Here is a 115,343-nt window from a genome sequence, read left to right as displayed (position 1 = left end):
CGCAGCACGGGCATGGTGTTGGTGAGCGGGCAGAGGCCGAGATCGCAGTCGAGGGCGCCCTCGACCGAGGGCAGCTGCTCCCCGTTGGCGGTCCATTGGCCGCCGCCGTCGTGTTGCAGGCTCAGTTCGTGCGAACCGGTGGCGTTCGCGACATGAACCCGCAGCTCACGGGTCACGTACCTGTCGCCGGTCTCGAGCTTGTACGAGACCCAGTACGGTTCCGGCACGGTCCCGACCGCGCGTCCACGCGCCCACAGGGTGGTGCCGCGGAGCTCGATCCAGGAGGTCTCGTACCCCCGGCTCTCCGTGACTTCCCAGGTGAGGACGTGAGAAGTGACCATGTCCTCACCCTAACGAGCAGGCGGCACGCGCGCGCGTGCGGACCGCCCCGGGCACCGGATGTCGCGCCGGTGCCCGGGGTGGCTCAGCGGTGCCCTAGAAGATGCTCACTCCGTAGGCGCTCAGCGCCTCGGGGACGGGCTGGAAGAACGTGGTTCCTCCGGACGAGCAGTTGCCGCTGCCGCCGGAGGTCAGACCGAGAGCCGTGCTGCCGGAGAACATGGCGCCGCCGCTGTCGCCGGGCTCTGCGCAGACGTTGGTCTGGATCAGGCCGTAGACGATGTCCCCGCCGCCGTAGTTGACGGTTGCGTTGAGGCCGGTGACGGTGCCGCCGTGCAGGCCGGTGGTGCTGCCGCTGCGCTGTACGGACTGACCGACCGAGGCGTTGCCGGCGGCGGTAATGTCGCGGTAGGTGCCGTTGTAGAGGTAGACCCGGCCGTCCGCGGCGGACGCGCTGGAGTGGCGGATGATGCCGTAGTCGTTGGTCGGGAAGCTGGAACCGGCGGTGGAGCCCAGCACCGTGGTGTTGGCGGAGTTGGTGTACCAGGTGCTGCCGATGTTGGTGCAGTGGCCCGCTGTGAGGGCGTAGTACGTGCTTCCGCTGCGGACGTTGAAGCCGAGCGAGCAGCGGCCGCCGCCCGTGTAGATGGCCTGGCCGCCCGCGATCAGCTTGTTGAACGTGCCCGGTGCGCGCTTGATCTCGAGAGCGCCGGCACGCGCACCGGCAGCTTCCTTGATCCTGGCTATCTCGGCGGCCGAGACGGTGTCGTCCGCCGTGACGACGAGCTTGCCCGATGCCTTGTCCGTGTACCAGGCGGTACCGGGCACGTCGGCGTCGAGCACGGCACCGCTCGCCTGGGTGAGCTGGGCGGCTGTGGCGCGTACGCCGTCGCCCGATTCGGCCACGGCGCTCGGGGCGGCAAGCGCGGAGACGGCCAGCAGACTTGATACGACCGCGATCAGCCGTGCACGTCTGGCGACGCCGCTGAGGGGGGAGAAGCGCTTGATGTTCACTACATCCTCCGGTGGGGGATCCGGGGTCCGCTGGGTGGGCGGACCCGTCAGAGCGCGGATGCCGGGGCCGTGACGATGAAGTCTCCGCCATGGCCCTGACAACGGGGCGCGGTTGGAATCCTCGACTCCGGATGGACTTGCGGCAAGATCGCCTTTCGGCCGCTCTACGCGCGTCCAGCGGCGACATGTGCCGTACGGGGGCGTGGGGTTGGGGTGCGTTCCCGGCGCGCGTGTCCGCCGCGGCCGCCGGGAGTGCGCCTGTCGAAGGGCTCGGCCGCGCGCAGCAAAGGCTGGAGTCGTTTGCTGATGTGCTGTCAGTTGACTCATGGGACAGGAGTGACCGATGGCCGCGGTTGCGGCTTCAGAAGTCCATACCGGAATGAGCGCCGCCGTTTCTTGCTGGTCAGGCGTGAGGAGAAGACGACGGTGCGTCACCGGGCGTGCTGGGCCGCCCCGGTACGTCCCCTCGCCCTCCGCTCCGCCGACGGCGAGTTACAGCAGTGGCTTCCGCACACACGACCGTGCGTTGCCAAGGCGCCCGGCGGCGGCTGCCGCCGTCTGCGATCCCGCTCCCCGACGGCGAAACACGCCGGCTGACAGCTGCCTCACCATCGGCACCTGCGGCCGGCGGTCCACGCCGCGCGGCCTTATGAGCGGTTCGCCACTGTTCGGCCGCCGCTCGTGCGTGTCCGGTTCTCACCCCCTCACCAGCTGCGGGCCTCGCTCAGCAAGTGGTCGCGGACCAAGGTGAGGTGGGGGTTGTCCGAGGTGCCGGGCCGCTGGACGAGATAGCCGGTGTTGATGGGCGGGTCGTCGGGCGTGAGCAGCTCCACCAGCGTGCCGGCGGCGAGCTCGTCCTGGCAGAGATAGCGGGGGAGCACGGTGATACCGGCCCCCGCGGCGACCGCCGAGAGCACACCGCGCAGATCCGGCACGGTGACAGCGGCCTGGCCGGTCAGCCGGATGCCGAAGACATGGCGCCAGTAGCGGCGGGCTATGGGCAGATCCTCGGCGTACGTCACGAGAGGGGCGCCGCGCAGGGCGCCGGGGCCCTGCGTCGCGACCATGCCGGGGCCGATCCGCTCCGCCCACTGCGGCGAGGCCACGAGGACGAACTCCTCGTCCGTCAGCGGCACGGCGGTGAGGGACCGGCCGCGCGGCCGGACGGTGGAGATCGCCAGGTCGTAGTGCCCGGCGCGCAGGCCGTCGAGGAGTTCGTCGGTGAGGCCGGTGGTGATGCGCAGGCGCACGCCCTGCTCCACGAGAGGCGCCAGAGCGGGAAGCGCGCGTACACAGAGGAGCTCGGCGGGGCCGGCCAGATGGACCGGTTCGGCGGGGCCGGTCCCGTCGTGACCGCGGTCGGCGACTGCGGCGAGGGCGTCCAGCGGGCCCGCGATCTGGGCCGCGAGGTCGTCGGCGACCGGCGTCGGAGCCACGCCACGAGGCAGCCGCCCGAACAGTTCACGGCCCAGCTGCGTCTCCAGTGAGCGGATCTGGGTGGTGACGGTCGGCTGGGACAGACCGAGCAGACGGGCGGCCGCGGTGAAGGATCCGGCCCGGTGCACGGCGAGGAAGGTCCGCAGCAGGGTCAGGTCGAGCGGCTCGTTCGAGGCCGGCTTCCGTATTCCCGGCAAACCATCGGAATTTCTATGGCTCATGATGGAGAGCCTATTGGATTCCAATGGCTGGGCGATCTACTTTCGAGGCATCAGCGAGTTGACGCTCTGTGCACGAAGCGGCAGGCGTCACCGGACAGAGAGATGTGAGATGGCGAAGATCCTGATGGTGATGACCGGCGCGAACCACTGGACGCTGGCCGACGGAACCCCGCACCCGACCGGCTTCTGGGCGGAGGAGGCCGTGGCCCCGTACCGGGCCTTCACCGAGGCGGGCCACGAGACCGCCGTCGCCACCCCGGGCGGCGTCGTACCCACCGTTGACAGGGCGAGCCTCGCGCCCGAGGTGAACGGCGGCCAGGAGAACGCCGACGCGATCGCCGCCGGGCTCGAGTCGATCACCGCCCTCAAGGAGCCGCTCAAGCTGGAGGAGGTCGACCTGGCCGACTACGCCGCGGTCTTCTGCCCCGGCGGCCACGGTCCGATGGAGGACCTCGCTGTCAACGCCGAATCCGGCAGGCTGCTCACCGCCGCGCTGGACTCCGGCAAGCCCCTCGGCGTGGTCTGTCACGGACCGGCCGCGCTGCTCGCCGCGAAGCGCGAGGACGGGACCTCGCCGTTCGCCGGCTACCGGTTGACCGGCTTCACCAACGCCGAGGAGACCCAGGCGGGCCTCGCGGACAAGGCGAAGTGGCTGCTCCAGGACCGCCTCGTCGAGATCGGCGCGGACTTCCAGGAGGGCGAGCCGTGGGCCCCGTACGTCGTGGTGGACCGCAATCTGATCACCGGGCAGAACCCCGCCTCGTCCGCTCCGCTCGCCGCCGAGATCCTCAAGGCGCTCGGCTGACCACGGGACGGCGGCAGCGGCCGCCGGGGAGTCGCCGATATTTGGCTCAAACCATGTCGTACGCCGGATAGGACTTGCGTTCGAGGGTGGCCCGCGTGGTGGGATGAGGCGATGCGACCCCCCACACGCATATCAGCGCATTCCCGAAATCCGTACGACGAACTCGCTCAACTGGCAGATCCGGAACCTGATTTCAGCGTCTACAACCCCCGCGACCCGCTTGAACTCGGGCTCACATCGGACCCGGACGACGACGACTGGACACCGCCCGATCACCGCGGCAGGAGCCGTTTAGCGGCCCTGCCCGCGGTGGTGAAGCTGGTTGCCGCGGTCGTCATGTGCACCGTCACTCTGCTGATCGCCGACCGCCTCGCGGAGTTCTACGCGCAGACCAAGGCGGCGGCGGGGCTCCAGAAGTCCCTCGGCCTCGCCACCCGGCCGGACGTCGACATCCACGGCTTTCCCTTCCTCACCCAGGTGCTCGACGAGCGCATCGACCGGGTCGATGTCACCGTGCCCGACGTCTCCGCGGATCGCGTCTCACTGGCCGAGGTGAGGGCCACCGCCAAGGACGTACGCATCGTCGGGGACGCCCCGACCTCGATCAAGGGCGCCGTCATCGGCAAGCTGGACGGCGAGGTGCTGCTCTCCTTCGACGACCTCAACCGTGAGCTGGGCGCCTCACAGCTCCGCTTCACCGGCAGCGGCGCCGACGCGGTGCGCGTGAACGGCGAACTCGTCGTCGCCGGCCAGGATCTGCGCGTACGGGCACAAGCGCACATCCAGCGCGACAACGAGCGGGCCCTCACCACCACCCTGGACGGTATGCGGCTCGACATTCCCAAAGTCGCCACCTACCGGCCGGGCAAGGACCCGGAACACTCCGGCCTGCGGCTGCATCGCGAGGCGGCCGAGCGGATCAGCCGCGAAGGAGCGCGGCTGAAGGCGCTGCTGGCGGTGCCCGCGGTGATCGACCGGCTCGGGGTGCCCGAGGAGCAGGTGCGCCGGGCGCTGCGGAGCGAGGAGGAGCTGCACCGGCTCACCAACGCGCCGAAGTTCATCGAGCGGCTGATGACGGTCAATCTCGTCGATGTGGTCATCGAGCATCCGCAACTGCTGCGGAAGGCCGGCATCGACCCCCGCCTTGTCGAAGCGCTGCTCGCCCTTAGGCCCCCGGAACTCTCCGAGCGCCTGTCGCTCTCGTTCGAACTGCCGGACGCGCTCAAGGAGTTGAGGCTGCAGCACATCACGGTGGAGCGCGATGGCATCAGGGCCCGGGTGGTGGGCTCAGGTCTGCGCGTCGGCCAGTCCGCCTCCGCCGGTTCCTGACCCGGCGCCCGGCCGACCCTCGAACGGCGGCCTGGTACGGGTCCGGACCCCGGACACCCGTACCGGAAAGGCCGGTTGCGCCTTCTCTCTCCGCGCACTGAGCCGGGCCTGGGGTCTTTCGTTTGTCAGACACGGCCTAGGTGTACATCAGCGAGCCCGGCGTGGTGAGCAGCTCGCCCGTCTCGAGCCAGGTCTTCAGGCCGGAGAGGATCATCGGCCAGCCGCCGTAGAGCTCGTCGTTCGCGCCCTCGCGCAGCTGGTCGTGGGTGACCGTCAGCCGGCAGGAGTCGCCGACGGGCTCGATCTCCCAGGTGACCCTCGAGGTCCCCTCGGCCTTCACCTCGTCGCTCCAGAGCGCGACCATGCTCTGCACGAGCCGGCGCGGTGGATCGACCTCGAGAATCTCCCCCTCGCCGAGCAGCCCGTCGGCACGCGGGGAGCTCATTTCGTACCGCGAGCCGGGCGTCCAGTCGGAGGTGACCCGGGCACCGAAGTTGTATTTGCTTCTGATGTCGGGGTCGGTGATCGCCTGCCAGAGGCGCTCAGGGGTCGTGCGGATGTAGATCTCGAAGACCTTCTCCATGGGACTCTCCAGTCGGCTCTTGAGGTCGCTGAGCGCAGCGGCCCACGGTTGCGCGTACTTGCTCACCCACCGGTCGTGGACGAGGCGGATGGGGACGGGGTTCAGGAAGTGGAGCTTCTCCCTGCCCTGGCGCCTGGTCACGATCAGGCCTGCCTCTTCGAGCTGCTTCAGGTGCTTCATCACACCGAAGCGCGTGATCTCGAAGCGCGCCTCGAGTGCGCTGAGCGTCTGCCCGTCCTCGCGGAAGAGCTCGTCCAGCAAGCTGCGTCGCGTCGGGTCTGCCAGGGCCTTGAACACGTCGTCCACACCAACAAAAATAGGTGACCATTTGGTCACCTGTCAAGCGAAGGGGCCGGCCGGCGGCTAGGCTGAACGCGCAGATGGTTCGCCCTGTCCGCCAGACAGCGGCGTCGCAAGAGGGAATCCGGTGGGAATCCGGAACTGCCCCGCAGCGGTGAGTGGGAACGACCGCCGTCATACGCACTGGCCCCGGCAACGGGTCTGGGAAGCGACGGCCAGTAGGTGCCTTCGTACAGCGAAGGCGAGCCCATGAGTCCGAAGACCTGCCACTGCCCGTGCGCGAACGCGCGCGGAGATCTCGGTGACCTCGTGGGCGGGTCGGCGGTACGGGCAAGCACAGGCGCACCTCGCACGGTGCGTGACTGTCTGCTCCGGTTGTCGTTCCTTCGCGTCTCACGACCAGTCCGGGGTCACCCGACGAGTACTCGCGAAGGAGAGTTCCGTGACCACATCCGCAGCCGCGGGAGCCCGGGCCACTGTCCACGGCTACCCGCGCCAGGGTCCGAACCGGGAACTGAAGAAAGCCATCGAGGGCTACTGGAAGGGCCGCGTCGGCGCCGATGCCCTCCGGGAGACCGCCGCCGGGCTGCGCCGGGCCAACTGGCAGCAGCTCGCCGACTCCGGAATCCACGAAGTGCCCACCGGAGACTTCTCGTACTACGACCATGTGCTGGACACCAGCGTCATGGTCGGCGCCGTCCCCGACCGCCACCGCGCGGACGTCGAGGCCGATGCCCTCGACGGTTACTTTGCCATGGCCCGCGGCACCCAGGACCTCGCGCCGCTGGAGATGACCAAGTGGTTCGACACCAACTACCACTACCTCGTCCCCGAACTCGGCCCCGACACCGTCTTCACTGCCGACTCCGCCAAGCAGGTCGCGGAGCTCGGGGAAGCCCTCGCGCTCGGTCATACCGGACGCCCGGTACTCGTCGGACCGATCACCTATCTGCTGCTCGCCAAGCCGGCACCCGGCGTCTCTGCCGGCTTCGAGCCGCTCACCCTCCTGGACCGGCTGCTGCCGGTGTACGCCGAGGTGCTCTCCGACCTGCGAGCCGCGGGCGCACAGTGGGTGCAGCTCGATGAACCGGCCCTCGTCCAGGACCGGTCGCCGGCCGAGCTGAACGCCGCGGCCCGCGCCTACCGTGACCTCGGCGCGCTCACCGACCGCCCCCAACTCCTGGTGGCGTCCTACTTCGGCAGGCTCGGCGACGCACTCCCCGTACTGGCCAAGGCACCGGTCGAGGGGCTTGCCCTCGACTTCACCGGCGCCGGCGCCGCCAACCTCGACGACCTCGCCGCCGCCGGCGGGCTGCGCGGCAAGCGGCTCGTCGCGGGAGTGGTCGACGGCCGCAATGTGTGGATCAACGACCTGGGCAGGTCGATGGCCACACTCGCCACCCTGCTCGGCCTCGCGGACCGGGTCGATGTGGCGCCGTCCTGCTCGCTGCTGCATGTGCCTCTCGACGCCACGACAGAGCGCGATGTGGACACCCAGGTCGCCCGCTGGCTGGCCTTTGCCCGCCAGAAGACGTCCGAGGTCGTCACCCTGGCCCGCGGGCTGACCGAGGGCGCCGAGAGCATCGCGGCCCAACTCGCCGCCAACCGGGCCGACCTGCTCTCCCGCGTCGGCTCCGCGCTCACCCACGACCCGGCCGTGCGTGCCCGCAGCGCCGCCGTCACCCAGGCGGACGCCCGCCGGAGCCTGCCGTACGCCGAGCGCGCCACCGCTCAGCGCGCCCGCCTCGGACTGCCACTGCTGCCCACGACCACCATCGGCTCGTTCCCGCAGACCGCCGAACTGCGCACCGCGCGGGCGGATCTGCGGGCCGGGCGCATCGGCGCCGAAGGTTACGACGAGCGGATCGAGGCCGAGATCCGCGAGGTCATCTCCTTCCAGGAGAAGGCGGGCATCGATGTGCTCGTACACGGCGAGCCCGAACGCAATGACATGGTGCAGTACTTCGCCGAGCAGCTCACCGGCTACCTCGCCACGCAGCACGGCTGGGTCCAGTCGTACGGCACCCGCTATGTCCGGCCGCCGATCCTGGCCGGCGACATCTCCCGGCCCGAGCCGATGACGGTGCGCTGGACCTCGTACGCCCAGTCGCTGACCGACCGGCCCGTCAAGGGAATGCTCACCGGCCCGGTCACCATGCTCGCCTGGTCCTTCGTCCGCGACGACCAGCCGCTCGCCGAGACCGCCCGCCAGGTCGCGCTCGCCCTGCGCGAGGAGGTCAACGACCTTGAAGCGGCAGGCGGTTCGGTGATCCAGGTGGACGAGCCCGCCCTGCGCGAGACGCTGCCGCTGCGCAGCGCCGACCACGAGGCCTACCTGTACTGGGCGACGGAGGCGTTCCGGCTCACCACCGGCGGAGTGCGTCCGGACACCCAGATCCACACGCACATGTGCTACGCCGAGTTCGGTGACATCCTGCAGGCCATCGACGACCTCGACGCCGATGTCATCAGCCTGGAGGCCGCCCGCTCCCATATGCAGGTTGCCGACGAGCTCGCCACCGCGGGATACCCGCGCGAGGTCGGACCGGGCGTCTACGACATCCACTCACCGCGTGTCCCGAGCGCCGACGAGGCAGCGACCCTGCTGCGCAAGGGACTTGAGGCGATTCCCGCCGAGCGGCTGTGGGTCAACCCCGACTGCGGTCTGAAGACCCGTGGCTGGCCCGAGGTGCGTACGTCACTGGAGAACCTGGTGGCCGCGGCGCGCGAGGTCCGGTCCGGGATCTGATGGGGGCTACCCGCGGCGCGCGGCTTCGGGCTCGAGCCCGGGGCGGCGCGCCGCGGGGATCTCGGCGTCCTTGAGGCCCTGTGCCCACAGGGATCGCACATGGCCCAGGTGCCGGGTCATGCAGGCCTCGGCGGCCTGTGCGTCACCGGCCAGCATCAGATCGAGGAGCTCCAGATGCTCCTCGGCGGACGGCAGCAGCTGGTCCCGTTCGTCCAGCGCGGTCAGTCCGTAGAGGCGGGAGCGCTTGCGCAGATCGCCGACTGTCTCGACGAGACGCTCGTTGCCCGAGAGGCCGAGCAGGGTGAGATGGAACTGGCGGTCGGCCTCCAGATAGCCGATGAGGTCGTGCTCGCGGGCGGCGCGGACGATCTCCTCGGCCACCGGCCGCAGCGCCTCCAGGTCTTCGCGGGAGGCGCTGCGGGTGATCCGGCCGACCGTCGGGACCTCGATCAGGGTGCGGATCTCGGTGTACTGGTCGAGATCGCGCTCATTGACCTCGGTGACTCTGAATCCCTTGTTCCGCATCGGTTCGACGAGACCTTCGCGGGCGAGGTCGAGCATCGCCTCACGCACCGGGGTGGCGGAGACGCCGAAGTCCTCGGCGAGCCCCGGCGCCGAGTAGACCTCGCCCGGGCGGAGTTCGCCGGAGATGAGCGCGGCCCGCAGAGCATGAGCCACCTGGTCGCGCAACCGCTCCCGGGCCGTGACAAGGTTGCGCTGGTTGAGGTGCCCCATGGTGCTCCGTCCGTGCTTCCGCGGATCACCAGAGTACAATGTCACGTTGCTTCCGCAGGTCCGTGGGTGGAGCGCCGGCCGCCCGACGGAGGTCAGCCGTCGAGGAGTTCGCCCATCCAGGACTCGATCCCGTCGGGTGTGCGCGGCAGCGCGCCGGACATCAGCCGTGCACCGTCCTCGGTGATCACCAGGTCGTCCTCGATCCGTACTCCGATGCCACGCAGTTCCGCCGGCAGCGTCTCGTCGTCGGGCTGGAAGTACAGGCCGGGCTCCACGGTAAGCACATTGCCCTCGCTCAGCACGCCGTCGAGGTAGGTCTCGCTGCGGGCCTGCGCGCAGTCGTGGACGTCAATTCCGAGCATGTGGCCACTGCTGCAGAGGGTGTAGCGCCGGTGCAGATCGCCTTCCGGGCTCTTCAGGATTCCCCATTCGGCCAGTCCCTCGGCGATCACCCGCATGCCTGCCCGGTGGAAGTCCCGGAAGCTCGCTCCGGGCCTGAGCGCGGCCATCCCCGCCTCCTGGGCGGCCAGCACCAGCTCGTACACCTGCAGCTGGAGGAAGGAGAAGCGCCCGGACAGCGGAAGGGTGCGGGTGATGTCGGCGGTGTAGAGGGAGTCGGTCTCCACGCCCGCGTCGAGCAGCAGCAGCTTCTGTGGGTCCAGCGCGCCGTCGTTGCGTATCCAGTGGAGTACGCAGGCGTGTGCGCCGGATGCCGCGATGGTGTCGTAGCCCGTGCCGTTTCCCTCGGCGCGGGCGCGTAGTCCGAAGACGCCCTCGATCCATCGCTCACCGCGCGGATGCGAGAGTGCGCGCGGCAGCGCCCTGACGACGTCCTCGAAACCGGACGCGGTGTGGTCGACGGCCAGTTGCAGCTGGTCCACCTCCCAGGCGTCCTTGATCAGCCGCAGTTCGCTCAGCACGGAGGCGAGTTCGGCGTCGTGCGTCGCGTCGCGGCCGGGCGGCAGCTTTCCGTACTCGTCCAGGTGCTCGCAGCGGATACCGGTCATCCGCTCCGCCTCGGCCAGGTCGGGGCGCCGGCCGACCCAGAACTCGCCGTAGCGGCGGTCCCGGTAGAACTCTTCGCCGTCGTCGCGGGGTGAGCGGGGCCGGACATGGAGCACGGCTTCGTGGCCGCTCGGCCCGGACGGCTCCAGCACCAGCACGTGTCCCGCCTGGTCCTCGCCGGTCAGTCCGGTCAGCCAGGCATACGCGCTGTGCGGGCGGAACCGGTAGTCGCAGTCGTTCGAACGGACTGTGAGCCCGCCCGCCGGGATCAGCAGTCGTTCGCCGGGGAAGCGGCCGGACAGCCGGGCGCGGCGGGAAGGGGTGAACCGGGCGGCGGGCAGAAGGAGTTCGCCGGGCAGCGGCCCGGCGGCCCAGTCGCGGGCCATGAAGGCCTGGAGCTCGGCGGAGGGCGTCAGGTCGTGGCTTCCGGTGCGGAGCGCCGGTTGGGTCATCGGATTCGTCTCCCTCGGACAAGGTTCCGCGAACTGGGACGGACGCAGGGGTTGTCAGTGCAATGTCACATTACTACGTTACGCATCACATGGCAGCTGTTGGAGTGTCCTCAACGGCCCTTCGTGGCACGGCACTTCATCCTCCGAACCCCCACTCAGGAGACATCGGTGTCCCGATACACATCCGGATTCAGACCCCTGCTGGCCGCGGTGATTGCGGCCGCTGCGCTGGTGGCCCCGCTCGCACCAGTCGGCCAGGCCTCGGCGGCGCCCGCGCAGCCGAAGTCAACTGCCGCTCCCGCCGGGCCCGTCGACAACCACAACCCGCACGACGAAGTGGAACGCCTCGCCGCGGCACCCAAGTTCACGGCCCGCACCGCGCCCGCCCCCGGCGGGCTGCCGGAGGGCCGTATCCCCGGCGCCCGTACGGCAAGCAGCGCCAAGACGGCGACCGGCGCTCCAGCGGTTCCGTGCACACTGGACGGCATCACACCTCTGGGTCCCGAGCAGTTCGCCGACTTCCTCGCCGACCCGGCTGTTACCGCCGACGGCTGTCTGCGCGACGTCATCTGGACCTGGGACGCCCGCCTCGCCCCCGTCATGTCCGACGCCCACGTCCAAGCCGTCTCCCGCCGGATATCCACGCTCTCCCCGGGCCATGACGGGAAGAACGGCAGCCATCTGCTGGAGATGCTCACCTACCTCCACGCCGTGGTCTACCACGACTTCTCACGCGGCGAGATCGACGTCACCGACGCCCCCACCACCGAGGCCATGCGCCGCGCCATCAACGCCTTCGGTACGGCGGCCCGCTCCTTCACCGCCACACGCACCAACGCCGAGACGCTGCGCGAAGGTCTCTACGCGGGCAGCGGACCCGGGCTGCGCCACTCCCAGCTCGCCCTGATCCAGAAGGTGCTGGCCACCATGGACCAGTACCACTCCACCACCTACAAGGACCCCGCCTGGGGCGGCGCCGCGCTGGCCGGGCTCTCCGTCAACTACCTGGGGATCTACCCGGGCAACAACGACACCTCCTTCCGCGCGCTGGTCGCCCGGAACACGACCTACCGAGGCGCGTTCCGGAAGTTCGCCGGTTACACCCACCTCAAAGGCACGGCGAACGAGTGGGTGGTACGGGACGCGCTGGGCGAGTACGGCCGCTTCGGCCAGATCGAGGCCCTGAAGTCCGAGACCGTCTCCGGCCTGGGCGCGCTGCTGCCGGTCACCACGCGCAACTTCGGCGAGGGCAGCCGGCCCTGGGCCAAGGTGGCGAGCTGGCTCAACTTCTACGAGGCATGCAAGCCGTACGGGGTGTGCAAGGACGACATCGAGCGCCGCATCTTCCCGTACACCCACATCTACGACAACGGCGCCATGAAGGTCCGCACCGGGCTGGGCCGGGCGGTCGTCGACCAGCTCTACTACGCGAGCAAGCAGGTCAAGGCCCAGTTCCACCGCGTCCTGGGCACCGATGCGCCGCTGACCGGTGACACCAACACCTCACTGAACATCGTGCTCTACGCCTCGCGCGCCGACTACGAGACGTACCACCCACTGCTCACCGGGATGGACACCAACAACGGCGGGGTCTACATCGAACGTGGCGCGACCTTCTACACCTACCAGCGGCGCGTTCCGCAGGACTCCTCGCTCACCCTGGAGGAACTCTTCCGTCACGAGTACACGCACTACCTCAACGGCCGCTGGGCGGTGCCCGGGTACTTCGGCGAGGGCCCGTGGTACCAGGGGGACCGCACGACCGCCATGGACGAGGGCACGGCCGAGTTCTTCGACGGCGCCACCCGCGACGACGGCATCGCCGTGCGCAAGTCGCTGGTGCAGGGCGTCATCGACGACACGGCGGGCGGCGGGCCGCGCATGAGCGTGAACCAGTTGCTGCACGCCACCTACGACGGCGACGGCTTCCGCTTCTACGACTACGCCGGCACCTTCTTCGAGTTCCTGTGGACCGAACGCCCCGCGCTGATCCGCGAGATGTACGGGTACCTGCGCGCCGACGACCCTGCCGCCTTCGACGCCTGGCGCAGCCGCCTCGGCCGGGACGCCGCGATGCAGCGCGCGTACGACAGCTTCCTGGACGCACAGATCGCCCGGGTCGACGAGCTCTTCGTGCCGAACACCACGTTCAATCCGAACGACCGGCTGCGGGACTCCTCGGCCGAAGCGGTCCGCGTCTCCCTCGCCACCGCCACCCAGCTCAGTCCCACCTGCGCGACCGCTCCTGATCCGACGATGCGCCGTTTCATCTGCACCGGCCGGATCACCGCGAACCTCACCGACTCCTCGAGCCCCGACCGCGTCTTCAAGGACATGTCCGAGACGGTCGACTACTTCATCCTGGACCGGGCTCGCCCGGCATCCACCAATCTGACCGACATGAACTGCCACTTCGGCAAGGTCGACATCTGGACGGACGGCCGCGCGGGCACTGCCGACTACACCTGCGAAGGCCCGCTGCGCAGCTGAAGTCGCCGGACCCCGTACGGCCTTCGGCTGTGCGGGGTCCGGGGCGGCGCCCCGTTACGGCTGGGGCCGCTGGAACGCCTCCAGGATCCGCTCAGCGGCAAGCGTCGCCGTCAACTCCCCGTCCTTCACCTGCTGTTCAAGACCGGGAGCGAGCCTGCGCACCTCAGGATGGTGGCGCAGCCGGTCCCGCAGTTCGTCGTGGACCATCGTCCACGCCCAGTCGATCTGCTGGTCGCGCCGCTTGGCGGCGAGCCGGCCGGTCGAATCGAGCAGCGCCTGATGCTGCTCAAGACGCTCCCACACGGTGTCGAGACCGGTGCCCTCGCGGGCGCTGCAGGACAGCACCGGGGGAGTCCACGCCGCGTCGGCCGGGTGCATCAGCCGCAGCGCACCGGCCAGTTCACGGGCGGCGGAACGGGCATCGCGCTCGTGCGGGCCGTCCGCCTTGTTGACCGTGATGACGTCGGCCAGCTCCAGCACACCCTTCTTGATGCCCTGCAGCTGGTCACCGGTGCGAGCGAGCGTGAGCAGCAGGAACGAGTCCACCATGCTGGCCACGGCGGTCTCCGACTGGCCGACGCCGACCGTTTCCACGAGCACCACGTCGTATCCCGCGGCCTCCACCACGATGATGGATTCACGGGTCGCCTTGGCCACCCCGCCCAGCGTGCCCGAGGTGGGGGAGGGCCGTACGAACGCCGCCGGGTCCACGGCCAGGCGCTCCATCCGGGTCTTGTCGCCCAGGATGGAGCCGCCGGTACGGCTGGACGACGGGTCGACGGCCAGCACCGCGACCCGGTGGCCGAGGCCGGTGAGCAGCGTGCCGAGCGCGTCGATGAAGGTGGACTTGCCGACGCCGGGGACCCCGCTGATGCCCACCCGCCGGGCCGCTCCGGAGAACGGCAGCAGCTCCGTCAGCAGCTGCTGGGCGAGAGCGCGATGATCGGCACGGGTGGACTCGACGAGTGTGATGGCGCGGGCGATGTACGCCCGCGACCCCTCACGTACGCCCTTGACGTAGCTGTCGATGTCGAGCGTGGGATGCATCCGGGGCACAGTCCTACAACTCGTGGCCGAGCGAGGCGCCCAGCGTCTTCACCAGGTCCTGCGCGGCGTCCGGGATCACCGTGCCGGGCGGGAAGACCGCGGCTGCTCCGGCCTCGCGCAGCGTCTGGACATCCTGCGGCGGGATCACCCCGCCCACGACGATCATGATGTCCTCCCGTCCCTCGGCGGCCAGTTGCTCCCGCAGCGCGGGCACCAGTGTGAGATGCCCGGCGGCCAGCGAGGAGACCCCGACGATGTGCACATCCGCCTCGACCGCCTGGCGGGCCACCTCTTCCGGCGTCTGGAACAGCGGGCCGACGTCCACGTCGAAGCCGAGGTCGGCGAACGCGGTGGCGATCACCTTCTGGCCGCGGTCATGGCCGTCCTGGCCCATCTTGGCGACCAGGATGCGCGGGCGGCGGCCCTCCGCCTCCTCGAACCCCTCGACCAGGGTGCGGGTGGCTTCCACGGACGGGGAGGTGCCGGCCTCGTTTCGGTACACACCGGAGATCGTACGGATCTGGCCGGAGTGCCGCCCGTACACCTTCTCCAGGGCGTCCGAGATCTCGCCGACCGTGGCCATGGCGCGCGCAGCGTTCACCGCCAGGGCGAGCAGATTGCCCTCCAGGCCGCCGTCGCGGCCCGGGCCGGCCTCCGCCGAGGCGGTCAGGGCACGCAGCGCGTCCTGGCACGCGGCCTCGTCGCGCTCCGCGCGCAGCCGTCTCAGCTTCTCGATCTGCTGGGTGCGCACCGAGGAGTTGTCGACCTTGAGCACATCGATCTGCTCGTCGGTCTCGACCCTGTACTTGTTCACGCCGATGACGGGCTGCCGTCCGGAGTCGATGCGTGCCTGCGTACGCGCCGCGGCCTCCTCGACGCGCAGCTTGGGGATACCGGCGTCGATGGCCTGCGCCATACCGCCGGCCGCCTCGACCTCCTCGATGTGCTGCCAGGCACGGCGGGCGAGGTCGTGGGTGAGCTTCTCGACGTACGCACTGCCGCCCCACGGGTCGATGACCCGGCAGGTCCCGGACTCCTGCTGGAGCAGCAGCTGGGTGTTGCGGGCGATGCGCGCGGAGAAGTCGGTGGGCAGCGCCAGCGCCTCGTCCAGGGCGTTGGTGTGCAGCGACTGCGTGTGTCCCTGGGTGGCGGCCATCGCCTCCACACAGGTGCGGGTGACATTGTTGAACACGTCCTGGGCCGTCAGCGACCAGCCCGAGGTCTGGCAATGGGTGCGCAGGGAGAGCGACTTGGCGTTCTTGGGCTCGAACTGCCTGACGAGTCTCGCCCACAGCAGCCGCGCGGCCCGCAGCTTCGCGATCTCCATGAAGTAGTTCATGCCGATCGCCCAGAAGAAGGACAGCCGGGGCGCGAAGGCGTCCACGTCGAGTCCGGCGCCGAGGCCGGCCCGCAGATACTCCATCCCGTCGGCGAGGGTGTATGCCAGCTCCAGGTCGGCCGTGGCTCCGGCCTCCTGGATGTGATAGCCGGAGATGGAGATGGAGTTGTAGCGCGGCATCTTCTGCGAGGTGTACGCGAAGATGTCCGAGATGATCCGCATCGAGGGCCGGGGCGGATAGATGTAGGTGTTGCGGACCATGAACTCTTTGAGGATGTCGTTCTGGATGGTCCCGGCCAGCTTCTCGGGCGGTACGCCCTGCTCCTCGGCGGCCACGATGTACAGCGCGAGAACGGGCAGCACGGCACCGTTCATCGTCATCGACACGCTCATCCGGTCCAGCGGGATGCCGTCGAAGAGCTGCCGCATGTCGTAGATCGAGTCGATGGCCACACCGGCCATGCCGACATCGCCCGTCACCCGCGGATGATCACTGTCGTAGCCGCGGTGGGTCGGCAGGTCGAAGGCGACCGACAGGCCCTTCTGCCCGGCGGCGAGGTTGCGCCGGTAGAAGGCGTTGGACTCCTCGGCCGTGGAGAATCCGGCGTACTGACGGATCGTCCAGGGCTGGTTGACGTACATCGTCGGGTACGGGCCGCGCAGATACGGTGCGATGCCCGGGTACGTGCCGAGGAAGTCGAGACCGGCCAGGTCCTGCCCGGTGTACAGCGGCTTGACGGGAATGCCCTCGGGGGTGTCCCACACCAGATCGGCGTCGCCCTTGCCGGTGCTCTCCTTGACGGCCGTACGCCACTGGTCCTCGGTGGCCCCGCGCGCGTCGCCGGGCCCGAGCTCGATTCCTGAGAAGTCGGGGATCCCCATCACGCCACTCCGATTTGGTCGAGGACGGAGGTGAGGACGGCGACCGCGTCGCCGCCCGCGACGACGAACTCGTCGACTCCGGCCCGTTCGTACGTCTCACGCTGCTCGCCGGGACGCCCCGCGAGATACACCCGCAGCGCACCCGCAGACTTGAGCGCCTCGGCCACCGGCGCTGCCTGCTCGGCATAGAGAGCGTCGCTGGAGCAGACGCATGCCACGTTCGCCCCGCTGCGGCTGAACGCCTCGGCGGCCGATGCCGCGTCGACCGAGACCGGATCGTGGACCGGTTCGATGCCGCCCGCCTGGAAGAGGTTGGCGGCGAACGACGCGCGCGCGGTGTGCGCCGCGGCCGGGCCCAGCGCCGCGAGGAAGACTCGCGGCCGGGCGCCGGTGGCGGCGAGGTGCGCGTCCGAGCGGGCGCGCAACGCTTCGTACGCCTCGTCGCGGCGCACCTTCGGCAGACCGCCGGAGGGTGCGGCGGGCGCGGGGTCGCGTTCCACCGGCGCCTGCGCGAGCAGCGGGAACTCGCTGACGCCGGTGACCGGTTCGCGCCGCTTGGCCAGGTTCTTCTTACGGCTCTCCCAGGTGGCGCCGAGCCGCTCGGAGACCAACCCGCTGCGCAGCGCGGCCTCCTGGCCCCCGGCGCGCTCGATCTCCTGGAACCAGTCCCAGGCCGCGTGCGCGAGTTCATCGGTGAGCTGCTCCACGTACCAGGAGCCGCCCGCCGGGTCGATGACCCGTCCGACGTGCGACTCCTCGACCAGGATCGTCGAGGTGTTGCGGGAGATCCGGCGGGCGAAGGCGTCCGGCAGGCCGAGCGCGTGGTCGAAGGGCAGTACGGTCACGGCATCGGCGCCGCCCACACCCGCGGCGAGCGAGGCGACCGTGGTGCGGAGCATGTTCACCCAGGGGTCGCGCCGGGTCATCATCACCGACGAGGTCACGGCGTGCTGGCGCTGTGCGCCCGCCGTGGCGTCCGCCCCGCAGGCCTCGGCCACCCGGGCCCACACCCGCCGTGCGGCGCGCAGCTTCGCGATCGTCAGGAACTGGTCGGCGGTGGCCGCGTACCGGAACTCCAGCTGGCCGCAGGCCGCTTCCACCGGGAGTCCGGCGGCGGTGAGGGCACGCAGCAGGGCGACACCGGTGGCCAGCGAACAGCCCAGCTCCTGGGCGGCCGAGCCGCCCGCCTCGTGGTACGGCAGCGCGTCGACGGTCAGCGCGCGCAGTCCCGGGTACCGCTGGTCGCAGAGCGCGGCGAGTCCGGCCGCGGCGGCCGTGTGGCCGGCAACATCCGCGTACTGCCCCGTGCGGGCGGCGTGCCCCAGCGGGTCGGCGCCGAGATTGCCGAGCGCGGCCTCGGGAGCGACGCCCCGCTCCTCGTACAGCCGCAGCAGCTCCCGTGCGGCGGCGTCGAATTCGGCACCGGCGTCGAGCACGACGGGCGCCAGGTCGAGGTAGACGCCGTCCAGGACCGTGCCGAGCCCGGAGACGGGCACACCGGCCGGGCCGACGGTCAGCCAGAGCGAGGTGACCCCGTTCTCCAGGTCCGCGAGCACGGCTTCGTTCGTACGCACCGGATCGGGCCGGTCATGGCGCTGGCGTACGTCCCAGCCGGAGACCGCACCACCCTCCGGCGTGCCGCCCCTGGTGAAGGGTGCGAACCCCGGATAGCCGGCGCTCAGCGCGCCGTCGCGTGCGGTGTACAGCGGACGGGTGGTGAGCCCGTCCTCGAGCGCCGTGGACAGCACGTCCTCGGCCGCCGTGTCCGGGATGTCCTTGCCTGCCTTGCGCAGTACGCCGGCCACCAGGCTCTGCCACTGCTCATGGGTCGCATCCGGGAACTCGGCGGCCAGCGAAAACCCGTCTTCGGGGAGGACCGTCATGCTCAGATGTTAGGTCAGGGCCGCAAAGGTGCAGCAGGGGAAAGGGCTGTGACCTTGCACTCTCCGGCTCGCTCTTGATCCTCTGCGCACCATGCCCTATCCAGGTCCCCGATCGGGCGGGGCAGTGCGGAATGGCGGCGCGCCGCCGCGCCCGCGCGCCCGGAGAGGGTCCCGAGCGGGCATGACCGGCCGGGTGCAGCGGGCCGGAGCCCGCCGTACGGTGGGTCCGACAGTCTCCTCGACGGTGACGGGAGCCCCGCGATGGCCGGTGAGATCTCCTTCTTCGAACTGGGCGTGGCCGACTACGAACAGGCCCGGACCTTCTACGGCGGCATGTTCGGCTGGACCTTCGAACCGGGCGCCACGGAAGGCGGCGGGTTTCTGATCCGGACGCCCAATGTCCCCGGGGGAGTGCACGGCGGGGACTCCGGGGCGAGCCCGTACGTTTTCTTCAAGGTCGACGACATGAAGCTCGCGCTGGAACGCGTCCGTGAGCTGGGCGGTACGGTCGACGACTTCGACGCGGGCGACGACGAGGAGTCGATCGCCCGGTTCGGCCGCTTCAAGCTGTGCCACGACGACCAGGGCTCGCCCTTCGGCCTGCACCAGCCGCCGGGAGCCTGAGTCCTTTACGTACGCCGCACGCTCACGTACGCCGCACGCTCCAGTCGAAGCGCCCTCGGCACACCAGCTCTCCGACCGCGTCGACGACCTCGGCCCGAGTGGTGAGGCGGGCGCGTGCCGAGTCCCCGGAGAGGACCGGGCGCAGCGCTTGGCGGGCCTGATCGTCCAGCCGGCAGGTGGCCACGAGCCGTCCCCGGGCGGGCGCCAGGAACTCCAGGGACGCGACAGCTCCCAGCGGCACCACTCGCTGGAACGCGTCGGCGTCCTCGGCCGTCGCGATCATCGCGGCCAGCCCGGCGGCGTCGATCAGGGCGATGAGTCCGCCGGAGTGCAGCGAGCCGATCACGTTCGTCAGGGACGCAGGCGTCTCCAGGGCGAGCTCCGCTTCGCCGTCAGCGGCGCGCAGCACCTCGATCCCGGCCGTGCGGTGCGCCGGGATGGGATCCAGCAGGGACCGCGACGTACCGCCTCCTGGGATATAGCTTGATCGACCGCTTTCCCCTGTCCCTGAGGCCCGGGTGACGCCATGTGCTGGAGTGCGACGGCCGACCTCGTGGCAGGCACCGCTATCGCCGCCGTCGGGGTGGCCTGCGTCGCGCAGGTGCGCCGGGCCCGCGATCTGCCGCTCGCCGCGCTGCCGTTGCTCCTCGGAGCGCACCAGGTCATCGAGTCCGTCGTCTGGCGCTCGGCCGGCGGGGCGGGCCCCGCCACCGTGGCCTGGGCCGTGATCGCCCTGCCGCTGCTGCCGGTGTGGGTGCCGTTCGGAGTACTGCTCGCCGCCCCGTCGCGCGTACGGCCCAGGCTGGTGGTCCCGGCCGCCGCCGGGCTCGCCACCGCCGCCGTACTCGCGTACTGCCTGGCCACCCGGCCCGTCACGGCGGAGATCCGGGGCCACACTCTGGCCTATGTCCTCGACCTGCCGAACTCGCCGCTGATCATCGTCGGGTATCTCCTGGCCACGTCGGCTCCCTGCTGCTCGCCAAGGACCCCGTACTGCGGCTGCTCGGAGTGCTGGCCGGGGCCGGTGCGGTGGTCTGCGCGGCGCTGTGGCGGCTGGAGTTCGTCTCCACCTGGTGCGCCCTCGCCGCGGTCGTTTCCGTCGTCATGCTCCGCTGGGTGTGGCGACTACGCCTGGACGATGCCGATCACCGCGCTCGACAAACTGCAAACGAAAGACCCTAGACCCGGCCCTGGTGGGACTCGTACACGACACCGGCGACGACCAGGTCCTCCCAGGCCATGCCTACGCTCTTGAACAGCCGGGGGCGGGAGCCGTCGGCCTTGACCGTGCCGCGGGCGAGCTCCGCGAGGCCGACGAGGGAGCCGGGGGCCAGCGCTCCCGAGCCGATGGCCAGGATGATGTCGCCCGCCTCACGCAGCGCCGCGCCGCGCGCCTCGACCACCACCGTCGAGCGGCGCACCGTCTCGTCGTCGACCTCGCGCGCATCCGGCTCGTGCGAGCCGACGGCGAGGACCGTCGCGTGCGCGGACAGCGCTGATCCGTCGAACAGGGGCGTACGGGCGGTGGTGCAGCAGGCGATCAGATCCGCCTGTGCCACCGCGTCCGGCGTACCGGCCTCCACCACCGGTCCCGAATCCCCGTACTGCTGAAGGAAGATGGCGAGACGGCCGCGGTCGCGCCCGACGACCGTGATGTGCCGCAGCGGGCGGACGGCGCGCAGCGCCTCGATATGGCTGTGCGCCTGGGGGCCGGTGCCGAAGACGACAAGCCGCTCGGCGTCCGCTGCGGCGAGCAGATCGGCGGCGGCCGCCGAGACTGCCGCCGTACGGATGGCGGTCAGCGCGACACCGTCGAGCAGCGCGAGTGGGACGAGCGTCCGCGCGTCGAGAAGCAGATAGGTGCCCTGGATGCGGGGGAGTCCGAGGGCGGGGTTGCCCGGTGCGACCGTGGCGAGCTTGACGCCCGCGTACCGACGGGAGTGCGAGGGCATCAGCAGCAACTGACCGTGGTCGACCGGGACCACGGTGCGGGCGGGATCGGTCTCCGGGTCGAGGCCTTCGCGCAGCGCGTCCTGGAGTGCGGCGATTGCGGTGGGCATGGGGAGCGCGGCGCGCACGTCGTCGGCTGCGATGACTGTGGTCGCGCCCGGGCTCATCGTTCCTCCAGCGGAAGCGGATCGTCCACCCTCTGCGGGATGGCACGTTACCGTGCGCGGCGGCGCCCGCTGGGGCTCCGCCCCGGACCCCCCGCCTCAATCGCCGGCGAGGCTTGAGTTGCCCGGCGATCGAGGACACGGCCGAAGGCCGTACAGGAGCCTGGGGCGCAGCCCCGGGCCACCCCGGACGTGGGTCAGACGTTCGGCACCCGCAGCCTGTCCCAGCTCGACTTGCCCGGAATGCCGTCCGCGTCGCTCCCCGTGAAGCCCAGCTTGCGCTGCCACGCCGCGTACGACTTGCGGTCCGCCTCCGACCAGTCCGGGCTCGGGCCGACCTCGTACTTCCCGCAGCCCTCGGCCACCAGTCTCTTGCCCATGGCCGTGATGATGGGGCTCTTCCGCCCGGCCTGGAAGAACGCTGCTCCGGGGAACGGCTCGAACTTCGCCGGGGGCTTCGGCGCGGGCGGCTTGGGCGGGCCGTCCGGCCCGCCGCCGAGCCGCGCCCTGATGCGGCTCCGCATCGAGTCCATCGTGAACCCGCGCGGGTCGATCTTCCCCGGCTGCCACTCCTTGTGGCCGATCACCGAGCGGTAACCCCAGCCGTGCGCCCGGCAGATCGCCGCCGACGCCTTCTCGATGGCCTCCAGCTGGGCGGCCGGCCACGGGTCCGTGCCGTTGCCGAGGTTGACACACTCGAAGCCGTAGAAGTAGCGATTGCCGTCGGTGTTGGCCTCGTTGTCAGCGGGCAGCGCGGTCTCGTTGATCACCGCCCGCAGCACGTCGTCGTCGCCGAGACCGGCGTGGTTGGCACGGCCGTTGCCGACCAGATGGACCGAGCCGTCCTTGGCTATCACCCCGTGGCACAGCGGCCCCGGCAGGCTCGAATGGCCGTTGTAGCAGAGTTCGACGGAGCTCTGGGTGCCCGAGGTCACGGTGTGATGGATCATCACCCCGTGCATGGGCCCCCACGGACCCTTGTGGTTGCGGTTGTGCGTGCGCCAGCTCCGGTGCTCCACGACGTGCAGACCCTCGTCACGGAGGACCTTGAGCAGTTTGTCGGCTGACAGGGGCGTCGCCATCGTTGGTGCTCCTTCCCAGGTGGTACGTCAGTGCGCGGGCTGTCCTTCGTCGTCCTGCCCCGCCGTGCGCGCGCCCGAACCGGCGGCCGCCGCGGTCTCGGCCGCCAGGGCTTCCGCCTCGGCCGTGGCCTCCGCCGCCAGCTCCGCCTCGTTCGCGGCGGGGATGACGGCCGCCAGCGGCGCGAACGTCATCCGCAGATCCGGCGTGGAGCCCTCGCCCAGCACCCAGGCCAGCGGTGCGTAGTGGACCTGAATCCCGGCCGGGGCCTGCAGCAGCGGCCGGCGCGCCGCGTCCGTCGGCCACTCGACATTGCCCGTCGCCGTGCGCGCGGGAACGGTCCAGAAGTCACCGGTCCGGTACGTCCTGCCCGGCTCGAAGTACACGAGTACGCCGTCCTCCAGCGGCAGCCAGCCGCCCTCCTCGATCCGGACCGCGCCGTGGCGCAGCTTGGCCGCGCCCTGCTTCGTACGGCCGGAGCCGCTCGTGTGCCGGGAGCCCGAACGGTGGTCCCAGCGTCGCAGGAACGGGTGGAGTTCGGGCCGCCGCCCGACCGAGGAGTCCGGCTCGCCGGAGAGCCGCACCCGCCGCCCCGGCAGGTCGACCTCCTCCACCCGCAGCAGCGGCAGCGGCTCGCCGCGGCTGGTGTAGGCGGTGTCCACGAACTCGACCAGGTCGCCGACGTTCAGATCGAGTTTGTCGTCGCTGCCGAGCGACGCCAACTCCACCCACGTACCGTCGAGTTCGTCGACGGGGAAGGTCACCGAACCGTTCTCCCGCGACCACTTGAAGGTGGCGTCCTTGGCCCCGCCGCCCTCGTGGATCTCCACGCGGTACATCTGGTTCTCCGGGCCCCGGTACCGGGCGTCCGGCTTCACCAGGCACGGGTCCTCGTCCGCGTGCTCGGGACGCTCGCTGCGCGCCGCCATTCGCGCGGTCGGCGCCTGCGCCGCGGCCCACTTCGCGAACGCCGCCCGGACCTGGTCCTTGGACGCCCCGTCTTCCACCTCCAGCTGCGAGCCCGGCAGCGGCAGCACCTGCCAGACGGTCTTCAGCCGAGCGGCCGTGTCGGGCATCGCCGACCCCAGCGCCACCTCACGCAGCAGCGGGTCCTCGGCCGCGGTGACCGAGCGCTCCCACACCTTCAGATAGGCCAGATACGGGAATTGGGTCGGCAGCCGGTCACCGGGGCGCTCCGGGTCCCGGTAGCCGTCCGGCTGGTCCCAGTACGTCCAGGTGGCCGGGGGCTGCGCGTCCGCGGGCGGCGCGTCCTCGTCAGCGTCCTCGGCCGCATGCCCGTCGTCGACGACCGGTACGCCCGGCTGGGGACGTGTCGCATCGAGCAGGATGCCGTCCACGTAGTAGCGGCCGGCGCCGATGGACAGATCGTCCAGTTCGCGGCCGCCGCCCACGAAGGCCAGTGCGAAGCCGGTGGCGCCGGCCGGGCCGCCGTGCTGCCCGATCAGATCGGCGGCGGTCGTGCGGGCCTGCAGCAACTGGATCGCGGCCTGCTCATTGGCGTCCGCGTCGAGCTGTACGCGGCCCTGCTGAGCGATCACCGCCGAGTAGTGCCGGTCCGGCCGGAAGGTGATGCGGGAGATGTCTGCGTGCATGGGAAGGGGTCCCCCTCGGAAGTTCGGCGTTCGGTGAAAAGTCGTGTCAGGTGACGGGGATGATCCCGGCGTCGGTGCCGGCCGGGGCGTACTCGGCGAGCCGGGCCCGCAGGCTGTCCTCGCGCTGCGGCTGGTAGAGATCGTGGAAGGCGCCCATCTCGGAACCGTCCTCGGCGCCGCGCCTGATCTCCTCCGCGCAGCCCGCGGCCAGCTGCCCGTACGCGGGCGTGCCGTACCGCTCACTGGTGAACAGCGGCCGTACCAACTGCGCGTTGGTACGGCCCACCAGATCCGGCTGGCAGCGATGGCGGCGCGGCGTGCGCGAGAGGAGCGGCACGTACGAGAACCGGACACAGCCGATGCCCCGCCGGACGACCTGCATCCGCCCGGTGAAGATGCTGTTCTCGGCGATCTCCACCGCGTGGGTGTGCACCTCGCCGATGACGGTGGTGCGGTGCGCGTGCAGAACGGCGTGCGCGTGGCGGCAGTCCGGCGCGGACAGGGCCGGCAGGTCGTGGCCGGTGGCGTCCAGGATGCTGTCCCGGATGTGGATGGGCAGCGGATCGTGGTTGACCTCGTCGCCGATCACCTCGATGGTGCCGAGGATGCTGCGCTCGATGGACACGCACGCGGTGGTCCGGTCCAGGACCAGGCTCGGCTCCTCGGGGGAGTGCGGCTCGCACTGCGGCTCCAGCGACCAGCCAGGTATCAGCGTGCAGTGCCGCACCACCACCGCGCCGACCGGACCGGTGACATTGAGTCCGCGCCCGGTGATCAGCAGACCGTCCAGCACGATCCGGGGAGCGTCTCCCTCGCAGTCCTCCTGCGCGCGGATGTTGAGCGCGTCGGGCCGGTTGCTGTACCAGTCGAGGAGCCGGATCACCGGCCGGGTTCCCTCGGCCGCGCGCAGCTCCAGCCGGTCGCCGGGGTCCAGATCGAAGTCCAGCTGCTCCTGGTAGGCGCCGCTGTGCGTGATCTCGATGATGCCCTCGGGTCCGCAGCGCCCCGCCCGCCGGTCGGTGCGCCAGTCGTTGTACGCGTCCATGATCCGCTGGTACGTCTGCCCCGGGCCGACCGGGTAGAGCTTCGCCGCCACCGGTGTCTCACGCTCGCGCGGGTACTCGCCGCCGCCGGTGTCGTCCCCGAACGCGTAGTGGTAGGTGACCCAGACGCCCTGCCGCGGCGCGGAGCGCGAGCCGAAGGCGATCCGGCCGAGCGCCGGATCGACTGCGACCTGCCCGCGCCCCGGGCGGTAGCGCCAGTCCGTCAGATCGGCCACCACGATGTCCGAAAGGGCCACCGGCTCGTCCTGGCCGTCGCGCCGGATCGTGAAACTCTTGCCGGGCCCGTAGTAGTCCGCCAGCCGGTCGGCGAGCTGCCGGCGCCGGATGTACGCGGGCACATTGTCGATCGTCGCGACATGCGTCGCCGAAGGCTCAGGGACCGGCTTGGTCACCAGCGGAGTGTCATTGCCCAGAATCGAGAAGGTGTAGAGATTGCGGGCCCGGTCGATGCAGTACGCGGGCGCTCTGGTCACGCGGTACGGCTTGAGCCGCCAGACGAACAGCCCGACCCCGGCGGGGGAGTAGCCCCCCTGCGTACGCGCCGAACCGGACCGCCGCACATTCACCGACTGCGCGACGGCACCGAAGGGGCCGCCCGCCAGATCCAGCGCCGCCCCCTCCCGTACGTCGACCAGCCGGCCGCGCTCGAGGCGGCGCGCGTTCGCGGCGTCCGTCCCCGTTCCGTACAGCTTCACCGGCTGCTGGTGGGAGACGAGCCGGGAGAACTCCACGGCCCGCGAGGGCCATCCGGCGACCTCCTGGGCCAGCTCCTCCAGCAGAGCCAGGGTGCCCTTGCGCCGCCGGTTGGCGACCGTCGCCGCGACATCGCGGCGCGGTGCGAGGGCCTCGGCGAGGCGGCTGCGCGAATCGGCGTCCCCGGCCTCGCCCTCGAGCCCCTTCGCCTGCACGCGCTCATAGCCCGGCAGCGGTTTGTAGCCGACCAGATCCCCGAGATACGGCAGCACCCAGGGCGCCGCGGTCTCCACGAACCAGTCCTCGTAACTCTGCTCGACGCCGTCCCGTACCAGGTCGACCTGCTCGGCGATCACCGCGAGCAGCGCGCGCAGCGGCTCTCCGCCCTCGGCGTCCCGCAGCCGGTGCCACTGCGGGAGCAGCTCCGCGAGCCCGTCCGGCTCCCTGCTCATGCGGTGCTCCTTTCGTGGGTGTTCATGCGTTGACCTCCGTCAGAATCAGCGTGTCCGCGACATGCGGTGAGAGCAGCGCCAGCTGGGCGGGCCGGATGCCGCGGAAGACGAACACCGCCCGTCCCTTCGCCAGCCGCCGGGTATCGGTGATGTCCGGGTTCAGACGCAGCAGTTCGGCGAGCGCGATGCCGTGGCGGGCGGCGATCCGGGTGAGCGTCTCGCCGTCCTTCGCGGTGACCCGGTGCACGTCCTCGTCGTACTCGGCGAGCCGGGCCCCGACCGCGGTCCGCGGCTCGGCGAGCGAACCCGCGAGAGCGGTCAGCTCGTCGGGGGTGACGGACGCCGGGACTCCGGTGAAGAGGTCCACGTCCACGTAGTCCACACCGGGCACCTTGTGTGCGGTCGCCAGGACGTCGGACAGACGCGCGGGGCGGCCCAACTCGCGCCGCCCGCTGCCGAATTCACGCAGCAGCGCCTGCCGGAGCCTCGGCTCCACCACCGTCCAGGTGTGGTCACGCGCGACCTTCACCTTCGCCGCGAGCAGCAGCAGCACCAGTTCGCGTACATCCACCCGGACCGGCAGCCGGGAGTCGCCGTACTCGGCGAGCGAGGAGCGCAGCGCACGCAGCACCTCGGAGTCCTCGGCGATCGCGATGTCGTCCACGCCCGCGACCGTCACATGCAGGACCCGCCGCCGCCCGTCGAAGATCTCGCGCGCCGCGGCCCGGCCTATGCCCGCCCGTGAGCGGGCGAAGTCCTCGTAGTCCGTGAGGGACACGAGCCGGTCGAGTGCGGAGACCGCGAGCGGGATCGTGCGCCGGGTCAGACCCGGGCCGTCGCCGTCCGCGCCGCCCGTGGCGGGCTGCGGGTTGGTGACGGCGGTGACGCCCAGCGGCCGGGTGATGGTCTGGGTGATGCGGTCCGCCCGGACGTTGGCGGCCTTGCCGGTGCCGAAGCGGTACTGGGCCCGGACGTTCTCGTGCCCGGTGGGCAGCCGCGCGCCGTGCACCCCGTCGCCGAAGGTCACGGTCGTACGCCCGTCACCGGCCGTGCCCGACACATAGACCCGCTCGCGCGGTCCGTGTCCGGCCAGGCTGTCCACCCCGTGCCACAGCAGCCCGTCGACGCGCACCTCCAGCGTGGGTGTGGCGCCCAGGGGATTGTCGGCGGGCAGCCAGGTCAGCGGCGACTGCCAGAGCGTGAACGTCTGATTGGTCCGGTCGGCGTCGCCGCCGCCGATCGGCTCGTCGCGGCTCTCGCCGTGCGTCGCGGGCACCACATTGCCCTGGATGCGCACCGTGTCGCGCCGGTAGCGGTAGGTCAGATCCGTGGTGAGCGTCAGCCTTGTATGGACATGGTCGCCAGGCAGCAGCGGGTCGAACTGCTGCTCCACCGAGGCGATCACCGCCAGTTCGGTGCCGCGTACCCCGGCCGTGTTCGGGATGTCGGTGCGCTCGCCCGACACCACCAGATGGCGTCCGGGCCGCAACCCGTCGTACAGCTCGGCGAGTTCGAGCTCATTGCCGTGCACATCCTCGCCGAGCGGCTCGTCGGCCGGTCGCAGAGCCACACCGCCTGCGTGCACCGTGGCGTCCCGGATCGCGGAGAGCAGCACGTCGTGCTCGTCCAGCCACGGGTCGGCGAGCGTCAGCTCGGTGCCCCGGCCCGTGATGCCGTAGTTGGTGTACGCGGCGGTGCGTACGGCGGTGACGCGGCTGGTCACGAACTTCAGCTTCGCGTCGCCCGGGATCCCGTCGGGGCCTTCGGCGCCCTTGCGGGGACGCTCGATGGCGACCCAGCTGCCGACCGTGATCGAGTCCTGCACGGAGTCGAGCGGCAGGACATGGCGGTTGGCCTGCTCCGGCACGGTCGTGATGCCGACCTCGACATTCGCCGGCTCGCTGCCGACCGTGTACCGCACGGTCACCTCGAACCCGCCGTGGGCGACCTGCTTGTGCTCGCCGGGCGACAGCAGCCAGTTGAGCGGTTCGCCGTTGTGTACGGCCACATGCACTCGCCCGTCCTCGGCGGGGCGGGACACGAAGATGGTCCGCTCGGGGAGCCCGGAGAAGAACTGGGCGGTCACACCCGGCTCCTGGGAGTCCGCGGGGCGCCTGGTCAGCCAGCTCAGATCGTGGTCCTGACCCGCCCGGGTCTGGAGCGAGACCCGGCCGGGCCCCAGGCCGAACGTGATCCCGGCGGGCAGATTCTCCGACCGCTGCTCCGAGTCGCCCGTCTCCGTGTGCTGGAACTCGGCTCGCACCGGCACCCGGCCAGCCGGGTCGTACACGACCCGCATGGTGGTGAGCGCGGAGCCGGTGAGCGGCCAGTCCGTCTGCCGGATGACCCGCCCGCGGTCGTCCTGTACCGGCTTGAGCGGCGCCGTCGCCCCGAACGGAGCGGCGGTCACCCGCATCGACTGCACTTCGCGCAGCAGGGCGGGCACGGCCGGGGCGGCCTGCCGCCACGCCGCGTACATCCCGTCGGCGACCCGCGGGTCCAGCGCGGACAGCAGCTGCGCGCCGAGGTCGGAGCCGGGCGCGAAGTACCGCCCCGGGTCGTGCGACAACGTGCGGGCACCGGACGGGGGCCGTACGACGCGGGTGCGCAGCGCGGGCAGTACGGCGCCCAGCGCCCGCATGGCCGCGGAGCCGACCCCCGCGGCAGGGGTGGGAGGCGCCGGCTGCGAGGGCTCCAGGTCGGCCGCCCGCTCCATCAGCTCACCGACCACCGCCTCCAACTGCTCGAACCAGGCGGCGACTTCCTCGTACGGAACGGCGATGGCCTGTGCCTCGGCGAGCCGGTCGTGCGGGTCCGCGAGCCGCCGGGCGAACTGCGCCGGGGACTTGATCCCGTCGAGATCGGCACGCAGCGGCGCCAGCACCTGAGCGTCGAACTGCTCGATGATCATGCTGATGGGGCGGGGGTTGGGGTTGTCGGGCGTGGGTTCGCCCGCCTCGGCCTCCCGCTCGTCCTCGGTGATCCACTCGCGGAGCTCGGCCACCAGCTCGGTCAGTGACGGCGGCGCGGACTGCGGCAGCCCGATCGCCGTCACATCGTCGTCCCGGTCGATCCGGATGCGCGCGACCGGCAGCAACAGCCGCTGCCCGCCCGCCTCCTGGTCGCCGCCGAAGACGAACAGCAGCTTGTCCCCGGTCTGCAGCGAGGTGCCGGTCCCGGAGACGTAGATCCCCGACCGCTTGCGCAGATCGTCCGCTGTGAACAGGGCGGGCCGGCGCCGGCGCACCGCCAGCTCGTTCCAGGCCCAGCGGGCGATCAGGTCCTCACTGGTCTCGAAGGCCTGGGACTCCTCGTCGGACGTGGTGGGCACGCTGTTGCTGCGCGCGCCGCGCGGGATCAGCACCGGCACGTCCTCGGCCCGCGGATCGCGGTCCAGCGTGTACGCGAGATGCGTGTCGGCCGCGATACCCGGCCGCGGCCGGTGCCCCACCAGACGCCCGAGCAGCGCCAGAGAGCGGTACTCGTTCGCGGTACGGAGATAGCCCTCGTCGGCGATCCGCTCGGAGTGGAAGGTGAGCAGGTCGCCGACGACCGCCCACGAGTCCAGCAGCCCGAGCGCCGGATCGTCAGGGGTACGGACGGTCAGCCCGCGCAGCGCCGGATAGGCGGGGGAGGCGAGCCGGTCGAGCATGGCCGCCAGGAACGAGCCGTACTCGCCCACCCGGTAGTCCAGGGCCGTGCGCCCCGGCGGGTTGCCGAGTTTTCCCGGGGGACGACCCCCGGACCCCCGGTGGGCTTCGGGCGCGTGGCGTTCGTCGTGTCCACCGCAGCCGCAGCCGCAACCGCAGGCGCCGCTCATCGCGTACCTCCGCCGAGCTCGATGGTCAGCCGCCCGCTCTCGGGCCGGTCCGGGTCGTTGTCGCAACGCGCGATCTCCAGCGGGCCGAGCCGCAGCACGCCTGCCTCCAGTGCCGAGTGGTCGAGTGGGTCCTCATGGAACAGCCGGCTCAGCCGGGTCACCGTGACGCTCTCCACGCCCTGCACGCCCGCAGCCGCGGCCACCAGACGGCTGAGCCGCACCGGTTCGCCGAAACTCAGCGCGTCGGGGTGGAAGAAACCGAGCCGTCCGCCGGACAGCCGACGGCTGCCCAGCAGCCGGTACAGCTCGGCGAGGATCTGCCCGTGCTGATGGCCGGGTGCGGCGCACACCGCGAGCGCGATGTCCAGCGGCACCGACCGGGCAGGTCCCACGACGAGGTCGTGTCCGATCCGGCGACAGCTCTCCAGGGCGTACGACACCGAGTCGAGCAGTTCGGGCGACGCGTCACCGGCCCCCAGCGCGTCGACGGCGACATGAGCCTCCTGCACACTGCCGGTCCAGCGGATCTCCGCGGCCGCCCGCTGTACGCCCGGCAGCTGCGACGCCAGCGCCGCGTAGTCCTCGGCGGTGACGGCACGCAGCCGAGTGCGCTTCAGGTCGAGCGGGGCCAACTGGCGTACCTGCTCGACCGGTTCGGGCTCGGTGCCGCCGACGGCGGGCAGCGGATTGCGCACCCCGGCCACCGGCATCGGGTCCCCGGCGTCCGACTCCTCCGGATCGCGGCACAGCACCAGATGGTTGATGGCCTCCGCGCCCACGTTGCCCGCGGTGCCGCCGCCGAGCCGGTAGTGCAGCTCCAGCCGGGCGCCGGGCTGCGGGCGCGCGCCGTGCCGCCCGTCGCCGAAGCGCAGCGCGATCCGGCCGTCGTCCTCGAGCTCGCCGACGAAGTGCCGCTCCCGCGGACCGCTGCTCAGCAGATCCCGCTTCGGCGTCCATCGCTCGTCGTCGTCCGTCAAGGTGACCGCGGGCAGCGCGGCCCGCGCATCCTGTACGAGCGCCGCGGCAGGTCCCCGCAGCACCGGCTCGTCCGGGTGCAGCCCGGCCGCGTACTCCGGACCCCAGGTGTGCGCGATCTCCCAGGAGATGCCCGCGTCGAGCACCGCGCCCGCCCGTGCCCGGGCCGACAGCACCTCGAGCCGTCGCAGCTTCGCCGCCAGCAGCCGCTCGCTGCGATGCAGCAACTCGCGCAGTGCGCGCACCGGGTGGCGGCGCAGCTCAAGACGCTCCAGCACGCGCAGTCCGAACAGCACCGTCAGCTCGGCGATCTCCGGCTCGGTGAGCCCGTCGCAGTCGCGGGCGCTGCGCCACAGCTCCACCAGACGCTGCCGGACACGGCCGGGGACGGCAGCCAGTCGCGAAGCCTGACCGGCCGAGACATGGCGCGTGTCGGGAAACGGAACGGACTGGACGACGGGGGAGCGCTGCAGCACCGGGCGGAAGCGCGCCGGAATGCCCGGGTAGACGACCTGGGCGAGGAGTGTCGCCAGCGCCTCGGCCTGCTCGTACCCGGTGCCCGGTACGACCTTCTCCCGCCGCCTGCCCGCGAGTTCCAGGCCGAGACCGGCGCGTCCGGTCGCGTCCTCGCCGACCACGGTGAACAGCTCCCGTACCTGATCGGCGGTCAGCAGACGGCCCGAACGCGTCTGGTCGAGACGGGAGTTGATGAGATCGGCCGTCTCATTGCCCGCATCGCGGTCCCAGCAGCCGAAGCCGGAAGGATCGCAGGACCCGAGGACGGCCGGCGCGGGCGGCACGGTGACCGTCTCGGGCGCGGAGTCACAGAAGGTCAGCGACCGGCCGTGGTCGACGAGCGCGACATTGCCGCGCGCCACGCTCACATCCTCGACCGGCTCGCAGCCCGGTCCGCCGCGCGTGGAGAGACGGACGGGGAAGGCGAGCGCGTCCTGATGCGCCCAGGTGACCTCGAGGACGGGCTGGTCCGCCAGCCGGTCCACGGCCGGGGTGACGGAGGTGAGGCGTACTGCCTGGCGGTGGGCCGGGTCGGCGTCGCCCGGCGTACCGGAGCGCGCCCCCCGTACCTCCTCGATCAGCAGCAGATCGCCGGCCGCCAGCTCCAGCGTCCTGACCGCGCACTCCTCGTCCGCCCACTCGTCCCGAAGCGTCGCCGAAACGGCACCCTTGGGCAGCGAGCACACCTCGTCGCCCCAGGTCCAGAAGCGGATCGTGTTGTGCCCGGGGCGCAGCACCAGCGGATCGTGGCCGACGACCGGCTCGAACACCTCCACCGAGCCGCGCTCGTCCAGCACGGCCAGATCCCGGTCATCGATGACGGTGCCGATCTCGGGCCGGTCGCGCGGCCCGAGCGTACGGACGTCGACCGCGGCGAAGCGGAACGTGCCCGGCAGCAGCGTCAGTTCCCCTGCGGCCTCGACCGCCACGAACGCGCGGGCGTTGACGCCGTCGTGCATCGGATAGTCGATGAGCCGCACATGACGGCGCACGGACACCCGCCTGCGGGCGGTGTCGAGGTACGCCTCCGTCGCGACCGCGTCCTGCTGGTAGCTGATCCGGTCGGCGGTGTGGGCGAGCAGTTCGACCAGCGTCGTCCCCAGGTCGGCGGCGTTGCGCTCGACCCAGTCGGGGGTGGTCAGCGCCAGCCGGTCCAGGATCAGCCGGCGGATCGTGTCGTAGTCGCGCGCCGTGTAGTCGATGAGGGGCGCCGGTGCGAGGACGGGCGGGCAGTCCTGCTGCGCGTCCTTGCAGTCGAAGGGGGTGGGGCAGTCGGGCCGGAACTCGAACTCGGCCCAGAAGTACCGCTGGTCGAAGCCGGGGAAGGGCTCGGTGCCCGGCCGGCCGTACGGATCCGTGTCGACGACCGAGAGCCGGTAGCGGGAAGTGTCACCGGCCCGGTCGACCGTGACGAGCAGCCGGTCGTCGAGCTCCGGGTCCTCCTCGCGTTCGACCGACACCTCGACGGCCGCTATCTCCGCGATCCGGCGGCCGCCGTCGATGCGTATGTTCTCCGGGCACAGCCCGTGGGGCGCCTTGCCGAGGAAGGTGACGGTGAGGGTCAGCCCGTCGTCACCGACCTCGACCGCGTCCACGCCGCCGAGCTCTGCAGCCCGTATTTTCGCCCGCCTGCCGTCCGTACGGCAGACCACGTCGTTGCTCGTACCGCTCATGCCGGGCCGCTCCCCTCGAACACCTCGTCGCGCCGGCTCGCGGTGGAGCGCACCACGTAGCGCAGATACACCCGCACCACGTTCTCCTCGCTCACCACGTCCAGGGCCTCCACCTCGATCAGTTCGCCCAGTCGGCGCTGCAGCGAGGCCTGCACCGACAACTCCAGCGCGGAAGCCAGCTCGGGGCTGTTGGGCGTGAAGACCAGATCGAGCAGCCCGCAGCCGAAGTCGGGGCGCATCACACGCTCGCCGGGGCTGGTGAACAGCAACTGCTCGATCAGATCGCGCACATGGTCCTCGTACGCCGCGTGCGCGGTACGGCCCCGCCGGTCGGTCCGGAAGGGAAAGGCGATATCGCTCCTCGTCCGCCTCAACTGCCTCATCGGGAGGACACCCCCCGCGCCGTCGCGCCGACGGCCGGCGGCCCCTGCGGCAGCAGCGCGGCGCTGAAGCAGAGCGCGGACGTGCTGTCGAGCAGCACGGGCGCCCCGTCGACCAGCACGCTGTCGCGGTCCGGGGTCCAGCGGACCGTGACGCACGGATGGGGTACGCCGTCGACCGTGTGCCGGCAGCCGCTGACGGTGAAGACGTCGGCGGCGGAGGGCACTTGATGGCCGTCGATCCGTACGCCGGACGACGGGGCGGAGGCCGGCCCGACCCGGCCGCCGTGCGGGCAGCTGATCGCGGACCCGCCGTTCACGAGATTCCCGGACAAGACGATTCTCCCCGTTTCCCTGGTCCCTGTGCTCATCGCTTCTTCGGCACGATCAGCCGGCCCTCGTTGATGTTGACCTCGTCCCCGATCAGCACGATGGACGCGCCCTGGCCGTTGCCGATGGTCACGCCCCTCTCGTCGATCTGGATGTACGCCCCGCCCTTGGCCTCCAGCAGAATCCCCGTACCGCCGGGCACGTCCGACATCACCAGCTTGTGATCGCCGGGAGTCTGGATCACGACCGGCTGGGACGCGGGCAGTTCCCCGCGCGCACGGGGCGGCAGCTCCGTCTCGTCGCCGTACCAACACCCCGTCCAGATCGGGAAGCTGGGATCGCCCTGCTCGAACTCGATCCAGACGCCCGCCCCGATCTGCGGGACGACGTACTGGCCGGCCTGGCGCCCGGTGAAGGGCAGGCAGGGCAGCGCCCAGGTGGATGCCTCCTCGCCCAGCACGTCCGGTACCTGAGCGGTGATCCTGCCGATCTTGAGCGGATCCCTGTTGTCGATCACCCGACCCCGGAACTTGCCGAGAAACCGGTTGTTCGGTCCTGCAGCCATGCGAAGTTCTCCTGGTCCTTACGTCTTTACGGACGCACTGTGGTGCTGCGGGCGATCAGGCCCTCGCGGGAAAGCGTGAAGTTCTGCTGATACGAACCGGGGCGGAGATTGTGGGTGACGGACTTGACGTAGTAGTCGCCGTCGTACGTCACGCCGGAGCCCCGAACTCCCACCAACTCCCGTGGCCGCAGCACATATCCGTGCCGATTGACATCCAGCGACCCGGACCCGGATATCGCGTCGGCGGAGGTCGCGGCCCGCGCCAGCGTCTCGGCCTGGGCCTGCCCGAGCTCCTTCTTCGCCGTGCCGGAAAGGGTCTTGCGCTTGAGCGCGGGCGAGGCCCGGCGGCCGAGCGGAGGCCGCAGCGGGCTGATATCGGGCTGCCCAAGCAGCCGGGTGTCGCGCGTCCTCGGGTCCTGCACGCGCGCCTGCGGCTCTTCCCTGGCCGTCCCGTCGTAGGAGAAGGTCAGCTGGTCGACGGTGGAGTTGTTGTCCATGTTGACGTTGAGCGCGTGCTGACGCTGCCCGAGGCGCAGCTCGGGCCCCCAGAAGGCGGTGGACCGGCCGGGCCGGGGCCCGGGGTCGAGGTAGAAGGTGTAACCGTTCGCCCTGGCCAGGTCGTTGAGATACTGCAGATCGGTGCCGGTCTGGTAGTCGACGCGGAGCTGTTCGCGGGGTGGCTGATGGACCTGCTCACGGATGATCCAGGGATCGATCCCGTAGTCGGCGTACTTCCGCAGAATCCGGTCGACCCGCTGGGCGGGCGCCAGATTCGGATACCGGTCCGTCCGCTCTTCGAGATCCATCAGCAGGGTCAGGTCCTCGCCGGTGAGGGTGAGTGTGGTCTGCCCCGGCTGATTGCTGGCACCGACTTCCTGCCGCACGATGAGCCCGTCCAGGATCACGGTCGGCGTGCCCTTGACCGAGGTCGTGACGATCACCCGGGTTTTCGGATCGAAAAACCCCTCGGGCAGCAGGCGTTGAGTGATCAGCCCACGCTTGGTGAGGTCGAAGGCGAGCTGGAAACCGCTCCGCTCCCCGGCGGTCATGGTGATCTGCGCGGACAGCAGCGCCTCGGTCACTTCGGCCGGCACGGGACGGGTGAGCTTGGGTCCCATGTGCAGGGTGAGGTGGACGGGCCCGCTCCCGATGGGCTCATCAGCCATGGAACCCACCCGGCAGCGGAATGTCGATCTGCTGCCCCGGCTCGGCGGTCAGCTCGCCCGGATCGAGAACAGGATTCGCGTCCGCGATCTGCCACCACTGTCCCGGGTCGCCGAAGTACCGCTGCCCGATGTGGTCGGGCCGCTCGCCGCTGCTGACGGTGTGCGGAGCGGTCTCGTCGGCGGCCGCGCTGAGGGGCGGCAGCAACCGCCGCTTCGTGTAGCGCACTTCGGTGCCGTCGGCTTGTTGGTGAACCCCGATCTCCGCGTCGTGATATCTGCTGGTCCGCGGATACGGATGTGTGCCGGGAATGGCGTCCAGTGCGCTCTCGTACGGATCAATCACGTCCTACAGCCCCCGTCCCAGACCGAGTTCCGCCAGCCGCCCGCCTCTTGCGGTTCTGGCGAGCCGCTCCTTCTGCGCCAGATGCGCCAGATACAGATCGGCGCCCCGATGTCCGGCCGGCAGATCGCTGACGCTGAGGACCTTCATTCCGATGCCGAGGCTGGCCCGAATCGGATTCAGATTCACATCGAACGCCGACTCGTTGATGGACAGTTCGGTGAGCCGAACGGGCATGACGCGCTTGCTCCCCCAGGTGAAGAGGGTGAGCGGCATCTCGATCGGGCTGATCTCGATGGTCCCCTTCTTGGTCAGCCGCGAGGCCTCGCGCAGCTGAGCGGAGGTGGGATGCACCAGCATCTCGAGGGTCGCCAGCTCCGGATGAATCCCGTCGGGCGCGGCGACGTCGAACTGATCGGTGGCGTCGATCTCGGCGGTGAACTTCCACGTCTCCTGCGCGGGCCCCTTCAGCCGCAGGGCCTCATTCCGGTCCCTCCACTCCGCCCCGCCGCTGTCACCACCTCCGCCGGCGGCCTGGGGGGCGAGGGAGCGTTCGAGGGTGTCGGGGTTGAACTGGAGGACGATGATGCGCTGGGGGGTGCCGCGCTCGGGGTCGACGACGACGATGCCGGAGCGGATGGGCTTGGGTATGTCTGCGTAGCGGGTCATGCGTCACCGAGCCCGGCTCGACGATATACAGTCACGATCTTCTCCGCTTCCGCTTGCACTCGTTGGTCTGTGTCGCCTTCCGCCATCGCCTGGACGATCGGGAACAGTTCCGGCCACTCCATGTAGGCGGTGGTACGGGCTGCCGCGGCTCGCACCATGGGGTTCTCATGGGCAAGGGCGTTCGCCAGCGGAGGCATGAACTCAGGGGAGTGGACCGGTGGTGCGCCCAGCCCCAGCCGGAAGATGGACTGGACCAGCATGCGTGGGTCGGTCTCCTCGTAGGGTTCGTTGAGGAGCTCGGGGATGCGCCAGACGTCCAGCTCCTGCTCCGCTTCACCGAGCAGCCTCACCAGTTCGTCGCGGTCCGAGCCGTAGAAGAAACAGCAGAATTCGCCGGAGGTACGGTCCCGGGTCACCTGGAAGACGGTGTCTTCATCGAGGGACCAGACCCTGGACTTCCTTCCCGTTCCACTGTCCTCAGCGGGTTCCTCAGGCCAGCTGTGCTGTTCGGCGAAGCGGTTGGCCTCCGTCCAGTCGCGCTGTTTGAGTACCAGACGGCGAGTGCGTGTCGAGTGATTGGCTGGCATGGGATCCACCTTGCTACTTCCGATGTGTATGGCCGCTTCGGGCGGTGTCGGATCAGTTCAATCCGTGAGCGTCCAGGATCTCCTGTCGAATCTTCTCGAACACTTCTCGTTTAACCTTCTCAGGTGGCACGTCCTCGCTGAAATCAAAGGTGTAGCCGCTGAGGAACATCTCGATGTACTTCGCCTCGCGCTCCGCGAGGTCCTCGCCCCCGATCAGCGGCTTCTTGCGCTTCGGTGCACCGCTTATCCCAGTCCGCTCCTTGGTTCGCTGCCTCTTCAGACCCTTCTCTTCTTCCTTGGTGCCTGCCTCGTCCATGCGTTGCTCGTACCGCTGCTGCAACTCCTTCAGCTGATCTTCTTTGCTCTTTCCGGCGATCCACGCGTCCTTGCTCGGAATGGCGTTCTGCGCACCCCCGGGAGCGACCGGGTAATCCTCCAGGGCAGATTTCAGCAGCCCTGTGTCGCCCTTGACGGATGCGCGTGCCAGCATCTTCGCCAGCATGGCCGAATATACTCGTGACGATTCATCCCGGCGCTTCTCACTGTAGCCGGTGATGGCCATCAGAGTTCGCGCCTTGTTGCGCTCCGTATCCCCCATGACCCGGCCGACCTTGTCTCCTTTGAAAAGCTTCAGATAGTTCTCACCGTGCTGTTCGAGGTATGCGTAGCCATGAACGCCTTCCCGCTTGGCAAGTTTGGAGTAGGGCGGTGCGTCTCCCCTTACCTGTCCTTCCTGGCGCATGTGGGCCACGGTGTTAACGCCGCCGGGCATTTCGTGCATCTTTACGCCGCCGCTTTCGCCTTCCCAGTCCAGGTCCCATTCGCCAGGGAGGTCGTATTGCTTCTGCTCTCCGGTGCTCACCTTCTTTCCTGTCTCGGGGTCTTTCTTCAGTACATCCTTCACCCCCTTCTTGGCGCCGTGCTCCGGGAATTCGCCGCCGGCTTGGAGGTCGTCCAGGTCTGCGACGAGTTCGCTCATACGCGTCCCTTCGCTCGCCTTTACTTGACTCACTTTCCCGGTCTCCGGGTCGCGGATGACCTCTGCCGGGCTGTTGCGGTTCTCGTTGGCAGCGGACTTGGAGCGCACTTCCGCTGAGAGTTCTTGGACGAAGGCAAGCGCCTCGCGGGGTTCGATGGTGACCGTCGTGCCGGGTACGACGATCGCCGGTGGGCTGGCCCATGCCCGGATGGTGAACTTCCGGGCGCCGTCGGCCGCCACTCGGGACAGCCGGTACCAGACCCGCATCGCATTGAGGGCAGCGTTGAGAATGCGCGGCGGCACCCCTTTGCGCAGCATGGCCTTGAGGGCCGGGCGCATGCGGGCCACAGCTTTGGCGAGCCGATCGCCGTGCTGCTGATCTTTCTTATTCTTGTGCTCGTCCTTGTTCTGTTTCTTCTGGTCCGTCTGCTTCTTCTTGTGGTCGCGCAGGTTGTCGCGCTTCTGCTTGAAGACGTTGCGCAGCTTCGACGCGCTGTTCTTCAGGGCCTTGCCCGGCTTGCTCTTCTTGAGCTTCTTGCCCAGCGTCTTCGCCGCGTTGCGGACCTTCGTCAAGGCCGACTTGACCGCCCTCTTTGCCCTGCCGAGGGCGTTGCCCAAGGGGGACTTCGGCTTCTGGGGCTTGGTGGGCTTGGGGCCCTCGATCTCTTTCCTCTTCTTGGAGGCTTCGGGCGTTTTACCCTTCGTGCCTCCAGGTGTCGTGTCCTTCGGCTTCGCCGGCGTCGGCTGCGGCTTCGCCGGTGACTTCGGCGTCGCCGCGTCCTTCGGTTTCGGCGGCGCCTTCGGGTTCGGGGAAGGCTTCGCCTTCGGCTTGGGCGCCACCGGGGGCCTGCGCAAGGTCTGCGTGGCGTTGCGGATCGCGCCCCGCGCGTTGTTGACCGCCGAGCCCGCCGCCTTCTTCGCGCCCCCGCCCGCCTTCTGTAGGCCCTTCATGATCTTCTCGGACATGGCCTTGAGCCGCTTGCCGACCCCCTTGGTCGCGGAACCGAGCCGCGCCAGAAGGAAGTTGGCGATGAAGTCCAGCAGCGCCACGATCCCCGCGGCCACCGCCTCGGCGAAGAGGCACGCGGCCGGGCCGGCCTTCACCGCCTTCAAGTAGGCCCAGAACTTGCTGAATGCGGAGAGGATCGAGCTGATGCTCTGCCAGGCCGCCATCAGACCCTGAACGATCGTGAGAATCGCGCCCGCCGCGGGCACGATCATCGAGACGACCTTCTCGATGACGATCGAGGCGATCATCATCGGCAGCGAGGCGATGATCGCCTCCCACGCCATCTTGCCGATCTGCTTGATCGAGACGCAGCCCTTCACAAGGACGTTGATCACGGCCTTGCCGAGCCCCAGAATGCCCTCGACCTTCGTGTCGAACCACCGCTTCACGCCTGTCTTGATCGCGCCCCAGAGGTGGTCGGTGATACCCGCCTTCGCCGAGCTGCCCGCCTTGCCGATCCAGCCGCCCGGGTCCGGCGCGATGTCCGCGACCAGTGCCGCGAACTTGCCCAGCGCTTCGATCGCCGCCTGGGCGAACTTGATCGCGCCGAGAATGACCGCCTGGTAGATCTTGATGACGGCCTTGATGCCCGCCTCGAGCACATCGAGTAGCGCGTTCAGGCCCGCCGCCAGAGCGTCCAGCAGCGCGTTCACAGCCTTCTTCAGGCCGTCCGCCAGCGTGTTGACCGCGGCGATCGCCTTGTCGCGCAGGCCTTCGATCGCCTTGCGGAACCTGTCGCGCAGTTCGGGGAACGCCGCGAGCAGTACGTCCCCGATGGCGATCAGCGCGTCCGCCAGCACACCGATCGCCTTGATCGCGAGGTCACGTACAAAGTCGATGGCCTTGTTGGCCCACTCCTTGAACGTGTCGATGATGCCGTTGACTGCCTTGCGCGCGGCGTCGAAGACCGCGGTCACCGCTTCGAGGATCGCGTTGAAGGCGCTCTTCACCTTGTCCGCGACCCAGCCGAAGAAGCCTCCGGAGGGCTTTTCCTCCTTCTTCTTCTTCTCGGCCTCCTTCTCCGCGTTCTCCCGCTCCGTGTCGATCTGCTGGTTGTCCTTGTCCTTCCTGTCGCCGACCTCCTTGTCCTTGTCGTCGCGGGCCTTGACGATTTCCTTGTTCTTGGACGTGTGTTCTTTCTCGGACTCCTTGTCCGCGTCCTCGATCTCCTTGTCCTGCTCGTTGCGCCAGCCCTCGCGCTCGCGCTGAGCATCCTCCGCCGCACGGCCACGCTCGGCCGTCTGCTTCTCCACGTTCTGAGTGACCTCGCGGTCGATCTCGGTCTGCTTCTCCTGCTTGGCCTGCTGCTCGCCCTGCTGCTGTTCCTTCTCCTTGGCGCCCAGGTCGCCCTGGGCCTGGCCCGCGGCACCCTGGATCTCGCTTCCGCGCTCCTGCTTGGCGACCGCGCCGACGCCGGGCTTGGGCATGGACGACGCAGCCAGATTGCCGCCCTTGCCGCCGGCGCGGCCCACGGCCTTCCCGACCAGCTGCTCCTGCGGTGCGTTGGGGAAGATCTGGTCCTCGCCCATCGGCTTGGCCGCGTCCTCACGACCCGTGCTCTGGATGTCGGACTGCTTGTCCTTCAGCGCCTTGGCCTGGTCATCCGTGCGCTTCGGGTCGCTCTCGCCCTCAAGCCTGATCTTGGGGGCGGGGCCCACCGTCTTGTTCTGGAGCTCTGGGTCGACTGTCGGCACCGCGTCGGCCGCGGCGTCGACGTTCTTGGCCTCTTCCTCGGTCAGCTTGTCCGCCACGGGTGGCGGCGGCGGGGGAGTGTTGTCGGTCGGCTTCGCGCCTTCCGCCTTCTCGCTGCCCTTGGCCTTCTGCTTCTCGATCTGCTCCTCGGGGCCCAGTTTCTCGACCTTGCCCGTCACCTGGGCGGCAGGCGCGGCCGCCTCGGGCCGGCCCGACTGGGTCTGTGGCGCGCCCGAAGGACGCTCCCGCTTCGGTGGGTTGGCGTCCAGCCGCTGCTGCTCCTCGCCGACCTTCTTGTCAGCCGCTGCGTCCACGCCGGGCATCGCTGCCGCCGCCTGGTCCGGCGCCAGCTTGCTGACCGTACCGATGGCGGCCTTCGGGTCCTGACCCGAGACGTCCGGCGGCTCCTGCTGCTTCTCCTCGGGGGCCGCCCCACCGCCTCCGCCACCGCAGCTGCCGCCGCCCTCCTCCTTCTCCGCCGCCGGCTCCGGCGGGGCACAGCCGCCGCCGTCCTTCTCCAGCGACGCCTCGGGCTGCGCCTGGGCGCCTTCCGGGGCAGGGGCGCCCAACTTGCCGGGGCTCTCGGCCTGTTCGCCCGCCGGGCTCACCGCCGCCTGTGCGGCGGACGGGGCCGCTCCGGGGCCTGCCGCCGTGGTCGGTCCCGACTGTTCGCTACCGCCGACCGTGCCGCGAGGCGCAGCGCCGGGGCCGGTCTCCTTGGGGATCAGGCTCTTGGGCCCGGCGGCCTCCCGCTCGGACTTGGGCGGCTCGGCATCGCGGCGCGCAGCGGGGGAGGGGTTGCGGTCCTCGACGGGCGCCTTCTGCGTCTGCGCACCCGCGGGACGCGTCGCCGCCGGACCGGGTGACGTATCCGGACTCGACGAAGCCGCGGCAGCGCCTTGCGGCTGCCCGGCCGAGCCCCGCTGCTCCTGCTGCCCGCGCTCCTTCAGCTCCTGCTGTTCCTCCTGCGCATCCTTGGCGTCCGGCTTCTCGTCGCCGTCCTGCGAGGCACTGCCGGCGTCGTCGTCCTGGTCCTGCTCCTGCGCCGGATCCGGCTTCTCGGCCTCCGGCTCCTGCTGATCCTTTTCGGTGGTCTCCGGGTCGGGGCCGACCTCCTGATCGGTTGGTTTGTCCGGCTGCAGGTCCTTGGCGCTGCGGTCCTGGGCCTGAGCCGCGGGGCCGCCCTCGGGCTTCGGCGCCTCGCCCTCGACGGGGCCCTCGTCCTCGCCCGGCGCCTTCGCCTCGGGCCCGGCGCCGTCCTCGTCCTCCTCGTGCGCTTCGTTCTCCCGCTGCTGCTCGACCCGTTCCGCTTTCGTCGGCGGAGGTGTCGGGAAGCTGGGGACGGACGGCGCAGCCGCGCCCGCCGTCCGGTCGGCGGTCGGTACGGAGGACAGGTCGAGGTCGGTCTCCGGCAGGTAGTCCTCGGGCTTCAGCTCCGTTTCGCGCCTGGCCGCACCGCCCTTGTCCCGGTCGCCGTCCTGCTCGCCGCCGATCTCACCGTCCGCGCCCGCCTCGAGCCCGAGCGGCTTCTCCTCCTCGCGCGGTTCGTCCTCGTCCTCGTCCTTCTCGTGCAGGCCGTGCTCGGACAGCGCGCTGTCCCGCTGTTCCGCCCGCTCGTCCACCTTCTCCGGCCGTACGGGACCGGGCTGCCCCTTCGCCTTCGGGTCGACGTCCGCCTGCTTCGACCCGGCCGCCGCCTTCGTCGCGTCGTCCTTGCGCCTGCGCTTGTCCGCGCCGGGGGAGTTCGCCTGCTCGGGGTCCTGCTCCTCCCGGTCCCGCTGCTCCTTGCGCTCCTCTTTCGCCTGCTCGGTGCCCTGCTGCTGCCCCTGGGCCCGCTCGTCGGCTGCCTCGTCAACCCGCTGCCGGTCCTGGCCCTGCTGCTCCTCTTCCTGCTGCTGCTCCTGCGCCGCCTGCTGCCGGGACTGGGCGCGTTCGTCCTCCTGCTCCGTGCGCCGGGCGGCCTCCGTCTTCTCGGCCGCCGCGTCCGACTGCGCCCTGCTTCGCTCACCGCCGCGCTTCTCGTCCCGTGCCTCGGTGTCCTTCTGCTCCTCGCGGGAGTCCTCGGCGCGCTTGTCCTTCGAGGGCCGCCCGCCCTCCTCCTCACGCTTCCACTGGGTGCGCTCGACACCCAGCAGCTCGAAGAGGTCCGTCTCCGGCTCGGGCACCTCGGCCGGCTGAAGGTCCACCGGCAGGATCTCCGCCGCCTCGGCGAGGTCCAGCAGCCGGTCGTACTCGTTCGAGAGCAGCCGTAATTCCAGCCGGTCCAGCACCGAGTCCTGCAACTTCGGTGACATCCGGGCGAGTTGGAGACGCACGCGGTGGGAGAGGTCGGCAGGGTCGCCGCGCAGGGAGCGCAGCACGCCATTCGCGAGCCGGTCCACCAGCGTCGCCGGGTCCAGCTGCTCCATACGGTTCCGGTCGGCGTCGACCGTGGCGTACCGCAGCCAGCCGGGGGTGGACTGGCCCGGCTCCACCTCGGGAGCCTGCTCCTCGCCCCGTACGACGGCCCGCGCCGTCGACTCCGCCTCGCGCTCCATCGCCTGCTGCGGCAGGCTGACCGCGCCCAGATCGCGGCCGGCGCGAAGGGCGCCCAGGCCCTCCGGGTTCTGCACGGTGTGCAGCAACTCATGGGCCAGCAGCCGCTGTCCGTCGGCCGTTCCCGGCCGGTACGTACCCTCGCGGAAGAAGATGTCCTGGCCGACCGCGACCGCGTCCGCGCCCAACAGCTCCGTGAGTGTGCCCGCGTCCCGGTCCGTGTGCAGCCGCACCCGGCCGAAGTCGTGCCCCAGCTGCTCCTCGAGCTCCCGCCGTACGCTCAGGTCCAGCGGCTGACCGGCCCCGCTGACGATGTTCTTCGGCTCCGGCGTGCGGGACTTGGCGCGGTCCTTGCGCTTGCGCCGTTTCGCGTCCTGCGCGGCACGGGCGGCGTCCTGCGACGCTGCGTGAGAACTCATCGCGTCCCCCCTCGCGCCGACGATCCGTCAGCAGGAGCCGCGTCAGCGGGACCCGCCGCTTCACCGCGCCCCGAGAGGCCCGCGTGCACCGCCCGCGCCAGCGCCTCGCCGAGCCGCCCCGGCGAGGTGGTGGCCGGAAGCGGCGGCAGCCCGGACAACGCGTCCAGCGCCCGCCCGCCGTCCGCGGCCAGCGGCACGCCGCGCTCCCGTACGAGCCGGGCCAGCTCGGCCTCGATGGCGGCCGACACCCGCTCGGGGTCGAGCCGGTCGAAACCGTCGAGCACCAGCTCGCCGATGTCCACGCGCACCGTGCGCGGCTCCTGGTTCAGACCCATCCGTGGACCTCCGAGGGCGTCAGGGAGCGGTCCAACTTGAGGTATTCGGTGCGCGCCGCCTCCAGCATGTGACGCATCTGGAGCCGGTCGCCCTCCTCCGCGGCGAGGAAGGCGCCCGACAGCGCGATATTGCGGATGGAGCCGCCCGCCACGGTCAGCCGGGCCAGCAGCTCCGGATCGATGCCCTTCACCGGGGCCCGCGCGGGCAGCACCCGCCGCCAGATCTCGGCGCGCTCGCTCTCGCCCGGGAAGGGGAAGTCGACGACGAAGCGGATACGGCGCATGAAGGCCGTGTCCAGGGCCTGCTTCATGTTGGTGGTGAGGATCGCCAGACCGCGGTACGCCTCCATCCGCATCAGCAGATAGCTGACCTCGAGGTTGGCGTACCGGTCATGGCTGTCCTTGACCTCGCTGCGCTTGCCGAACAGCGCGTCCGCCTCGTCGAAGAGCAGCAGCGCGCCGCCACGTTCGGCGGCGTCGAAGACCCTGCGCAGGTTCTTCTCGGTCTCACCGATGTACTTGCTGACCACCTGGGACAGATCGATGATGAACAGATCCAGGCCCAGTTCCTTCGCCATCACCTCGGCGGCGAGGGTCTTGCCGGTGCCGGAACCACCGGCGAAGAGGGCGGTGACGCCGAGGCCGCGGCGCAGCGTCGCGGCGAAGCCCCACTCCTGGTAGACCGTGGCTCGCCGGCGTACATGCGCGACGATCTCGCGCAGGACCCTCAACTGCCGCTCCGCCAGCACCAGATCGCCCCAGGCCGCCTGCGGTTCGATTCGCCGGCCCAGCTCGTCCATGCCCATCCGGGCCTCGGTGAGCCCGGCCTTCCAGGCCAGTCCGGTCGCGTCCAGCTCGTCCTCACCGGGCAGATCCCGTACGACGGCCGCGCCGGCGGAACGGATCAGATGAGGCGGCAGCGAGAACTGCTCGACGAGAACCTTCAGGTCCTCCTCGGACACCTCCGGTACGGCCTCGAAGGCGTCCGCCCACACACCCAGCTGCTCCTCGGTGTCGAGCGCGGGGACGGTGACCCGTTCGCCGCGCGGCCGCGCGGTCTGGCGCGGATCGGGGCTGGAGACGACGAGCGGCACGGCCGCGCTCTCGATGAACGCGTCGGTGGCGGCGGCCTGTTCGCGGTCCAGGTCGCCGACCTCCACCAGCAGCGCGGCGGGCAGCAGGATCGCCTCCCGCTGCCAGAGCCTGGCCAGCCGGTCGCGCTCGGCCGGGTCGGTCGGCATGTCGTCGGCGGCCATCGCGTACAGGCCGAGACCGGAACGGCGTGCCGCCGCGGCGGCGATGTCGGCACGCGTACGCAGATCACCGCCGACCAGCTCGACGCGGAGCGGTGCGTACTGCCCAGCGCCCGCCCAGCCCGTGGCGACCTGGCTCGCCGCGAGATCGTAGGAGGCGGGCAGAGAGTCCGGCACGGTCGTACGGCGCAGCAGCCCGTGCAGCCGGGAGTCCAGATACGGCGAGCCGACCAGGAAGTGCAGGATGCGCTCGTCGAGGCGCAGCCGGGAGGTGGTCAGCCGGGTCTCGTCGTCCAGCTCGACGAGCCGCCAGCGGCGCAGCGGGGCGACGGGCGTGAGAGCGCTCCAGTGCGGCTCGGCGAGCGCGGCGAGGGCGAGCGAGAACGTCGGGTGCGCGCGCTCCGGGTCGCCGCACGCGGCGGCGCAGCGGCCGCCGGCGGTGGGGTCGAGCTCGGTGGCGGCGGCGAGCAGGACGACGTCGCGTTCGAAGGTGCTGAGCCCGAAGCAGGCGACGAGCGCGTCGAGGGTGACGGGTCCGGAGGGGGTGAGGTCCGGGCTGTGGGGGCCGGTGAGTTCGGGAGCTCCGGAGTGGGCACGCGCCCGACCGGCGGCGTGGTCCACGGGTGCGTTGCGGTCGGCCGTGGCGTCGTCCGGGCGTACGGATGCCGGTCCACCCGCCTCGGGCTGCGGTCGGCCTTGAGCTGCGGCGGCGCCTGCGCCCCCGTTGCCTGCGTCCGCGGCGCCGCTCCCGCCCGCGCGCCCGTTGCTCTCGGGTGTCGCGCCGTCCTCCGCGCCACGGGTCCGGTGCTGCGCGCGCTGTGCGTGGGCGTCGATGCGCGCGAGAACCGACCGTACGGCCGCGGCCAGTGCCCGGCCGTCTGCACCGGCGTCCGCCGCCGCGCCCGGACCGGTCCTCTCATGCGTACCCATGCCCTCACCCGCCCCCGTGTCCCGCACCGTGCCTCAGCTCTCCTTGCTGTCTGCGTTCGCGCCCGCGCCGGAGTCCTTCTCGGTACGGGGGGCGGGCGCGGCCCGCTTGGCCGTCGGCCTGGACGCGGTGGACCTGGACGCCGCGGCCTTGCTCGTACCGGCCCTGCTCTGGCTGCTCCTGGGTGCCGCGCCCTTGGACGGCGCCGACTTCCCCGCCGGGCTCTGGCTCGCGGCGCGCTTCTTCGGCGCGTCCGGCGCGTCCGGCGCAGCCGCCTCCGCCCCGTCCTCGACGGGCTCATGCGCCGCCGCCGCCTCCTCCACCGGCGGCGTACTCCCCGGCGGCACCGGCGCGCCCGGCGCCCCGAACGGCAGCACTCGTACCGTCCGCTCCTCCACCGGCTTCGCCGGGACCGGCTTCTCTCGGCCCTCGATCAGGACCAGCGAAGCCTGGTACGCCACCGACAGCGTGTACGGAGTCTGGTGGAGCATCCCCCACAGCTTGGACGTCTCGTCGATGTCCATCACGGTCGGCGTGAAGCGCACCCGCTGCGCAGACGCGGCAAGGTCACTGCCCGCCAGATACGGACGTTCCGCCGCGAGTTCGATCAACTCCTGTGGCAGGACCGGGATTTCGTGCAGGGTCCGGATCACGCAGCCGATCAGCCGCTGCCCGACGAGCTCCGCCTCCTCCCCGTACGCGCTGATCAGATAGTGCAGATCGAGCGGCGCGGCAGGACGCTTCAGCAGCTTCCCGTCCGAAGCGCGCGTCGGCAGGTCGGTGTGCCGCATCGAGGCGTTCGGTGCGACCTGGTACAGGAAGACATTGATCGTCGGCTCGGCCGGAGGCTCGGCCGGCGGCTTGCGGGTCTCCACCTTCACCGCGATGTCCATCTCGGGCCCCAGGTTGCTCTCGATCAGCAGCGCCAGGGCCTGGGTGACCGTCGCGAGGGCAAGTCCGTTGCTCATGAAACGTCAGTCCCTCTTCTCGCCGCGCGACAGATAGTCGTCCAGGGTCAGTGCGGGCGCGCGCCGTCCGGTGTGGTCGGGGCGGCCGGTGGCGGGGCGGTTCGCGCCGGGTGGCGGTGCCGCGCTCACTTCCAGCCGGCCGATCTGTACGTGTACGACGCGCTCGGCAGGCCGGGGCGCGCGCCGTCCTGCTCCGCTCAGTGCCGCGCCACGCGCGGTGGCGGTGTCGGCGCTGCGGGGCCGGGCCGGTGCGGCGGCGGCCGGGGGAGCGGGGGCCGCGGCGCGTGCCGCGGATGCGGGCAGATCGAGCGGGACGTCGGACGCGGCGGGCGCCGCCCGCCGGGCCGAGCGCGATGTGTCGGCGGCGGCGGGACGCGGTCCCGGCGATGCGGGCGCCACCGGCCGCAGCAGCGGTTCGGTGCGCGGTACGGCCCGGACCGCGGGCCGTTCGGGCTCGCCGGGCCGTGCCGCCTCGGTCCGCAGGACCGTGTGCCGGTCGGTACGCACCTCCCGCTCGTGGCGGACCGACTCGGCCGGACCGAAGGCGGGCGCGGACGGGATCAGAGCCGCCGGCGCGTCGGGCTCCTGCGGAGCGGACCGCAGCGCCTCGACCCGCTCGAACGGGCCGGGCAGCCGCGGCCGGACCCGCGCCGCGCCACCGGCACCACCGGTCGCGCTCACCGGTGTGTACCGGGCGAGCAGCCGGTCGAAGTAGTCAGGCATCTGCGCACAGCTCCAGGTAGTAACGACGCCGCAGCGGGCTGAGCGCCAGGATCTCCGGCTCGCTCCACCCGTAGGCGCTGGCGAGCAGGTGGACATCGAGCATCAAGTCCCGTGCCCAGGTGTCGAGTTCGGTCCACAGATAGGAAGCGATGTCCAGCTCGGCCAAGGTGGCCTCAGCGCACTTTGGACATGCGACGTTGAGCGTCACATCGGCCGCCGGGTCGGCGTCCGCCGCCTTCTCGGCGAGACGCTGCTGCACCCGCTCCGGCAGCAGTCCGGCCAGCCGCTCCGGAGGAACGGCCTCGCCGCCCCGTACGGCCGAAACCGTGCAGCGCACCAGGAGGAGCCGGCGGGCGTCGGCCGGATCCGGCACGGCACCGGCCGCCGCGAGGTCGGCGACGGTGGGCAGCCTGAACTCGACCACCCATTCGTCCTCCTCCACTCGCAGCGGCCCGTCCGTTGTCCGCGCCCCGGCGCCGAGCAGCGTCGCGTCGAGGTCGAACTCCATGGCCTCGCCGCACGACGCGCACCCCACGAGTACCTGCATGCGCTCGCCGAACAGCGCCCGGCGCAGCGCGAACAGGTCCGCCTCCCGCTCGCCGACCGGCATCGACAACAACTCGTCGGTGCCGGCCCCCGGGCGGGCAGCCCGATGCAGCAGCAGAGACCGTCCCGAGTCGCGCTGCGCCAGACCGGCCTCCCAGGTGGCGAGCAGCTCAGCCGGCCCGGTCGGCGTCATCCCTCATTCCTCCGGTGCACTGACAGCGCTCAGGCGGGATGGGTGAAGGAGGGCTCGACCGGCTCCTCCACCTCGTAGTCCCGCTCCCAGCCCTCGCACTCGAGCTTGACGCTCTGAATGGCGACGGCGTTGGCGTTGGCGTCGAGCTCGCCGAGCACCTGGTACTCGCTCACCCAGGCGCGGTAGAGCTTGTGCGATACGGCCACCTGCCCGGCCTCGTTGAGGACCTGGATGATGATGTCCTTGCGGAAGTCCCGCAGCGAGACCTCGGAGCCGAGCCCGGCGCCGACCTGCCACACCTTGTTGGCCCAGCGGTCGAACTCCGGGTCGTGGGTGACACCGCGCTCGAGCGTGACGCCCTCGAACTCGGAGCGTCCCGGCGACTTGCGCGGCGAGCTCGGGTCACCGCCGTGACGGTGCTTGACCACCTCGGTGGTGCGCTTCAGGGGACTGATCTTGCTGATGCCCGCGACCGTTCGACCGTCCCAGAGGACCAGGAACTTGAAATTCTTGTAGGGGTCGAAGCGATGGGCGTTTATCTGGAACTCAGCCATCGGTTTCCTTCGTGTTCCTTTTCCTTGGGTTACGAGAGGTCGAACTGCCCGGCCACCTGCTGGATCTTGACGATCACAAACTCAGCAGGCTTCACCGGCGCGATGCCGATCACGACATTGACCACTCCGGCGTCGATATCGGCGTCGGTGGTGGTGTCCTTGTCGCACTTGACGAAGTACGCTTCGCGCGGCGTGCCGCCCTTGAACGCGCCCTGCCGGAACAGGTCGTTGAGATACGCCGATGCCTTCAGCCGGATCTGCTGCCACAACTGCTCGCTGTTCGGCTCGAAAACGACCCACTGCAGACCGCGGTGCAGGCTCTCCTCGACATGCAGCGCGAGCCGCCGCACCGGTACGTACTTCCACTCGCTGTCGAGCGCGTCGGCACCCTCGAGCGTGCGCGCCCCCCAGATCAGCGGACCCACCACGGGGAAGGTGCGAAGGCAGTTCACGCCCAGCGGATTGAGCAGACCGTTCTCCCGGTCGGTCAGCCTGACCGTCAGCGACCGCACACCGGCAAGCCGCGCCTCGGTCCCGGCCGGCGCCTTCCAGACACCGCGCTCGCCGTCGGTACGGGCGATGACGCCGGCGATGGCGCCCGAGGGCGGGAAGGAACGCAGCCGTCCGGTCAGCGGGTCGGTGAGCTGCAGATGCGGGAAGTACAGCCCCGCGTGGTTGCTGCGTACGGGCTCGAACGCGCCGATCCCGGCCCGTGCGGCATCCACGCTGCCCCAGGTGGAGGGCGAGTCGACGAGCAGGAAGATCCGCCGTTCCCGGCACAGCTGCTCGGCCGCGGACAGCACGGTGACCATGTCCTCGGTCGACTCGTAGGCCGAAAGCTCCGGCAGGGCGAGCAGGTTGACGTCGTCCACGTCGCGCAGCGCCTGGACGCCGGTCTTGCGGGCCTCGCTGCCGATGAGGTCGCGCGGCCCGGGCGGGTCGCCGTCCTTGCCGCCCTGAAGCGGGAAGACGGGCGGGTTGACGGAGGCTTCCAGACCCAGGTCGTTGGCGCACTCGCCGACGAAGCGCACCACGTCGTCGGGGTCGACGGACCCGGCGACGACCTGGAGACGCCGGCCGAAGGCGGTGACCTCGGCGCCGGCGAAGGCGTGCTTGCCGGGGGCGTCGGGCAGCGCGCGCAGCTTGCGCTCGAGCAGCAGGGCGAGCTCGGTGACGTTGGCCGGCGGCTCGCCGTCGTGGTCGGGCTCGTAGAGCGTGAACTCACGCTCCACATCGCCGATCTTGACCTTCAACTCGACAGCCAGGTCCGGCAGTTCGGCCGAGAAGGGCTTGGAGACCGTGCCCGAGGGGTCGGGCCGGTCCTCCTCGAGTGCCTTCACGCGGACCAGCGAGGAGCCGGCGCCCACGACCGTCTCCACGAAGCGGCCGTGGCCGGAGTTCATCGACAGGCCGGTGAAGGATTCGCGGGCTCCGCCACGCGCGTCGAGGATCTGGAGGTTGAAGGTCCTGTCCGGGGTCGGGGTGTCGTGGTCGACGGTCACCCGCAGGCCCGAGCCCCAGACGCCGGGCTCCTTGGCGTGCACCTCCAGCACCGGGCACTCGCTGTGCCCCTCGGTGGAGTTGAGCGTGACGCACGCTTCCTCACCGGTGCCGGCCTTGGCCACGCGGACGATCACCGCGACCGTGCCGCCGTTGCCGAAGAACTGGTGCACCGCATAGCTGACAGCGCTCTGTGAGGTGAGTCCGCCGAAGCGTCGCTCGAAGTCCGCGAAGCTGGTGACCCGCACGGGTCGATTGAGCGGACCCCGGCGGGTGTGCCCCACGAACGCGGTCACCGAGGTGGTGACGGAGGCGATGGTACGGATGCTGCTGGGAAGTTCTTCGATGTATACGCCGGGATAGCCCATGTGCGTCGGCATTCCCCCTCCATTCCCTTCGCGCACCAAGAGATGAGGAGGGGAGGTGGAGAAACCACGCGTATGCGTTGCGCATGCGTACGCGCTCTTCACTGAAATCCCCCGTCACACACCCCGTGCGATTTCTGGTCTCGCAGGGCCATCGGCATGTGCCTGCGCTTGTGGCTCCTGATGCATGAGTGCCTCTGGGGAGTCTCGTTTGTGCCCCAAGGGCGGGTCAAGGGAGCGATTCAGTCATCCGGCAATCATCGCCGACGGCAGCGATCAGGGGTGATTTGACGTGGTCGGAGGGATATCAATGGCCGAATGTGGAGATGAGTTCACGATCGCTTCACAGAAAAGTGCGATCAGGGGTGGGGAATAAGCCGAATGCACTCGACGGCGGCGCGCCGCCTTGTGTCCTGTTGGCGAAAAATAGGCCATTTGGCTGCTGCGGTGCCCCTGCTCGAACCGGCCTACCGCGGCGAGGACTTGGACGCTGCGCCGACAGGGACGTCAGGGTTGCGGAACCAGGAGCCCTGCACCACCCGCTGAATGAGCATCAGGACGCCACCGAGCACCAGGGCACCGATGCCGATGACGGACACACCGCCGGTCTCGCCGAGCCATGGCAGATCGATGATGGTGGTGCCGTACTCCGGGTCCGAGTAGACGTGGAAGGCCGCGTAACAGAAGAGCCCCAGCAGCATCAGGGCGCCGAGCAGAGGAAAAACGCCCTTCATGAACAGGTCGCGGACGCTGCGGGTGAGGATCTTGCGGAAGTACCAGACGCAGGCGAAGCCCGTCAGCCCGTAGTAGAACGCGATGGCCAGGCCGACCGAGGCGATGGAGTCCTCCAGGACATTGCCGCTGATGGCCGTGAGGCCGACGTAGAAGGCGATCGACGCCAGACCCATGGCGACCGTGGACCAGGTCGGGGTCAGGAAGCGCGGGTGGACACGCGCGAAGACCGAGGGGAGCGCCTTGTGTGTGGCCATCGAGAAGGTGGTGCGGGCGGTCGGCAGAATGGTGGTCTGCGTGGACGCTGCGGCCGAGGTCAGCACCATCAGGAACAGCATTTTCACCAGGAACTCACCGAATCCCTCAGTGCCGAACACTTCGTCACCGAAGCTGCCCAGGACGTCGCCCGCGTTGTCGGGGTTGGCCAGGCCGATGCCCGTCTCTCCGATGCCGGCGAACGCCTGCGCCGAGGTGGTCACCAGGAGGTAGATGAGGAGCAGCAGGACGGTGGAGATGACGGCGGCGCGGCCGGGGGTGCGCTCGCGGTCGGCGGTCTCCTCGTTGACGGCGACGGCGGTGTCCCAGCCCCAGTAGATGAAGACGGCCAGCAGGACGCCCTGCGTCAGGGCGCTGGCGGAGCCGATCTCGAAGGGGTTGAACCAGGAGGCGGCCACGTGCAGCGATTCCGCCGGCGCGTTGTCGCCGTACGCCTTCACCAGCGCCGTGATCGAGAGGATGGCGAGGAGGACGAGCTCGATGCTGAGCAGCCATTTCTGCAGGGCTGCGGAGATTTCGATGCCGATGTAGCAGATGGCCGTCATCACGGCGATCCAGATGACGCCCGCGAACGCCGTCCACCAGCGGCTTTCGGCCAGGCCGTCCGCTCCGACCAGCTGGAATCCGTACTGGCCCGCGATCTGTGCCAGGTTCGCCATCACGATGATGTCGGCGATGATGATGCCCCAGCCGCCCATCCACCCGGTGCGCGGTCCGAAGGCCCGCGCGGACCAGGAGAAGGTCGTGCCGCAGTCGGCGTCGACGGAGTTCATCGACTTGTAGGCGTGGGCGATGAAGAGCATCGGGATGAATCCCAGGATCACGATGACGGGTGACTGGAGCCCGACCGCGAGCACGATGAAGCCGAGCGTGGCGGCCAGGCTGTAGGCGGGGGCGGTCGAAGCGAGGCCGATGGCCACGGAGGAGACGAGACTCAGCGCGCCGCCCTTCAGCCCCTTCTCGCCGACCGCGGAGGACTGCGGAGGTGTGGGGCCGGGTGATCCGCCTGCTCTTTGCATGAAGCGGCCTTTCGCCGACGGACACGGGACGCCCAACGCCGGGGCGCGGACGGGCATGCACCGCCTTGGTTCTGGAATACACCTATTTGTTTCTATTGGAAAGCGGAGAGATCTCCATCGAGGGGCGGCAGCGGCACCCCCACGCCCACGCTGGGCCGTTCCGGCGGCGCCACCTACGACGTGGAGTGGCTCGACCGTACGAAGTACTGGGTGGGCGAGCTCGGCAAGCGGCGTCCCGGATCAACCCCCTGAGCCATCGGGGGTGATGACGACCTTTCCGCGGGCGTGGCCCTTCTCCAGGTATCGCATCGCTTCAGGGGCCTCGCCCAGCGGGTATGTCCGGTCGATGATGGGTGTCACCTGCCCGGATTCGATGAGGTCCGTGAGAAGGGCCAGGGTCTCCGCGCTCGGCGTGGCCACCAGCGGGCGCAGCTTCTGGCGCACGAAGGGTGACACGGCGAGCGCCTTGACGATGAGACCCATCGGTCCGGTCCAGCGACCGCCGCCTCCGCTGGAGAGTACGAGCGTCCCCTCGGGGGTGAGCACGCGCCTGAGGTCCGACAACGAGTGGTTCCCGGTGTTAGGAACAGCTTGGCTGTCTCAAGGACTGCCCAGTCTCAGCCGAGTAAGCGTCTCCGCGATCGTGGGCCGTTCTGATCACGGGGTGAGGGGTCTCAGAGAATGAGGGGAAACTTCATCCGTTCGTGGCGGGGTCCGTGGCGAGAGGTTGGTGGAGATGTACGACTGAACATGGGGTCTACCGGTACGCAAGAAACCGCCGTGGGATGATCTCGGCCCGTGAGGGCCCCGAACCAGCTCCCGGCACCTTCTAATTGGCCTGGAACGCGGCTGCGGCGAAGCTCCTGGAGGCCGGGGGATTCGGACCTGTGACGACCCCGGCCGGGCTGCGTGAAGAGTCCGGCGTTTGCCGACGCCGCAGGCGCAGTCCCCACAACCACCCAACACCTCAACCCGACGGAACGACACACACCGTAGGTGTTGTGCGAGTTGCACAGCCACAGCATTCGCGTGCGCAGGCCCAGGTGCGTCGTCTGCAGTTGTCCGATGAACTCGTCGGCGGAGGTGGTCGGCATGATGGCGATCCGGGCCGGCACGCCTCCGGGGAGGTCGACGGTGTGGGCGCGGATGAATGCGGGAAGCATGGGGAGCTCCGCCGACATCGGCGGATTACGGGAGACTCGGGCCTGGAGCGTCTGCGCTTCGGGTCTGGTAGGTCACAAGTCCCCACTGTCCATCCACGACAAGTGCCAGTCCGTGGTCGGCGAAGTGGGGCAACAGCCGTTGGATCCGGGCCCTCAGTGCCCGCAGTGTCAGGGGAAGGCTGGGAGTTCCCAAAAGCAGTCTCAGATAGTGACAGCAGACGGGCCCTTGGGCCTGGGCGATCACGTGAAACAGCAGTCGCTGGCTTGCGGTGCGCTGGAGGTACGCAGGGGGCGGCGGTACTGACGGACAGCGTCTCAGGTCCGCACGGATGCGCCAGGCCAGTTCAGCAGCCGGTGCCTGCCGGTCGAGAACATCGACTGCCCCGGCAGAGAACGCGGCGAGGGCATCGCGCCCTTTGTGCCGCAAGACGGCAACGGGGGCGATCAGGGACGCCGCCCGGACGAGTCCGACCAGCCCGTCAGCCTCCGTCGAGTGCGCGTCGAGCAGGATCATCGCCGGTCTTCGTTCCAGCATGGAGGCGACGCTTCCCCAACGCACAGCGGCGCCGAGACTGAGACCGGCTTTGTCCAGCCTCATAGCCAATACCGAACTTGGGGTTTCATCCACCGACACCAGGGCCGGAACGTGTGGGCGGGCCGACGGGTCCGGACAAATGCGCCACGTCGTCTGTGTGTACATTGCTTGTTCCCTTTGTCCTGCTGCTTTCGGCACTCGTCACCGCTGCCGGGAGAGACATGGTGCGTGCCGTGGCGGACCGCCGAAACGAAAAGCAGGTAGCGAGCTGCTCCTCGAGAGCGCCTGTCAGACCCCGGCTGGGCACGGTGAGCCCGGACGTGCGTGCCTCACCGCCGTCCGGGGCATCGAAGACTGCTGATTTGTGTACAGGGACGGAGCGGCGATCTCTCAAGAACGCGAACACGGCGGCAGCGGACCGAGCCACGGAAAGAGGGCGGCATCCCAGGCTTCGAAGCACGTGCCCACTGTGCCGAAGCTTCTGTCATTGTTCCAGCGAACGTTTTCGATCGTCGATCATTAGAAAAACCGATGATTGCGGCGGTCCGGAATGAGCCCAGTTCGTCGGGGAGATCCCGCCAGGGCGGGCATGTACGACAGGTCCACGCGATGGCTTCAGCGTGCTCAGCAGGCTGACAACTGACATCTTCACCGGGTTCCTGCTCGGGCAGCTGCCCGAGCAGGAAATGTGCGTCGGTGCCCACGCGGTCGACCGCCGACGCACTCACCCTCAAGCACCGCTCGTCGAATATCAGTTCTCTACAGCGGCGGGATCTTCCGCCCCGGGGAAGGATGGCGGCGTGTCGTCTGCCGCGCGGCTGAAATGTTTGTCAACCGCCCTTAGGAGCGCTCGGCGTCCGGCCTGGATGGCGGGGTGTTGGCTGCTGCCGCGGCGTACGGCGGTAACAAGTGTGCGCGTCCGGGGACCGAAGGGATCCGGCCGCAAGGGGATAGTCGGCCGCCGACCCAGCCATACGAGGTCTGGGAGCAGTGCGGCGGCATGCCCCTGTTCCGCGAGCCGCAGATGGAGAAGAAGGTCGGCCGACTCGTAGCGCACGTCGGGTTCGAATCCGGCGCCACGACAGAGGGTCATCGCCCAGCTGCGGGCGGCCGTTCCCTCAGGTTCCATGACCCATGGGCGATCGGCCAGTATGCGCAGCATCTCCTGTGGCTTGGTCGCCTTGGCTACGCCCGGGTCGACTACGTGCAGAGCTTCTTGGCCGAGGACCTCCTGCTCGAGTTCGGCGGGGCGCGGGCTGGGATCACCCGGGTATTCGACGTCGATGACCAGGTCGACATCGCGGACGAGCAGAGCCGATAGCGCGCCTTCACGCTCCATCTGGGTGACCTGAATGCGCAGGCGAGGGTGGGCATCGCGCAGCAGCGTCAGTGCCGTCGGGACGAGAGCCAGCGCAGCAGTTTGAAAGGACGCTATGCGCAGGGTGCCGGTCAGCTCGCGCAGTGAGGCGGCAATGTCGACTTCGGCTTGTTCCAGCCGCTCCAGCACGGCTTCGGTGTGAGCGACCAGGATCTCAGCCTGAGGGGTCAGACGCACCCGTCGGCCCACGGGCTCAAGGAGCGGGACCCCGACCTCCGACTCCAGCAACGAGAGCTGCTGGGAGACCGAAGAAGGGCTGTATGACAACGCGGAGGCGACTGCAGCGAGCGTGCCCCGGTGCTTGAGCTCCCGCAGAAGGCGGAGCCGGTGGAGATCGAAATTGAAGCCAGCCAAAGAATCGTCGCTTTCTCTAACGATTGTTACTCGAAAACATCCACTGGAGCAATGAGACGAGTGACGGCACAGTGGTCGCGTGGCTACGAAACCCTACGCACCCGTCCGGGACCAGACGGGGCCGGCGCGGTGCGGCAGCGCTATGCGAGCGATCTCGCCCACCCACACATCCTGCAGGTGGCGGGCCTCAACACCCCATACGGAAAGACATATTCGTCGTTCCAACGAGGACAGGTGGGCTGGCGCAGGCAATCGAACCGCGGGCACCGGACGATCGTCGCACTTACCAACCGCTTCCGACACGACGCCATGGCGGTCATGGCTCACACCCCCGCCCCGTGGTGCGACAACCCGTCCCCCATCGTGCGGCAGGCCCGACCGCACGAGCGCGGAAGCCAGACCTGGCAACGGCGGCAGGATCGGCCAGTCGAGCGGAGGTGCCGGGACGTGTGGTTTCACCGGCCGGATAAACAAGGCAGACGCGGACAGCGAGATGGAAGGCTGACGGTGACTCAGCCCGTAGAGGAGACCAGCTCCCCGGAACGTAGACCGCAAAAGACGGCTGTAATTCGTGAGCCCCGCCATGTCCCGCTCGCCCATGTGGTGCGCGGGGACATCGTCGAGGGCGTGCATCACGGCTCGGTCGTCGTGCTATCCGCCGACGGTGGCGTTGCTTTCCAGGCCGGCGACATCGAGGCGGCGTTCTACCCATGCTCCGCGCTCAAGCCGGTCCAGGTCGTGGGCATGCTGCGCGCCGGGCTGTCGCTGGACGACGAATTGCTGGCGCTGGCTGTGGCAAGTCACTCGGGCGAAGAGCGCCATCTCGTCGGCGTCCAGGGCATATTGGACTTTGCGGGGCTGGCCGAAGCCGACCTGCGCAATGCGCCTGACTGGCCTTGCGATCCCGCGGTGCGCGAGGCGTGGGTCCGTTGTGGTCGCGGCTTGTCCCGGCTCGCGCAGAACGGATCCGGCACGCATGCAGCCATGTTGGTGACGGCCCAGGCCAGGGGCTGGCCGCTCGACGATTACCTCGATTCTGGGCATCCGCTGCAGCAGTCGATCGCCGAGGCGGTGGAGGATCTGACGGGCGAGCGCATCGCGCGGGTGACGGTCGACGAGTGTGGAGCACCGCTCTTCTCTGTTTCACTGGAAGGCCTCACTCGAGCGGTGGCCCAGATTGCCTCTGCGGACCCGGGAACTGAAGAGGCGGCGGTCTCCAACGCCATACGCAACCATCCGGAGATGGCTTCCGGGAGTTGGCGGGATGTGGCGCGGCTGATGAGAGCCGTCCCAGGCCTGTTGGCCAACGACGGATTCGAAGGGATCCAGGTAGCGGCACTGCCCGATGGCCGAGCGGTCGGCGTGAAGATCGCTGACGGTGGCGATCGCGCCCTGATGCCGGTGGTCGCGGCTGCTCTGGCACTGTGTGGAGTCGACCGAGGTGTCCTCACCGAGTTCGCCAGCAGGCCCGTACTAAGCGGCATGACCATGGTCGGCAGTCTGAGAGCTGCCGGTGCACTGACCTCAGACTTCTCCGCCGTACCGCCAGCTCCTGAGGAAAAGGGGCAGCCGCGCGAACACCGCCCGCACGCACACCGCACTGAACAGATAAGACGGCAACGCCGGTAACGCCAGCATGGAGAGGACCGCTTCGATGACCACAGCGCAGCAGCCTGATATTCAACAGCCCACCGGTCTCCTCGCGCTCGCGGTGGGCACGGCCAGGAGAAACCCCTACGGCTCTCTCGCCAGCGCCGACGACGCGGGACGCCCGCACGTGCGCCTCATGCAGCACCTGGCATCCCCGTGCGCGAACCCGTCCGCACCAGCGCCGCCACCGCGCTGGCCAACGGCGCCGTAGAAGCCTTCGTCCGCGCTGCGGCCATCGAAATCGCACCGCAGCGGATCAACGCCGTCAGCCCCAACGTCTTCACCCAATCCCTGCCCGACTACGGGGACTACTTCCCCGGCTACGGCTCCGTCGACCTCGCAAACGTCGCCCAGGCATACGTCCGCTCCATCGAAGGCGCCCAGACCGGACGTATCTACGAACTCTGACCTCACCCACAGAGATGACGACCGGTCAGGGGAGGATCATCATGACGGACGCTGTCAGTGACAACGCCTTCGCCCCGCCCACCACCGGCATGCCGCTGGCAGGGAATGCGGTGGCCGCGTTGAGGGAGAGTGCCGTGCCGAACGCCTCCGGCGGCCGCGGGCCTGGGGTTCGCTGATGACCGTCGATGCCAACCAGTGGGCCGTGGCGACGCCTTCCACCGACGATGTCGCCCAGCGCCTCGCGGCCCCGAGCCGTGGCACCGCTCCGGTCGACGCCGAGGCGGTGCTCAACGGGATCGAGGTGGCCATCGCACGCTCCTCACGCCCGGGTGACGAGCCGACCGCCCAGGATCTGAAGCGGCCTGGCCAGCTCCGGCGGATCGCCCGCGCGCAGCTGAACCGGTGGAATTTGGACGGTCTCGCTGACAGTGCCGTCCTGCTGATCACCGAGCTGGTGACCAATGCGCTTCTCCACGGCCAGGGCCCGGAGTTCGCCTTCCGCGTGATCCACAGCGCGGGTGAGGTGCGGATCGAGGTCTATGACGGATCGCCGGTCCGGCCGTACGTGCGCGCGGCGGGGCCGGACGACGAAAGCGGCCGGGGCATGACCATCGTCGCCGCCACCGCGCACTCGTGGGGGGTCAGCGAGGACGGAAGGCATACCTGGTGCACCCTCACCGCGCCCACGGCAGCGAGGTCCCAGTGACAGCGCAGCCGGAACAGCAGTGCGAGATCAGCCGCCACGATGTCGAGCGGGTTCTGACCGGTCTTCGCATCTCCCTCTGGCTGGACGGTGTCGACGTGGACTCCTTCTACGACCACCTCGAAGCGGTACTCGGCCAGGACGCCGCTCCGGCCATGGGCCAGATCAAGGAGCTGACCCAAAGGCTCCAGGGAGCGCTCATCCAACTGGTGGCCATAGTCCTGGCGCATCGCCATCACCAGCCCGGCGCCAAAGCCTCCCGCGATCGGGCAGGCACGGGCTCTCCGGGCGGAGGACTCGCCTGGAGACTTCCTACCGGCCCGCGGACATCTCCGGAGGCTCGCGCTGGTCACCCAGGACCTCCTGGAACTGCTGGCGGAGGACTGACCACCATGACAGAACGGCATCCGCCGGAATATCGTCAATGCCGCCCATGCAGAAGGCTGGCGCAACGGCACAGCCGCCGCCCGGCAACTGATCGAACGCCAGGCCGCTGTTGCCGAGCCATACAGCTCGGCAAGAGGCTTGACCAGGCCCAACCGTCAGGCACCGATCGGCAGGACCGCGGCGCGGGCCCTGCTCGGCGGGATGGGTCTCGGGACGCAGGCTGCCCAACCTGTCGGAAAAAATAGAGGACGTTGTATTATGAAACTTTCCAAGTCCGCCGCCTTCGCAACGATCACTGTGCTGTCGGTCGCCCTCACCGCCACCGCCTGCAGCGGAGAGTCCGGCAATGCCTCCGGTGACGAGCCCACCAGCAGCTCGAACGGAAACCACCCGCGGCTGCCAACGTACGCGGTCGCCAAGAACGTCAAGATCGAATCCGCCACGCTGAAGAAGGCGCAGAAGACCGGCAAGCTCGTCATCGGCGCCCATAGCGACCAGCCGTTCCTCGGGTTCGAGGAGAAGGACGGCAGGCGCTCCGGCTTCGACATCGAGATCGCCAAGATGGTCGCGGCGGATCTCGGGTTCTCGCCCGACAAGATCGAGTTCAAGACGGTCGACACGAAGAACCGTGAGGCCGCCATCTCCAGCGGCCAGGTCGACCTGTACGTCGGCACGTACACGATCAACGACGAACGCAAGAAGAAGGTGGGCTTCGCCGGCCCGTACTACAGGGCCGGCGCCGACCTCCTGGTCCGCAAGAACGACAGCACGATCGGGGGCCCGTACTCCCTGGAGGGCAAGAAGGTCTGCTCGGTCAAGGGATCGACCACCCTCCGGGAGATCAAGAAGCCCGACTACAACACGACGACGGTCGAGACCACCAAAGACACGGAGTGCGTCCAGCTACTGCTCGACAAGAGGATCGACGCCGTCACCACGGACGACGCCATCCTCATGGGCTACGCCGCCCAGCGCCCGGACAAGCTGAAGGTCGTCGGCAACCCGTTCACCGAGGAGCCCTACGGCATCGGCATGAACAAGGACGACAAGGCGCTGCGTGAAGCGGTGACGGACGCGCTCGAGGCGCACGACGAGAACGGCGACCACAAGAGGGCGTACGCGGCGACGCTGGGCCTTTCCGGCTCGAAGTACAACGGGGCGCCGGTGGTCGAGCACTACTGACACGAGGCCCTGGTCCACCCTTGCAACATCCGACGCTCGGCATCGGACGACACCAGCGGCTCAAGCCTGTTGTCACCACATCAAAAGCAGGCCGCACCGGCGGCGTAGGTGGGCGATCAGCACTACTCGGTGGCGGAGAAGTGGGACGCTGGCACGGCCTGCCATGATGCGTTTCTGGAGCTTTAGGTCGCCGGATGTAGTTGCGGTCGAGCTGGGCGGCGACGGCCAGGGCGGCGAAGAACATCGCGCCCATGCCGTTGGGGTCGTAGATAGCCTTGGTACTGGTGAGCTCGCGTATTCAACTGTGGCCAGTTCCCCGAGGAACCCAGCCCGCTGGTGACCGTGTGTGGTCCCCGGGTGCGTACCGGCTCCAGGTGCCTCCGGCTTCGGCCGCGAGCTTGGCTGTGGTCACCTGGTGGTAGCCGAGGGCATCGGCGACGACGGGAGCGGGCAGCTCCAGGACGCGCTGGCGGATGGCCGCCGCCCGGCCAGCGGTCGTGCGGACGCCGAGATCGTTGACCAGGGCCGCGAGAGCGTAAAGTGCCTGAACGGAAAATCTCCCCGCACCGGGCCAGGCTGCGCCCATCGTTGGCCAGGGGTTGGACGGAGTTGCTGGTCAGGCTGCCGGCGCGAGGGTGACGTCGTGGCCGAGGGCCTTGAGCTGGCGGACCAGGTCGCGGGTCCGGCGGGTGGGATCGACGAGGTGCTGGTGGTAGACGGAGCCGAGGTCGGTGTACGGAGTCTCGGGTTCGTTGAGCAGGTGCCAGACAACGACCAGGAGTGAATGGCCGACGGCGATCAGGGCTCTCTTGCGGCCGCGGCGCCCGGTCTCGCAGGTCGGTGCCCCGGGCCAACTACTTGACGCCAGTCGTGGGAGTTCCTGCCGGTGCTGACGCCACCGTGGCACCCCAAGCGCCCAGTGCGCGAATGGCGGGTTCGAGGCCGAGGCCCGTGTCGGTCAGCGTGTACTCCACGCGCGGGGGTACCTCGGCGTGGATGACGCGCCGGACCAGCCCGTTCTCCTCCAGCGAGCGCAGCCGGTCGGTGAGGGTCTTGGGGCTGATGCCTGCAAGCGAGTTGCGCAGCTCGGAGAAGCGCTTGGTGCCGCCGAGCAGGTCGCGGATCACGAGCATCGTCCACCTGCCGTCCAGGATCTCTAGCGCCCGGGCCACGGGGCAGCCGTCGTCGGCACATTTCTCGTCCAAGGCATCTCCCTGCTCAGGCCCAATCGCCGCGGCATCGGGCCCCGCGGCATCGACGAGGGCGAGGTCACCGCGCTCCTGGCCGACTGCTGGCAGCCGCTCGCAGCGCTCGGGCCGACCTGGTTCTAAGAAGCCAGTGACACCGCCCGTGCCCGAGAACCTCTCACCACTGCGCTGGCGGTGGATGCTGCTCACCACCCGCCGCCAGGAGGTGCGGTTCGTGTTCTGGCCGCCGCGCCGCCCGACCGGGCACCGCCGCATCCGCATGTTCGACCGCCAGGGGTACGACATCGGCACGCTGGTGTGGATGGTGTGCGACACCTGCCGCGTCGGGAGCATCAACAAGATCTCCATCTCTGATCCGCCGGGCGCTTGCCGACGGGCCCGGCCACCGCTGGCAGACCACCGGCCAGTCCCCAGAGGCGAAGCGATTCTTCCCCGCCATGGAGAAGGAGACCGGCACCGCGTTCCCCGCGTACGGCGGGGCCTGCGAGCACTTCGCCCCGCCGCCCGGCTACCGGCCACCCCCGCCAGGACGCCGTCCGCGCCCGGTCCTGGAACGCGGCATCGGAGACCGCCACGCGGCGCGGGGCCAGCTCCCGGCAGGGTGGTGAGAACGTCCCGCCCCGGCCTCTTCAGCCCTGGAAGGCCGCGGCGTTCTCGCCTGGCCGGATCATCAGGGCGTTCAGCGGGCGGGTGCGGGTGGGCTGGACCACTTCGAGCCAGGCGCGCCCGCCGGGGACGCAGTGCGGGATGCCGAAGTAACCGCGCCACTGCCAGTGTTGATCGACCAACGAGCCTCGGACCGGTGCCCGGCCATGCGACGCGGGGTGGGCAACCGCTGGCCGGCCAGGTCGACGTCGTCGAAGTCGGCGCCAAGGCCGTGCAGATGGACAAGGCCCGCGAGGGCTGCGCGCCGCAGCGGGCTGTCATCCTTCCAACGCTCTCCGACGGCCCATTGCATCTGCGGTTCCGCGAGCAGGTCGGTGTCCTCGGGCGCGTCGGACAGCGGCACCTGGGAGATGGCGATGAGTCCTTGCTGCTGCCACCCGATCAGGTCCGCCCGTACCGGGCGGGGGATGTAGCGGTCGAGGCCGGCGAACGCGTCGATCATGTCGTCGCGCTTCCACAGCGGGAGCATGGCCACGCCCTCGGTCTCAAGCTGCTCTCGCGCCTGATCCTCGAACTGGAACTGAAGCCCCCGCGACGACCCCGCCAGGGCACGGCGGAGCGGAGCGTAGGGGTTGGCACGGCCGGAGAGCAGGGACTGGACGACGGCCTGAGTCATCTGCTCGTCGCGCTCGAAACGGACAGCAACGTCAACATCGTGCGGCTCCGCAGCACCCCGGGCGAAACTCCCGAAGAGCCATACCTGCTGCACCAAGCCCAAGGGCCAACTGCTGTCCCTGTCCAGCCGGTGAAGCATCTGCTCCAGCAGCCAGGCGGCCCTCGCACGCTTCACGTCCGCCTCCTTCGCACCGGCATCAGCGTAGAGGGGGCAGCGCCCGCAACAAGGCGTGGTCACGGCCGCGCCCCCGGCACACCGAGCAGCGCCGCCAGGCCCAGCTCCGCGTCCGAAGCGGCCATCACCGTGTCGATGGTGCCTTGGACAGCTCGTCGGCCAAGGCGAGCACCTTCTTGTTCAGCTCCCGCAGCCCAGCGAGCTGCTCGTTCAGGGTCGTGAGTTTCGCCCGCCCGGATCCCTGATTCCGGTCGCCTCGGCGTAAAGCACCCACTCGTCGGCCAGTTGGGCCGCCAGCAGTGAACACGCGAATACTCCCGGGTCGATGTGCCACGTCCGCTCTCCGCCCCGGCGCTCCACCACGATCCGGCGGACCCCGATACGGGACGTCTCGGCTGGCCGCACCCTTCGGGCGACGGCCGCCGGATGCGCGGTGCGCTGTCCTCGCCGTGGCATCACAGACCCCCGCGTCCGGCCAGCAGCAATGCGTAGTCGGCGAACGTGCGGTCCGCCCGCGTTCACTCCTCCGCAGCTTGGGCCACGATCGCGCTCAAGTCCTCCAGATAGCGCAGGTACTTCATGGTCGAGCGCGGATGCCGGTGACCCAACAGCCGCTGCGGAACCAGCAACGGGGCCCGCGCGATGTGCTCAAAGAGGTAGGCCTGCGGCCCGCCCCTAGCCAGTCGCTCCTTCTCGGCCCGCACCAGCTGCAGTGTGAGGATCTTGAGCATGTAGACCGCGAAGGGGTGCCGCAGATCATGGATCCGTACTTGCCGTGGCATCACCACGTCGCCGAACTCCGCCGACAGCCGACGGGCACTGTCGGAAGCGGCAGTGAAAATCTGCTCCCACCGTGACTTGCCGATCATCCGCCCGCCCCGGCCGACGAACAGCGCCATCGGCTCCAGGCCCCGCGCGCCCTCGATTACCGCGATCCGGCGCAGCGCCGCCGGCATCGCCGCCACCGCGAACGACCGCCGCCTTCCATGGAGATACCCGGACAGCCGCATCCGCGCCGTATCCACCGAATCGACGATGAACAGCTCCGCCCGCCTCGCCCACAAGGCGCGCCCGCTGCGGGCCACCACGGCGGCCCGCTCGGTGCGCCGGTACAGATCCAGCGACCGCAGCACCGGATGCTGGGCGGCCGTCTGGCGGGCGAACCCGTATTTCGCGATCGCCTGCAGCTCGACCGTGGCGGGCTGCCGGTCCGGGCGCGGGGCGGCCACCTCGATGTTCAGCGAGCAGCTGAACTCCCGCAGCCTCATCCCGCTGGTGACCGCGAGCTCGCCGGCGGCCATGTTGCGCAGCCGGTCCCCGCCCCGCAATGACGGGGCGGGGCTGACATCGAGTAGATCGCCGCCCAGCCCCACACGGTGCAGCAGAACCCACTGCCGGTGGGTCAGGCGACGAACGTCCAGATCCTGTACCGGGCCTCCGGACAGGGCATCGCGTCCGTTGCGCCGCACCCGGTAGGGCCGCGCCTCCATCAGGCCGGTGTCCACCGCCCAGTCGTAGAACCCGTCGATCGAGACCCGGTTGCGCCGCCACGTCGCCGAAACCACCGGCGACGGCTGCAACGCCGTGCGGTAGCGGCGATAGGCCACCAGATCGTCCTCGGTCGCCGACAGCAGGTCGGCAGGCGGATCAAGGACCGTGCCGAGGAAGTCCTCGAGCGCCATCACGTCGTAGGCGTAGTCTTCCAGGCTCCCCGCGCCCACGTAGTTGGCCAGGTCAAAGAAGTACGACGTGATCGGCTCACGCGGCCGCATGTCATCCCCGACGAAGAACGGCGTCCCCTCCGGCAGCGCGCCCGGCCGCGTCACCAGGGCTACAGCATCCAGATCCACACCGGGAACCTGAGGCGGGAGCTGCCGGACCTTGCTGGGCGAGACGAAGAAGTAGTGCACATGCGCCTCTCTGCGACGACGAGAGAGGGAAGCTACCAGCGCTGAAGGACCAGTTCGGCGCTGTTGGGATGGAATGAGACAGGTACAACTCCTGGACCTAACCCACGAGATCGAGGACGAGATCGTAGTGCTGGGCACCCTGGGTGAAGTCCTCGCGGGTGTAGTCGACGACCTGGCTCGCGCCGATCGATCGGACCAGGTCCACGTTCCTCGCGCTGCACACCCGGTCACGTTCGCGCCGAAGGCTCTGGCGAGCTGTACGGCGAACGTGCCCACGCCGCCCGAGGCGCCATTGATCAGGACTCGCTGTCCGGCCTCGATCCGTCCTGTGCGCAGGCCCAGGAGGGCGGTTGAGGCTGCCTCGGGTACGGCTGCGGCCTGCTCGAAGGCGAGGTTCGCAGGCATCGGTGCCAGGGCGTTCTCTTGGGCGCACGCGTACTCGGCGAGGCTGCCGGCGCCCATGCCGAACACCGCCTCGCCCGGTCGGAACCGGGTCACGTTCTTGCCGACCGCTTCGACGCGCCCAGCCATGTCCATTCCCCGGACTCTGTTCCTGGGCCGCAGCGGCCCGAATCCCGCCCCGAACCCAACAAGGCGCATGATGTACACGCGCCGGTGACCACGGCCGAGCGGGAAGACTCGATCATCGCGGCTGAGCCGGAGCGCATGGTCTACGCCTAGCCGATCACCGCCCCGCAGCAGGCGCCGACCGAGTTCTTCCCGGCCTACCGCAGCGACGAGGACGTGGTCGCCCGCCACGCCAGGGCCGAAATCGCCGCTGCCCAGGGCCCGGCCTGGGACGAGCAGAACTGGACCTGGGGCCTGCAGGCGATCCGGGCCAACCTGTCCAGCCTTACCGGACGCGATGTGAAGATCGCCGTCCTCGACACCGGCGTGGACACCGACCACCCGGACCTGGCCGGGCGCATCGAGGCGACGGCCTCCTTCGCGCTCGGGCCTGTTGCCCGCCCGGGAGGTGGTGATCGATGCCGATGCGCCCGAGATCCAGGCGGGCGTTGACGGCGAGGCGCTCACCCTCCAGGCCCCCGTGCGCTGCACGATCCGGCCCGGGCGCTGCGGGTGCTCGTCCCGCGCGTCCGCCCCGGCGTGCCCCGGGAGAGGCCGCGCCTGGACTTGCGGCGGCTGTATGAGCTGGCGCTTTCGAGGTGAGCCAACTCACCGTACACAGCCGACTGTTACGCCTCCGCGGCGCTGATGTCGTGTACCCGCACGGCCGGGCGGCGGGCCTGCACGAGGCGGAACCGGCCGGTGATGAACGAGGGGTCGGCGAGGGCGGTGTGGGCGCCTGGGGACACTTCCGCGGCGCAGAAGTCGCCGTACACCGCCGACTGGTCCATGAAGACGCTCCCGGCGAGGTTCTCCGACAGGTGCACCCCTGCGTCCAGGGCGGCGATCTCGACGGCTCCCAGCACCAGCGGGTCCGTCGAATGGACCGTGGCGAACTGGCCGCCGTGTCTGCGCGCGGTGCGGCGGAAGATGTCCAGGCTGTGCGAGGTCGATTCGGTGGCGATCACGAAGGAGACAGGCCCGGCCCATTCGCGGGCGTACACCTGCTCGTCGTGTGCCTCCAGCCGGACGATCAGCGGAGTGCGGATGTCAGCTGCCGGATGGTCGGGGTGTGCGACCGGCGAAGAGGCATGCACGACCACTCCGCATCCGGCGGCATGCGCGAGCGAGGTGCGGATGCGGTCGCTGCCTATCGCGCCGAGTATTCCCGCCGCACGCCGCGGTTCCGCCAGGAGCCGCTTCACGGCGCGGCTCAGGTCGACGCTGAACCGCCCTATGGTCTTGCGGCCTTCGTCGGTGCGGATCCCGCCGGAAGGCACCAGGATGTTCTGCGGGGCGGTGCAACTCTGGCCGCTGCACAGTGAAAGCGACAGCGCGAGCTCGCGCAGCATTCTGCGGTAGCCGTCGGTGGAGTCCATCAGCACCGTGTTGGCCCCGATCGGTGTGGCGTACACGCTGGCTTGACGGGCATTGCGGTGCAGCCACTCGCCAAACCGGACCGAGCCGGTGAAATCGATGACGCGGACCTCGGGGTCGGTCGCGAACCGGGGCGCCAGTTGCTCGCCGGGCTTCTCCGCCGCCAGCGTCACCACGTTGGGGTCGTGCCCTGCCTTCCTCAGCACGTCCCGCGCGACTTGTACGGTCAGGGCGAGCGGCAGCACCGCGCGGGGATGGGGCTTGACGATCAACGGGTTCCCGGTCACCAGGCTTGCGAAGAGGCCCGGATAGCCGTTCCAGGTGGGGAAGTCCGGGCAACCGATGAGCAGTGAGACCCCGCGCGGGACGACAGTGCAGGTGCCGTCCATTCCCAGTGGGACGTCCATCTGCCGTGGGCCGCCCCTCTCGGCAAGCCGCTCCCCGTACATATCGGCAGGTGTGCGCGTCGACGCGGCCAGCGCGTGGGCCACGGCCTCCAGTCCGCGGTCCTGCGCATGAAGGCTGCCCGCCCGGTGGGCCGTGGCATAGGCCTGCCCGGTGGTGTGGTGCAGCGCGTGCGCGATCTCATGGCTGCGGTCATGGAGCCGGCAGAGCACTTCCACCGCGAGCTCTGCCCGGCGCCGCGGTCCGGCCGCACGCCAGCCCGCCATCGCCCGCACCGCCGCCCCCACCAACTCACCAGGTTCGGAACGGGGATAGCGCACGCCCAGGCTGATGCCGTACGGAGACGACTCGGTGCCCACCCCTTGCCGGGCGCCGGGCTGCCCCAGGCAGAAGTCCTGCCCGAGCATCGACCGGAACACCGCTCCTGCACTGTGCGCCGCACCTCGGCGACGGTCGACAGAACCGGCCAGTCCCTCAGTGAAGGGCGTGAAACTCGCACCGCTCACCGCAGCCTGTACCGCCTGCTCCAGCAGGCTGCGCTCTTCGAAGGAGCCGGTACGCATCAGACGTCAGCCTTTCCGGAGATCCGCATGCCCCGCCGCCGCACGGGCCGACCGGTCGCGCCAGCGCACGTACTCCTGCTCCGCGTCGCCTGTGTACGACCACGGCACCCGGGTGGCCCGCCCCTTGAGCAGATCGAAGACCGTCGCGGCCTCGACGAGAAGTCCGGCCTGCGCGAGACCGTGAGCAAGGTGGTTCAGATCGGCGACATCCTGCGCAGCCTCGATGGGAGATCGGACCGCTATCCAGCGTTCCATGGTCTCCAGGAGGTCCCAGCGCTCCCCTGCCCAGTAGCCGACCATCGTGTGCGTCCTGGCCCCTTCCGTCTCGGTGCGGTGACGGAACTCCTCCGCACGAGCGACCTGCGGCATGACCAGCAGCGGGGAGCCGGCCGGAGCGTAGACCGCACAGTCACGTGCGAAGGCGTAGGCCTTGCCGTGCGAGCCGTGCCAGCGCGCCGACATGTAGCGCAGGGCCTGATGGTGCGCCTCCCGGTGGTACGGATCGCGGGCCAGGAGTTCCGACCACCACTGGTTCATGGACTGGGCCCCGCCTTCGTACAGCCTGCCGAGCGTGATCAGTGACACCCAGGGATGAGGGTCGTAGGGGAAGGCGTCAGAGGCGTTCAGACAGATGTGGGCCGTGCGGTCCAGACTCTCGGGGCCCGGCATGGTTCCCGTACGGGCGGCCGCGAAGAGCCGCATCACCTCGGTGTCCGCGCGCAGCACGAGAGCGTCCGCGCTGCTTGGCTGGGCGGTCTGCCAGGCTTCCACGATCCGTTTGTCGGCGGCGGTGTGGGCAAGCAGCCGGATGCGGTGGCTGCGCCGGTCCCAGTCCCTGTGGGAGCCGGTGGCCAACAGGTCGTGTGCGCCCTCCCAGCGGCCCATGACCATGTCCTCGCACGCGTCGGACAGAGCTCTGTCGCCGAAGGTCTGGTCGTAGTGAAGTGCCGCGGAGCGTCGTCGGGTCCAGGCCGGGGCCATGGCAGGCGTCCTTTGATCAGGAGGCGGAACTGGAGGTCAGAAGTCGGTGAGGAGTTCGTCGCGGCTCCTGGCCAGGTTGACGACGTGCGTCTCGTCGGATTCCGCGCCCCCGAAGGAGTCGTCCATGGCGCGCGCCCTGTCTGCGTCGAGACGTCCGCGCTCGAAGTACGGCCGCTGCCGCAGCCACGCGGCGAACATCGGCAGAAGTCCCAGGGCGAGCGTGCCGAACCCGATGGTCAGCGCCGACGGGCTCAGCGAGGCCACGGACTCGATCAGGATCCACAGCATGAACAGCGCGCCGACCAGCGGCCAGAGGCCCATGAGGAAGAAGTTGGACACGGAGGTGCGCAGCAGTTTGCGGTGGACGACGACGGCGCCCAGTCCGGCGAGGCTGTAGTAGAAGGTGACCTGCAGGCCCACGCCGCTGACCGCGTCCGAGAGCAGCGACTCGCCGGGCTCCAGCCGAGCGGCCTCGACGATGGCGAGCGTGCCGGAGGCCACCGCGATGACGGCAGTGGCCACCCACGGCGTATGACGCTTGGCGTGAATACGGCCGAGGACGGGGAGGAGCGTCCGGTCCCGGCCCATCGCGAACAGGGTGCGGCTGGCCTGAATGAGGGCGGTCTCCAGCATCGCGACCGTGGACAGCAGCAGCGCGAGCACCAGCAGCGTGCCGCCCACACCCGGCCAGACCTGCTGACCGAGCGCGATCAGAAGTCCCTCCGGGGAGTTCGACACGGCGTCCGGCGTCATGAGGACATTGACCGCGACGGCGACCAGCGCGAACAGCAGGAACGCCATCACCACACCGATGACCCCGCCGAACCCCGAACCACGCGAGCCTCGCCGGGTCTCCTCACCCAGATTGCTGGTCACGTCCCAGCCCCAGTACGCGAACGTGGCGATCAGCGCGCCCGTCACGAAGGCGTCCTGTCCCTCGAAGTGGCTGAAGCCGAACCAGGACGCTGAGAACGCCGTCCCACTCCCGTCGGACAGCAGCGCGGCCACCGCGAAGCCGATCAACAGCACCAGCTGTACGGCAGTGATGACGGTCAGAGCACGGGCCCCGATCCTGGCCCCGTACGCCACTACCCCCGCCATCAGCAGGAACCAGCCCGAACCCACGACCGCGGCCAGTACCGGATCACCGAGCAGGCTCGGCGCGACGAGTGACAACGTCGCATTACCGGCGGGCACAGTGCTGGACGCCATGAATACGGTGCAGGCGACCACCAGGGACCAGCCGCACAGGAACCCCAGGAAGGGGTGCAGCGACCGGGCCACCCAGCTGTACGCGGCCCCCGCGTTGGGGTCCACACGGCCGAGTTGGCGGTAGGCCAGGGCGATGCCGATCACCGGTATCGCGCAGTAGAGCAGGGCGGCGGGGCTCGCCACGCCGACGGCGGCGATGAGCGCGGGAATCGTCCCCGCGACCGTGTACGCGGGACCACATCCCGCGACAGCCATGACCACCGTGTCGTACGTGCTCAGGGCATCCGCCCGCAGGCCTCCTCCGGTGCCGGACTTCATGCTCAACGGACGTGCCTTTCGGAGAAGGTGGGGCAGGGCGCACGACGGCAGGGGTGTACCGAGGCCGGCTGAGTACGAGGTGGAGTCCTCGGCCGCTCTCGGATGGGACAGCGGCTGCGCCCGGGGGCTGACGAACAGGTCGGGGTGCGCCTTATTCAGCGATTCCCGGGCGGCTGACAGGCGAATCTGCGGCCGGTCAGAGTGGACCCGGCAGATCCTGCCGAAATGAATGTAGATTTGCAATAGCTCGAACGAAAGAATATCCACATTCACGGCGGGCGCTCGGACCGTTCGGCCGCCGGGGCCCGGCACGGCTCGCAGGCGCCGCTGGTGCGGATCTATAGACTTAGTCTGACCGTTTGGTCACTTAGATCACTCTTTGGTGCTCTCCATGGCGATACAAGATCCCGGCCCGTCCTCCGCCACGCAGCCGACCGATGCCCCCCTTCTTCAGCAGGCGCTCGACGCGGTGAGGGTGGGGGCCTGGGACTGGGACATCCGCACCGGCGACCTGATCTGGGACAGGGAGATGCCACTGGTCCTCGGCATCGCGCCGGAGGTATTCGACGGGCGGATCGAGACCTGGCGGGGGCTGATCCACCCCGATGACCTGCCCGTGGTATTGGCGCAGGCCGAGTACGCCCTGCGGGAAGGCGCCGAGTACAACGTCAAACACCGGGTGCGCCGACCGGACGGCACCGTCGGCTGGGTGGCGGTCCGCGGCCGGATCGTCGCCGGCGAGGACGGCGCACCGGCCCATATGGTGGGGCGGCTCTGGGAGACCACCGAGTCCCTGGCCGCCCTGGACTCGGTCGGCCGCGCCCTGCGGCACATGAGCGACGGCTTCCTCGCGGTCGACGCCGACTGGCGGATCCTCTACCTCAACGCCCGGGCGGAGGGGCTCCTCGGCCCCTCGTGGGAACTCGTCGGCCGGACACTGTGGGACATCCCGGCGTTGAGCTCGCCCGGCCTCGAATCGGGGTGCCGCCGGGCCGTCTCCGACCGCACGCCGAAGGGGCTTGATCTGCTGCTGCCGACCGACGGCCGCTGGTATCACCTGCGGCTGATCCCGGTGCCCGACGGACTGACGGTCTATCTGACCGACATCACCGAGAAACGCCAGGTGGAGGAGGAGCACGCGGCCATGGAGCACGCGGCCGCCGAACGGGCCGCACGCATAGGGGAGCTGACGGCGGCGCTCGCCGAGGCACTCACGGCGGAGGACGTGGTGGCCGCAGCCGCCGAGCGGGTGCTGCCGCTGTTCGGCGCAACCGGGCTGATCGTGCAGGCCCGTGAAGGTGGCCGGGTGCAGCCGGTCGGGGCGGTCGGATACCCGCGCGAGTTCCTTGATCAGCTGGCCGAGGGGGGCATCCCCGCCGGCTCTCCCATCGAACTCGCGCTGCATGACGGAGTCCCGAGATTCATCGCCTCGATGGAGGAGATGGAGGCCGACTACCCGGAGATGGGCGGCCTCCCGGGCCTGAGCGGCAAGCAGGCCTGGGCGTTTTTGCCGCTACTGGTCTCCGGCCGCGCGGTCGGCGGCTGTGTGGTCTCCTTCGACCGGCCCCGCCGTCTCTCCGGGGAGGAACGCACCCTGCTTGTCGCGCTCAGCGGACTGATCGCCCAGGCCCTGGAACGGGCCCGGATGTACGACGCCGAGCACGGCCGGGCGCAGGAATTGCAGCGCGGCCTGCTCCCGCGCACCCTGCCATCCCTGCCGGCCGTCACCGCCGCCGCCCGCTATCTGCCGGCCAGCGAGGGCACCCTCGGCGGCGACTGGTACGACATCATTGCGCTCTCCGCCGACCGCGTCGCGCTGGTCATCGGCGACGTGATGGGCCACGGCCTCCCCGAGGCCGCCACCATGGGGCGGCTGCGCACCGCCGTACACACCCTGGCCGGTCTCGAACTGCCCCCCGACGAGTTGTTCTCCCACCTCAACGACATGGTCAGCGACCTCGGCGACGACTTCTACGCCACGTGCCTGTACGCCCTCTACGATCCCGCCTCCGGCCTGTGCACATTCGCCGCCGCGGGACACCCACCACCGGCCGTCGTCCACCCCGACGGCACGGTGCACTTTCCCGATGTCGCCGCCAACCCGCCACTCGGCGCGGCCACGCCTCCCTTCGAAACCACGGAGCTCAAGCTGCCCGAGGGAAGCCTCCTGGTGCTATACACCGACGGATTCGTGGAATCCGCCCGGCGCGACATCGACAGCGGCATCGAACAGCTGGCCAAGGCACTCACCGCCGCCCTCGACAGCGCGCGGCGCGCGGGACCGGCCGGGGACCGGGAAGCCTCCCCCCGTCCCCGGCGGGGAGCCCCCAACCGCCACGCCGAAGCCGGACATCTCGACCGGCTCTGCGAATCGCTCGTCTCCACTCTCCTGCCCGCCCAGGAGGAGACCAACGACGATGCCGCTGTGCTCGTTGCCCGCATCCACACCCTCACGGACGAGAACATGGCGTCCTGGCCCCTGCCCGAAGACCCCGTCGCGGCCGGCCTGGCCCGCGACCACATCCGGCATCAGCTGGCCGAATGGCAGCTCGACGATCTCGTCATGACGACCGAGCTGATCGCCAGTGAGCTGGTGGGCAATGTGGTGCGGCACGCGAAAGGCCCCGTCCGGCTGCGCCTGCTCCGGAGCCGGACGCTCATCTGCGAGGTCTCGGACGGCAGTCTCACCACGCCCCGCATCCGCCGTGCACTGGACACGGACGAGGGCGGCCGCGGACTCCAACTGGTCGCCGCGCTCAGTCAGCGCTGGGGCACCCGGTACACCTCCGACGGCAAGTGCATCTGGACCGAGCAGCCATTGCCAGAGCCCTTGTGGTGACAAACCGGGCCGGCTCCGCACCGTGGCCATGGGCAGCAGATCTGTGTCAGACGTACTCCGCCGCGGCATCCAGCAGCCAGCGATCAGGCCCACGACGAGGAAGGGTTCCGCGTCCAGTGTCCGGTCCCTGATGGCGAGGCGGACCGTGTGCAAAAGCTCGGCCACGATGAACAGCACAAGGCCGTTGTCCAGCGCGGAGAGCACGATCTGCCTGGCCTCTCATGAAGTGCCAGTCGCCCGGGTTGACGGCCGCCGCGTGGACGCGGACCAGAACGTCGTCGTCACCGACGGCCGGAGTGTCGATGTCCCTGAGTTCCAGGACGTCGGGTGGGCCGTACGCGTCCTGGACGATTGCCTTCATGGTGACTCTCCTTCGGATGCCGTCTCCACCGTCATGTCAAAGAAACTTGACATTGGGAACCGTAGGGCAGTGCCGACCCGATGTAAAGTTTTCTTGACCTCGTGACCCGAGCGGTGGCTCGGCGCCGTGCTGGTGGTCACCGGCCGGCTACGACACCTTTCCCACGGCGCCGTGCGGGCCGAACCAGCCCCCGCGGCTCGGCGGCGCGGGCGCGGGCGCCGGCATGGCGGTGGGCCGGGGCTCGGGCGCCGGGAGTTCGAGCGGGCGGGTGCGGGCGTCCGGATCGATCCACTTCACGGCGGGCGGGTCGAGGAACTGCTCCGCGTGGGAGACGTATCCGCGCTGCTGAACCGATGCCGGCAGCGGATCGCGGATGAGTGATGCGGTCGGCAGACCGGAGTTGTGGAGCAGCTCCGCCGTTTCCTGCACGAACATCACGGGACCGCACAGATAGACGGTCTCGTCGTGCCAGTCCCGGCGCCCGCTGAGATGGTCGTGCAGACGCTCCGCGGACCGCATCCGGCCTTCGCCCCGCTCCTGGTACCACCAGTAGGCGCTGAGGTAGGGGTGGGCCCGCAGCAGGTCGACGAGGGAGCCCCCGTCGTAGAAGTGCGACTCGCCGCGGGCCACGACGTCGATACGGATCCGGGGTGCCGGCCGGCGAGCGAGGAGCTCGTCGAGGACCGCCTTGACCGGTGCCCAGCCCGTGCCGGCGGCGATCAGGGTGACGGTGGGGGTGCCGGGCGGCGGGGTGAGCGCGGAGCCGGACGCGGCACCCACGCGTAAGACCTGGCCGGGCGCGGTGCGGTCGCACAGCACGGTGCTGAGTCGCCCGTCCGTGACCCGGCCGATGTGGAATTCGAGCGCCCCGTCGCGGCCGGGGCGTCCGGCCACGGAGTAGGGGCGCCACACACCCGGCAGGTCCGGATGCTCGATCGTGGCGTACTGGCCGGGCAGGCAGGGGTAGTCGGCGGACGGAGCGGCGCGGATGACGGCCGTGTGGCCGCCGTGCAGTCGGTGCGAGACGACGGTCGCGTCCCACCAGGCCGGCTCGTTCGCGGCCAGGGAGCTGTGCGCCCCCGCGGTCATGGCCGCGGTGATGAATCCGTACACCCGCAGCCAGGACTCCTCGGTCCCCTCGTCCCAGGTGCTGGGGCTGTGATAGCGGATGGCGGCGACGAGGCTCTCGCCCACGGCGGCGTAGTCCTCGTCGGTTATCCGGAACTTGCGGTGATCCCGGCCGAGTTGGTCCAGATGCGCGGGGAGTCCGGGATGGTCGAGGTGGTCAACGACGTGCACCAGGGCGGCGAACAGCCGCTCGTACTGGTCGTCCATCGCCGCCGGGAACAGCGGGCGGAGCCGGGGATGACGGGTGAACAGATGGGCGTAGAAGTAGCGGACCACATGGCTGGCACGCAGTCTGACCCGTTCCAGGCTCCCTGTGACGGCATCTATGTCGTCTTTGTCGTCGCTCATGATTCCCCCGCGCTCCTGAGATGCACCGGCCCACCGTGCGGGGTCAGAGGGCGGCATGGGTGCGCGCCGGCTGAACGCGCGTCAAAGTGCTGAGCGAGCGCACCGTATCAACTCGTAGGCGGCATGGAGTGGTTGCGGCGTGAATTATGTCTCGACTGGAACATTCCCTCTCCGGCCGGGAGGCGGTGAGGGCGGTGAGCAGCGGTGAAGGACGTACGCGCCCTACAGGCCCTGCCAGTTGGGCTTGGCGGCGTAGGTGGCGCGGAAGTAGTCGGCGAGCTTGAGGCCGGCGGCCGCCGCCTCGTCGACCACCACGGTGGCGTGCGGATGGAGCTGCAGCGCGGAGGCGGGCACCAGCGCGGACAGCGGGCCCTCGACGGCGAGCGCCACGGCGTCGGCCTTCACCTCTCCGGTGGCCAGCAGGACCAGATGGCGGGCTTCCAGGATGGTGCCGATGCCCTGGGTGATGACGTGGTGCGGGACCTCGTCGAGGCCGTCGAAGAACCGGGCGTTGTCCTGCCGGGTCTGCTGGGTGAGCGTCTTGATCCGGGTGCGGGAGGCGAGCGAGGAGCAGGGTTCGTTGAAGCCGATGTGCCCGTCGGTGCCGATGCCCAGCAGCTGCAGGTCGACGCCGCCGGCTTCGGCCAGCGCCCGGTCGTAGGCGAGGCAGGCGGCGCCGACGTCATCGGCGGTGCCGTCGGGGCCCATGAAGGAGGCGTCGGTCAGGCCGAGGGGTTCGACGACCTCGCGCAGGACGACCGAGCGGTACGACTCGGGGTGGCCGTACGGCAGTGAGACGTACTCGTCGAGCTGGCAGATCCTGGCCCGGGAGGCGTCCACCTCCGAGGCGCGCACCTTCGCGGAGAGGGCTTCGTAGACCGGAAGCGGCGTCGAGCCGGTGGCCACGCCGAGGAGCGCGTCGGGCTTGCTTCGCAGCAGCTCGGCCATGGCTTCGGCGATGAGTTCGCCGCCGGCGGCGGAATCCGGAACGATGACAACTTCCACGAAGATCCCTGTCTCTGAAAGCGCAAGTGGTGTAGACCAATCTACCCGGTTGGCGGGGTGCTGTCGCGCGAAAGGCGTCCCTACGCGTGAATCCGCCCGCCACTGGTGACAGCACAGGGCGCGGATGAGCGTGCGGCACCGCGGCAGCCGTACCAGGAGTGAAACCTGGCGGAAATCCCCGGTGCGGCGGCGGCCCTACTCTCGGATGAGGAACTGCATAGGAGGTGAGCGGGTGACCACCGGCCTCGGACCGCACGCATGGGACCGGAGCAGGCTGCGCTCCGTGAGCGAAGACGATGTGCAGCTGCGCCACCACGTGGTGCACGGCTACCGCCGGGCGTACCGGATCGCCGGAGAAGGCCCTGCCGTCCTGCTCGTACACGGCATCGGCGACTCCTCCGCCACCTGGGTCGACCTCATGCCCGGGCTGGCCCGCAGATACACCGTGATCGCCCCCGATCTGCTCGGCCACGGCTCCTCGGACAAGCCGCGCGCCGACTACTCGGTGGCGGCCTACGCGAATGGAATGCGCGATCTGCTCGGCGTCCTCGGCATCGACCGGGCCACGCTCGTGGGCCATTCACTCGGCGGCGGGGTGGCGATGCAGTTCGCGTACCAGTTCCCCGAGCGGACCGAGCGGCTGGTCCTGGTGGGCGCGGGCGGCGTCGGCCGGGAGGTGAACCCCTTCCTGCGGGCCGTCTCCCTGCCCGGCGCCGACCTGATCCTCTCGGCGCTCTCGCTGCCGGGTATGCGGCAGGGGACCCGCCTGTTCACCGAGCTGATCAGACGGCTGAACACCGACCTCGGGCAGGACGCACCGGAGCTGCTCAACCTGGTGGACGCGCTGCCCGACGCCACCTCGCGCAGCGCATTCATCCGAACCCTGCGGTCGGTCGTCGACTGGCGCGGTCAGGTGGTGACGATGCTCGACCGCTGCTATCTCACGCAGGGGATGCCGACCATGCTGCTGTGGGGATCGCGCGACAGCGTGGCTCCGGTGCAGCACGCCCACGGCGCGCATGCCGCGATGCCCGGAAGCCGTCTGGAGATCTTCGAGGGCGCGGGCCACTTTCCCTTCCACGCCGACCCGGCGCGCTTTCTGGCGCTGGTGGAGGACTTCATCGAGACGACCCGGCCGGCCGACTGGAGTACGGAGCGCTGGCGGGAGCTGCTGCGCGCGGGCCGCGGAGTGGAGGGCGACTTCCAACTGGCGAGCGAGCGCAGCGCGACCTGAGCGCGGGGAGGCCCGCAGCGTGCTGGTCCAGGCAACCTGGCAGGGACAATGAGCCGGTGACCTATCGCTACCGCGTACTTGGGCCCACTCAGGCGTTCCGCCAGGACGGCACCGAGGTACCGCTCAGCGGGGCCCGGTTGAGGGCGCTGCTGGCCGCACTGGCCGCGGTCGGCGGTCGTACGGTGTCCGGCGGAGAGCTCGCAACCCACGTGTGGGGCGAGGACGAAGAGTGGCCCGCCGATGAGACGGCGGCCCTTCAGGCGCTGGTCGGACGGCTGCGGCGAGTGCTCGACAGGGCGGCGGTGGAGTCCGCCCCGGGCGGATACCGGCTGGTGGCGGACCGGGACGACATCGACCACTTCCAATTCGAGCGGCTGGCATCGGAAGGGGCGGCCGCGCTGGAAGCCGGAGACGCCGTCGCGGCGGCCGGACTGCTGGAGGCGGCCCTCGCCCTCTGGCGCGGCCGGGCGCTCGCCGATCTGCCGGGCCGGGACAGCGACCCCCTCGTCGTACGGCTGGAGCAGAGCCACACCCAGGCGCGCCGCTCCCGACTGGCGGCCGAGGTGGTGCTGGGCCGGGCGCAGTCCGTGCTCGCCGAACTCACCGCCCTCGCCGACGCGGCTCCGCTGGACGAGCCCCTGCAGGCGTTGTGGATACGGGCGCTGCGGACGGCGGGACGTCAGGCCGAGGCACTGCAGGCGTACGAGGACGTACGGCTGAGGCTCACCGAACGGCTCGGTACGGCCCCGGGCGGGGAACTTCGCGCCCTGCACGCCGAGTTGCTGGCGGACGATCCGGAGAAGCCCGGCGCGCCTCGAGGCATTCTGCGCGCCAGACTCACGTCCTTCGTGGGCCGCGAGACCGAACTCGCCGACCTGGGTAGGCAGCTGCGGTCCCAGCGGCTGGTGACTCTCCTTGGACCCGGCGGTGCGGGCAAGACCCGGCTCGCCCTGGAAGCCGCCGAGGCGTCGGTGGGGGCATGGCCGGACGGAGTCTCGGTCGCCGAACTCGCACCCGTACGCGACGAGGAGACCGTTCCCGAAGCGGTCCTGACCGCCCTCGGAGCGCGCGAGACACAGGTACGGGGCCCGGCCGCGGCGGAACCCGCGACCCGTGATCCGCTGGTCCAGCTGGCGGAGTACTGCGGACGGCGCAGGATGCTGCTCGTACTGGACAACTGCGAGCACGTGATCGGCGCGGCGGCCCGGTTGGCCGAGGCGGTCCTCACCGGCTGCCCGGGGGTGCGGGTACTGGCCACCAGCCGTGAGCCGCTGGGCGTCCCGGGCGAGTCCGTACGCACGGTGGGACCACTGCCGCAGGACGTGGCACTGCGACTGCTCGCCGAGCGGGGCGCGGCCGCCCGGCCCGGATTCCGTACGGACGACGATCCCGCGGCCTGCGCCGAGATCTGCCGCAGACTCGACGGACTGCCGCTCGCCGTCGAACTGGCCGCCGCCCGGCTGCGTGCCCTGACTCCACGCCAGATCGCGGACCGGCTGGACAACCGGTTCCGGCTGCTCAGCGGCGGCAGCCGGACCGCCCTGCCCAGACAGCAGACGCTGCGGGCGGTGGTCGACTGGTCCTGGGACCTGCTGGACGAGGAGGAGCGGACGGTACTGCGCCGCCTCGCCGTCTTCTCCGGCGGCTGCGCCTTGACCCAGGCCGAAGCCGTCTGCGGAGCGGGCGCCCTGGAACCGCTCGCCTCCCTTGTCGACAAGTCGCTGGTAGTCGCTGCCCCTGACGGTCCCGACGGGATGCGCTACCGCCTGCTTGAGACCGTCGTCGAATACGCGGGGGAGCGGCTGGACGAGGCCGGGGAGCGCGCCGACGCCGAACGGCGGCACATGGGCGCGTACCGGGAATTGGTCCGCACCGGGGACCCGGAGCTGCGTGGGCCACGACAGGCCGAGTGGCTGGAGCGGTTCGAGACGGAACACGACAACGTACGGACCGCACTGCGCACGGCCGTCCGCCTTCCGGAAGAGCAGGAGGCGCTCTGTCTGGTGCTGTCCATGAACTGGTTCTGGCAGCAGCGCAACCATCACGCGGACGCCCGCACCTGGTCGGTGGCCGCCGCCGGAATCGGCCCGGATCCCTTCCAGCCGCCGGTACGGCCTGCCGTACCAATGCCCGACCGCTGTACGGACACCCCGCCACCCTGGACCGATGAGCAGCTGTGGGAGGCGCGGCGCGGAGTGCGGCTGACTGTCCTGGCGAGCAGCCAGGACGAGGGCGCAACGCTGGGGGAGCCGCATACGCAGGCGAAACTGCGCAGGATCGTCGCCGCGTACCGTCCGGGTTTGCCGCAGACCTGTCGGCAGCCCGGCTCGATGTGGTTCTTCGCCCGGCTGATGACAGGCGAGTTCGACGGGCTCGGGGTGACCGTGGACGCCATCGTGGCCAGTTGCGAGGAGCTGGCAGGGGGCTGGGATCTCGGGTTCGCGCTGCTGCTGCGGGCCAAGCTGGCAGGGCCTGTCCGGTCCGCCGGCGACGCCGACCGGGCGCTGGCGCTCTTCGAGGCGGCAGGGGATCTGTGGGGGATCGCGGAGTCGCTGTCCGCGCGAGGGGAGGCCTACGCGTGGCGTGGCCTGTACGAGGAGGCGGCGGCGGACTTCACCCGTGCCATGCGGACTTCGGCCCGGGTCGGCGCGCACGCCCAAGTGCCCGTCTTCAAGGCCAGGTTGGCGTCCGTGCGGCTGAAGACCGCCGTGGCCGGGGCGGACAGGGAGCACGCCGAGCGGCAGCTGCTGGAGGCGGTGGAGGAGTCCCGGGAGTTCGCCGCAGAGGTCCTCGGCACCGCCCGCATGATGCTGGCACAGCACTACGGCCACACCGGTCGCACTCGGCTCGCCCACCATCAACTCCACGAGATGGAAGGAGAGTTGTCTGACCAGACGCCCGATCTCTTCAGCGGCATCGTGGCGGGGACGTACGGCTGGCTGGACTGTGTCGACGGGGAGTACGGACGGGCCCGCAGCCGGATCGCGGAGGCTGTGCGTCGGCTGGACCGCCTGGCGTATCTGGTCGCTCCGTATCTGATTGTCGATCAGTTTCTCTGTGCGGCCTGGGCGATGGCCCATGTGGGGGAGGCGCGGGACGGGGCACGGCTGCTGGGCGCGTACGACAGCACCAGCCGGCAGCCCGGCGGGCTCGGCTTCCGTCCGTTCGCCGACGAGAAGGAGGTCCGGCAGCGGGCCGAGACCGAACTGCGCGCGGTCCTGCCGGGGGAGACGTACGAGCGCGCGTACGCCGAGGGCGGCGGCCTGTCCGCACGGGAGGCCGCCGCCCTGATCTGACGGGTTTCACCCGCCGACCCCTCGACGAGCAGCCGACCGTGACCGGCCCGGGCCGCAGGGGTGCCTGCACGCGACCGACAGCCCGCCTGCACGGTGCGAGGTTCGTCGGTGGCGCCCTCGGTGCGGCGACGGTCAGCGCACCTTGGCCAGCCGGGCGAAGGCGACGACGTTCCCGGCGTACCCGGTCTTCTTCGAGTAGCCGCCGCCGCAGGTGATGACCCGCAGCTCGGGCTCCGGGGTGTCCTGGTAGACCCGCGCCGCGGGGAAGTTCTTCTTGGTGAGGATCTCGACGCCGTAGACGGCGAACACCGCCGTTCGTCCGTCCCCGCGCAGGATCTCGACCTCACTGCCCCGCTTGACGGCGCCGAGGGCGAAGAAGGCGGCGGGACCCGCTGTGTTGTCGACATGGCCGACGATGACGGCCGTACCCCGCTCGCCGGGAGTGACCGCGCCCGTGTACCAGCCGGCGAGGTTGCCGTGCTCCAGGGGCGGGGCCTCCACCCAGCCGTCGGCGTCGAGACCGGCCTCCGTGAGCGGGGCGTCCAGGGCGACGGACGGGACGCTGATCCGCCGCGGCACGGAGCGGGGCAGCGGATCGGGCCTGGCCGGCAGGGGGTCGGACGCGCCGTACCGGGCCGCGACGGCGGAAGGGGGCTGGGGCGGGCCGCCGGCGCCCGCTGCGGAGCCGTTGCGCAGGAGGAACAGTCCGAGCAGCAGGACGCAGGCGACGGTGAACCAGGAGCCGCGCCTGCTGTACGTAGGCACGGTTCAGACGCTGTCGCCGCTGCGGCGGAGCAACAGCAGGACGCTGCCGCCGGCCGCACCCGCGAGGAGAGCGGAGCCGACGCCGATCTGAACGGGGCTGAGATCGGAGAAGCTGCCACCCGCGCCCGCCCTGACGCCCCCGCCGGGCTTGACCATGCCGGGTTTCACGATGCCGGGTTTCACGATGCCTGTCTCGGTCTCGGTCTCGGCCCCGGTCCCTGTCTCGGTCTCGGTCTCCTTCCCGGTCTCGGTCTCGGCCCCAGTCCCTGTCTCGGTCCCGGTCCCGGTCTCCGTCCCGGCCCCGGTCCCGGTCTCCGTCCCGGTCTCCGCCCCGGTCCCGGTATCCGTGCCGGAGCCGCCGGTTACCGAAAGGGGGATGCTGCCCTTCTCGCCCTTGCAGTCGAAGGTGACGTCGTACTCCGCCTCGGGTGTGGCGGCGTCGTCGACCTTCGCCGTGGCGGAGTGGCCTTCAGCGAGGGTGACGGTGTCGAAGATGCCCGAGGAGACCAGGACGGTCGGGCTCGCGCACTCGGTCGCGTTGAGAGTCACAGTGCCGCCGGGCGCGACGGTCTCAGGGGTGACCGTGAAGCCGAACGAGGTGATGTTCTCGTCCTCGGCGAATGCGACCGGGGCGCCGAGTGTCAGCGCGGCGGTGCCGATCAGAGCAAGGGAGGCGACACGTATCGCACGCATGGTCAATTCTCCGAGTTCCCGAGGCGCAGCTGGGGATGAATTCCGCGAACGGTAAGAAATGCACCTCAATGGAGTTGACGCTATGAGGGCCGACGGGGGTACCGCATGTGGCGGGGACCGGGCGGCCCCGGCGTGTCACCGCCGTCTGCCGCGGGGGTCGTCCCGGTCGTGCCAGGTCACACGGTATGGCCGGGCGCCCCGGCGATCCGCCGCCCGCGCAACTCCAAAAGGGTGAGGGAGGTGCGAGGGCCCAGTCCTAATAGAGCGTCACGGACGACTCGAGCACGTCGCATCATCGTGCGCGCGCTCATGCTCGTGCTCGCAGACGTCGTCGACGGCGTGGACGTCCCACGCGGGGAACGGATCGTGCCACGGACCCCTCTCGTCCGCGCGGAGGAGACAGGCGTCGAGTGCCGCACGCAGTGCCTCGGGACGCAACCCGGTACCGATGAAGACCAGCTCCTGGCCCTGGCCGCTCTCCCCGTCCGACGTGCCCGAGGGCTCGAATCGGGCGACGGCGCCCGCCTGCGACCACAGACCGGTTACCTGTTCGCGCCCCGCCAGCGAGAAGAAGCCCTTCGAGCGCAGGACCTGCCCGTACGCGCCGTTGTCGAGCCCCTCCGTGACGAACTCCCAGAGCCGGCCCGGGTGGAAGGGCCGGCCGGCGCGGAAGACGGTGCTGGAGATGCCGTACTCCTCCGTCTCCGGCACATGGTCGCCGTTGAGTTCCATGACCCACCCGGGCGCCTGCTGGGCGCGCTCCAGATCGAAACGGCCGGTGCCGAGGATGTCGGTGGTCGCCGCCCGGCCGTGCCGCGCGGGCACGATACGGGCGAGGGGATTGAGCCGGGTCAGCGCCGCCCGCAGCCGCGCGGCCTGCTCCTCCCCGACTAGATCCAGTTTGTTGACCACGATGACGTCGGCGAACTCGATCTGGTCGATGAGCAGATCGCTGACGGTGCGTTCGTCGTCCTCGTACTGGTCGAGCCCGCGCTCGGCGAGCCCGTCACCGCCCGCCAGCTCGGGCAGGAAGTTCGCCGCGTCGACCACCGTGACCATGGTGTCGAGGCGGGCCAGATCGCCGAGCGTCGCACCGTCGTCGCGAGGGAAGGCGAAGGTGGCGGCGACGGGCATCGGCTCGGAGATGCCGCTGGACTCGATGAGGAGGTAGTCGAACCGGCCCTCGCGGGCCAGCCGGTCGACCTCTTCCAGCAGATCGTCGCGGAGCGTGCAGCAGATGCACCCGTTGGTCATCTCGACCAGCCGCTCCTCGGTGCGCGACAGAGCGGCATCGCCGCCGCGTACGAGCGCGGCGTCGATATTGACCTCGCTCATGTCGTTGACGATCACGGCGACCCGCAGGCCCTCGCGATTGCCGAGGACGTGGTTGAGCACAGTCGTCTTGCCGGCGCCGAGGAATCCGGAGAGGACGGTCACCGGAAGCCGGCGGTCCGCCGTGCTCGTCGGGGCAGTCATGTCCGTCAGCCCTCCGGGTGCAGCAGACCGCGCTCGTACGCCTTCACGAGCCGCTGCGGAACCTGGTACGGGACGCCGTCGACGGTGATGCTCACCAGCTGGGGCGTGGTTGCCTTCCACTGGGCGCGGCGGTGGCGGGTGTTGCTGCGGGACATCTTGCGCTTGGGTACGGCCATGGGACCGGGAACCTCCTGGGGTGGCGATGCACCCGGGACGCTACATGAAAATGGTTCCCGTTAACAATTGGGCTCGGCCGGTGTCCGTCGGAGCCCCCGGCCGGGCTCACACCTTCCGGTAGTCGTACGCCTCCGTGGCCGCCGCCTGCACCGCGTCCAGGTCACCGCCCGCCGACGCGGTCACCACCGCCGCCACAGCGCCCTCGACGAAGGGCGCGTCCACCAGCCGTGCGCCGTCCGGGAGTTCGTCGCCCTCGGCCAGCAGCGCCTTCACGGTCAGCACTGCGCTGCCCAGGTCGACGAGGACCGCCACCCCCGCACCCTGGTCCACCGCGGCCGTGGCCGCCGCGATCAGCTCCGCGCTGGTGCCGAGGCCGCCGTCCGGGGTGCCGCCCGCACAGCCGACGGGCGCGGTCGTGCCGCCGCCCGCGAGCCCTGTGGCCAGCTCGGCGACGGACTCGGCCACCTCCTTGCTGTGCGAGACCAGCACGATTCCGACCAGCTTGCCCGCGCTCATGACGACACCTCCGCCAGTGTGGTGATCAGCAGAGCGGAGGAGGTCGCGCCCGGATCCTGGTGCCCGATGCTGCGCTCGCCCAGATAACTCGCCCTGCCCTTCCGCGCCTGCATCGGCACGGTCGCCAGCGCGCCCCGCTCGGCCGCCTCGCTCGCGGCCGCGAACGACGCGGTGGTGTCGCCGAGAGCCGCGACCGCGGGCTCGAGCGCGTCCAGCATCGTCTTGTCGCCGGCCTTGGCGCCGCCCAGCTGCGCCACCGCGGCCACGCCGGCGCGCAGCGCCTCGGCGAACCGGCCGGGCGTCACCTCGGCGTCCTCGCCGAGAGCCTTGCCCGTACGTCGCAGCAGCGTTCCGTACAGCGGACCCGAGGCCCCGCCCACCGTGGAGATCAACTGCCGTCCCGCCAGGGTGAGTACGGCCCCCGGCGTCTGCGGTGCCTCCTTCTCCAGGACCGCCGTCACCGCCGCGAAACCGCGCTGAAGATTGCTGCCGTGGTCGGCGTCCCCGATCGCCGAGTCCAGCTCCGTGAGGCGGCCCGCCTCACGGTCCACACAGACCGCCGCGGCCGTCAGCCAGCGGCGGAAGAAGTCGGCGTCGAGCACGTGAACTCCCTGTGGTGAGTCGGTTCCATGGCGGGTCAGCGACCCCAGCGGAGCGCGGCGGTCTGCACCGGCGCGTCCCACAGTCGCAGCAGCTCCTCGTCGACCTGGCAGAGCGTCACCGAGCAGCCGGCCATGTCGAGCGAGGTCACATAGTTCCCGACGAGGGTACGGGCCACGGCCACACCCCGCTCGATGAGTACGCGCTGCACCTCGGCGTTGAAGCCGTACAGCTCGAGGAGCGGAGTCGCCCCCATGCCGTTGACGAGCACCAGCACCGGGCCCGTCGGCGGCAGATCCTCCAGCACCGCGTTGACCGAGAAGTCCGCGATCTCCCGCGAGGTCATCATGGCGCGCCTCTCACGCCCCGGCTCACCATGGATGCCGACGCCCAACTCCAGCTCGCCCGACGGAAGATCGAAGGTCGGACTGCCCTTCGCGGGGGTGGTGCCGGCGCTCAGTGCGACACCGAAGCTCCGGGAGTTCTGGTTCACCTGCCGGGCGATCGCCTCGACCCGCTCCAGCGGCGCACCCTCCTCGGCGGCCGCGCCGGCGATCTTCTCCACGAACAGGGTCGCCCCGGTGCCGCGCCGGCCCGCCGTGTAGAGGCTGTCGGTCACCGCCACATCGTCGTTGACCAGGACCTTGGCGAGGCGGACCCCTTCGTCCTCGGCGAGCTCGGCGGCCATGTCGAAGTTGAGGACGTCGCCCGTGTAGTTCTTGACGATGAACAGCACGCCCTCGCCGCTGTCGACGGCGGCGGCCGCCCGTGCCATCTGATCCGGAACGGGGGAGGTGAAAACCTCTCCGGGGCAGGCGGCGGAGAGCATTCCGGGCCCGACGAACCCGCCGTGCAGCGGCTCGTGCCCCGACCCGCCCCCGGATACCAGCGCCACCTTCCCGGCGACGGGCGCGTCACGCCGTACGATCACCCGGTTCTCCACGTCCACGGACAACTCGGGGTGGGCGGCCGCCATGCCGCGGAGGGCATCGGCGACGACCGTCTCCGGGACATTGATGAGCATCCTCATGAGTTCCTCCTGATGAGAAGTTGCCCCAGGAGCCTGGTGGGCTGATCCTGACTCTATGCCGATGGGCGGTCCCGCAGGGATGGCCGGGCAGGTCACGCGGGGGATCGATCCAGCGGCCGAGAACAGGCGGGGAACATCTGAGCGACTCTCGTCGTTCCTCCGCTCAAGGTGGCCACGGCCGATGCGCCATGGCCTGACAGATACCGGCTATCGAACCGGACTGCAATGGTTTTGTCACGCTCTGTTCCCGCTGCCCTCGCCGCAGCGCTGCTCGTCGTGCTCGCCGGCTGCTCCGGTGGCGGAAGCGGCGGCCCAGCACCCGACGGCCGGCCTCCCGCGGCGTCCACCTCGGCGGCGGCCGCGCCGGAGACGCCAAGGGCGACGGTGAACGAGCCCGCCACCGACGCGGTTGCCGCGCCGACCCCGCAGAAGACCGCCACGCCGAGGACCGAGCCCGCCACGCTGTCCATCCCGTCGATCGGCCTCAAGGACCTGCGCGTCGTCCCATACGAAGGCACGACGGACGACTGGCCGGGTACGAGGATCCAGAATCGCGGCGTCGCCGCCAGCCCGTACGGCCCCAAGGGTGGCGTCGGTCCCGGCGAAGTGGGCAACTACCTGGTCACGGCCCACCGCATATCCTTCGGCGGACCCCTGCGCGACCTCCCGTCCCTCAAGGTGGGTGAAACGGTTGTCGTCACATCGGGCGGTTCGGTCTACGAGTACGAGATCACCGGGACCAGAACGACTTCCTTCCGCTCGGAGCGCTCACTCGCCGAGCAGCGGGCACCGGTCCCGGGCCACCCCGGCGAGCGCCCCACGAAGGCGATGATCACGATCTCCACCTGCGCGACGCCGGAGGACAACGCGGCCGGGAACTTCTGGCGGGACGACCGGGGGAACCCGGAGCACCGCATCGACAAGATCGGTGTGCTGCGGAAGGGGCCGACCCCCGACACCGCGTGATCCGCTGCGGACCGCTCATGGGCTGCGGAGATACGAGCGGGGAGGCCGACCTCCTCGTCATCCAGGCCGAGGACATCAACAACATGCCGCTCAACGACGCGGTGTCCCCGTCAAAGGGTCGCGGTGAACTCCCAACTGCCGTGCGTTACCCGGTAGATGACATGGCCGGGCTCGGACCGCACATACTCCGCACCGTCCGGCACGCCGACATCGCGCTGCCGGGCCGCGGGCACATGGACCTCGGCCTCGGCGCCCACCGGGACCACGACCGCGAGGCGCAGACCCGTCCCGGTGTGCGCCCAGTCCACGGATGCCCGGCCCCGGACCGTACGGATCGATGTGCGTGCCCAGTCGACGCCCGTGCGGGCGTCCGGTCGTACGGTGAAGGTGCGGTAACCCGCGTCACCGGGGCGCAGACCGGCCACGTTCTCGTACAGCCACTGCACCACCGTGCCCTGGAAGTAGTGGTCGCGCGAGCGTGAGTCGAGCTGCCACATCTCCCACATGGTGTCGGCGCCGTGGTCGAACCAGTAGCCCCAGCTGGGGTACGTCCGCTGGGTGGCGATGGCGTGGGCGACGTCCGGGTGTCCCTCGGCGGTCAGCGCCGCGAACAGCACGCTGGTGCCCAGCGCGCCGGTGTTGAGGTGGTTGCCACGGGCGGCGACGTCGTCCAGGAGGCTCTTGGTGACACTCGCGCGGGCCGACGCGGGCGCGAGTCCGAAGGCGAGCGGTATGGCGTTGCTCGTCTGCCGGTAGCCGGGGTCCTTGGCGGTCCGGTAGTGCCCTTCGGGGGAGAGGAAGGCCGCGTTGAAGGCGGACTTGAGCTGTTCGGCGGCCGTGCGGTAGCGGTCGGCGGTCGCCTTCTCGCCGAGGATCTCGGCCATCTCCGCCGTGTGCACCAGGGCACGGTGCAGATAGGCGGTGGCGGTGAGCCGGGTGTCCTCGGGCGGGTTGCCGCCGTAGCCGGGTGGCAGGTAGTCGCCCAGGGCAGTGACGGCGAGACCGTCCTTGAGCCGGGCGATCTCCCAGTCGAGATACCGGGTGAGCGTGGGCCAGTGCTCCCGCGCGACCCGGTCGTCGCCGTACACGCGGTACATCTCGCGAACCAGGAAGGGGTAGACGGTCGTCCACTCCGGCGAGGGGCCCAGATCGCCGTAGCCCCAGCCGCCGCTGGGGACGATGACCGGAAGCTGGCCGTCGGTGTTCTGGCTGTCCGCGAGGTCGCCGAGCCACTTGGACAGAAAGCGGTGCACTCCGAAGGCATACGCCATGACCGGCGCCCCGAGCTGGGCGTCGCCGGTCCAGCCGTTCTTCTCGTACATCGGGGTGTCGGTCGGGATTCCGTGCAGATTGTTGAGCACGGTGCGCCGCATGGCCTTGTCGAGCCGCTCGTAGAAGGGCTCGGAGCAGCGGAACTCACTGACCTCGTCGACCCTGGTGTGCACGACCCGGCCGAGGACGTGCTCCGGGGAGGGGCGCCGCGGCAGCCCGCTGATCTGGACGTAACGGAAGCCCTTGTACGAGAACTTGGGCTCCCACGTCTCCTCTCCGCCACCCCCGCAGACATACTCGTCGGTCTGGAAGCGGCCCGGCACATGGCCGGTCTCGGCATGCACGCTGCCGTCGTCCTTCAGCTTCTCGCCGTGCACCAGGCGGACGGTGGTCCCGGCGTCGGCGGCGACGGTGAGGCGGGTCCAGCCGGCCAGCGTGCGGCCCATGTCGACGACGTGGACACCGGGGCTCAGCTCGCTGACGCCGGTCGGGCGGATCGTCTCGATGATCTCGATGGGGTCGTGCGGCTGCGCCCGTACGGCTCCCTTTGGCGCGCTCTGCACGGTGGCGGCCCGCCACTCACCGTCCTTGAAGCCCGGCTTGGTCCAGGAGCGCGGCGCGCGCCGGGCGTCGTAGGTCTCTCCCGCGTAGAGGGAGTTGGTGAGGGTGGGCCCGTCGGTGATGCGCCAGTCGGGGCCACTGGCGACGGTCGTACGCGTCCCGTCGGGGTGGTCGATCTCCAGCTGGGCGAGGAGACGCGGCTCACCGTGCCACGGCGGAGTGTGCCAGTTCCATACATTCGGGGTGGTCATGCCGAAGAAGCCGCGGCCGAGGGTGACACCGATGGCGTTGAACCCGCGCTCGAGCCGTTCGGTGACATCGTGGACGGCGTACAGGACCGTCTCGTCGTAGTCGGTGAATCCGGGGTCGAGGACCTGACGGCCGACGCGCCTGCCGTTGATCTCCGCGTCGTAGTAGGCGAGTCCGGCGATGTAGAGGCGGGCGCGGGTTACGGGCTTGCGTACGGTGAACTCCCGGCGCAGCAGCGGCGCGGGCAGTTCCGGTACGCCGAGGCTGACGCCCTTGCCCCACGGTCCCTGACCGTACGGCGCCAGAACCGCCGCCGCGGGCCAGGAGCTGTCGTCGTGGTCGGGCCGCTGCCAGCCCTCCCGCTCGGTGTCGCTGGCCCGCCACCCCTCGCCGGTGACGAGCTGGTGCCTGCCGTCGCCGGTCTCCACATCGAGGCGGAGGAGCAGCCCGGCCGGATTGGCGGCGCTGCCACGGTTGGTGGCGACCGCCGCCAGCACGATCTGTCGGCCCGCCGCGCGCACCTGCGCGGTGACATCCGCCGAGTGCCCGATGCGCCAGCTGTCCGTGCTCTCGGGCTGGTGCAGGACCTGCTGCCCGTCGAGGTGGAGCGTGAAGTCGTCGTCGGCGGTGGCCGTGACCGTCGCCTTGGTGACGTCGGCCCCGGCCGGCAGCTCGAGTGCGGCCCGGAACCAGCGCGGTCCGACCGGGGCGCCGCCGGTGGTCGTGCCCGGCGACCAGATCCACGACGTGCCCTCGAAGCCGGGCGGCGCCGGCGGCGCGTCCGCGCCGATCCAGCGGGCCAGCCAGCCGTCGGCGGGCAGCGCGGTCTCCCACCAGCGCACGGCGCTCCAGGACGAGGCGCGGCCCTGCTCGTCCCAGACCCGGACCTGCCAGTGGTAGCGGGTGCGGTCGCGCAGCCGCGGGCCCGCGTAGGGGACGTTGACCGTACGGTCGGAGACGACGCGGCCGGAGTCCCAGAACGGGCGACGGCTCAGGGCGTGCTGTTCCGTGGCGACCCGCACCTGGTACGCGCTCTGCCGCGCGCCGCGGCCGCCGGCCGTGAGTTCCCAGCTCAAGTGGGGCGCGGCGGAGTCGGTGCCGAGGAGGTTCTCCGCGTACTCGGCCGTGGTCCGCTCGACGCGCAGCCGGCCGGCTCCCGGGCCGGGCGGTCGCGGGGTGTCGGCCGTGGCGCTGATCCCGGTGGCGTACGTCGTCGCGCCGGCGGCCGCCGTCACGACGGCGGCGCTCAGGAAGACCCGGCGGTTCCAGCTTCTGCTCATGACCGTCGCTCTCTGTGGTTGGGGAGTGCGGGGTGCGGTGATTGAAACGATTCATTCCATGTGCAAAGTTTAGGTGCGTGGCGACGGGAGCTTCAAGAGGTGTGCAGGGGGCGGGAGTTGATCCCTCGCCGTCCCGGCTCAGCGGATCTTTCGTGCGGACTTGGCGAAGGAGGATCCCCTCACGACCAGCTCGGGCTGGAGGACGATCCGCTGATGGCGGTGGCCCGCCGCATTCTCGCCCGTCTCCTCGATCAGCAGCTCGGCCGCAAGCCGTCCCATCCGGGCGGCCGGCTGGCGTACGGAGGTGAGCGGCACGGCGGCGGCGGAGGCGAACTCGATGTCGTCGTACCCGACGAGGGCGATCTCGTCAGGAACGCTCACCCCTGCCGCGAACAGCGCCTGGAGGACGCCCAGGGCCAGCAGGTCGTTGGCGCAGAACACCGCTGTGGGGCGGGGCGACATACCCAGCAGCCGGGCACCGGCGTCCCGGCCGGCGGCCACGTCGAGTCGTTTCTCCTCCAGCACCCGCAGCCGGTCCTCCGGCAACCCCGCCTCGCCGAGAGCCTGGAGGACACCCGTACGCCGGTCCTGGCACTGCGCGAGCTGCATCGGGCCGCTGACGTACACGATCCGGTCATGGCCCTGGTCCAGCAGATGGCGTCCCGCGAGCGAGCCCCCGACCACGTCGTCGACCGACACCGAACAGGCCTCTCCGCTCGGCACGACCCGGTCCACCAGGACGAAGGGAATGTCCTGACGCCGGAAGGCCTCCAGATTGCGGCCGGTGGTATCGGCCGGGGTGACGAGCACTCCGCGCACCCGCTGCTCGCTGAACAGCCCCAGGTACTCGGCCTCCTCGTCGCTGCTCTGCGCGCTGTTGCAGAGCATCACACCGAGCCCTGCCTCGCGGGCCACGCGCTCGGCGCCGGACGCGACATCCACGAAGAAGGGGTTGGCCATGTCGAGGACGAGCAGCGCGATGATGCGGCTGTGGCCCGCCCGCAACTGGCGCGCGGACTCGCTGCGTACATAGCCCAGCCGGTCGATGGTGGACAGGACGCGCGACCGGGTCGCCTCGGCGACCGACTCGGGCCGGTTGATGACGTTCGAGACCGTGCCGACCGACACGCCGGCCTCGCGGGCGACATCCTTGATACCCACCAACTGCGCCATCAGGCCGTGACCTCCACCAGCTCCACCCAGGTCAGCACCCTACCGCCGACCATCAGAAGTCGAAGTCGTCGATGTTGCCCCTGTCGAAGACCGTCGGCGGGCCGAGGATGACCTCCCCGTCCTTGCCGATGGTGTACTCACCGAGGTCACCGGCCGTGAACTTCTCCCCCTCCGCACCGGTGATCCGGCCGGAGGCGAGCGAGGCGGCGGCGTACGCGCCGAGGCGGCCCAGCTTCTTCGGGTCCCACAGGGAGAACTGCTCGACCGTGCCGTCCTTCACGAACTTGCGCATCTGGTTGGGCGTGCCCAGGCCGTTGAGCACGACCTTTCCCTTGTACGACGAGCCGCCGATGTAGCGGGCGGCGGCCGCGATGCCGACGGTGGTGGGCGAGATGATGCCCTTCAGGTTGGGGTAGGCCTTGAGCAGACCCTGCGTCTCCTGGAAGGACTTCTGATCGTCGTCGTCCCCGTACGCGACCTTCACCAGCTTCATGTCCTTGTACGCGGGCTTCTTCAGCTCGTCCTTCATGAACTCGATCCAGGTGTTCTGATTGGTCGCGTTCGAAGTGGCCGACAGGACCGCGATCTCACCCTTGTTGCCCAGCTGCTCGGCGATGTTCTGGATCTGGCTGCGGCCGATCTGCTCCGAACTCGTCTGGTTCAGGAAGAGGTCGCGGCAGTCCTTGCCGGTGTCCGAGTCGTATGTGACGATCTTGATCTTCTGCTGTCTGGCCGTCTTGAGCGCGCCGCAGACCGCGTTGGGGTCGTTGGCGGCGATCAGGATGGCGTCCTGGCGCTGCTGGACGAGGGTGTTGATGTACGAGACCTGCGAGGACGCCTTGGCGTCGGACGAGCCGACTTCCTTGGCGCTGGCCCCCAGTTCCTTGGCCGCCGCGATCCCGGAGCCGTCGAGGATCGTGAAGTAGGGGTTGTTGATCTGCTTCGGAAGGAACGCGATCTTCAGCCCCTTCTTGATCGGGGCACTGGGATCGGCCTTGGCGTCGGAAGCGCCCGGCGTGGTGGCTTCGGCCGTGTCGTTCTTGGTGGTGCCCGAGCAGCCGGCGAGTACGACGGCGAGGGCGCAGACGGCGGCCGCGGCCGGGACGATGCGGGCGCGGGAGTGGAGACGCATGGCGGATGCCTTTCGGAGGACCGGAGGGTGGCACGGGGTCATTTCGCCGGTGCCGCGGCCGCGTGCCGGTGGCGGCGTTCGCCGAGCGTGGCGATGACCCTCGGGGTGAGTACGGACGCGACGAGCAGCAGTCCGGTGACGATGACCTGGATCTCGTTGGACACATCGTTGAGGGTGAGCAGGTTGTTGAGGAGGCCGATCAGCAGCACACCGGCGACCGCGCCGCCGAGGGTGCCTCTGCCTCCGTCGAAGTCGATGCCGCCGAGCAGGACCGAGGCGATGACGACCAGTTCGAGGCCGACGCCGTTGTCGGCGCGGGCGCTTCCGTAGCGCAGTGTGTAGACGATCCCGGCGAACGAGGCGACCAGGCCGGAGACCATGAAGAGGGCCAGCTTGATCCGCTTGACCCGGATGCCCGCGAAGTGGGCGGCCTCCTCCTGCGCGCCGATGGCGAACAGGGAACGCCCGAAGCCGGTGCAGTGCAGGACGACGGCGGCGACGACCGCCAGCACGGCGAACAGCGCGACAGGGTACGGGACGAACGTGCCGGGGACCGTCTCCGTGTACCTCGCCCACTTCGCGTACGCCTCGGGGAAGTCGGCGACCGCCTTGTCGCCCAGGGCGACGGAGGCCAGGCCCCGGTAGAGGGTGAGGGTGCCGATGGTGACGGCGAGCGAGGGCAGCCCGATCCGGGTGACGAGCCAGCCGTTGAGCAGCCCGCCGAGGGCACCGGCCAACAGGCAGACCGGCACGATGAGTTCGAAGGTCCAGCCCGCGTCCCACAGCGACCCGGCCAGCGCGCTGGACAGGCCGAGCATCGAGGCAACGGACAGGTCGACCTGTCCCGCGACGACGAGCAGGGTCATCGGCAGTGCGATCAGGGCGATTTCCGCCGTGTCGTCGAGTGCCGCGGAGAGGTTCGCGGTGTCGGAGAAGCCTTCGGTGGTGCCGGTTCCGGCGAGGAAGACCGCGATCAGCAGGATTCCCACGGCCGTGTCCCAGCGGAGGTACTTCGTGAGGGCGCTCATCGCCGGCTCTTCTTCCTCAGGGCGCTGGTGGTGCGCACCTGGACGACGCGGTCGGTGGTGATGGCCAGGAGCAGCAGCACGCCGGTGATGGCCTGCTGCCAGAACGAGTCCACCTTCAGGACGACCAGGGCGCTGCCGATCGTGGTGAGCAGCAGCGCGCCGAGCGCCGCGCCCCAGACGGAGCCGGTGCCGCCGGTGATGGCGACGCCCCCGACCACGACAGCACTGACGACGGTGAGTTCCCAGCCGTTGGCGGCGTCGGCGACCACCGTGCCGAAGCGGGCGAGCCAGAGAGCGCCCGCGAAGCCGGCGACCGCTCCGGAGAAGGCGTACGCGGCCAGGACGCGGCGGCGGATCGGGATACCGGCGAGCCGGGCCGCCTCCGGACTGGAGCCGATGGCGTAGAGCTCCCGGCCGCTGCGGTAGGTACGGAGGAAGTAGGCCGTGCCGGCGAGGACGACGGCGGAGATCAGTGGCAGACAGGGGACGCCCAGGACCGAGCCGCTGCCCAGCGAGAGCACCCCGTCGGGAACGTTGGCGGCGTTGATCTGCCGGCCGTGCGCCCAGGCGTGGTCGATTCCTTGGATGACGTACAGCATGCCGAGGGTGACGACGAGGGCCGGGACGCGGCCGAAGCTGACCAGTGCGCCGCTGACCAGCCCGCACACCAGGCCGAGTCCGGTTCCCAGCAGCAGCACGGTGACGGCGCTGTGGTCCGTTCCGGAGGCGAAGTGGCCGCAGGCGAAGGCGGTGAGACCCACGACGGAGCCGACCGACAGGTCGATGTTGCGGGTCACGACGACGACGGACTGGCCGACGGCGAGGAGCACCAGGATCGAGGAGTTGAGGAGCAGATCCTTGACGCCCTGGTCGTCCAGGAAGGAGGGGTTGGAGATCCAGGTGGCGATGATCAGCAGGAGGAGCGCACCGCCGATACTGAGCTCCCGGGCCCGGAACACGGTGTCGGCGAGTGACCGGGCCGAGGGGCTGCGCTGCGCCTGCGCGGTGGGCGGCTTCTCGAGCGCGGTGGTCATGCGGGGCTCTTTTCGTTGTCTCCCCGAGCCGGCGCCCGGGAGGTGCCGAGGCCGGTCGCGGCGGCCATGACCGTTTCCTCGGTGGCATCGGCCCGGGCGATCTCACCGACGAGCCGGCCTTCGCGCATGACGAGAATCCGGTCCGCCATGCCGAGTACCTCGGGCAGGTCGGAGGAGACCATCAGCACGGCGAGCCCGTCGGCGGCGAGCGAGGAGAGCAGCCGGTGGACCTCGGCCTTCGTACCGACGTCGATCCCGCGTGTGGGCTCGTCGACGATGAGGACGGCGGGGTCGGTGGCCAGCCACTTGGCGAGCACGACCTTCTGCTGGTTGCCGCCGGAGAGCACACCGACCGAGTCGGACAGCTTGTTGTACTTGAGCCGGAGCCGCACCGCCCAGTCGGCGGCGCGGGCCTGTTCCAGCGCGCGCCGCACCAGACCGCCCCTGCCGAGCCGGTCGAGTCCGGTGAGCGCGATATTGCGCTCGATAGACATCTCCATCACCAGGCCCCGCTGCCTGCGGTCCTCGGGGACCAGTGCGATCCCGGCGTCCATCGCGGCCGTGGGCGAGCCGGCGGGCAGCCGCCGTCCGGCGACCCGCACCTCTCCAGCGTCCGCCCGGTCGACGCCGAAGACCGCCTGGACGACTTCGCTGCGCCCGGCGCCGACCAGACCGGCCAGCGCGACGATCTCTCCGCGGCGTACGTCGAAGGAGACGTCGCGGAAGACGCCTTCGCGGGTGAGGCGTTGCACGGACAGGGCCGTCTCACCGACGGTGGTGTCCTGCTTGGGGTACAGCTCGCCGAGATCGCGCCCGACCATGCGCCGTATCAGGTCGTCCTCGGTCAGACCGTCCAGTGGTTCGGTGGCGATCAGGCGCCCGTCGCGCAAGGTCGTGACGCGTCGGCAGAGCTGGAAGATCTCCTCCAGGCGGTGCGAGATGAACAGGACGGCGGTGCCTTCCGCGCGCAGCGTCTCGACCACGGAGAAGAGGCGCGCCGTCTCGTTACCGGTGAGCGCGGCGGTGGGCTCGTCCATGATCAGGACGCGGGCGTCGAAGGACAGCGCTTTGGCGATCTCGACGATCTGCTGGTCGGCGATGGAGAGGCCGCGGGCGGGCCGCTCCGGGTCGAGCTCGACGCCGAGTCGGTTCATCAGGGCGGCGGTTGCTTCATGGACGGCGCGGCGGTCGATGCGGCGCAGCGCGCCGAGCGGCTGACGGCCCATGAAGATGTTCTCGGAGATCGTCAGGTCGGGGAAGAGTGTGGGCTCCTGGTAGATCACGGCGACGCCGGCGTCCCGGGCGTCGGCCGGCCCGTGGAAGCCGACCGGGGTGCCGTCGAGAAGCACCGTGCCGGAATCCGGGCGGTGCACTCCGGCGAGGATCTTGATGAGTGTCGACTTGCCCGCCCCGTTCTCCCCGGCGAGACCGTGCACTTCACCGGGGAGAAGACTCAGCGAGACGTCCTGCAGGGCCCGTACGGCACCGAAGGACTTGGAGATGTCCGTCAGCGCCAGTACGGGGGCCGGGCCCGTATCGGACTGGTTCATGGGGGACTCCTCAGCGTCTGTGGGGCCGACGGCCTCTGACGCCGTGAAAGGTTTCAGTTGAGTTTCACGGAAGCTAGACGCGCCGACCGGGCGCCGTCAATGGGTCTGCGCTCCCGAGTTCTGCCATGTCGCCGGGGCGCCAAACCTGCTGGGAATTCCGTTACTTGACCCCTTGACACCCCTCTGCGGGCTCTCTAGCTTCCCTGTGATGAATCGATTCACGGCCGTGCCTGCCGTACGGGAGTGCTGACCATGCTGAGCGGAACCAACGTCCAGGCTGTCAAGGCCGACCTCAGGGCCCAGGCCGTCGAGACGGCCTCCTGGGCGTACGCGAACTCGGGCACCCGGTTCAAGGTCTTCGCCCAGCGCGGCGTTCCCCGCACCCCGCAGGAGAAACTGGACGACGCTGCCCAGGTGCACCGCCACACCGGAGCGGCTCCCACTGTCGCCCTGCACATTCCCTGGGACAGGACCGACGACTACGCGGCCCTGGCGGCATACGCCGGGGAGCGCGGACTGCGCCTCGGCGCGATCAACGCCAATGTGTTCCAGGACGACGACTACAGGCTCGGCAGCGTGTGTCATCCCGAGGCCCGGGTCCGCCGCAAGGCCCTGGACCATCTGCTGGAGTGCGTCGACATCATGGACGCCACCGGCTCGCGCGATCTCAAACTGTGGTTCTCGGACGGCACCAACTACCCCGGCCAGGACGACATCCGCGCACGCCAGGACCGGCTCTGCGACGCGCTCGCGGCGGTGTACGAACGGCTCGGGGACGACCAGCGGATGCTCGTGGAGTACAAGCTCTTCGAGCCCGCCTTCTACACCATGGACGTACCGGACTGGGGCACGGCCTACGCGCACTGCCTCAGGCTGGGCGAGAAGGCCCAGGTCGTGGTGGACACGGGCCATCACGCGCCCGGCACCAACATCGAGTTCATCGTGGCGCTCCTGCTGCGCGAGGGGAAGCTCGGCGGCTTCGACTTCAACTCCCGCTTCTACGCGGACGACGACCTCATGGCCGGTGCCGCCGATCCCTTCCAGCTGTTCCGGATCATGTACGAGGTGATCCGCGGCGGCGGCCTCACGCCCGGCGTCGCCTTCATGCTCGACCAGTGCCACAACATCGAGGCGAAGATCCCGGCGATCATCCGCTCCGTGATGAATGTCCAGGAGGCCACGGCCAAGGCGCTGCTCGTCGACCGTGCCGCGCTGTCGGCGGCTCAACAGACCGGCGATGTCCTCGCGGCCAACGCCGTTCTGATGGACGCGTACAACACCGACGTACGCCCCCTGCTCGGTGAGGTGCGCGAGGAGCTCGGAATCGATCCCGACCCGGTCGCCGCGTACCACAGGTCAGGCTGGGGCCAGAAGATCATCGACGAGCGCGTGGGCGGCACCCAGGCCGGATGGGGAGCGTGAACGGCATGGCGGAACACCCGACGGCGGAGGCGCTGCTGGAGCGCTCGCACCGGCTCGGCGCCGACCCGCGCAACACCAACTACGCCGGGGGCAATACCTCGGCCAAGGGCACCGCCACCGACCCGGTCACCGGCACGGACGTCGAGCTGATGTGGGTCAAGGGCTCCGGCGGCGACCTCGGCACGCTTGACGCCGGCGGTCTCGCCGCCCTGCGACTGGACCGGCTGCGCGCGCTCGCGGCCGTCTACCCGGGCGTTGAGCGTGAGGACGAGATGATCGCCGCATTCGACTACTGCCTGCACGGCAAGGGCGGGGCCGCGCCCTCCATCGACACCGCGATGCACGGCCTCGTCGACGCCGCGCACGTCGACCATCTCCACCCCGACTCCGGCATCGCGCTCGCCTGCGCGGCCGACGGCCAGGCCCTCACCAAGGAGTGCTTCGGCGACCGGGTGGTGTGGGTGCCGTGGCGGCGGCCCGGCTTCCAGCTGGGGCTGGACATCGCCGCCGTGAAGAAGGCCCATCCCGAGGCGCTCGGCTGTGTGCTGGGCGGCCACGGCATCACCGCATGGGGCGCGACCTCCGAGGAGTGCGAGCGCAACTCACTGCACATCATCCGCACCGCCGAGGCGTTCCTGGCCGAGCGCGGCAGGCCCGAGCCCTTCGGCCCGGTCCTCGACGGGTACGAGCCGCTGCCGGACGCCGAGAGGCTCGCCCGCGCCGCCGCACTCGCGCCGGCGATCAGGGGCCTCGCCTCCACCGACCGGCCGCAGGTGGGCCACTTCACCGATTCCGACGAGGTCCTGGACTTCCTTTCCCGGGCCGGGCATCCGCGGCTGGCGGCGCTCGGCACCTCGTGTCCCGACCACTTCCTGCGTACGAAGATCCGGCCGCTGGTGCTCGACCTGCCGGCGGGCGCCGGGACGGCCGAGGCGATCGCCCGCCTGAAGGAGCTGCACACCTCCTATCGGGAGGAGTACGGCGCGTACTACGAGAGGCATGCCGATGCCCACTCCCCGGCCATGCGCGGCGCCGACCCGGCGATAGTCCTGGTGCCCGGCGTCGGCATGTTCTCCTTCGGCAAGGACAAGCAGACCGCGCGGGTCGCGGGGGAGTTCTACGTCAACGCGATCAACGTGATGCGTGGCTCCGAGGCCGTCTCCTCGTACGCGCCGATCGAGGAGTCCGAGAAGTTCCGCATCGAGTACTGGGAGTTGGAGGAGGCCAAACTCCGTCGGATGCCGAAGCCCAAGGCGCTCGCGACGCGCGTCGCGCTCGTCACGGGCGCGGGCTCCGGTATCGGCCGGGCCATCGCGCACCGGCTGGTCGCCGAGGGTGCCTGCGTCGTGGTCGCCGACCGCTCCGCGCAGAGCGCGGCGGTCGTCGCCGACGAGCTCGGGGGACCCGACCGCGCGGTCGCCGTAACCGTGGATGTGACGAGCGAGCAGCAGATCGCGGACGCGTTCGCCGCCGCCCAACTCGCCTTCGGCGGCGTGGACCTGGTGGTGAACAACGCCGGGATCTCCATCTCCAAGCCGCTGCTCGAAACCTCGGCGCAGGACTGGGACCTGCAGCACGACATCATGGCGCGCGGCTCCTTCCTGGTCTCGCGCGAGGCAGCGCGCACCATGACCGCCCAGGGGCTGGGGGGCGACATCGTCTACATCGCCTCCAAGAACGGTGTCTTCGCCGGCCCCAACAACATCGCGTACGGAGCCACCAAGGCCGACCAGGCCCATCAAGTGCGGCTGCTGGCAGCCGAGTTGGGTGAGCACGGAATCCGTGTCAACGGTGTGAACCCGGACGGTGTCGTACGCGGCTCGGGCATCTTCGCGGGCGGCTGGGGCGCCCAGCGGGCCGCCGTGTACGGCGTCGAGGAGGAGCGGCTCGGCGAGTTCTACGCCCAGCGCACCCTCCTCAAGCGCGAGGTGCTCCCCGAGCATGTCGCCAACGCCGTCTTCGCGCTGACCGGCGGCGATCTCTCGCACACCACCGGGCTGCACATTCCGGTGGACGCCGGTGTCGCGGCAGCCTTCCTCCGCTGAGGTGTACGTGCCCGCCACCGAGCCGCTCTACTTCGCCGCCGTCGACCTCGGCGCGTCCAGCGGGCGCGTGATGCTGGGCCGCGTCGGCCCCGGCGTACTGGAGCTGACCGAGGTCCACCGCTTCCCCAACCGCCCGGTCCGGACCGGTTCCACCCTGCGCTGGGACATCCTCGCCCTCTACCGGGGCGTACTCGACGGGCTGCGTGCCGCAGGCGTCGCGGCGGGCGGGCGGCTCGCGGGGGTCGGCATCGACAGCTGGGCTGTCGACTACGGACTGCTGGACTCCGCCGGTGAACTCCTCGGCAATCCCGTGCACTACCGGGACGAGCGGACCCGAGGGGTGGCGGAGAAGGTCGCCGCCGTCATGCCGCCGGACGAGCTGTACGCGGCGACCGGGCTGCAGTATCTGCCCTTCAACACGCTCTACCAGCTTCTCGCCGATCGGGACGGCCCCCAACTGGCCGCAGCCCGAAGCCTGTTGATGATTCCCGATCTCATCGCCTACTGGCTGACCGGACGGGCCGGGACCGAGCTGACCAATGCCTCCACGACCCAGCTCATCGATCCCCGGACCCGTGACTGGTCCTTCGCCGTCGCCGAACGGCTGGGGATCGACCTCTCCCTCTTCCCGCCGCTGCGCCGCCCCGGCGACCCGGCCGGCACGCTCCGGCCCGATGTGCTGGCCGAGACCGGACTGACGGGGCCGGTCCCGGTGATCGCGGTCGGCTCGCACGACACCGCGTCGGCAGTCGTCGGCGTACCGGCCGAGGGCGAGGGCTTCGCGTACATCGCCACCGGCACCTGGTCACTCGCCGGTCTCGAACTGGCCGCCCCGATCCTCGGGGAGGAGAGCCGACGCGCCAACTTCACCAACGAACTGGGGGTCGACGGCACCGTCCGCTATCTGCGCAACATCATGGGGCTGTGGCTGCTCCAGGAGTGCCTGCGCAGCTGGGAGGCGGAAGGCCGCCCCCAGGATCTCGCGGCTCTGCTCGACAGAGCCGCCTCGGTACGGCCGCGGCGTTCGGTCGTCGACGCGGCTGATCCCGCGTTCCTCGCTCCCGGCGACATGCCGCGTCGTATCGCTGAGGCCTGTGTGCGTACGGGGCAGCCCGCTCCCCGTACCGAGGCCGAGACCACCCGCTGTGTGCTGGACTCGCTCGCGCTGGCTCACGCCAAGGCGGTCGAAGATGCCCAGCGGCTCTCCGGACGGACGGTCTCCACCGTGCACATCGTCGGTGGGGGAGCACACAATCCGCTGCTGTGCCGGCTGACGGCCGACGCCACCGGCCTGCCGGTCGTCGCGGGACCTGCGGAGGCGGCGGCGTTCGGCAATGTGCTGGTGCAGGCGCGTGCTGCCGGTGCTGTGACCGGTGGGCTGGCCGAGCTGCGCGCGTTGCTGCGGACCGCTCATGAGCTGCGTAGATACGAGCCGGGAGCCGGCCGGCCGGGGAGCGTGGCCGGTGAATATCGCTGACGAGCGGGCCGTTATGCGGGGTGGTATCACTGAAGTAGATCCGGCCGTTCGTGTCGGTGAGGGATGTGGACCATGGACGATTACCCGCTCCTCAACCTGTTCTGGACCATGCTCTGGTTCTTCCTCTGGATCATGTGGCTGTTCCTCCTGTTCAGGGTCATCACGGATATCTTCCGTAGCCACGACCTGAACGGGTGGGCGAAGGCCGGCTGGCTGGTCCTGGCCCTGGTGGTGCCCTTCCTCGGCGTTCTGATCTATGTGATCGCCCGGGGCGACTCGATGGGCAAGCGTGACGTCAAGGAGGCCGAGGACAGAGAGCAGGCTTTCAAGGCGTATGTCCGGGAAGCCGCGGGAAGCGGCGGCGCTGGCAAGGGCGGGGTCGATGAACTCACCAGACTCGCGGACCTCAAGAGCTCCGGTGCCATCACGGACGAGGAGTTCCAGAAGGCGAAGACGAAACTCCTCGCCTGAACAGGCCTGGACAGGGTCGCCTCAGGACTCGACGGCCTTGACGTCTCCGGCTGCGATCGCGGCCAACAGGGCCGCGTAGTCGACGGCGTTCTGGTCGGCGTAGCGCAGGGCGAACTCGGACATCGCCCGCTCGAAGGTGTCGGCGCTGCCGAGATAGGAAGCGACGGCGATCCGGTCGCCGGAGCGTGCGTGGGCACGGGCGAGGGCGGCGCCGCACAGTTTCGCGTAGTCGCGGAGCACGGCCGGCGCCATGTCGTCGACATCGGCGGAGCCCTTCATGTCACGCAGTTGCCGCCAGTAGAAGTGGCGGCCGGCGGGACCTCTCACCCAACCGAGGAAGATGTCGCTCGCGGCCTGCAGCAGACGCTGTCCCACGACCACCCGGTGTCCCTGATGTGCGTATGCGCTCCTGGGGAGATGAGCCTCCAGCACGGACCTCTCGGCCTCTTTGATCTGGAGGAAGAGCGGGTCGTCGGCATCCCGTCCCTCCAGCAGGACGATGAAGCAACGGGTGCCGACGCTGCCGACACCGACGACCTTCCGGGCCACGTCGATGAAGCGGTAGCGGTCGAGCAGCATGCGCCGCTCCTCGCTGAGTGTGCTGCGGTAGTCCATGAAGATCTTGAGCAGGGCGGAGACGTCGGGTGCCCTCACCGGTTCCAGCAGCGGCGGGTCGCTGATGATCCGCCGCCGTCCCTCGACGGTCTCCGTGAGTTGGGTGAGGGCCTTGAGGCTGGTGCGGCGACGGGCGCGTGAGGGGCCCGCCTTGAGCTGCCGGCGCCGCATTTTCTGTACGAGCGGAAGCAGCTCGCGGGTGTCGAGCCGCTCGTACCAGACGTCGAGTTCACCGAACTCGGCCAGCCGTCGCATCGACAGCCGGTAGGCCTGCGCCGCGCCGAGCGCGGCCCGTCTTGCCTCGGCGTCGGACTGGCCGTTGGAGCGGGCGGCGACGGCCACGCTCGCCACGAGGCGTTTCACGTCCCATTCGAAGGGGCCGGGAAGCGTCTCGTCGAATTCGTTGAGGTCGAAGAGCAGGGAGCGCTCGGGAGAGGCGAACACGCCGAAGTTCAGCAGATGGGCGTCGCCGCAGAGTTGGACGTGGAGACCGGTGCGCGACTGGGTGGCCAGATCGGCGGCCATCACCGCGGGCGCTCCGCGCAGAAAGGCGAACGGGGAGGCGGCCATCCGCCCGTAGCGGATCGGCGCCAGCTCGGGGACGCGGCTGGCGGCCTGCCGCTCCAGGATCACGAGCGGGTCGAGTCGGTCGGCCCCCGGGATCCACAGTCCGTGCGAGGACCGCGAGGCCTGGTTGCGGGCGGCTTTCCCCCGCTGCGCCTGCTCGGACGGAGTGCCCATGTCTTCCGCCTCCCTCCGAATCCCGTGGGTACCGGTCGCCGGTGCCGTGCAGGAAGAGCCTCCCTCCGTTGCCGCCCGGCAGCCCGGCGCGCGGCGCGAACGGGTGAGCGCCGGCCTCCCGGAGCGCTCCCTCAGCCCTGACCTCTCACCGTAATGCGCGATAAAAGTCGCAAAGCTATGCTGCCCGAGGACGGCATGGCCGACTGACCGGGTCTCCCGGTCCCTCCTCCGGAGCGAGCACATGTCAGGACGGGACTGGCCAGTGATCGGACCGGCCGAGAGGCTGGCCCTCAATCGCATGGGCAGCTTCGACTGGGATCTGCAGAGCGGGATCTTCGAGCTCGACAGGGCCGGGATGGCAGTCTTCGACCTGGGGCCGGGGGAGTACGACGGCAGACCCGAGTCGCTCAGCTCCCGGGTGCCTCCCGAGGAGCGCCTGCGGCTCGACGCGGCGGTGGATCAGGCCATCGAGAGCGGCCGGTCCTCCTACGGCGCGTACTTCCAGGTCAGACGGCGCAACGGGATCCGGCAGTGGACGCACGCACGGGGGCGCATCCTGCGCGATGCGCAGGGCAACCCGTACCGAGTGGTCGGCATCGTGCGCAACGCGTCGACGGAGCTCACCGAATTCACGGTGATCAGCCCGCTGGAGGCGGGCCGGCAGCGGATGACCGCCATGGTCCAGAGCACCACGGAGGCGCTGTCGAAGGCGGTCACCGTGGACGATGTCACCGCGGTGCTGACCGGCACCAGCGGCCTGGAACGCTTCGGTGCGGACGGGCTCGCCCTGGCCCTGGTCGACGGCTCCGCACTCAAGATCATCGCAATGTCCGGCACATCGATGGAAGTCCTGGCCGACCTGAAGCTCAACCGTCTGGACGAGTCGCTGCCGCTCGCCGAGGCGGTGCTCACCCAGCAGCCGCGATTTGTGACCTCGCTGTCCGATCTCGCCGGCCGGTTTCCGAAGCTGGCGCCCTACGTCCGCCGGCTGGGGCTGGACGCGGCGGCCTTTCTGCCCCTGGTCGCCCAGGCCCGTCCCATCGGAGGCCTCGCGCTCTTCTACCGGGGCCGTACCAGCTTCCCCGCCGAGGACCGCGCCCTGTGCCTGGGGCTGGCGGGAATCGTCGCCCAGTCCCTGCAGCGAGCCATTCTCTTCGACCAGGAACGGGAGTTCGCGACCAGCCTGCAGGCCTCCATGCTGCCGCGCCACATCCCGGAGTTCGCGGGCGCGGAGATCGCGGTGCGCTACCACGCGGCGTGGAGCGGCAGGGAGGTGGGCGGTGACTGGTACGACGTCATCGCGCTGCCCCGAGGACGGGTCGGGATCGTCGTGGGCGACGTCCAGGGACACGACACCCACGCCGCCGCCATCATGGGCCAGTTGCGCATCGCTCTGCGCGCCTACGCGGCGGAGGGCCACGACCCCTCCACCGTGCTGGCACGGGCCTCGCGCTTCCTCGCCGAACTGGACACCGAACGCTTCGCCACGTGTACGTACGCCCAGGTCGACCTCGAGTCGGGAGGGGTACGGGCCGTGCGCGCGGGCCACTTGGGGCCGCTGATCCGGCATACCGACGGGCGGGTCGGCTGGCCGAACCTGCGCGGGGGACTCCCGCTCGGCCTGGCCACGGTGTTCGAGGATGAGGAGTTCCCCGAGTCCCGGCTCGACCTCGTGCCCGGCGAGTCCCTCATTCTGTGCACCGACGGCCTCGTCGAGGAACCGGGCCTCGACATCACGGCCGGGATGGACGCGCTCGCCGACGCTGTGCGCACGGGTCCCGCGGAGGGGGGAGCGCTCGCCGACCATCTGTCGGACCGGCTGTGGCAGCGGTGGGGCACCGGCGACGATGTCGCGCTCCTCGTGCTGCGGCGAGCACCCGACCCCGGGACCCATCGGGCGCCCCGGATCCACCAGTACGTCCACCAGGCCGACCCCGAGGGGCTGGCGGAGGCCCGCACCGCGCTGCGGCACGCGCTCGAGGACTGGGGTCTGGAGGCGCTGGCGGACGACGTGGAACTGGCCGCCGGGGAACTGCTGGTGAATGTGCTCCTCCACACGGAGGGCGGCGCGGTCCTCACTCTCGAAGTCCTGCCGGAACCGGTCCGTCGCGTGCGGCTGTGGGTCAAGGACCGCTCCAGCGTCCGGCCACGCCGGAGGTCGCCCGGTGAGGCGGCGACGTCCGGGCGGGGCCTGCTGATGATCGACGCGGTTGCCGCGCGCTGGGGTGTGGAGCCGAGGGGTGAGGGCAAGGCGGTCTGGTGCGAGTTCGTCCCACCCGACGCCGGCTTCGGCGGCTGACCTCGGACCGCGATGCCCTCGCCCGGCGAGCCGGGATTCACCCGAACGGATGTGGCCGGGTGGTCGCAGCACCAGGCGCCACGGACGCTCGGACTGACGTCGACGAAGGAGTCCCCATGGCCCGGACAGCGACTCCGCCCAGCGCCCCGTGCGACTCCGGCCACAGTGGCAGCGGTGGTGCATGGGCGGCGGGGGCACTGTGTACGGGCCGTCCGAAGCCGGCGGTCTGAGGACAAGGAGCCGACCGTGTCCGATCCGAAGCCCGAGCTGGTGGACCTGGCCGCGGCCGCGTACATCTACGGCTATCCGCTGGTCCATGACCTCAGCACGGTCGAGACCACCACCCGGAAGGGCTTCGGCATCGTGCCCGCCGGCCCGTTCAACGCCTTTGCGCACGCACCCCAACTCGCCGACGCGAGCGCCAAGTTCGTGTCCGTCAACAACGACACCGTCTATTCGCTCGCCCAGCTCGACCTCTCCGGCGGTCCGCTGCTCCTCCATGTTCCGGATTGTCAAGGCGCCTACTACGTCCTGCAGTTCGTGGACGCCTGGACCAACAACTTCGCCTACCTCGGACGCCGGGCGACGGGAACGGAGGAGGCCACCTGGCTGATCGCGCCGCCCGGCTGGACCGGCACCCCGCCCGAGGGCGTCCGGGTCATCGACTCGCCCACCGCGGTCGCCTCGATCGTCGGCCGCAGCGCCTGCGACGGCCCCGAGGACATGGCCCGGATCACGGCGCTCCAGCGGCAGCTCACGCTCACACAGCTGGAGCCGGGCGCCGGATCGGGGCTTCCGCAGCCCGACCCCGATGTGCCCGAACCGCTCCGCTTCTTCGAGCAACTGCGGGTCTGGATGGCCGACTTCCCGCCCGCGCCGCGCGATGCCGCGTATCAGGACCGCTTCCAGCCGCTGGGTCTGCTGGAGGAAGGGCCCTCGCCGTACGTCCAGGCCGACCCCGGCCTCGTACACGCGCTGGAAGCCGGTCTGGCACAGGGCAGGGCGCGGCTCGAGGCGGCCGCCCATCCGCCGACGGACCCCGAACACCCGCCCGGCGTCTGGGACGTGAACCTGCATCTCTTCGACTACAACGTCGACCACCTCGGCCCCGGCACCCTTGACGAGGACCGCTGGAAGATCCCCGACCGTCCCACCGCCCACCTCACCAGGGCAGTGGCCGCCCGCGTCGGCCTCTGGGGCAACCACGCGTACGAGGCGGTCCACGCGCAGACCTTCAGCGACTCGGCCGGGGCACAGCTGGTCGGCTCGACGTCGTACACCCTGCACTTCGAACAGCCGCCGCCGGTCGACGCCTTCTGGTCGGTCACGATGTACGACACCCCGGACTACCACCTGGTCGACAACCCCATCGGGCGCTACTCGATCGGCGACCGCACCCCCGGCCTCGTATACGGCGACGACGGCTCGCTCACCCTGCTGCTCCAGCACGAGCGGCCGGCCGACGCCTCGAACTGGCTGCCCGCCCCTCTCGGTGCCTTCAGGCCGGTCATCCGCCTCTACTCGCCCGGGGCGCCGGTCCTCGACGGCAGCTATCAGCTTCCGCCGATCCAGGTCACGGCGTAGGGCACCGCAGCCGTTCGCCGTGGACGGGCGCGCCCTCGACGCTGCTGCGGTCATGGACGACCCTGACGACCGTGCGCGCCTCGGTTCCGACGGTCACATCGAAGACCTGGCCGTGCCCGGCGACCGGAAGCAGCCGGGCGCCGGGGAGCGCGGCCGCGACAGTGGCCGCGTAGCGCTCCATGACCGGGTCGTAGGTGATGACGGTCGGGCCCTGGGGCCGTGGCAGGCCCGGCCGGGCCGGGGCGAACTCGACCGCGTAGCCACCTGCACGCAGTGCTCGGGCGACCTCCGGATCGGTGACCCGGAGCCGAAGGGAGGCCGGGGCGAACTCGACCGGCACGTCGTTGCTCGGCCGGATACGGGAGTCGCCGGTGATCGGCCGGTCCTCGCGCAGCGCGGCCCACAGAGCGGCGGAGCGCGCCTTGTCCCACAGCAGGGTGGAGCCCCACTGCGGTACGCGGTGGTCGAACTCCGAGATGGGCACGGTCGCGAACTCCGTCTGCCGTGCCTTGAGCCGGCCGAGCATCCAGCCCAGGCGGACCAGGTCCTGTGCGCCGGTGCCGGCGTCGGTGCGTACGGACTTCAGCAGTTTGTGGGCGGTGCGGGCCGCGGCGGCCGGGTTCTCGAGGGCTCCTTCGTCCCTGAGCCGGGACAGCATCTCGACGAGCACGCGCTGCTGACGGCGGACCCGGCCCAGATCGCCGGGCGGGGAGACATGGCGGGCGCGGACGTAGCGCAGGGTGCGGCTTCCGTCCAGGTGGTGGGTACCCGCAGCCAGCTTCAGTCCGGAACCGAGGTCGTGCAGGGCGGTGTCCGTGCACACCTTCGCCCCGCCGAGGCGGTCGACGGTGTCGGCGAAGCCGGTGAAGTCGGTTTCCAGATAGTGATCGATCCGGAGACCGGTCTCTTTCTCCACCGTCCGTACCGCCAGATCTCCACCGCCGTGCGCGAAAGCGCCATTGATTTTCCCGGAGTGCCGGGGGTGTGTGTGATCGGCGAATTCCACATAGGAGTCGCGGGGGATGGAAACCACGCTCATGCGCTGTGAGTTCTCGGCGATGTGCACGACCATCATCACGTCGGTGCAGTTGCATTCCTCGCCGCCGACGTGCAGGCGCTTCTTGTCCTCGGCGGAGATGCCGGTGCGCCGGTCGAGTCCGACGAGCAGAACGTTGGTGCCGTTCTCATGGGTTGCGGCCGGCGAGGGACCACGGGGACTGTTTGTCGCCCACATGGACCCACCTGACGCGAGCGCGGCGACCACAACAGCCGTGACAGCGAAACTGCGCACAGAGGACTCCTCCGACATCGTATCCCGGCCAATTCGATGACGGAATCACGGATTCTTGTCCGAAGTGCGTATTTCGCGGCGAGTCCGTAGCGAGGTGTCGGGCGAGAGACCGCGCGCCGGGTTCGGCGGGCGGCCCCTTCGCTCCGGTCAGCCGGTGATCAGACGGTGATGATCGCCGGGTCGCTCACGCCGGGCAGGCCGTTCTCCACATGTCCGGCGAACCTGCGCAGGAACGTACCGTCCGTGCTGGACACCACGCTCAGGTCGTACCAGCGCTTGCTGCCGCGCAGGTCCACCGTGTGGACCAGGCGTGCGCCCTTGCGCACGGTGAACGTCTTGCACCTCCCGCCGTACGCGTTGGTGAGGCTGAGACGGCAGTCGGCTCCGGTGTTCGTCATGGTCAGCTCGACGCGGCCGCTGCTCGCGACATGGCGGGCGGTCACCTCGGCGCCGGCGGTGGTGCCGGCGCCCTTGAAGGTGCGCAGGAAGCCGTTCGGGCCGAACACCGACAGGTCGTACACGCCCTTCGAGTAGGCCGTGTTCCAGGTGTCGGAGAGCGTCTTTCCCGCTTCTGTGGTGTACGTCCACGGCCCGTCCGTGCGGTTCCCCGACGTCACCGAGAAGAACGCACCCGCCTTTGCGCCGCCGCTGAACGTGAGCGTGAAGCGCCCGGTCGAGGGCGTCGCTGCCCCGTCCACCAGCGGCGCGTAGGGCAGCGGGCGAGCGGGCCGCGAACCGCGCTCCTGCTTGGGCAGCACAGGATTGACGGGCGGCTTGGGTACGTAGCTGTTGTGCCGTTCGCGGTCCGGGGGCTCGTATCCGTCCGTGTCCGGCAGCGAGGCGGGCCTGGTGTCCTTGAGGCCGAAGTCGAACGCCGAGGTCAAGTCGCCGCAGATGGCGCGGCGCCACGGCGAGATGTTCGTCTCGCCGACGCCGAAGCGGCGCTCCATGAACCGGACGATCGAGGTGTGGTCGAAGACCTCGGAGCAGACGTAGCCGCCGGTGCTCCAGGGGGAGACGACGAGCATCGGGACGCGCTGGCCGAGGCCGTAGGGCCCGGCGGCGTAGGTGGCGTTTCCGCCGAACTGGTCGAGCTTGCCGTCCGCGGTGGACAGGCCCTGCGCGGCGGAGGCCGGCGGATAGGGCGGGGTGATGTGGTCGAAGTAGCCGTCGTTCTCGTCGTATGTGATGAAGAGCGCGGTCCTGCTCCACACCTCGGGGTTGGAGGTGAGGGCGTCCAGCACCTGCGCGATGTACCAGGCGCCGTAGTTCGCGGGCCAGTTGGGGTGCTCGGAGAAGGCCTCCGGGGCGGCGATCCAGGAGATCTGGGGGAGCTTCCCGGCCTTCACATCGGCCTTGAGGAGGTCGAAGTAGCCGTCGCCGTTCTTCACGTCGGTGCCGGTGCGCGCCTTGTTGAACAGCGGATCGCCGGGCTTGGCGTTGCGGTACTTGTTGAAGTACAGCAGGGAGTTGTCGCCGTAGTTCCCGCGATAGGCGTCCTCGATCCAGCCCCAGGAGCCGCCCGCGTCCAGGCCGTCGCCGATGTCCTGGTAGATCTTCCAGGAGATCCCGGCCGACTCCAGCCGCTCGGGGTACGTCGTCCAGTCGTACCCGAGCTCGTCATTGCCGAGGACGGGGCCGCCGCCCTTGCCGTCGTTGCCGGTGTGGCCCGACCACATGTAGTAGCGGTTGGGGTCGGTGGCTCCGATGAACGAACAGTGGTAGGCGTCGCAGACGGTGAACCTGTCGGCGAGCGCGTAGTGGAACGGGATGTCCTCGCGCGTCAGATACGCCATCGTGCCCGGGGACTTGGCGGGAATCCACTGGTCGTACTTGCCGTGGTTCCAGGCCTTGTGGCCGCCCTGCCAGTCGTGGTTGAGGCCGGCGATGAACTGCATGCCGAGGTCCTCGGCGTACGGGTGGTAGGGCAGCACGTCCTTGCTGCCGTCCGACTGGTGCCAGACCGACTTGCCGCTGGGCAGCGTCACCGGGCGCGGGTCACCGAAACCGCGTACGCCTTTCAGCGCGCCGAAGTAGTGGTCGAACGAACGGTTCTCCTGCATCAGTACGACGATGTGCTCGACGTCCTGGATGGTGCCGCAGCGGCGGCTCGCCGGGATGGCGGCGGCGCGGTCGATGCTGCTCGACAGGGCCGAGAAGCCCGCGGTCGCGCCGGCTATCTGCAGGAAGCGGCGCCGATTGAGTTCAGGCATGAGTGTGGGGTCCTCTTGGAGTGTGAGGAAACAGGAGTCAGCGGAGTGTCCAAGAGGAGCGAGTGGAAGGGAAGGGGCCGTGTCGTCCGCGCGAAAGGGCGAGGTACTCGCCACGAACAGCGCGCCCGGCGGGTGCTCTTCGCGGAGGGCGAGGCGAGACCCGGGGCGAACGCACCTGCCGAAGGTCAGAGCCAGCCGTTGCGGCGGAACGCCCGGTGGATGACGAAGCAGGCGACCGCGATGACACTCAGGACGTACGCGTATCCGTACGTCCACTTCAGCTCCGGCATGTGCTCGAAGTTCATTCCGTAGACACCGCAGACCATGGTCGGCACGGCCACGATCGCCGCCCACGCGGTGATCTTGCGCATGTCCTCGTTCTGGGCGACGGTCACCTGGGCCAGGTGGGCCTGCAGGATCGAGTCGAGCAGGGCGTCGAAGGAGGCGACCTGCTCGGTCACGCGGTCCAGGTGGTCGGCGACGTCCCTGAAGTACCTGCGGATCTCCCGGTCGGCCAGGAGGCCGGGGTCGGTGGCCAGCGCCTGCAGAGGGCGGTCCAGCGGTGTCACGGCCCGCTTGAGTTCCAGCAGTTCCCGCTTGAGCTGATAGATCCGGCCGGCGTCGCCGCGGCCGGCATGCTCGGCGAAGACCGCGGTCTCCATGACGTCGATATCGTCCTGCACGGCCGCGGCGACGCCGAGATAGTCGTCGACGACGTGGTCCGCGATGGAGTGCAGGACGGCGAGGGGGCCCTTGGCCAGCTGGTCCGGAGAGGCTTCCAGCGCTTCCCGCAGCGGGCCGAGAGAGCCGTGCATGCCGTGCCGGATCGTGATCACGAAGTCGGGTCCGGCGAAGACCATGAGCTCACCGGTGTCCACGACCTCGCTGGTGGCCGTCAGCTCCGCGTGCTCGACATAGCGGACGGTCTTGAAGACCGCGAACAGCACATTGTCGTAACTCTCCACCTTCGGCCGCTGATGGGCCAGTACCGCGTCCTCCACGGCCAGCGGGTGCAGACCGAACAGCTCGGCGAGCGAGGCGAATTCCTGCTGACTCGGTTCGTGCAGGCCGATCCACACAAAGCCGCTGCGCGATTTACGGACCCGTCGGACGGCCTCGTCGGCGGGACAGTCGCCGGTCTGCCGCTTGCCGTCCTGGTAGACCACGCATTTCACCACCGAGCTGCCGAGCGGGGACCGGGCCGGGTGGCTGAGGTCCACGGTTCGGTGGTAGGCCCGGCGCACCACGCGGCGGAGCTTGCGGATCATGGGCACGGCGGCCTCCTTCGGTGGATCGGCGGCCAGTTTGCCACCGTCCGGACCGGGGTGCGTGACGGGGTGCCGGAATGCAGGTCCGTCGTACGACTCCGGCGGACCCTCAATGATGACGAACGGCGGCCCGCAGGCCGCCGCCGTCCCCTTCTCATTCGTCGGCATACACATCACCCTCCGCGTACACCCCAGGTTTTTCGGGTCGGGCCACGGGCATGCGCAATTCGCGCTCGCAGCGCATCATGCGAGACAGAGGAGGTTGTCCGATGGCGCAGCAAGCCGACGAGGGACGTGACCGCGGTCGGGACGAGACGCCGGAAGAGCGGGCGGACCGGCGCTGGGGTGACCTTCTGCAGGAATTGCGGGTCGCCCAGACCGGAGTGCAGATTCTCTTCGGATTTCTGCTGACGGTCGTTTTCCAGTCGCGATTCACCGATCTCTCCGAGACCGACCGTGACATCTATACGGCCACCGTGCTGATGGGGGCGGCGACGATGGGCGCGCTCATCGGGCCGGTGTCGTTCCACCGGCTCGTGACCGGGCAGCGCCTCAAGCCGCAGACGGTCGAGTGGGCCTCACGCCTCACCCTTCTCGGGCTGGTGCTCCTGCTGTGCACGATGGCATCGGCGCTGCTGCTCATTCTCCGGGTGGTCCTGGACGACAGCCTCGCCCTGTGGCTCGTCGTGGGGATGGTCGTCTGGTTCAGCCTCTGCTGGTTCGTACTCCCGGCCTGGACCCGCGCCACCAATCCGACCGTCAAGCAGCGCGAGTGACGGGCACAATTCATAAACCGCTGTCGATCAACTGCGCGGAGTGCCCGGAACATTGGGAGACGCGAGTGAGTTGTGCGAGGGGTGGGGCGGGTGCAAGCCCCTGTGGGCATGGCGGTACTCTGCGCGCACCGCCAGATGGGTGGCGCGGTAACCGTGGAGGATTTTGTGTCAACAATCAACAGATCGTGGCGGCGCTCGGGAGCCCTCATAGCGGTCGCGACGGCCGGCGTTTTCGGTGTCGGCCTGACCGCCGGCTCCGCACAGGCGCACACCCCGGTGTGGGACGTGACCTGCACCGAGGTCAGCATTCACCTCAAGGCCTACAGCGGCAACGCCGAGAACACCGTGAACGTCACCGTGGACGGCAAGGACCTGCTCCCCGCCGAGTCCTTCAAGCAGAGCTTCCAGAAGACGCTCGAGCTCCCCAAGCACGACAAGGAGCTGACCGTCCGTCTCATCGTGAAGGCGGGCGACGGAGACCAGTTCTCGCGCGACGAGACCAAGCAGGCGCCGGTGTGCGAGGACAACACCCCGACGCCGTCGGCCACGCCGCCGACCACCCCCCCGGCCAAGCCCACGCCGACGCCGAGCAGCACGCCGAGCGACACGCCGAGCACCGCCACCAGCTCCGCCGAGGTGCCGCCGTCGGCCGCGCCGAGCACCACTCCCGGTGACCTGGCCGAGACGGGCTCCTCCAGCTCCACGCCGCTGATCGCCGGCGCTGCCGCCGTGGTCATCGTCGCGGGCGGCGGCATCATGTGGGCCGCGCGCAAGCGTCGCAGCGTGCAGCACTGACGCCGAGCACGGACATACGAGGGGCGGGCGGGCCGTCGGGGGACGGCCCACCCGCCCTGCTGCGTTCTCAGGCCGCGGCCGGCGTGTAGTGGGCGGCCTCGTCGCCCTCGACGACGCGGCCGAGTTCGCCGTCGACACTGACCGGGACATCGCCGGCGACCGTCACCCGGTGCAGCAGACGCGGCAGGTCGCCGTAGTCGTCCTGTGCGTAGTGCGCAGCGCTTCGGGGAGATCCCGGTAGGCGGCGGCGGAGTTGGCGATCAGGGTGTTGCCGCCGTAGGGACGAGCCGGCCTGCCGGGCGCTCCAGGCCGTAGTGGTCGCGCAAGGTGTGACCGCTGTACTCGGTACGGAAAAGACCGCGTTCCTGCAGCAGCGGAATCACCTGGTCGACGAAGACCTCGAGACCGCCGGGCAGATACGGCGGCATGATGTTGAAGCCGTCCGCGGCGCCCTGCGTGAACCACTCCTCCAGCTGGTCCGCGATCTGCTCGGGCGTACCGGCGAAGACCCGGTGGCCGCGGCCGCCGCCCAGCCGTGCGATCAGCCGGCGGATGGTGAGCTTTTCGCGCCGGGCGAGGTCCGCGACCAGCGTGAAGCGGGACTTGTTGCCGTTGATGTCCTGCTCCTCGGGGAGCTCGGGCAGCGGACCGTCGAGCGGCAGATCGCTCAGATCGGTGCCGAGCATCCCGGAGAGCTGCTGCAGCCCGTACTCGGGGACCTGCAGGCCCGTCAGTTCGTCCTCGAGCGCCAGCGCCTCGGCCTCGGTACCCCCGATGATGGGGCAGATCCCCGGGAGGATCTTCAGCTGGCCGGGCGTGCGGCCGTACTTCGCCAGCCGTGACTTGAGGTCCTTGTAGAAGGTCTGGCCGTCGGCGAGGGTCTGCTGGGCGGTGAACACCGCCTCGGCGTAGCGGGCCGCGAACTCCTTGCCGTCCTCCGAAGAGCCGGCCTGCACCAGCAGCGGGTGGCCCTGCGGCGAGCGCTGCACGTTGAGCGGCCCGTCGACCCGGAAGTGCTTGCCGCGGTGCGCGATGGGACGTACCGCACCGTCCTTGGTGTAGACACCCCGCTCGCGGTCGACGACCGGAGCGTCGTCGGTCCAGCTGTCCCACAGCTCCTTGGTCACATCGAGGAACTCGGCGGCACGCTCGTAGCGCAGGGCGTGCTCCAGATGCTCCTCGCGGCCGAAGTTCCTGGCCTCGGCGACATTCCCGGAGGTGACGATGTTCCAGCCGGCGCGCCCGCCGCTGAGGTGGTCGAGCGAGGCGAACTTACGAGCCACATGGAACGGCTCGTTGAAGGTGGTGGAAACGGTGGCGATCAGACCGATGCGCTCGGTGGCGACGGCCAGCGCGGACAGCAGCGTGAGCGGCTCGAAACCGCCGACAGCGTTGTAGCGGGCATTGCCCCACAGGGCGACGCCGTCCGCGAGGAAGAGGGAGTCGAGTTTCCCGCGCTCGGCTATTCGGGCCAGCTCCTGGAAGTACGAGAGATCGGTGATCCGCTCGGGCTGGGTGTGCGGGTGACGCCAGGCGGCGTCGTGATGGCCGGCGTTCATGAGGAACGCGTTGAGATGGA

General features: G+C 70.0%; 84 protein-coding genes, 5 pseudogenes and 1 riboswitch (2 of these 90 cut by a window edge). Of the genes and pseudogenes, 28 read left to right on the top strand and 61 right to left on the bottom strand.

Translation table 11 applies throughout. The features are described 5' to 3' along the window. The 3 genes from SLUN_RS03995 to SLUN_RS03985 all read right to left on the bottom strand — a co-directional run. Positions 1 to 341: the 5' portion of a putative glycolipid-binding domain-containing protein gene (locus tag SLUN_RS03995; protein ID WP_108147177.1), read on the bottom strand. Its footprint begins 241 nt before the window's first position; only the first 341 of its 582 coding nucleotides appear in the window; its start codon is at positions 339 to 341; its stop codon lies beyond the left edge, outside the window. Between the two features lie 94 nt (positions 342 to 435). Then, positions 436 to 1,353 (bottom strand): S1 family peptidase, encoded by a 918-nt coding sequence (locus SLUN_RS03990; RefSeq protein ID WP_108147176.1) that lies wholly within the window; start codon positions 1,351 to 1,353, stop codon positions 436 to 438. Between the two features lie 704 nt (positions 1,354 to 2,057). Continuing rightward, the gene (locus SLUN_RS03985; protein WP_175313286.1) at positions 2,058 to 3,011 is read right to left on the bottom strand and encodes a LysR family transcriptional regulator; all 954 of its coding nucleotides are present in this window, start codon (positions 3,009 to 3,011) and stop codon (positions 2,058 to 2,060) included. A gap of 109 nt (positions 3,012 to 3,120) precedes the next feature. On the opposite strand from SLUN_RS03985, the gene SLUN_RS03980 reads away from it, so the two are divergent. Both SLUN_RS03980 and SLUN_RS03975 read left to right on the top strand, forming a co-directional pair. Further along, positions 3,121 to 3,816, top strand: coding sequence for a type 1 glutamine amidotransferase domain-containing protein (locus SLUN_RS03980; RefSeq protein WP_108147175.1), 696 nt, complete (start codon positions 3,121 to 3,123; stop codon positions 3,814 to 3,816). Positions 3,817 to 3,927: 111 nt separating this feature from the next. Continuing rightward, positions 3,928 to 5,145, top strand: coding sequence for an LmeA family phospholipid-binding protein (locus tag SLUN_RS03975; RefSeq protein ID WP_108147174.1), 1,218 nt, complete (start codon positions 3,928 to 3,930; stop codon positions 5,143 to 5,145). Between the two features lie 136 nt (positions 5,146 to 5,281). Here SLUN_RS03975 and SLUN_RS03970 read toward each other — a convergent pair whose 3' ends face one another. After that, positions 5,282 to 6,034 carry an ArsR/SmtB family transcription factor gene (locus SLUN_RS03970; RefSeq protein WP_108147173.1) on the bottom strand — a complete coding sequence of 251 codons (753 nt, stop codon included), beginning with the start codon at positions 6,032 to 6,034 and terminating at the stop codon, positions 5,282 to 5,284. A gap of 57 nt (positions 6,035 to 6,091) precedes the next feature. After that, positions 6,092 to 6,313: riboswitch (cobalamin riboswitch) on the top strand. Positions 6,314 to 6,470: 157 nt separating this feature from the next. Between SLUN_RS03970 and metE the strand changes: the two genes are divergently transcribed. Further along, the gene (gene metE, locus SLUN_RS03965; RefSeq protein ID WP_108147172.1) at positions 6,471 to 8,777 is read left to right on the top strand and encodes a 5-methyltetrahydropteroyltriglutamate--homocysteine S-methyltransferase; all 2,307 of its coding nucleotides are present in this window, start codon (positions 6,471 to 6,473) and stop codon (positions 8,775 to 8,777) included. A 6-nt stretch (positions 8,778 to 8,783) separates the two neighbouring features. On the opposite strand, the gene SLUN_RS03960 is transcribed toward metE, so the two are convergent. After that, complete coding sequence (locus SLUN_RS03960; protein WP_108147171.1) at positions 8,784 to 9,512, bottom strand: GntR family transcriptional regulator; 729 nt, start codon at positions 9,510 to 9,512, stop codon at positions 8,784 to 8,786. Positions 9,513 to 9,604: 92 nt separating this feature from the next. Beyond that, complete coding sequence (locus SLUN_RS03955) at positions 9,605 to 10,969, bottom strand: aminopeptidase P family protein (RefSeq protein ID WP_108147170.1); 1,365 nt, start codon at positions 10,967 to 10,969, stop codon at positions 9,605 to 9,607. Positions 10,970 to 11,137: 168 nt separating this feature from the next. On the opposite strand from SLUN_RS03955, the gene SLUN_RS03950 reads away from it, so the two are divergent. Further along, positions 11,138 to 13,459, top strand: a complete 2,322-nt coding sequence (locus SLUN_RS03950) for a collagenase (RefSeq protein WP_108147169.1) — start codon at positions 11,138 to 11,140, stop codon at positions 13,457 to 13,459. Positions 13,460 to 13,513: 54 nt separating this feature from the next. On the opposite strand, the gene meaB is transcribed toward SLUN_RS03950, so the two are convergent. From meaB to SLUN_RS03935, 3 genes are read right to left on the bottom strand one after another with little or no spacing between them, the layout of a single operon-like run. Next, positions 13,514 to 14,506, bottom strand: coding sequence for a methylmalonyl Co-A mutase-associated GTPase MeaB (gene meaB, locus SLUN_RS03945; RefSeq protein ID WP_108147168.1), 993 nt, complete (start codon positions 14,504 to 14,506; stop codon positions 13,514 to 13,516). Positions 14,507 to 14,519: 13 nt separating this feature from the next. Then, entirely contained in the window at positions 14,520 to 16,727 is a 2,208-nt protein-coding gene (scpA, locus tag SLUN_RS03940; RefSeq protein WP_108147167.1) for a methylmalonyl-CoA mutase, read from the bottom strand. Further along, the gene (locus tag SLUN_RS03935; protein ID WP_108147166.1) at positions 16,727 to 18,610 is read right to left on the bottom strand and encodes a methylmalonyl-CoA mutase family protein; all 1,884 of its coding nucleotides are present in this window, start codon (positions 18,608 to 18,610) and stop codon (positions 16,727 to 16,729) included. Before SLUN_RS03935 ends, scpA begins: the two co-directional genes overlap by 1 nt. A gap of 261 nt (positions 18,611 to 18,871) precedes the next feature. Here SLUN_RS03935 and SLUN_RS03930 point away from each other — a divergent pair, with 261 nt between their 5' ends. Beyond that, complete coding sequence (locus tag SLUN_RS03930; RefSeq protein ID WP_108147165.1) at positions 18,872 to 19,234, top strand: VOC family protein; 363 nt, start codon at positions 18,872 to 18,874, stop codon at positions 19,232 to 19,234. 22 nt (positions 19,235 to 19,256) lie between these two features. On the opposite strand, the gene SLUN_RS03925 is transcribed toward SLUN_RS03930, so the two are convergent. After that, positions 19,257 to 19,673: a PaaI family thioesterase gene (locus SLUN_RS03925; protein ID WP_257153900.1), complete on the bottom strand. Its 417-nt coding sequence runs from the start codon at positions 19,671 to 19,673 to the stop codon at positions 19,257 to 19,259. Between the two features lie 87 nt (positions 19,674 to 19,760). On the opposite strand from SLUN_RS03925, the pseudogene SLUN_RS40890 reads away from it, so the two are divergent. Continuing rightward, positions 19,761 to 20,416: pseudogene (locus SLUN_RS40890) on the top strand (DUF6629 family protein). Here SLUN_RS40890 and SLUN_RS03915 read toward each other — a convergent pair. From SLUN_RS03915 to SLUN_RS03795, 24 genes and pseudogenes are all read right to left on the bottom strand, one after another. Beyond that, entirely contained in the window at positions 20,413 to 21,351 is a 939-nt protein-coding gene (locus tag SLUN_RS03915) for an ornithine cyclodeaminase family protein (protein WP_108147164.1), read from the bottom strand. The pseudogene SLUN_RS40890 and the gene SLUN_RS03915 overlap by 4 nt on opposite strands. 194 nt (positions 21,352 to 21,545) lie before the next feature. Further along, positions 21,546 to 22,430 carry a peptidoglycan-binding protein gene (locus tag SLUN_RS03910; RefSeq protein WP_108147163.1) on the bottom strand — a complete coding sequence of 295 codons (885 nt, stop codon included), beginning with the start codon at positions 22,428 to 22,430 and terminating at the stop codon, positions 21,546 to 21,548. 27 nt (positions 22,431 to 22,457) lie between these two features. Then, entirely contained in the window at positions 22,458 to 24,041 is a 1,584-nt protein-coding gene (locus SLUN_RS03905) for a DUF6519 domain-containing protein (protein ID WP_108147162.1), read from the bottom strand. Positions 24,042 to 24,087: 46 nt separating this feature from the next. Beyond that, positions 24,088 to 26,250: a hypothetical protein gene (locus tag SLUN_RS03900; protein ID WP_108147161.1), complete on the bottom strand. Its 2,163-nt coding sequence runs from the start codon at positions 26,248 to 26,250 to the stop codon at positions 24,088 to 24,090. Positions 26,251 to 26,272: 22 nt separating this feature from the next. Then, positions 26,273 to 30,070: a putative baseplate assembly protein gene (locus SLUN_RS03895; protein WP_108147160.1), complete on the bottom strand. Its 3,798-nt coding sequence runs from the start codon at positions 30,068 to 30,070 to the stop codon at positions 26,273 to 26,275. Further along, positions 30,067 to 33,234 (bottom strand): putative baseplate assembly protein, encoded by a 3,168-nt coding sequence (locus SLUN_RS03890; protein WP_108147159.1) that lies wholly within the window; start codon positions 33,232 to 33,234, stop codon positions 30,067 to 30,069. Before SLUN_RS03890 ends, SLUN_RS03895 begins: the two co-directional genes overlap by 4 nt. After that, positions 33,231 to 33,617, bottom strand: a complete 387-nt coding sequence (locus SLUN_RS03885; protein ID WP_108147158.1) for a GPW/gp25 family protein — start codon at positions 33,615 to 33,617, stop codon at positions 33,231 to 33,233. The genes SLUN_RS03890 and SLUN_RS03885 overlap by 4 nt, the downstream gene beginning before the upstream one ends. Next, positions 33,614 to 33,949, bottom strand: a complete 336-nt coding sequence (locus SLUN_RS03880; RefSeq protein ID WP_108147157.1) for a hypothetical protein — start codon at positions 33,947 to 33,949, stop codon at positions 33,614 to 33,616. The genes SLUN_RS03885 and SLUN_RS03880 overlap by 4 nt, the downstream gene beginning before the upstream one ends. Positions 33,950 to 33,981: 32 nt before the next feature. After that, a complete protein-coding gene (locus SLUN_RS03875) occupies positions 33,982 to 34,509 on the bottom strand; it encodes a phage baseplate assembly protein V (protein WP_108147156.1) in 528 nt (175 codons plus the stop codon). A 26-nt stretch (positions 34,510 to 34,535) separates the two neighbouring features. Then, a complete protein-coding gene (locus SLUN_RS03870; protein WP_108147155.1) occupies positions 34,536 to 35,675 on the bottom strand; it encodes a hypothetical protein in 1,140 nt (379 codons plus the stop codon). Continuing rightward, a complete protein-coding gene (locus SLUN_RS03865; RefSeq protein ID WP_108147154.1) occupies positions 35,668 to 36,018 on the bottom strand; it encodes a LysM peptidoglycan-binding domain-containing protein in 351 nt (116 codons plus the stop codon). Before SLUN_RS03865 ends, SLUN_RS03870 begins: the two co-directional genes overlap by 8 nt. Positions 36,019 to 36,021: 3 nt before the next feature. After that, positions 36,022 to 36,684: a hypothetical protein gene (locus tag SLUN_RS03860; RefSeq protein WP_108147153.1), complete on the bottom strand. Its 663-nt coding sequence runs from the start codon at positions 36,682 to 36,684 to the stop codon at positions 36,022 to 36,024. Then, positions 36,681 to 37,271 carry a HEAT repeat domain-containing protein gene (locus tag SLUN_RS03855; protein ID WP_108147152.1) on the bottom strand — a complete coding sequence of 197 codons (591 nt, stop codon included), beginning with the start codon at positions 37,269 to 37,271 and terminating at the stop codon, positions 36,681 to 36,683. The genes SLUN_RS03860 and SLUN_RS03855 overlap by 4 nt, the downstream gene beginning before the upstream one ends. A 52-nt stretch (positions 37,272 to 37,323) precedes the next feature. Then, positions 37,324 to 43,905 (bottom strand): eCIS core domain-containing protein, encoded by a 6,582-nt coding sequence (locus tag SLUN_RS42025; protein WP_108147151.1) that lies wholly within the window; start codon positions 43,903 to 43,905, stop codon positions 37,324 to 37,326. Continuing rightward, a complete protein-coding gene (locus SLUN_RS03845) occupies positions 43,902 to 44,240 on the bottom strand; it encodes a hypothetical protein (protein ID WP_254710298.1) in 339 nt (112 codons plus the stop codon). The genes SLUN_RS42025 and SLUN_RS03845 overlap by 4 nt, the downstream gene beginning before the upstream one ends. Beyond that, on the bottom strand, positions 44,231 to 46,423 hold the full coding sequence (locus tag SLUN_RS03840; protein WP_217506005.1) for an ATP-binding protein: 2,193 nt from the start codon (positions 46,421 to 46,423) through the stop codon (positions 44,231 to 44,233). The genes SLUN_RS03845 and SLUN_RS03840 overlap by 10 nt, the downstream gene beginning before the upstream one ends. Before the next feature lie 33 nt (positions 46,424 to 46,456). Further along, positions 46,457 to 47,389 carry a Pvc16 family protein gene (locus SLUN_RS03835; RefSeq protein ID WP_108147150.1) on the bottom strand — a complete coding sequence of 311 codons (933 nt, stop codon included), beginning with the start codon at positions 47,387 to 47,389 and terminating at the stop codon, positions 46,457 to 46,459. Positions 47,390 to 47,395: 6 nt separating this feature from the next. After that, positions 47,396 to 48,112: a hypothetical protein gene (locus tag SLUN_RS03830; RefSeq protein ID WP_108147149.1), complete on the bottom strand. Its 717-nt coding sequence runs from the start codon at positions 48,110 to 48,112 to the stop codon at positions 47,396 to 47,398. Next, positions 48,105 to 48,851, bottom strand: coding sequence for a T4 family baseplate hub assembly chaperone (locus tag SLUN_RS03825; RefSeq protein WP_108147148.1), 747 nt, complete (start codon positions 48,849 to 48,851; stop codon positions 48,105 to 48,107). The genes SLUN_RS03830 and SLUN_RS03825 overlap by 8 nt, the downstream gene beginning before the upstream one ends. 29 nt (positions 48,852 to 48,880) lie before the next feature. Next, positions 48,881 to 49,405 (bottom strand): phage tail protein, encoded by a 525-nt coding sequence (locus tag SLUN_RS03820; protein ID WP_030352235.1) that lies wholly within the window; start codon positions 49,403 to 49,405, stop codon positions 48,881 to 48,883. Between the two features lie 29 nt (positions 49,406 to 49,434). Further along, the gene (locus tag SLUN_RS03815) at positions 49,435 to 51,285 is read right to left on the bottom strand and encodes a phage tail sheath C-terminal domain-containing protein (protein ID WP_108147147.1); all 1,851 of its coding nucleotides are present in this window, start codon (positions 51,283 to 51,285) and stop codon (positions 49,435 to 49,437) included. A 452-nt stretch (positions 51,286 to 51,737) separates the two neighbouring features. After that, on the bottom strand, positions 51,738 to 53,297 hold the full coding sequence (locus SLUN_RS03810) for an APC family permease (protein WP_108147146.1): 1,560 nt from the start codon (positions 53,295 to 53,297) through the stop codon (positions 51,738 to 51,740). 240 nt (positions 53,298 to 53,537) lie between these two features. Beyond that, positions 53,538 to 53,864: pseudogene (locus tag SLUN_RS03805) on the bottom strand (zinc-binding dehydrogenase); the annotation flags it as partial. A 1,882-nt stretch (positions 53,865 to 55,746) separates the two neighbouring features. Then, positions 55,747 to 56,727 carry a LysR family transcriptional regulator gene (locus SLUN_RS03795; protein ID WP_108147143.1) on the bottom strand — a complete coding sequence of 327 codons (981 nt, stop codon included), beginning with the start codon at positions 56,725 to 56,727 and terminating at the stop codon, positions 55,747 to 55,749. Positions 56,728 to 57,234: 507 nt separating this feature from the next. Here SLUN_RS03795 and SLUN_RS03790 point away from each other — a divergent pair. The 7 genes and pseudogenes from SLUN_RS03790 to SLUN_RS39295 all read left to right on the top strand — a co-directional run bounded on the left by SLUN_RS03790 (position 57,235) and on the right by SLUN_RS39295 (position 61,841). Beyond that, complete coding sequence (locus SLUN_RS03790) at positions 57,235 to 58,356, top strand: asparaginase (protein WP_371413809.1); 1,122 nt, start codon at positions 57,235 to 57,237, stop codon at positions 58,354 to 58,356. 177 nt (positions 58,357 to 58,533) lie between these two features. Continuing rightward, entirely contained in the window at positions 58,534 to 58,785 is a 252-nt protein-coding gene (locus SLUN_RS03785; protein ID WP_371413807.1) for a Rossmann-fold NAD(P)-binding domain-containing protein, read from the top strand. Positions 58,786 to 58,826: 41 nt separating this feature from the next. Next, complete coding sequence (locus SLUN_RS40875) at positions 58,827 to 58,961, top strand: hypothetical protein (RefSeq protein ID WP_257153655.1); 135 nt, start codon at positions 58,827 to 58,829, stop codon at positions 58,959 to 58,961. Then, the gene (locus tag SLUN_RS03780) at positions 58,961 to 59,491 is read left to right on the top strand and encodes an ATP-binding protein (protein ID WP_108147142.1); all 531 of its coding nucleotides are present in this window, start codon (positions 58,961 to 58,963) and stop codon (positions 59,489 to 59,491) included. Before SLUN_RS40875 ends, SLUN_RS03780 begins: the two co-directional genes overlap by 1 nt. Further along, positions 59,419 to 59,875 (top strand): annotated as a pseudogene (locus SLUN_RS42685) (DUF6415 family natural product biosynthesis protein). Before SLUN_RS03780 ends, SLUN_RS42685 begins: the two are co-directional and overlap by 73 nt. 258 nt (positions 59,876 to 60,133) lie before the next feature. Next, the gene (locus SLUN_RS03775) at positions 60,134 to 61,057 is read left to right on the top strand and encodes a glutamate ABC transporter substrate-binding protein (protein ID WP_108147141.1); all 924 of its coding nucleotides are present in this window, start codon (positions 60,134 to 60,136) and stop codon (positions 61,055 to 61,057) included. 643 nt (positions 61,058 to 61,700) lie between these two features. Beyond that, positions 61,701 to 61,841: a hypothetical protein gene (locus SLUN_RS39295; RefSeq protein WP_159100177.1), complete on the top strand. Its 141-nt coding sequence runs from the start codon at positions 61,701 to 61,703 to the stop codon at positions 61,839 to 61,841. 70 nt (positions 61,842 to 61,911) lie between these two features. Here SLUN_RS39295 and SLUN_RS03760 read toward each other — a convergent pair whose 3' ends face one another. After that, positions 61,912 to 62,598 (bottom strand): winged helix-turn-helix transcriptional regulator, encoded by a 687-nt coding sequence (locus SLUN_RS03760; RefSeq protein ID WP_257153654.1) that lies wholly within the window; start codon positions 62,596 to 62,598, stop codon positions 61,912 to 61,914. A gap of 104 nt (positions 62,599 to 62,702) precedes the next feature. Between SLUN_RS03760 and SLUN_RS39290 the strand changes: the two genes are divergently transcribed. After that, positions 62,703 to 62,873 carry a hypothetical protein gene (locus tag SLUN_RS39290; RefSeq protein ID WP_159100176.1) on the top strand — a complete coding sequence of 57 codons (171 nt, stop codon included), beginning with the start codon at positions 62,703 to 62,705 and terminating at the stop codon, positions 62,871 to 62,873. A 71-nt stretch (positions 62,874 to 62,944) separates the two neighbouring features. Here SLUN_RS39290 and SLUN_RS03755 read toward each other — a convergent pair whose 3' ends face one another. From SLUN_RS03755 to SLUN_RS40870, 3 genes and pseudogenes are all read right to left on the bottom strand, one after another. After that, complete coding sequence (locus SLUN_RS03755; RefSeq protein WP_257153653.1) at positions 62,945 to 63,721, bottom strand: nucleotidyltransferase domain-containing protein; 777 nt, start codon at positions 63,719 to 63,721, stop codon at positions 62,945 to 62,947. Positions 63,722 to 64,239: 518 nt separating this feature from the next. Continuing rightward, positions 64,240 to 65,631 carry a site-specific integrase gene (locus tag SLUN_RS03750; protein ID WP_108147140.1) on the bottom strand — a complete coding sequence of 464 codons (1,392 nt, stop codon included), beginning with the start codon at positions 65,629 to 65,631 and terminating at the stop codon, positions 64,240 to 64,242. A 100-nt stretch (positions 65,632 to 65,731) separates the two neighbouring features. Then, positions 65,732 to 66,210: pseudogene (locus SLUN_RS40870) on the bottom strand (NAD(P)-dependent alcohol dehydrogenase); the annotation flags it as partial. Between the two features lie 165 nt (positions 66,211 to 66,375). On the opposite strand from SLUN_RS40870, the gene SLUN_RS42020 reads away from it, so the two are divergent. Together SLUN_RS42020 and SLUN_RS40860 are read left to right on the top strand one after the other, a co-directional pair. Continuing rightward, on the top strand, positions 66,376 to 66,651 hold the full coding sequence (locus SLUN_RS42020) for a S8 family serine peptidase (protein ID WP_306610674.1): 276 nt from the start codon (positions 66,376 to 66,378) through the stop codon (positions 66,649 to 66,651). Then, a pseudogene (locus SLUN_RS40860) lies at positions 66,593 to 66,801 on the top strand (diacylglycerol kinase); the annotation flags it as partial. The gene SLUN_RS42020 and the pseudogene SLUN_RS40860, both read left to right, overlap by 59 nt. 26 nt (positions 66,802 to 66,827) lie before the next feature. Here the strand turns inward: SLUN_RS40860 and paaN are convergent. Genes paaN through SLUN_RS03725 form a run of 3 tightly spaced genes read right to left on the bottom strand, consistent with a single transcriptional unit; the run spans position 66,828 to position 71,054 of the window. Next, complete coding sequence (paaN, locus tag SLUN_RS03735; protein ID WP_108147139.1) at positions 66,828 to 68,543, bottom strand: phenylacetic acid degradation protein PaaN; 1,716 nt, start codon at positions 68,541 to 68,543, stop codon at positions 66,828 to 66,830. A gap of 6 nt (positions 68,544 to 68,549) precedes the next feature. Continuing rightward, complete coding sequence (locus SLUN_RS03730; RefSeq protein ID WP_108147138.1) at positions 68,550 to 69,524, bottom strand: hypothetical protein; 975 nt, start codon at positions 69,522 to 69,524, stop codon at positions 68,550 to 68,552. Between the two features lie 36 nt (positions 69,525 to 69,560). Next, positions 69,561 to 71,054 carry an APC family permease gene (locus SLUN_RS03725; RefSeq protein ID WP_108147137.1) on the bottom strand — a complete coding sequence of 498 codons (1,494 nt, stop codon included), beginning with the start codon at positions 71,052 to 71,054 and terminating at the stop codon, positions 69,561 to 69,563. Positions 71,055 to 71,445: 391 nt separating this feature from the next. On the opposite strand from SLUN_RS03725, the gene SLUN_RS03720 reads away from it, so the two are divergent. Then, on the top strand, positions 71,446 to 73,893 hold the full coding sequence (locus tag SLUN_RS03720) for a SpoIIE family protein phosphatase (RefSeq protein ID WP_108147136.1): 2,448 nt from the start codon (positions 71,446 to 71,448) through the stop codon (positions 73,891 to 73,893). A 508-nt stretch (positions 73,894 to 74,401) separates the two neighbouring features. On the opposite strand, the gene SLUN_RS03710 is transcribed toward SLUN_RS03720, so the two are convergent. Together SLUN_RS03710 and SLUN_RS03705 are read right to left on the bottom strand one after the other, a co-directional pair. Further along, on the bottom strand, positions 74,402 to 75,730 hold the full coding sequence (locus tag SLUN_RS03710) for a globin domain-containing protein (protein WP_159100175.1): 1,329 nt from the start codon (positions 75,728 to 75,730) through the stop codon (positions 74,402 to 74,404). Between the two features lie 222 nt (positions 75,731 to 75,952). Next, positions 75,953 to 76,735: a glucosamine-6-phosphate deaminase gene (locus SLUN_RS03705; protein ID WP_108147134.1), complete on the bottom strand. Its 783-nt coding sequence runs from the start codon at positions 76,733 to 76,735 to the stop codon at positions 75,953 to 75,955. A 205-nt stretch (positions 76,736 to 76,940) separates the two neighbouring features. Here SLUN_RS03705 and SLUN_RS03700 point away from each other — a divergent pair, with 205 nt between their 5' ends. After that, positions 76,941 to 77,969 carry an alpha/beta fold hydrolase gene (locus tag SLUN_RS03700; protein ID WP_108147133.1) on the top strand — a complete coding sequence of 343 codons (1,029 nt, stop codon included), beginning with the start codon at positions 76,941 to 76,943 and terminating at the stop codon, positions 77,967 to 77,969. A gap of 56 nt (positions 77,970 to 78,025) precedes the next feature. After that, entirely contained in the window at positions 78,026 to 81,265 is a 3,240-nt protein-coding gene (locus SLUN_RS03695; RefSeq protein WP_108147132.1) for an ATP-binding protein, read from the top strand. A 132-nt stretch (positions 81,266 to 81,397) separates the two neighbouring features. Here the strand turns inward: SLUN_RS03695 and SLUN_RS03690 are convergent, their stop codons facing one another. The 7 genes from SLUN_RS03690 to dhaK all read right to left on the bottom strand — a co-directional run bounded on the left by SLUN_RS03690 (position 81,398) and on the right by dhaK (position 86,522). Further along, positions 81,398 to 82,030 carry a class F sortase gene (locus tag SLUN_RS03690; protein ID WP_108147131.1) on the bottom strand — a complete coding sequence of 211 codons (633 nt, stop codon included), beginning with the start codon at positions 82,028 to 82,030 and terminating at the stop codon, positions 81,398 to 81,400. A 3-nt stretch (positions 82,031 to 82,033) separates the two neighbouring features. Next, positions 82,034 to 82,723: a cupredoxin domain-containing protein gene (locus SLUN_RS03685; protein ID WP_108147130.1), complete on the bottom strand. Its 690-nt coding sequence runs from the start codon at positions 82,721 to 82,723 to the stop codon at positions 82,034 to 82,036. Between the two features lie 267 nt (positions 82,724 to 82,990). Continuing rightward, positions 82,991 to 84,199 (bottom strand): GTP-binding protein, encoded by a 1,209-nt coding sequence (locus tag SLUN_RS03680; RefSeq protein ID WP_108147129.1) that lies wholly within the window; start codon positions 84,197 to 84,199, stop codon positions 82,991 to 82,993. 5 nt (positions 84,200 to 84,204) lie between these two features. Further along, positions 84,205 to 84,375 carry a 50S ribosomal protein L32 gene (rpmF, locus tag SLUN_RS03675; RefSeq protein ID WP_108147128.1) on the bottom strand — a complete coding sequence of 57 codons (171 nt, stop codon included), beginning with the start codon at positions 84,373 to 84,375 and terminating at the stop codon, positions 84,205 to 84,207. 106 nt (positions 84,376 to 84,481) lie between these two features. Beyond that, entirely contained in the window at positions 84,482 to 84,892 is a 411-nt protein-coding gene (gene dhaM / locus SLUN_RS03670) for a dihydroxyacetone kinase phosphoryl donor subunit DhaM (protein ID WP_108147127.1), read from the bottom strand. After that, entirely contained in the window at positions 84,889 to 85,494 is a 606-nt protein-coding gene (dhaL, locus tag SLUN_RS03665; RefSeq protein WP_179955285.1) for a dihydroxyacetone kinase subunit DhaL, read from the bottom strand. Before dhaL ends, dhaM begins: the two co-directional genes overlap by 4 nt. 35 nt (positions 85,495 to 85,529) lie before the next feature. Further along, positions 85,530 to 86,522 (bottom strand): dihydroxyacetone kinase subunit DhaK, encoded by a 993-nt coding sequence (gene dhaK, locus SLUN_RS03660; RefSeq protein ID WP_108147125.1) that lies wholly within the window; start codon positions 86,520 to 86,522, stop codon positions 85,530 to 85,532. A 225-nt stretch (positions 86,523 to 86,747) separates the two neighbouring features. Between dhaK and SLUN_RS03655 the strand changes: the two genes are divergently transcribed. Next, positions 86,748 to 87,488 (top strand): class E sortase, encoded by a 741-nt coding sequence (locus SLUN_RS03655; protein ID WP_108147124.1) that lies wholly within the window; start codon positions 86,748 to 86,750, stop codon positions 87,486 to 87,488. 110 nt (positions 87,489 to 87,598) lie between these two features. On the opposite strand, the gene SLUN_RS03650 is transcribed toward SLUN_RS03655, so the two are convergent. From SLUN_RS03650 to SLUN_RS03625, 6 genes are all read right to left on the bottom strand, one after another. After that, positions 87,599 to 90,850, bottom strand: a complete 3,252-nt coding sequence (locus SLUN_RS03650) for a family 78 glycoside hydrolase catalytic domain (RefSeq protein ID WP_108147123.1) — start codon at positions 90,848 to 90,850, stop codon at positions 87,599 to 87,601. Positions 90,851 to 90,988: 138 nt separating this feature from the next. Next, the gene (locus SLUN_RS03645; RefSeq protein WP_175257434.1) at positions 90,989 to 92,023 is read right to left on the bottom strand and encodes a LacI family DNA-binding transcriptional regulator; all 1,035 of its coding nucleotides are present in this window, start codon (positions 92,021 to 92,023) and stop codon (positions 90,989 to 90,991) included. A gap of 52 nt (positions 92,024 to 92,075) precedes the next feature. Beyond that, positions 92,076 to 93,155: a rhamnose ABC transporter substrate-binding protein gene (gene rhaS / locus SLUN_RS03640; RefSeq protein ID WP_108147122.1), complete on the bottom strand. Its 1,080-nt coding sequence runs from the start codon at positions 93,153 to 93,155 to the stop codon at positions 92,076 to 92,078. Between the two features lie 38 nt (positions 93,156 to 93,193). Further along, on the bottom strand, positions 93,194 to 94,183 hold the full coding sequence (locus SLUN_RS03635; protein WP_108147121.1) for an ABC transporter permease: 990 nt from the start codon (positions 94,181 to 94,183) through the stop codon (positions 93,194 to 93,196). Beyond that, complete coding sequence (locus SLUN_RS03630) at positions 94,180 to 95,217, bottom strand: ABC transporter permease (RefSeq protein ID WP_108147120.1); 1,038 nt, start codon at positions 95,215 to 95,217, stop codon at positions 94,180 to 94,182. The genes SLUN_RS03635 and SLUN_RS03630 overlap by 4 nt, the downstream gene beginning before the upstream one ends. Continuing rightward, positions 95,214 to 96,767 carry a sugar ABC transporter ATP-binding protein gene (locus SLUN_RS03625; RefSeq protein WP_108147119.1) on the bottom strand — a complete coding sequence of 518 codons (1,554 nt, stop codon included), beginning with the start codon at positions 96,765 to 96,767 and terminating at the stop codon, positions 95,214 to 95,216. Before SLUN_RS03625 ends, SLUN_RS03630 begins: the two co-directional genes overlap by 4 nt. 252 nt (positions 96,768 to 97,019) lie before the next feature. Here SLUN_RS03625 and rhaI point away from each other — a divergent pair, with 252 nt between their 5' ends. From rhaI to SLUN_RS03605, 4 genes are all read left to right on the top strand, one after another. Then, positions 97,020 to 98,189 carry an L-rhamnose isomerase gene (gene rhaI / locus SLUN_RS03620; protein WP_108154502.1) on the top strand — a complete coding sequence of 390 codons (1,170 nt, stop codon included), beginning with the start codon at positions 97,020 to 97,022 and terminating at the stop codon, positions 98,187 to 98,189. A 5-nt stretch (positions 98,190 to 98,194) separates the two neighbouring features. After that, positions 98,195 to 100,234, top strand: coding sequence for a bifunctional aldolase/short-chain dehydrogenase (locus SLUN_RS03615; RefSeq protein WP_108154500.1), 2,040 nt, complete (start codon positions 98,195 to 98,197; stop codon positions 100,232 to 100,234). A 7-nt stretch (positions 100,235 to 100,241) separates the two neighbouring features. Continuing rightward, positions 100,242 to 101,711 (top strand): rhamnulokinase, encoded by a 1,470-nt coding sequence (locus SLUN_RS03610; RefSeq protein ID WP_371413806.1) that lies wholly within the window; start codon positions 100,242 to 100,244, stop codon positions 101,709 to 101,711. Between the two features lie 72 nt (positions 101,712 to 101,783). Beyond that, positions 101,784 to 102,182, top strand: coding sequence for an SHOCT domain-containing protein (locus tag SLUN_RS03605; RefSeq protein ID WP_108147118.1), 399 nt, complete (start codon positions 101,784 to 101,786; stop codon positions 102,180 to 102,182). 21 nt (positions 102,183 to 102,203) lie between these two features. Here SLUN_RS03605 and SLUN_RS03600 read toward each other — a convergent pair whose 3' ends face one another. Beyond that, the gene (locus tag SLUN_RS03600) at positions 102,204 to 103,538 is read right to left on the bottom strand and encodes a DUF2252 domain-containing protein (protein WP_108147117.1); all 1,335 of its coding nucleotides are present in this window, start codon (positions 103,536 to 103,538) and stop codon (positions 102,204 to 102,206) included. A 241-nt stretch (positions 103,539 to 103,779) separates the two neighbouring features. On the opposite strand from SLUN_RS03600, the gene SLUN_RS03595 reads away from it, so the two are divergent. Together SLUN_RS03595 and SLUN_RS03590 are read left to right on the top strand one after the other, a co-directional pair. Then, positions 103,780 to 105,837, top strand: a complete 2,058-nt coding sequence (locus SLUN_RS03595) for a SpoIIE family protein phosphatase (protein ID WP_108147116.1) — start codon at positions 103,780 to 103,782, stop codon at positions 105,835 to 105,837. 246 nt (positions 105,838 to 106,083) lie between these two features. Beyond that, a complete protein-coding gene (locus SLUN_RS03590; protein WP_257153651.1) occupies positions 106,084 to 107,421 on the top strand; it encodes a DUF1254 domain-containing protein in 1,338 nt (445 codons plus the stop codon). On the opposite strand, the gene SLUN_RS03585 is transcribed toward SLUN_RS03590, so the two are convergent. The 3 genes from SLUN_RS03585 to SLUN_RS03575 form a co-directional block, all read right to left on the bottom strand. Next, positions 107,411 to 108,712, bottom strand: coding sequence for an LCP family protein (locus tag SLUN_RS03585; RefSeq protein ID WP_257153650.1), 1,302 nt, complete (start codon positions 108,710 to 108,712; stop codon positions 107,411 to 107,413). The two genes, SLUN_RS03590 and SLUN_RS03585, sit on opposite strands and share 11 nt — an antisense overlap. Before the next feature lie 158 nt (positions 108,713 to 108,870). After that, positions 108,871 to 110,925 carry a phosphocholine-specific phospholipase C gene (locus SLUN_RS03580; RefSeq protein WP_108147113.1) on the bottom strand — a complete coding sequence of 685 codons (2,055 nt, stop codon included), beginning with the start codon at positions 110,923 to 110,925 and terminating at the stop codon, positions 108,871 to 108,873. Positions 110,926 to 111,110: 185 nt separating this feature from the next. After that, positions 111,111 to 112,193 (bottom strand): magnesium and cobalt transport protein CorA, encoded by a 1,083-nt coding sequence (locus SLUN_RS03575; RefSeq protein ID WP_108154499.1) that lies wholly within the window; start codon positions 112,191 to 112,193, stop codon positions 111,111 to 111,113. 269 nt (positions 112,194 to 112,462) lie between these two features. Between SLUN_RS03575 and SLUN_RS03570 the strand changes: the two genes are divergently transcribed. Together SLUN_RS03570 and SLUN_RS03565 are read left to right on the top strand one after the other, a co-directional pair. Continuing rightward, positions 112,463 to 112,969, top strand: coding sequence for a DUF6328 family protein (locus SLUN_RS03570; RefSeq protein WP_108147112.1), 507 nt, complete (start codon positions 112,463 to 112,465; stop codon positions 112,967 to 112,969). Positions 112,970 to 113,134: 165 nt separating this feature from the next. After that, a complete protein-coding gene (locus SLUN_RS03565; RefSeq protein WP_159100174.1) occupies positions 113,135 to 113,764 on the top strand; it encodes an LAETG motif-containing sortase-dependent surface protein in 630 nt (209 codons plus the stop codon). A gap of 260 nt (positions 113,765 to 114,024) precedes the next feature. On the opposite strand, the gene SLUN_RS03555 is transcribed toward SLUN_RS03565, so the two are convergent. Continuing rightward, positions 114,025 to 115,343, bottom strand: partial view of an LLM class flavin-dependent oxidoreductase gene (locus tag SLUN_RS03555; RefSeq protein WP_108147111.1) — the 3' portion only. It continues 25 nt past the right edge of the window; only the last 1,319 of its 1,344 coding nucleotides appear in the window; its start codon lies beyond the right edge, outside the window; it ends in the stop codon at positions 114,025 to 114,027.

The organism is Streptomyces lunaelactis (assembly GCF_003054555.1).
GTDB classification, from domain to species: Bacteria; Actinomycetota; Actinomycetes; order Streptomycetales; family Streptomycetaceae; genus Streptomyces; species Streptomyces lunaelactis.
The sequence above is the reverse complement of the archived record's forward strand: the minus strand, read 5'-3'. Positions and strand labels throughout refer to the sequence as shown.

Coding starts and splice junctions, on each gene's coding strand:
- SLUN_RS42025 (WP_108147151.1), bottom strand. CDS start 43,905: ATGAGTTCTCACGCAGCGTCGCAGGACGCCGCCCGTGCCGCGCAGGAC.
- rpmF (WP_108147128.1), bottom strand. CDS start 84,375: ATGGCCGTACCCAAGCGCAAGATGTCCCGCAGCAACACCCGCCACCGC.
- SLUN_RS03890 (WP_108147159.1), bottom strand. CDS start 33,234: ATGAGCGGTACGAGCAACGACGTGGTCTGCCGTACGGACGGCAGGCGG.
- SLUN_RS03600 (WP_108147117.1), bottom strand. CDS start 103,538: ATGGGCACTCCGTCCGAGCAGGCGCAGCGGGGGAAAGCCGCCCGCAAC.
- SLUN_RS03985 (WP_175313286.1), bottom strand. CDS start 3,011: ATGAGCCATAGAAATTCCGATGGTTTGCCGGGAATACGGAAGCCGGCC.
- SLUN_RS03860 (WP_108147153.1), bottom strand. CDS start 36,684: ATGACCCGCTACGCAGACATACCCAAGCCCATCCGCTCCGGCATCGTC.
- SLUN_RS03700 (WP_108147133.1), top strand. CDS start 76,941: ATGAGGAACTGCATAGGAGGTGAGCGGGTGACCACCGGCCTCGGACCG.
- scpA (WP_108147167.1), bottom strand. CDS start 16,727: ATGGGGATCCCCGACTTCTCAGGAATCGAGCTCGGGCCCGGCGACGCG.
- SLUN_RS03895 (WP_108147160.1), bottom strand. CDS start 30,070: ATGAGCGGCGCCTGCGGTTGCGGCTGCGGCTGCGGTGGACACGACGAA.
- SLUN_RS03830 (WP_108147149.1), bottom strand. CDS start 48,112: ATGCCTGACTACTTCGACCGGCTGCTCGCCCGGTACACACCGGTGAGC.
- SLUN_RS03900 (WP_108147161.1), bottom strand. CDS start 26,250: ATGAGCAGGGAGCCGGACGGGCTCGCGGAGCTGCTCCCGCAGTGGCAC.
- SLUN_RS03650 (WP_108147123.1), bottom strand. CDS start 90,850: ATGAGCAGAAGCTGGAACCGCCGGGTCTTCCTGAGCGCCGCCGTCGTG.
- SLUN_RS03960 (WP_108147171.1), bottom strand. CDS start 9,512: ATGGGGCACCTCAACCAGCGCAACCTTGTCACGGCCCGGGAGCGGTTG.
- SLUN_RS03655 (WP_108147124.1), top strand. CDS start 86,748: ATGGTTTTGTCACGCTCTGTTCCCGCTGCCCTCGCCGCAGCGCTGCTC.
- SLUN_RS03820 (WP_030352235.1), bottom strand. CDS start 49,405: ATGGCTGAGTTCCAGATAAACGCCCATCGCTTCGACCCCTACAAGAAT.
- SLUN_RS39290 (WP_159100176.1), top strand. CDS start 62,703: ATGGAGAAGGAGACCGGCACCGCGTTCCCCGCGTACGGCGGGGCCTGC.
- SLUN_RS03570 (WP_108147112.1), top strand. CDS start 112,463: ATGGCGCAGCAAGCCGACGAGGGACGTGACCGCGGTCGGGACGAGACG.
- SLUN_RS03845 (WP_254710298.1), bottom strand. CDS start 44,240: ATGGGTCTGAACCAGGAGCCGCGCACGGTGCGCGTGGACATCGGCGAG.
- SLUN_RS03905 (WP_108147162.1), bottom strand. CDS start 24,041: ATGCACGCAGACATCTCCCGCATCACCTTCCGGCCGGACCGGCACTAC.
- SLUN_RS03730 (WP_108147138.1), bottom strand. CDS start 69,524: ATGGCCCCGGCCTGGACCCGACGACGCTCCGCGGCACTTCACTACGAC.
- paaN (WP_108147139.1), bottom strand. CDS start 68,543: ATGCGTACCGGCTCCTTCGAAGAGCGCAGCCTGCTGGAGCAGGCGGTA.
- SLUN_RS03615 (WP_108154500.1), top strand. CDS start 98,195: ATGGCGGAACACCCGACGGCGGAGGCGCTGCTGGAGCGCTCGCACCGG.
- SLUN_RS03930 (WP_108147165.1), top strand. CDS start 18,872: ATGGCCGGTGAGATCTCCTTCTTCGAACTGGGCGTGGCCGACTACGAA.
- SLUN_RS03710 (WP_159100175.1), bottom strand. CDS start 75,730: ATGAGCGACGACAAAGACGACATAGATGCCGTCACAGGGAGCCTGGAA.
- SLUN_RS03645 (WP_175257434.1), bottom strand. CDS start 92,023: ATGGCGCAGTTGGTGGGTATCAAGGATGTCGCCCGCGAGGCCGGCGTG.
- SLUN_RS03825 (WP_108147148.1), bottom strand. CDS start 48,851: ATGACGCCGACCGGGCCGGCTGAGCTGCTCGCCACCTGGGAGGCCGGT.
- SLUN_RS03975 (WP_108147174.1), top strand. CDS start 3,928: ATGCGACCCCCCACACGCATATCAGCGCATTCCCGAAATCCGTACGAC.
- SLUN_RS03855 (WP_108147152.1), bottom strand. CDS start 37,271: ATGCCAGCCAATCACTCGACACGCACTCGCCGTCTGGTACTCAAACAG.
- SLUN_RS03915 (WP_108147164.1), bottom strand. CDS start 21,351: ATGAGCCCGGGCGCGACCACAGTCATCGCAGCCGACGACGTGCGCGCC.
- SLUN_RS03580 (WP_108147113.1), bottom strand. CDS start 110,925: ATGCCTGAACTCAATCGGCGCCGCTTCCTGCAGATAGCCGGCGCGACC.
- rhaS (WP_108147122.1), bottom strand. CDS start 93,155: ATGCGTCTCCACTCCCGCGCCCGCATCGTCCCGGCCGCGGCCGCCGTC.
- SLUN_RS40875 (WP_257153655.1), top strand. CDS start 58,827: ATGACGGACGCTGTCAGTGACAACGCCTTCGCCCCGCCCACCACCGGC.
- SLUN_RS03685 (WP_108147130.1), bottom strand. CDS start 82,723: ATGCGTGCGATACGTGTCGCCTCCCTTGCTCTGATCGGCACCGCCGCG.
- SLUN_RS03780 (WP_108147142.1), top strand. CDS start 58,961: ATGACCGTCGATGCCAACCAGTGGGCCGTGGCGACGCCTTCCACCGAC.
- SLUN_RS03625 (WP_108147119.1), bottom strand. CDS start 96,767: ATGAACCAGTCCGATACGGGCCCGGCCCCCGTACTGGCGCTGACGGAC.
- SLUN_RS03935 (WP_108147166.1), bottom strand. CDS start 18,610: ATGACGGTCCTCCCCGAAGACGGGTTTTCGCTGGCCGCCGAGTTCCCG.
- SLUN_RS03605 (WP_108147118.1), top strand. CDS start 101,784: ATGGACGATTACCCGCTCCTCAACCTGTTCTGGACCATGCTCTGGTTC.
- SLUN_RS03980 (WP_108147175.1), top strand. CDS start 3,121: ATGGCGAAGATCCTGATGGTGATGACCGGCGCGAACCACTGGACGCTG.
- SLUN_RS03595 (WP_108147116.1), top strand. CDS start 103,780: ATGTCAGGACGGGACTGGCCAGTGATCGGACCGGCCGAGAGGCTGGCC.
- SLUN_RS03725 (WP_108147137.1), bottom strand. CDS start 71,054: ATGAAGTCCGGCACCGGAGGAGGCCTGCGGGCGGATGCCCTGAGCACG.
- SLUN_RS03575 (WP_108154499.1), bottom strand. CDS start 112,193: ATGATCCGCAAGCTCCGCCGCGTGGTGCGCCGGGCCTACCACCGAACC.
- SLUN_RS03680 (WP_108147129.1), bottom strand. CDS start 84,199: ATGACTGCCCCGACGAGCACGGCGGACCGCCGGCTTCCGGTGACCGTC.
- SLUN_RS03885 (WP_108147158.1), bottom strand. CDS start 33,617: ATGAGGCAGTTGAGGCGGACGAGGAGCGATATCGCCTTTCCCTTCCGG.
- SLUN_RS03835 (WP_108147150.1), bottom strand. CDS start 47,389: ATGAGCAACGGACTTGCCCTCGCGACGGTCACCCAGGCCCTGGCGCTG.
- SLUN_RS03635 (WP_108147121.1), bottom strand. CDS start 94,183: ATGAGCGCCCTCACGAAGTACCTCCGCTGGGACACGGCCGTGGGAATC.
- dhaM (WP_108147127.1), bottom strand. CDS start 84,892: ATGAGCGCGGGCAAGCTGGTCGGAATCGTGCTGGTCTCGCACAGCAAG.
- SLUN_RS03720 (WP_108147136.1), top strand. CDS start 71,446: ATGGCGATACAAGATCCCGGCCCGTCCTCCGCCACGCAGCCGACCGAT.
- SLUN_RS03810 (WP_108147146.1), bottom strand. CDS start 53,297: ATGCAAAGAGCAGGCGGATCACCCGGCCCCACACCTCCGCAGTCCTCC.
- meaB (WP_108147168.1), bottom strand. CDS start 14,506: ATGCATCCCACGCTCGACATCGACAGCTACGTCAAGGGCGTACGTGAG.
- SLUN_RS03630 (WP_108147120.1), bottom strand. CDS start 95,217: ATGACCACCGCGCTCGAGAAGCCGCCCACCGCGCAGGCGCAGCGCAGC.
- SLUN_RS03955 (WP_108147170.1), bottom strand. CDS start 10,969: ATGACCCAACCGGCGCTCCGCACCGGAAGCCACGACCTGACGCCCTCC.
- SLUN_RS03760 (WP_257153654.1), bottom strand. CDS start 62,598: ATGCTCCCGACGCGGCAGGTGTCGCACACCATCCACACCAGCGTGCCG.
- SLUN_RS03875 (WP_108147156.1), bottom strand. CDS start 34,509: ATGGCTGCAGGACCGAACAACCGGTTTCTCGGCAAGTTCCGGGGTCGG.
- rhaI (WP_108154502.1), top strand. CDS start 97,020: ATGCTGAGCGGAACCAACGTCCAGGCTGTCAAGGCCGACCTCAGGGCC.
- SLUN_RS03910 (WP_108147163.1), bottom strand. CDS start 22,430: ATGGCGACGCCCCTGTCAGCCGACAAACTGCTCAAGGTCCTCCGTGAC.
- dhaK (WP_108147125.1), bottom strand. CDS start 86,522: ATGAGGATGCTCATCAATGTCCCGGAGACGGTCGTCGCCGATGCCCTC.
- SLUN_RS03870 (WP_108147155.1), bottom strand. CDS start 35,675: ATGGCTGATGAGCCCATCGGGAGCGGGCCCGTCCACCTCACCCTGCAC.
- SLUN_RS03815 (WP_108147147.1), bottom strand. CDS start 51,285: ATGCCGACGCACATGGGCTATCCCGGCGTATACATCGAAGAACTTCCC.
- SLUN_RS03775 (WP_108147141.1), top strand. CDS start 60,134: ATGAAACTTTCCAAGTCCGCCGCCTTCGCAACGATCACTGTGCTGTCG.
- SLUN_RS03840 (WP_217506005.1), bottom strand. CDS start 46,423: ATGGGTACGCATGAGAGGACCGGTCCGGGCGCGGCGGCGGACGCCGGT.